Annotated in this window: 88 protein-coding genes and 1 tRNA gene (1 of these 89 running past the window's edge); 44 read left to right on the plus strand and 45 right to left on the minus strand. The window is 64.8% G+C overall.

Annotated features, from left to right (window positions below):
• Nucleotides 1-1,778, plus strand: the 3' portion of a protein-coding gene (locus IVB27_RS01400) for an anthranilate synthase component I (RefSeq protein ID WP_247340381.1). 388 nt of this gene lie to the left of the window's left edge; 1,778 of the gene's 2,166 nt are visible here — the last part of the coding sequence; its start codon lies beyond the left edge, outside the window; it ends in the stop codon at nt 1,776-1,778.
• Nucleotides 1,779-1,787: 9 nt separating this feature from the next.
• The gene (locus IVB27_RS01405) at nt 1,788-2,327 is read left to right on the plus strand and encodes an adenine phosphoribosyltransferase (RefSeq protein ID WP_045005226.1); all 540 of its coding nucleotides are present in this window, start codon (nt 1,788-1,790) and stop codon (nt 2,325-2,327) included.
• A 25-nt stretch (nt 2,328-2,352) separates the two neighbouring features.
• Here the strand turns inward: IVB27_RS01405 and IVB27_RS01410 are convergent, their stop codons facing one another.
• The 9 genes from IVB27_RS01410 to IVB27_RS01450 all read right to left on the minus strand — a co-directional run bounded on the left by IVB27_RS01410 (nt 2,353) and on the right by IVB27_RS01450 (nt 12,442).
• Nucleotides 2,353-2,685: a GIY-YIG nuclease family protein gene (locus IVB27_RS01410; protein WP_247440800.1), complete on the minus strand. Its 333-nt coding sequence runs from the start codon at nt 2,683-2,685 to the stop codon at nt 2,353-2,355.
• Between the two features lie 85 nt (nt 2,686-2,770).
• Complete coding sequence (locus tag IVB27_RS01415) at nt 2,771-3,439, minus strand: hypothetical protein (RefSeq protein ID WP_247440802.1); 669 nt, start codon at nt 3,437-3,439, stop codon at nt 2,771-2,773.
• 62 nt (nt 3,440-3,501) lie between these two features.
• On the minus strand, nt 3,502-4,254 hold the full coding sequence (locus IVB27_RS01420) for a P-loop NTPase family protein (protein WP_247340374.1): 753 nt from the start codon (nt 4,252-4,254) through the stop codon (nt 3,502-3,504).
• A gap of 216 nt (nt 4,255-4,470) precedes the next feature.
• Nucleotides 4,471-5,691 (minus strand): M48 family metallopeptidase, encoded by a 1,221-nt coding sequence (locus tag IVB27_RS01425; RefSeq protein WP_247440803.1) that lies wholly within the window; start codon nt 5,689-5,691, stop codon nt 4,471-4,473.
• A 32-nt stretch (nt 5,692-5,723) separates the two neighbouring features.
• On the minus strand, nt 5,724-6,284 hold the full coding sequence (locus IVB27_RS01430; RefSeq protein WP_247340369.1) for a LemA family protein: 561 nt from the start codon (nt 6,282-6,284) through the stop codon (nt 5,724-5,726).
• A gap of 136 nt (nt 6,285-6,420) precedes the next feature.
• On the minus strand, nt 6,421-7,401 hold the full coding sequence (locus tag IVB27_RS01435) for a small ribosomal subunit Rsm22 family protein (protein ID WP_247440804.1): 981 nt from the start codon (nt 7,399-7,401) through the stop codon (nt 6,421-6,423).
• A gap of 79 nt (nt 7,402-7,480) precedes the next feature.
• Complete coding sequence (gene smc, locus IVB27_RS01440) at nt 7,481-10,945, minus strand: chromosome segregation protein SMC (protein WP_247440805.1); 3,465 nt, start codon at nt 10,943-10,945, stop codon at nt 7,481-7,483.
• A 218-nt stretch (nt 10,946-11,163) separates the two neighbouring features.
• Complete coding sequence (locus tag IVB27_RS01445; protein WP_247440806.1) at nt 11,164-11,820, minus strand: DsbA family protein; 657 nt, start codon at nt 11,818-11,820, stop codon at nt 11,164-11,166.
• 127 nt (nt 11,821-11,947) lie between these two features.
• Nucleotides 11,948-12,442, minus strand: a complete 495-nt coding sequence (locus tag IVB27_RS01450) for a DUF721 domain-containing protein (protein ID WP_247340360.1) — start codon at nt 12,440-12,442, stop codon at nt 11,948-11,950.
• 122 nt (nt 12,443-12,564) lie between these two features.
• Here IVB27_RS01450 and mutY point away from each other — a divergent pair, with 122 nt between their 5' ends.
• Nucleotides 12,565-13,665, plus strand: a complete 1,101-nt coding sequence (mutY, locus tag IVB27_RS01455) for an A/G-specific adenine glycosylase (RefSeq protein WP_247440807.1) — start codon at nt 12,565-12,567, stop codon at nt 13,663-13,665.
• A 68-nt stretch (nt 13,666-13,733) separates the two neighbouring features.
• Entirely contained in the window at nt 13,734-14,162 is a 429-nt protein-coding gene (locus IVB27_RS01460; RefSeq protein ID WP_247440808.1) for a PaaI family thioesterase, read from the plus strand.
• A 205-nt stretch (nt 14,163-14,367) separates the two neighbouring features.
• Here the strand turns inward: IVB27_RS01460 and IVB27_RS01465 are convergent, their stop codons facing one another.
• Nucleotides 14,368-15,648 (minus strand): flavin-dependent oxidoreductase, encoded by a 1,281-nt coding sequence (locus IVB27_RS01465; RefSeq protein ID WP_247440810.1) that lies wholly within the window; start codon nt 15,646-15,648, stop codon nt 14,368-14,370.
• Between the two features lie 140 nt (nt 15,649-15,788).
• On the opposite strand from IVB27_RS01465, the gene IVB27_RS01470 reads away from it, so the two are divergent.
• Complete coding sequence (locus tag IVB27_RS01470; protein WP_247340356.1) at nt 15,789-16,409, plus strand: glutathione S-transferase family protein; 621 nt, start codon at nt 15,789-15,791, stop codon at nt 16,407-16,409.
• 106 nt (nt 16,410-16,515) lie between these two features.
• On the opposite strand, the gene IVB27_RS01475 is transcribed toward IVB27_RS01470, so the two are convergent.
• Nucleotides 16,516-17,433 (minus strand): LysR family transcriptional regulator, encoded by a 918-nt coding sequence (locus tag IVB27_RS01475; RefSeq protein WP_247340355.1) that lies wholly within the window; start codon nt 17,431-17,433, stop codon nt 16,516-16,518.
• A gap of 90 nt (nt 17,434-17,523) precedes the next feature.
• Between IVB27_RS01475 and IVB27_RS01480 the strand changes: the two genes are divergently transcribed.
• Complete coding sequence (locus IVB27_RS01480; protein ID WP_247440812.1) at nt 17,524-17,958, plus strand: nuclear transport factor 2 family protein; 435 nt, start codon at nt 17,524-17,526, stop codon at nt 17,956-17,958.
• 340 nt (nt 17,959-18,298) lie between these two features.
• Nucleotides 18,299-20,308: a methyl-accepting chemotaxis protein gene (locus tag IVB27_RS01485; protein ID WP_247340353.1), complete on the plus strand. Its 2,010-nt coding sequence runs from the start codon at nt 18,299-18,301 to the stop codon at nt 20,306-20,308.
• Between the two features lie 58 nt (nt 20,309-20,366).
• Here the strand turns inward: IVB27_RS01485 and IVB27_RS01490 are convergent, their stop codons facing one another.
• The 3 genes from IVB27_RS01490 to IVB27_RS01500 form a co-directional block, all read right to left on the minus strand.
• Complete coding sequence (locus IVB27_RS01490; protein WP_247440813.1) at nt 20,367-21,053, minus strand: glutathione S-transferase family protein; 687 nt, start codon at nt 21,051-21,053, stop codon at nt 20,367-20,369.
• A gap of 132 nt (nt 21,054-21,185) precedes the next feature.
• Nucleotides 21,186-21,512, minus strand: coding sequence for a hypothetical protein (locus IVB27_RS01495; RefSeq protein ID WP_247340348.1), 327 nt, complete (start codon nt 21,510-21,512; stop codon nt 21,186-21,188).
• A gap of 176 nt (nt 21,513-21,688) precedes the next feature.
• Complete coding sequence (locus IVB27_RS01500) at nt 21,689-22,819, minus strand: site-specific DNA-methyltransferase (protein ID WP_276000874.1); 1,131 nt, start codon at nt 22,817-22,819, stop codon at nt 21,689-21,691.
• 404 nt (nt 22,820-23,223) lie between these two features.
• On the opposite strand from IVB27_RS01500, the gene ypfJ reads away from it, so the two are divergent.
• Nucleotides 23,224-24,162, plus strand: a complete 939-nt coding sequence (ypfJ, locus tag IVB27_RS01505) for a KPN_02809 family neutral zinc metallopeptidase (protein ID WP_247440815.1) — start codon at nt 23,224-23,226, stop codon at nt 24,160-24,162.
• 155 nt (nt 24,163-24,317) lie between these two features.
• A complete protein-coding gene (moaB, locus tag IVB27_RS01510; RefSeq protein ID WP_247340341.1) occupies nt 24,318-24,881 on the plus strand; it encodes a molybdenum cofactor biosynthesis protein B in 564 nt (187 codons plus the stop codon).
• 103 nt (nt 24,882-24,984) lie between these two features.
• Here the strand turns inward: moaB and IVB27_RS01515 are convergent, their stop codons facing one another.
• Both IVB27_RS01515 and IVB27_RS01520 read right to left on the minus strand, forming a co-directional pair.
• A complete protein-coding gene (locus IVB27_RS01515) occupies nt 24,985-25,914 on the minus strand; it encodes a bifunctional helix-turn-helix transcriptional regulator/GNAT family N-acetyltransferase (RefSeq protein ID WP_247440817.1) in 930 nt (309 codons plus the stop codon).
• Between the two features lie 62 nt (nt 25,915-25,976).
• Complete coding sequence (locus IVB27_RS01520; protein ID WP_247340335.1) at nt 25,977-26,552, minus strand: glycosyltransferase family protein; 576 nt, start codon at nt 26,550-26,552, stop codon at nt 25,977-25,979.
• A 335-nt stretch (nt 26,553-26,887) separates the two neighbouring features.
• Here IVB27_RS01520 and IVB27_RS01525 point away from each other — a divergent pair, with 335 nt between their 5' ends.
• Nucleotides 26,888-27,727: an RMD1 family protein gene (locus IVB27_RS01525; RefSeq protein ID WP_247440819.1), complete on the plus strand. Its 840-nt coding sequence runs from the start codon at nt 26,888-26,890 to the stop codon at nt 27,725-27,727.
• A gap of 165 nt (nt 27,728-27,892) precedes the next feature.
• On the opposite strand, the gene IVB27_RS01530 is transcribed toward IVB27_RS01525, so the two are convergent.
• On the minus strand, nt 27,893-29,083 hold the full coding sequence (locus IVB27_RS01530; RefSeq protein ID WP_247440821.1) for an acetate/propionate family kinase: 1,191 nt from the start codon (nt 29,081-29,083) through the stop codon (nt 27,893-27,895).
• An 8-nt stretch (nt 29,084-29,091) separates the two neighbouring features.
• Nucleotides 29,092-31,506: a phosphoketolase family protein gene (locus IVB27_RS01535; RefSeq protein WP_247440920.1), complete on the minus strand. Its 2,415-nt coding sequence runs from the start codon at nt 31,504-31,506 to the stop codon at nt 29,092-29,094.
• Nucleotides 31,507-31,716: 210 nt separating this feature from the next.
• On the opposite strand from IVB27_RS01535, the gene IVB27_RS01540 reads away from it, so the two are divergent.
• The 4 genes from IVB27_RS01540 to IVB27_RS01555 all read left to right on the plus strand — a co-directional run bounded on the left by IVB27_RS01540 (nt 31,717) and on the right by IVB27_RS01555 (nt 35,884).
• Complete coding sequence (locus IVB27_RS01540) at nt 31,717-32,880, plus strand: PA0069 family radical SAM protein (protein ID WP_247440823.1); 1,164 nt, start codon at nt 31,717-31,719, stop codon at nt 32,878-32,880.
• Between the two features lie 24 nt (nt 32,881-32,904).
• Entirely contained in the window at nt 32,905-33,363 is a 459-nt protein-coding gene (locus tag IVB27_RS01545; RefSeq protein ID WP_247440824.1) for a VOC family protein, read from the plus strand.
• A 77-nt stretch (nt 33,364-33,440) separates the two neighbouring features.
• Complete coding sequence (gene rnhB / locus IVB27_RS01550) at nt 33,441-34,277, plus strand: ribonuclease HII (RefSeq protein WP_247440826.1); 837 nt, start codon at nt 33,441-33,443, stop codon at nt 34,275-34,277.
• Nucleotides 34,278-34,375: 98 nt separating this feature from the next.
• On the plus strand, nt 34,376-35,884 hold the full coding sequence (locus tag IVB27_RS01555; protein ID WP_247440828.1) for a glycosyltransferase family 39 protein: 1,509 nt from the start codon (nt 34,376-34,378) through the stop codon (nt 35,882-35,884).
• 135 nt (nt 35,885-36,019) lie between these two features.
• On the opposite strand, the gene IVB27_RS01560 is transcribed toward IVB27_RS01555, so the two are convergent.
• Complete coding sequence (locus IVB27_RS01560; RefSeq protein ID WP_247440830.1) at nt 36,020-36,826, minus strand: uracil-DNA glycosylase; 807 nt, start codon at nt 36,824-36,826, stop codon at nt 36,020-36,022.
• Between the two features lie 136 nt (nt 36,827-36,962).
• On the opposite strand from IVB27_RS01560, the gene IVB27_RS01565 reads away from it, so the two are divergent.
• From IVB27_RS01565 to IVB27_RS01575, 3 genes are all read left to right on the plus strand, one after another.
• Nucleotides 36,963-38,624 carry an electron transfer flavoprotein-ubiquinone oxidoreductase gene (locus IVB27_RS01565; protein WP_247440832.1) on the plus strand — a complete coding sequence of 554 codons (1,662 nt, stop codon included), beginning with the start codon at nt 36,963-36,965 and terminating at the stop codon, nt 38,622-38,624.
• A gap of 338 nt (nt 38,625-38,962) precedes the next feature.
• Complete coding sequence (locus tag IVB27_RS01570; protein WP_247440834.1) at nt 38,963-40,768, plus strand: tetratricopeptide repeat protein; 1,806 nt, start codon at nt 38,963-38,965, stop codon at nt 40,766-40,768.
• Between the two features lie 86 nt (nt 40,769-40,854).
• Nucleotides 40,855-41,739, plus strand: coding sequence for a 4-(cytidine 5'-diphospho)-2-C-methyl-D-erythritol kinase (locus IVB27_RS01575; protein WP_247440836.1), 885 nt, complete (start codon nt 40,855-40,857; stop codon nt 41,737-41,739).
• Here IVB27_RS01575 and IVB27_RS01580 read toward each other — a convergent pair.
• The 5 genes from IVB27_RS01580 to IVB27_RS01600 all read right to left on the minus strand — a co-directional run bounded on the left by IVB27_RS01580 (nt 41,736) and on the right by IVB27_RS01600 (nt 46,264).
• Complete coding sequence (locus IVB27_RS01580; RefSeq protein ID WP_247440838.1) at nt 41,736-42,611, minus strand: alpha/beta fold hydrolase; 876 nt, start codon at nt 42,609-42,611, stop codon at nt 41,736-41,738. The two genes, IVB27_RS01575 and IVB27_RS01580, sit on opposite strands and share 4 nt — an antisense overlap.
• A complete protein-coding gene (locus IVB27_RS01585) occupies nt 42,604-43,236 on the minus strand; it encodes a LysE family translocator (RefSeq protein ID WP_247440839.1) in 633 nt (210 codons plus the stop codon). Before IVB27_RS01585 ends, IVB27_RS01580 begins: the two co-directional genes overlap by 8 nt.
• A 43-nt stretch (nt 43,237-43,279) precedes the next feature.
• Nucleotides 43,280-44,542 (minus strand): beta-ketoacyl-ACP synthase II, encoded by a 1,263-nt coding sequence (gene fabF / locus IVB27_RS01590; RefSeq protein WP_247440841.1) that lies wholly within the window; start codon nt 44,540-44,542, stop codon nt 43,280-43,282.
• Between the two features lies 1 nt (nt 44,543).
• Nucleotides 44,544-45,059 (minus strand): winged helix-turn-helix transcriptional regulator, encoded by a 516-nt coding sequence (locus IVB27_RS01595; protein WP_247440843.1) that lies wholly within the window; start codon nt 45,057-45,059, stop codon nt 44,544-44,546.
• 197 nt (nt 45,060-45,256) lie between these two features.
• Nucleotides 45,257-46,264, minus strand: coding sequence for a polyprenyl synthetase family protein (locus IVB27_RS01600; RefSeq protein WP_247440845.1), 1,008 nt, complete (start codon nt 46,262-46,264; stop codon nt 45,257-45,259).
• Between the two features lie 132 nt (nt 46,265-46,396).
• Between IVB27_RS01600 and IVB27_RS01605 the strand changes: the two genes are divergently transcribed.
• The 6 genes from IVB27_RS01605 (at nt 46,397) to glyS (ending at nt 52,097) form a co-directional block, all read left to right on the plus strand.
• Nucleotides 46,397-46,624 carry a putative signal transducing protein gene (locus tag IVB27_RS01605; protein WP_247440846.1) on the plus strand — a complete coding sequence of 76 codons (228 nt, stop codon included), beginning with the start codon at nt 46,397-46,399 and terminating at the stop codon, nt 46,622-46,624.
• The gene (locus IVB27_RS01610; protein WP_247440922.1) at nt 46,617-47,384 is read left to right on the plus strand and encodes a tRNA1(Val) (adenine(37)-N6)-methyltransferase; all 768 of its coding nucleotides are present in this window, start codon (nt 46,617-46,619) and stop codon (nt 47,382-47,384) included. Before IVB27_RS01605 ends, IVB27_RS01610 begins: the two co-directional genes overlap by 8 nt.
• Nucleotides 47,385-47,598: 214 nt before the next feature.
• Nucleotides 47,599-48,507, plus strand: coding sequence for a S49 family peptidase (locus IVB27_RS01615; protein ID WP_247440848.1), 909 nt, complete (start codon nt 47,599-47,601; stop codon nt 48,505-48,507).
• A 106-nt stretch (nt 48,508-48,613) separates the two neighbouring features.
• The gene (locus tag IVB27_RS01620) at nt 48,614-48,805 is read left to right on the plus strand and encodes a hypothetical protein (RefSeq protein ID WP_247440924.1); all 192 of its coding nucleotides are present in this window, start codon (nt 48,614-48,616) and stop codon (nt 48,803-48,805) included.
• A 257-nt stretch (nt 48,806-49,062) separates the two neighbouring features.
• Entirely contained in the window at nt 49,063-49,998 is a 936-nt protein-coding gene (locus IVB27_RS01625) for a glycine--tRNA ligase subunit alpha (RefSeq protein WP_247340297.1), read from the plus strand.
• Nucleotides 49,998-52,097 (plus strand): glycine--tRNA ligase subunit beta, encoded by a 2,100-nt coding sequence (gene glyS / locus IVB27_RS01630; protein ID WP_247440850.1) that lies wholly within the window; start codon nt 49,998-50,000, stop codon nt 52,095-52,097. The genes IVB27_RS01625 and glyS overlap by 1 nt, the downstream gene beginning before the upstream one ends.
• Before the next feature lie 252 nt (nt 52,098-52,349).
• Here glyS and IVB27_RS01635 read toward each other — a convergent pair whose 3' ends face one another.
• Nucleotides 52,350-52,700 carry a DUF1236 domain-containing protein gene (locus IVB27_RS01635; protein ID WP_247340295.1) on the minus strand — a complete coding sequence of 117 codons (351 nt, stop codon included), beginning with the start codon at nt 52,698-52,700 and terminating at the stop codon, nt 52,350-52,352.
• Between the two features lie 221 nt (nt 52,701-52,921).
• Here IVB27_RS01635 and IVB27_RS01640 point away from each other — a divergent pair, with 221 nt between their 5' ends.
• From IVB27_RS01640 to IVB27_RS01650, 3 genes are all read left to right on the plus strand, one after another.
• Nucleotides 52,922-53,077 carry a DUF3096 domain-containing protein gene (locus IVB27_RS01640; RefSeq protein ID WP_007594951.1) on the plus strand — a complete coding sequence of 52 codons (156 nt, stop codon included), beginning with the start codon at nt 52,922-52,924 and terminating at the stop codon, nt 53,075-53,077.
• 96 nt (nt 53,078-53,173) lie between these two features.
• Complete coding sequence (ppdK, locus tag IVB27_RS01645; protein ID WP_247440851.1) at nt 53,174-56,140, plus strand: pyruvate, phosphate dikinase; 2,967 nt, start codon at nt 53,174-53,176, stop codon at nt 56,138-56,140.
• A 345-nt stretch (nt 56,141-56,485) separates the two neighbouring features.
• Nucleotides 56,486-57,940 carry a cell wall hydrolase gene (locus IVB27_RS01650; protein WP_247440853.1) on the plus strand — a complete coding sequence of 485 codons (1,455 nt, stop codon included), beginning with the start codon at nt 56,486-56,488 and terminating at the stop codon, nt 57,938-57,940.
• Between the two features lie 3 nt (nt 57,941-57,943).
• Here IVB27_RS01650 and nadC read toward each other — a convergent pair whose 3' ends face one another.
• From nadC to nadA, 3 genes are read right to left on the minus strand one after another with little or no spacing between them, the layout of a single operon-like run.
• Nucleotides 57,944-58,822, minus strand: a complete 879-nt coding sequence (gene nadC / locus IVB27_RS01655; protein ID WP_247440854.1) for a carboxylating nicotinate-nucleotide diphosphorylase — start codon at nt 58,820-58,822, stop codon at nt 57,944-57,946.
• Nucleotides 58,823-58,832: 10 nt separating this feature from the next.
• The gene (locus IVB27_RS01660) at nt 58,833-60,434 is read right to left on the minus strand and encodes an L-aspartate oxidase (protein ID WP_247440856.1); all 1,602 of its coding nucleotides are present in this window, start codon (nt 60,432-60,434) and stop codon (nt 58,833-58,835) included.
• Nucleotides 60,435-60,443: 9 nt separating this feature from the next.
• The gene (nadA, locus tag IVB27_RS01665; protein WP_247440857.1) at nt 60,444-61,550 is read right to left on the minus strand and encodes a quinolinate synthase NadA; all 1,107 of its coding nucleotides are present in this window, start codon (nt 61,548-61,550) and stop codon (nt 60,444-60,446) included.
• 328 nt (nt 61,551-61,878) lie between these two features.
• Here nadA and IVB27_RS01670 point away from each other — a divergent pair, with 328 nt between their 5' ends.
• The 7 genes from IVB27_RS01670 (at nt 61,879) to IVB27_RS01700 (ending at nt 71,494) form a co-directional block, all read left to right on the plus strand.
• Nucleotides 61,879-63,132 carry an MFS transporter gene (locus IVB27_RS01670; RefSeq protein ID WP_247440859.1) on the plus strand — a complete coding sequence of 418 codons (1,254 nt, stop codon included), beginning with the start codon at nt 61,879-61,881 and terminating at the stop codon, nt 63,130-63,132.
• A 39-nt stretch (nt 63,133-63,171) separates the two neighbouring features.
• The gene (gene acuI / locus IVB27_RS01675) at nt 63,172-64,158 is read left to right on the plus strand and encodes an acrylyl-CoA reductase (NADPH) (protein ID WP_247440861.1); all 987 of its coding nucleotides are present in this window, start codon (nt 63,172-63,174) and stop codon (nt 64,156-64,158) included.
• A 112-nt stretch (nt 64,159-64,270) separates the two neighbouring features.
• A complete protein-coding gene (locus IVB27_RS01680; protein WP_247440863.1) occupies nt 64,271-64,855 on the plus strand; it encodes a hypothetical protein in 585 nt (194 codons plus the stop codon).
• A gap of 164 nt (nt 64,856-65,019) precedes the next feature.
• Complete coding sequence (locus IVB27_RS01685) at nt 65,020-65,271, plus strand: DUF6894 family protein (protein ID WP_247340271.1); 252 nt, start codon at nt 65,020-65,022, stop codon at nt 65,269-65,271.
• A gap of 345 nt (nt 65,272-65,616) precedes the next feature.
• On the plus strand, nt 65,617-67,359 hold the full coding sequence (locus IVB27_RS01690) for a methyl-accepting chemotaxis protein (RefSeq protein WP_247440865.1): 1,743 nt from the start codon (nt 65,617-65,619) through the stop codon (nt 67,357-67,359).
• 193 nt (nt 67,360-67,552) lie between these two features.
• Nucleotides 67,553-69,523, plus strand: coding sequence for a methyl-accepting chemotaxis protein (locus IVB27_RS01695; RefSeq protein ID WP_247440866.1), 1,971 nt, complete (start codon nt 67,553-67,555; stop codon nt 69,521-69,523).
• Nucleotides 69,524-69,805: 282 nt separating this feature from the next.
• Nucleotides 69,806-71,494 (plus strand): methyl-accepting chemotaxis protein, encoded by a 1,689-nt coding sequence (locus IVB27_RS01700; protein WP_247440868.1) that lies wholly within the window; start codon nt 69,806-69,808, stop codon nt 71,492-71,494.
• A gap of 3 nt (nt 71,495-71,497) precedes the next feature.
• Here IVB27_RS01700 and IVB27_RS01705 read toward each other — a convergent pair whose 3' ends face one another.
• The 6 genes from IVB27_RS01705 to ygfZ all read right to left on the minus strand — a co-directional run bounded on the left by IVB27_RS01705 (nt 71,498) and on the right by ygfZ (nt 78,246).
• Nucleotides 71,498-74,200 carry a DUF2339 domain-containing protein gene (locus tag IVB27_RS01705; protein ID WP_247440870.1) on the minus strand — a complete coding sequence of 901 codons (2,703 nt, stop codon included), beginning with the start codon at nt 74,198-74,200 and terminating at the stop codon, nt 71,498-71,500.
• Between the two features lie 49 nt (nt 74,201-74,249).
• Entirely contained in the window at nt 74,250-75,218 is a 969-nt protein-coding gene (locus tag IVB27_RS01710; protein ID WP_247340255.1) for an NUDIX hydrolase, read from the minus strand.
• 220 nt (nt 75,219-75,438) lie between these two features.
• A complete protein-coding gene (locus IVB27_RS01715; protein WP_247440872.1) occupies nt 75,439-75,945 on the minus strand; it encodes a tyrosine phosphatase family protein in 507 nt (168 codons plus the stop codon).
• A 185-nt stretch (nt 75,946-76,130) separates the two neighbouring features.
• Entirely contained in the window at nt 76,131-76,745 is a 615-nt protein-coding gene (locus tag IVB27_RS01720; RefSeq protein ID WP_247440874.1) for a YfbR-like 5'-deoxynucleotidase, read from the minus strand.
• A complete protein-coding gene (locus IVB27_RS01725) occupies nt 76,742-77,368 on the minus strand; it encodes a DNA-3-methyladenine glycosylase I (protein ID WP_247440876.1) in 627 nt (208 codons plus the stop codon). The genes IVB27_RS01720 and IVB27_RS01725 overlap by 4 nt, the downstream gene beginning before the upstream one ends.
• Entirely contained in the window at nt 77,365-78,246 is an 882-nt protein-coding gene (gene ygfZ, locus IVB27_RS01730) for a CAF17-like 4Fe-4S cluster assembly/insertion protein YgfZ (protein WP_247440878.1), read from the minus strand. The genes IVB27_RS01725 and ygfZ overlap by 4 nt, the downstream gene beginning before the upstream one ends.
• A 101-nt stretch (nt 78,247-78,347) precedes the next feature.
• Here ygfZ and IVB27_RS01735 point away from each other — a divergent pair, with 101 nt between their 5' ends.
• From IVB27_RS01735 to IVB27_RS01755, 5 genes are all read left to right on the plus strand, one after another.
• Nucleotides 78,348-79,682, plus strand: coding sequence for a dihydroorotase (locus tag IVB27_RS01735; protein WP_247440880.1), 1,335 nt, complete (start codon nt 78,348-78,350; stop codon nt 79,680-79,682).
• Between the two features lie 140 nt (nt 79,683-79,822).
• Nucleotides 79,823-80,692, plus strand: a complete 870-nt coding sequence (locus IVB27_RS01740; RefSeq protein WP_247440882.1) for a sulfurtransferase — start codon at nt 79,823-79,825, stop codon at nt 80,690-80,692.
• 117 nt (nt 80,693-80,809) lie between these two features.
• The gene (locus IVB27_RS01745; protein ID WP_247440884.1) at nt 80,810-81,514 is read left to right on the plus strand and encodes an RNA polymerase sigma factor; all 705 of its coding nucleotides are present in this window, start codon (nt 80,810-80,812) and stop codon (nt 81,512-81,514) included.
• 91 nt (nt 81,515-81,605) lie between these two features.
• On the plus strand, nt 81,606-82,139 hold the full coding sequence (locus tag IVB27_RS01750; protein WP_247440886.1) for a DUF4142 domain-containing protein: 534 nt from the start codon (nt 81,606-81,608) through the stop codon (nt 82,137-82,139).
• Between the two features lie 12 nt (nt 82,140-82,151).
• Nucleotides 82,152-82,469: a cupredoxin domain-containing protein gene (locus tag IVB27_RS01755; protein WP_247440888.1), complete on the plus strand. Its 318-nt coding sequence runs from the start codon at nt 82,152-82,154 to the stop codon at nt 82,467-82,469.
• A 212-nt stretch (nt 82,470-82,681) separates the two neighbouring features.
• Here IVB27_RS01755 and IVB27_RS01760 read toward each other — a convergent pair whose 3' ends face one another.
• The 4 genes from IVB27_RS01760 to IVB27_RS01775 form a co-directional block, all read right to left on the minus strand.
• Nucleotides 82,682-82,948: a hypothetical protein gene (locus IVB27_RS01760; protein ID WP_007594892.1), complete on the minus strand. Its 267-nt coding sequence runs from the start codon at nt 82,946-82,948 to the stop codon at nt 82,682-82,684.
• Between the two features lie 284 nt (nt 82,949-83,232).
• The gene (locus tag IVB27_RS01765) at nt 83,233-83,610 is read right to left on the minus strand and encodes a TIGR02301 family protein (protein WP_247440890.1); all 378 of its coding nucleotides are present in this window, start codon (nt 83,608-83,610) and stop codon (nt 83,233-83,235) included.
• 44 nt (nt 83,611-83,654) lie between these two features.
• Complete coding sequence (locus tag IVB27_RS01770) at nt 83,655-84,089, minus strand: NUDIX hydrolase (RefSeq protein ID WP_247440892.1); 435 nt, start codon at nt 84,087-84,089, stop codon at nt 83,655-83,657.
• 18 nt (nt 84,090-84,107) lie between these two features.
• The gene (locus tag IVB27_RS01775; protein ID WP_247440894.1) at nt 84,108-84,608 is read right to left on the minus strand and encodes a hypothetical protein; all 501 of its coding nucleotides are present in this window, start codon (nt 84,606-84,608) and stop codon (nt 84,108-84,110) included.
• A 63-nt stretch (nt 84,609-84,671) separates the two neighbouring features.
• On the opposite strand from IVB27_RS01775, the gene IVB27_RS01780 reads away from it, so the two are divergent.
• Nucleotides 84,672-85,427 carry an SOS response-associated peptidase gene (locus tag IVB27_RS01780; RefSeq protein WP_247440895.1) on the plus strand — a complete coding sequence of 252 codons (756 nt, stop codon included), beginning with the start codon at nt 84,672-84,674 and terminating at the stop codon, nt 85,425-85,427.
• A gap of 12 nt (nt 85,428-85,439) precedes the next feature.
• On the opposite strand, the gene IVB27_RS01785 is transcribed toward IVB27_RS01780, so the two are convergent.
• From IVB27_RS01785 to IVB27_RS01810, 6 genes are all read right to left on the minus strand, one after another.
• The gene (locus IVB27_RS01785) at nt 85,440-86,633 is read right to left on the minus strand and encodes a CaiB/BaiF CoA transferase family protein (RefSeq protein ID WP_247340214.1); all 1,194 of its coding nucleotides are present in this window, start codon (nt 86,631-86,633) and stop codon (nt 85,440-85,442) included.
• A gap of 32 nt (nt 86,634-86,665) precedes the next feature.
• A complete protein-coding gene (locus tag IVB27_RS01790; RefSeq protein WP_247440897.1) occupies nt 86,666-87,595 on the minus strand; it encodes a glycine/sarcosine/betaine reductase selenoprotein B family protein in 930 nt (309 codons plus the stop codon).
• A gap of 72 nt (nt 87,596-87,667) precedes the next feature.
• Entirely contained in the window at nt 87,668-88,249 is a 582-nt protein-coding gene (locus IVB27_RS01795; protein WP_247440899.1) for an NUDIX hydrolase, read from the minus strand.
• Between the two features lie 21 nt (nt 88,250-88,270).
• Nucleotides 88,271-88,714, minus strand: a complete 444-nt coding sequence (locus IVB27_RS01800; protein ID WP_247440901.1) for a GNAT family acetyltransferase — start codon at nt 88,712-88,714, stop codon at nt 88,271-88,273.
• Nucleotides 88,711-90,138 (minus strand): FAD-binding oxidoreductase, encoded by a 1,428-nt coding sequence (locus IVB27_RS01805; RefSeq protein ID WP_247440903.1) that lies wholly within the window; start codon nt 90,136-90,138, stop codon nt 88,711-88,713. The genes IVB27_RS01800 and IVB27_RS01805 overlap by 4 nt, the downstream gene beginning before the upstream one ends.
• Nucleotides 90,139-90,160: 22 nt before the next feature.
• Nucleotides 90,161-91,150 carry an L-threonylcarbamoyladenylate synthase gene (locus tag IVB27_RS01810; RefSeq protein ID WP_247440905.1) on the minus strand — a complete coding sequence of 330 codons (990 nt, stop codon included), beginning with the start codon at nt 91,148-91,150 and terminating at the stop codon, nt 90,161-90,163.
• A 68-nt stretch (nt 91,151-91,218) separates the two neighbouring features.
• On the opposite strand from IVB27_RS01810, the gene IVB27_RS01815 reads away from it, so the two are divergent.
• Nucleotides 91,219-91,295: transfer RNA gene (locus tag IVB27_RS01815), tRNA-Pro, on the plus strand.
• Nucleotides 91,296-91,368: 73 nt separating this feature from the next.
• A complete protein-coding gene (locus IVB27_RS01820) occupies nt 91,369-91,596 on the plus strand; it encodes a hypothetical protein (protein WP_247440907.1) in 228 nt (75 codons plus the stop codon).
• 8 nt (nt 91,597-91,604) lie between these two features.
• Here IVB27_RS01820 and IVB27_RS01825 read toward each other — a convergent pair whose 3' ends face one another.
• Nucleotides 91,605-92,861, minus strand: coding sequence for a tyrosine-type recombinase/integrase (locus IVB27_RS01825; RefSeq protein WP_247440909.1), 1,257 nt, complete (start codon nt 92,859-92,861; stop codon nt 91,605-91,607).
• A gap of 721 nt (nt 92,862-93,582) precedes the next feature.
• On the opposite strand from IVB27_RS01825, the gene panD reads away from it, so the two are divergent.
• The 3 genes from panD to panC all read left to right on the plus strand — a co-directional run bounded on the left by panD (nt 93,583) and on the right by panC (nt 95,799).
• Complete coding sequence (panD, locus tag IVB27_RS01830) at nt 93,583-94,038, plus strand: aspartate 1-decarboxylase (protein ID WP_247440911.1); 456 nt, start codon at nt 93,583-93,585, stop codon at nt 94,036-94,038.
• A gap of 71 nt (nt 94,039-94,109) precedes the next feature.
• Complete coding sequence (gene panB / locus IVB27_RS01835; protein ID WP_247440926.1) at nt 94,110-94,940, plus strand: 3-methyl-2-oxobutanoate hydroxymethyltransferase; 831 nt, start codon at nt 94,110-94,112, stop codon at nt 94,938-94,940.
• Nucleotides 94,941-94,947: 7 nt separating this feature from the next.
• Complete coding sequence (gene panC / locus IVB27_RS01840; RefSeq protein ID WP_247440912.1) at nt 94,948-95,799, plus strand: pantoate--beta-alanine ligase; 852 nt, start codon at nt 94,948-94,950, stop codon at nt 95,797-95,799.
• Nucleotides 95,800-96,020: the final 221 nt, after the last annotated feature.

Below are 96,020 nucleotides of genomic sequence, written 5' to 3' on the forward strand. Positions count from 1 at the left end.
AAGACCAGCGCACGCGGCGTGCCAGCGTGATGTCGCTGGTGCGCGATCTCGTCGCCGCCTTCTCCGCCAACGACGACGGGTTGCTCGGCCTGTTCGGCGCCTTCGCCTACGACCTCGTCTTCCAGATCGAGGATCTCGTGCAGAAGCGCGCGCGAGAGAGCGATCAGCGCGACATCGTGCTCTACGTCCCGGACCGCCTGCTGGCCTATGACCGCGCCACCGGCCGCGGCGTCGTGCTCACTTACGATTTCGCGTGGAAGGGCAAGTCCACCGCGGGCCTGCCGCACGAGACCGCCGAGAGCCCGTACCTCAAGACGTCGCGCCAGGGTTTTGCGGATCACGCGCCCGGCGAATATCAGGCCACGGTGGAAACCGCGCGCGCGGCCTTCGCGCGCGGCGATCTCTTCGAAGCCGTACCTGGCCAGCTGTTCGCCGAGCCTTGCGACCGCTCGCCGGCGGAAGTGTTCCAGCGGCTCTGCGTCATCAATCCGTCGCCCTATGGCGCGCTGATGAATCTTGGCGAGGGCGAGTTTCTCGTTTCTGCCTCGCCCGAAATGTTCGTGCGCTCGGACGGACGCCGGGTCGAGACCTGCCCGATCTCGGGCACGATCGCGCGCGGCACCGACGCGATCGGCGACGCCGAGCAGATCCGCCAGCTCCTGAACTCGGAGAAGGACGAGTTCGAGCTCAACATGTGCACCGACGTCGATCGCAACGACAAGGCGCGCGTCTGCGTTCCCGGCACGATCAAGGTGCTGGCACGCCGGCAGATCGAGACCTACTCGAAGCTGTTTCACACCGTGGACCATGTTGAGGGCATGCTGCGCCCCGGCTTCGATGCGCTCGATGCGTTCCTCACCCACGCCTGGGCCGTCACCGTCACCGGCGCACCAAAGCTCTGGGCGATGCAGTTCGTCGAGGATCACGAGCGCTCGCCACGGCGCTGGTATGCCGGCGCCATCGGCGCGGTGAATTTCGACGGCAGTATCAACACCGGCCTCACCATCCGTACCATCCGGATGAAGGAAGGCCTCGCGGAGGTGCGTGTCGGGGCGACCTGTTTGTTCGACTCCGATCCCGCCGCCGAAGATCGCGAATGCCAGGTCAAGGCTGCCGCCTTGTTCCAGGCGCTGCGCGGCGATCCGCCGAAGCCGCTGTCGGCCTTTGCGCCCGATGCCACCGGTTCGGGCAAGCGGGTGCTGCTGATCGACCACGACGACAGCTTCGTCCATATGCTGGCCGACTATTTCCGCCAGGTCGGGGCTGACGTCACCGTGGTCCGCCATGTGCATGCGCTCGACATGCTCAGGCAGAAGAGGTGGGATTTGCTGGTGCTGTCGCCCGGCCCCGGCAGGCCTGAGGATTTCGGGATCAAGAAGACCATCGACGCGGCGCTGGACAACAAGCTGCCGGTGTTCGGCGTCTGCCTCGGCGTCCAGGCGATCGGCGAGTATTTCGGCGGCGAACTCGGGCAGCTCACGCATCCCGCCCACGGCCGGCCCTCGCGGGTGCAGGTGCGCGGCGGGAGGTTGATGCGCAATCTGCCGAATGAGATCGTCATCGGCCGCTATCACTCGCTTTATGTCGAGCGCGACAGCATGCCCGAAGTTCTCGATGTCACCGCCAGCACCGAGGACGGCGTGGCCATGGCGCTGGAGCACAAGACCCTGCCGGTCGCCGGCGTGCAATTCCATCCGGAATCGCTGATGTCGCTCAGCGGCGAGGTGGGATTACGAATTGTCGAGAATGCGTTCCGGCTGGAAGCGCGCGTTGATTGAGAGGCACCAATGAATTTCGACCACGATCTGAAGGCGAGCGTTCGCACCATCCCGGACTATCCAAAGCCGGGGATCATGTTCCGCGACATCACCACGCTGCTCGCAGATGCGCGCGCGTTCCGCCGTGCGGTTGACGAACTCGTCAATCCCTGGGCCGGCAACAAAATCGACAAGGTCGCCGGCATGGAGGCGCGCGGCTTCATCATCGGCGGCGCGGTGGCGCATCAGGTGTCCGCCGGGTTCGTGCCGATCCGCAAGAAAGGCAAGCTGCCGCACACCACCGTGCGCATCGCTTACTCCCTCGAATACGGCATCGACGAGATGGAGATGCATGTCGACGCCATCCAGCCCGGCGAGCGCGTCATCCTGGTCGACGATCTCATTGCCACCGGCGGCACCGCGGAAGGCGCGGTGAAGCTGCTGCGGCAGATCGGCGCCAATGTGGTGGCCGCCTGCTTCATCATCGACCTGCCCGAGCTCGGCGGTGCCGCCAAGCTGCGCGCGATGGATGTGCCCGTGCGCACGCTGATGACGTTCGAGGGGCACTGAGCGGCAACGGCGCCGCTGGCGACGTTCAGATCGCCTCGGCCTTTAGCTCCGACAGCCAGTGCAGCATGCGCTCTTTGAGCAGCGCATTCCTGACATAGGCGCTCGCCTCGTCCTCCAGACGCTCGCATTCGCCAAATGTCAGGCCGGCCTCGCCATGCGTGGTCCACGCAGCCTGGAGGCTGCGGCAGGGGTGGCTGCCGTGGCGCAGCGAGAACCAGATGCGGTTCTGGATTGTCTCGAGGTTCGGGGCCTGTCCGACCCATGTCTCGCCCGACGCCGCGCAGCGGACGACGTAGATGCCTGCGACGGTCTTCCGCTCCCTGTAAGCGGCGATGGCGGCTTTCCGGTCGATGGTCACGGTGAGGGGCCTTGCTGAGGAACGCGGGTGCGCAAACTCAGTAGCGGCGGGTCCGCCGCAAGTCAATATTATCCGGGTAAAATATTCAAGACCGCTGCAGGATCAGGCTGAGCTCAAGCTCGCGGAAGGCGAGGTAATTGCGCCGGGTCCACTGGTGCAGCTCGGTCGAGGCATCCTTCTCCTGGCGCAGATACCCGGTGAAGGAGAAGTTCAGCCGGCCGACATAGGTTTTCAGGAAGCCGGGCAGCGCGGGCAGGCGGAACACCCGACCGGCAGCCATCGCGGCCGGCAGCTCGCCGCGCACGATGTGCTCGTTGTCCACCGTGATCAGGTTCATCCGCGGGATCTGTTCGCGCAACATTTCGTAGGCGCGGGCCGAGGCGCGGTCGGTGTCGGCGACGAACAAGATGATCGGCGCGACGTGGCGGCGCGCGGCCTCTTTCAACAGGCCGATCTCGTCGGCCATCTTGAAGAACTCGTCAAAGGCGTGGAAGCCGAGGTCGATCACCTTGGCAAGCCCGTCATCGACGATGACGCGATCCATCAGCTGCATCTTGCCATAGGTGTCGATCACGTCGGCGGTCTCCGTGATCTTTGGCAGATAGTCGAGCAGCGACGGCTCCTTCAGGTTGACGTCGAAGGCCGCGACGTTGCCGTTCTTGAGCAGCAAAAATTCACTCAAAAGCCGCGCCAGCAAGGTCTTTCCGACCTGCGGGCGGGGCGAGCAAATGATGTAGAGGGGCGTTGCTGGCATCACGAACTATTATCTGAGCGAACTCACCGCCCAATCCAGCCGTATCCGCCCGGGGTCCGCAACTATTTTTCGCTGTTGCGGGCGGCGGGCTTGGAGCCGACGATGTCGGTCAATCGGATCCGGTCGAATTCGCTCCAGACGTTCGCCAGCCAATGCCGGACATAGCCGCGGAGCACGAACGAATAGTTCGCGGCCTCGTCGTTGATGCCCTTGTTGGCGACGAATTTGAGGAACGGGACCGAGGACACCTCGACCTGCTCATAGGCCATTTCGTTGAGTTTTGGGATGGTCAGCTCGGTCGCATCCTTGATGCGGTGGAAGTATGAATTGTAGGTCGCCTGGTCCCATTGGAAGAACTGCGTGTCGTTGATGAAGTTCTTCACCAGGAAATACTTTGCGCCGGTCATGAAGCCGGCTGTCTCGGCGATCTCATCCAGTGAGGCGATCGAGGGTCCGAGGATGTGGAACACTGCGAAGGTGATCTGGCCGGCCTTGGCGGCGTCGAGGAAACCGATGTCGCGCAGCGAGGCCAGCGCCGGCGAGAGCAGGCCGGCGCGGACGTCGATCACGGTCACCGACGGGCTCGTCGCGTTGAGCGTATCGAAGATCTTCATCTGATCGGACGTCGTCGTCATGTCGACGATCTCGGTGATATCAGGGTGGAAGCGCTTCAGGGTTCCGCGCGGCGACTCGGTGTCGAAGGCGCGCGTCGGCACGTTGTTGGCGGAAAAATAATCGAGCAGGGTGCGCGACACCGTGGTCTTGCCGACCCCGCCCTTGTCCGCGCCCACCACAACCACTGCCGGCTTTGCCATTGCTGTCCCCTAACGCGCCCCCGATCGCGAGATCGCAATCGGCCGGGCCCCAAATCGATGTCCCAAGGATGTCCCGAGGATGTCCCAAGTCTGCTGTTGGGCGCGAACATGGCAGAAACAAGGGAGAATTCAATTCCTCGGCATGCAGTTACGGCAATTCCCGAGGTTTTTCCCAATCGCGACCAAACCTTCCGCGCGTCGCGTCAAATTACGCGTTTAACGGTGGCCCCAAGGACCCATTGGATTGCCCAAGGGATTGCCGCTTGCGGTTCCGGCAGGGCTGGATGCGGGCACGGGCGGTGGACTGGCCGAGCCGCCTGCATCGTCCCAAGGACCCTGGCGCAGCGGCGGTGGCGTGCCTTGCTGGCCGGCTTGTGCTTCCGGTTCTGCCTCCTCATAGCCGGGTGGCGGCAGCGGGCCGGGATCGTGGCCGCCGGCGAACTTGACCAGCGCGTCGACTCGGGACTGCACCGATGGGTGAGTGGCAAACAGGTCTGCAAAGCCCTCGCGCGGATTGTCGACGCAGAGCTCCATCACCGCCGAGGTTGCGCCCGGCAGCTCGCCGCGGTTCTCGATCTTGCGCAGCGCCGAGATCATGGCGTCCGGGTTTTTTGTCAGCTCGACCGAGCCCGCATCGGCGAGATATTCGCGCGAGCGCGACAGCGCGAGCTTCACCACTTGCGACAACAGCCATGCCACCACGATCAGCACGACCGCGATGATGATGACGACCACCGCGCCGCCGCCGGAGCTCTTGCTGTCGCTCGACGACGAGGACGATCGCGATGACGAGGAGGAGCCTGACGACCACGAGCCGCCGCCGGAGCTCCAGCTGAAATTCGTGAACAGGCGGAAGAACAATTCGCCGAAGAAGCCGACTACACCCGCGATGATGACGGCGACCACCATGAGCTGCACGTCGCCGTTCTTGATGTGGGTCAGCTCGTGGCCCAGCACCGCCTCGATCTCCTTGTCGTTCAGTGCGTTGAGGAGACCGGTGGTGACGGTGATCGAATATTGCCGCGGGTTGAGGCCGGTCGCGAACGCGTTCAGCGCCGGGCTCTCCATGATCTTCAGCTTCGGCATCGTGATGCCGCGCGAGATACAGAGGTTTTCGAGCAGATTATAGAGCCGCGGCTGTTCCTGCCGGGTGACGTCGTGGCCGCCGGTCACGGCATCGATCATCGACTGGTGGAAGAAATAGGCGATCACGATCCAGGCCGCTGCCACGACGGTCGCAACCGGCGCGGCGACTTTCAGGTCATAGAAGGCGCGGCTCAGATAATAGACGACGGTCTCATTGCCGTTGATGACGACTTCGGCGATCAGCGCGCCGGCATAGATCAGCACATAGACCAGCGCGAACAGGCCGGCGAGCAGCAGCATCGAACGAAACTTGTTCGAGGCGATGTGCGTGTAGAGACCATACGCGGCCATGACGCAATGCCCTGCCGGCCTATCGGCTCAACTCAGAACTTCACCTGCGGCGTGGCCTCGACCTCGGTGCGGCTGGCGCCGAGATCGAAGAAGTCCTTTTTGGTGAAGCCGAACATGCCGGCGAACAAGGCGGCGGGCATCTGCTGGATGCCGGTGTTGTATTCCTGGACCGCGCTGTTGAAGAAGCGCCGGCTGGCCGCGATCTTGTTCTCGAGGTCGGAGAGCTCGCTGGCGAGCTGCTGGAAATTCGCGTTGGCCTTGAGGTCGGGATAGGCCTCCGACAGCGCGATCAGCCGGCCGAGCGCGCCGGAGAGCTGGTTCTCGGCTGCGGACACCTGCGCCGGTCCCTGCGCCGACATCGCCGAATTGCGCGCCTTGACGACGTCGTCGAGCGTGCCGCGCTCATGCGATGCATAGCCCTTCACCGTCTCGACCAGGTTCGGGATCAGATCGTGGCGCTGCTTGAGCTGCACGTCGATGTCGGCAAAGGCCTGGCCGACGCGCTGGCCCAGCGCCACCAGACGGTTGTAGGCGCTGAAGGCGAACAGCACGAGGACGACGATGACGCCGAGAACGATCCAGCCGGTCGACATGGAGAACTCCTGAAGGGAATTAAGGCTGGCGCAGCCTAGACCAAATTAGCGCCCGGCGAGAGCCCGCCGCGGAGAGAAGGTAAGACTTGGTCGGATCTGGAACCATCCGAGTTCAAGCCAAAAGCGCCGGACGAGGTTAACTTTCGGACATGACGGCGTCACCCCAGCGCCAGCGCCGGGCGCTTGCATAGGCGGCCTTGTCGCGGCGGGGGATCCTGGCAAGTTCAACACTCTGCTCGGTGCAAAGCTTGGCCGTGATCTCGGCCTTGCCGACATCCGGCGGCGCCAGCACGCGCGCGGCGCGTGCAGCGGGCGGCGTACGGGTCAGCGCCACGTAAATGAAGCGTTCGTCCTCGAACGGCACGTCGGCGCCCTTGATCTGGCGGTGCGCCTGAGAGCGCGGCAGGCGCTGGGAGAAATGGCACCAGTCCGGCGCCATGAGCGGACACGGCTTTTCGTGGGGGCAGGGCGCGGCGACATAGGCGCCCGCCGTGATCAGTTGCTGGCGCAAAGCGAGGATGCGCGCATAGCCGGCGGGCGTGCCGGGTTCGATCACGACCAATGCGTGGCGCGCTTTCGCCCACATCGTTTCCGCGAGCTTGCGCCGATCGCCCTCACGGAGCTCGCCGATGACGTAGCTCGCAACCACGAGATCGGCTTGCGAGACCTCGGCGAGGTTCGCGCCGGCATCGCCCGGCAGATAGCGGCACTGCGCAAGTCGCGAGCTATCACGCGCCAGTTCGAGCGCCAGCCTGCTCAGTGCGCCGTTGGCGTCGAGCAGGGTGAAATCCTGCAGCGAGGAGAACGCCTCTGCGGCGGCCCAGCTCGCGGTGCCCGGGCCTGCGCCGACGTCGAGCAACGTTTCCGGAGCGAGGTCCGGTGCGATCTCGGTCAGCGCATTCAGACTTGCCGCCACAGTCGCGTAGGTCGCGGGCATGCGCGCGAGCGCGTAGGCGAGCGCATCGGCATCCGACTTGATGGTGCCGGAGCCGCCGCCTGCGCGATAGGTGGTCGAGATTTGCGACGATCGTCGCGCCGCATCGGTGCGCGAAAAGCCCTGGAGCTTGCCGTCGAGGGCCGCTTTCAGTTCCGCCGGGAGGGTGGGTGAGATCATCATTCGTGGTCATCATCTGCCCGAGTGCGCAATTGCGCACAAGGCGGATGATGACGTCAATGGCTGCGGCTCGTCCGTAGCCTCACGCAACGTTCTGGTCGAGAATGTCCACTGCCTCTTGCAGGTTCACAGACACCAGTTGCGAGACGCCGCGCTCGGCCATGGTGACGCCGAACAGGCGGTTCATCCGCGCCATCGTGATCGGGTTGTGGGTGATGATGATGAAGCGCGTGTCGGTCGAGCTGGTCATCTCGTGCAACAGGTTGCAATAGCGCTCGACGTTGTGGTCGTCGAGCGGCGCGTCGACTTCGTCCAGCACGCAGATCGGCGAGGGGTTGGTGAGGAACACCGCGAAGATCAGCGCCATCGCGGTCAGCGCCTGCTCACCGCCCGAGAGCAGCGACAGCGTCTGCGGCTTCTTGCCCGGCGGCTTGGCGATGATTTCGAGGCCGGCTTCCAGCGGGTCGTCGCTCTCGATCAGATGCAGCGCGGCCTCGCCGCCACCGAACAGCTCGACGAACAGGCGCTTGAAGTGGCTGTTGACGACCTCGAACGAGGTCAGGAGCCGCTCGCGCGCCTCCTTGTTGAGGCTCTGGATGCCCTGGCGCAGCCGCTTGATGGCTTCGACGAGGTCGTCGCGCTCGGTGACCAGACCGTTGTGCTGGGTCTCGACCTCGCGCAGCTCTTCCTCGGCGCGCAGGTTGACCGCGCCCAGGCGCTCGCGATCGCGGCGCATTTTTTCGAGGTCTTCCTCGATGTCGTGCAGCGGCGGCAGCTCCGCGCCGGGTTCGATCTCGGCAAGGCCGGCTACGGCCTGCGGCTCGACTTCCAGCATGTCGCGGATCTCGCGCTCGATGTCCTCGAGCCGGCGCCGCGCGCCTTCCATGCGCTCCTCGGCGCGGGCCGTTGCCTCGCGGGAGCTGGACAGCGCCTCAAGCGTCAGCTTCGCGGCGCGATCGGTTTCGGCCATCGCGGTTTCCGCGCTGGCGAGCGCGTCGGCGGCCATGCGGCGGTCGTTTTCGGCATATTCGATCTCGGTGATCAGCGCGCTGCGCTTCTCCGCGAACACGGCCGGTGCGTTCTCGAGATCGCTGCGCTCGATGGTGACTTCGGAGATACGGGCCTGGATGGTGTCGATGTGGGAGGCCGCGCTCTCCTTGCGGTTCTGCCACTCGGTGCGTTCGGCGAGGATCGCCTGCACGCGGCGGTCGGCAAGCTCGGCCTCGCGCGCCAGCGCCTGCGCCTCGGCACGGACCTGGGCGGCCATGCGGCGATGGCCTTCGATGTCGCTGCGGACGGCGGCGAGACGGGTTTCGGTGTCCTCGCTCGACGGCAGCTCGGAGATTCCGGCTTCGGCGTATTCGTAGGCGGCTTCGGCCTCGGCGCGGTCGGCGGCGAGACGGCTGTGCGCTTCCGACAACGTCGCCTTGCGCGCGGCGTGGCGATTGATCTCGCGCTCGGTGGTGGCGTGGCGCTCGCGCGCGACGTTGAGCTCGCGCTGCGCGGCGCGCCAGGCTTCGCGGCTTGCGCCTTCGGTGCTGGCGGCCATCTGCAGCTCGGACTCGGCGTCTTCCAGCGCCTGACGCTTGATCTGCGCGTCGATGCGGGCCTGCTCCAGATCGTTCTCGATGTCGACGAGGCGGGCGCGCTCGGCAAGCCGCCGCGCGGCGCCGGTCGGCGCGTGGGCCGCGGCAACAAAACCGTCCCAGCGCCAGACGTCGCCTTCGGGCGAGACCAGCCGCTGGCCGGTCTTGAGCTGCGAGACCAGCTCGGCGCCGCGCTCGCGCGGAACCACGCCGATCTGCGCCAGGCGGCGGGCCAGCTCGGCCGGTGCCTGCACGTGGCTGGCGAGCGGCACAACGCCTTCGGGCAACTCCGGATCGCCCTCGGTGACACCGGCATTGGTCCAGCGCATCGGCGCGGACGGATCGACCGGGGCGTCGAGATCGTCGCCGAGGGCTGCGCCGATCGCCTTTTCAAAACCCTTGTCGACGGTGATGCCGTCGATGATCGGCGGCCACAGATTTTTGGTCTCGCCGTTGAGGATCTTGGAGATCGTGCGCGCTTCGGTATCGAGCCGCTGCACGCGCTTGTCGGCTTCGACGAGCGGCGAGCGCGAGGATTCCAGCGTCTGCCGCGCGGCGACGTGGGCGGCTTCGCTGTCCTGAGCGGCGGCTTCCGAGGCCGCAAGCGTCTGCTCGGCGTTCTCGACCGTTGCGGTCAACTCGTCGAGATCGCCGAAGCCGCCGGTCTCCGCAGTGAGCTTCTGCTCTTCCGCCGCGACGTTCGAAATCTCCTGGTCGAGCCGGGCGAGCTTGTCGCGGTGGGTGCGAACGTTGGCTTCGAGCTGATGGCGCTTGGCGGTGAGGTCGGCGAGCGCGGTGGTGAGCTCGGCGAACTGGTGCTCGGTCTCGGTCAGCACCGCCTCGGCTTCGCCGACGCGCTCGTCGACGCCTGAGCGCTTCTCGACGCGTGACTTGATCTCTTCCTTCAGCTCGGAGTCTTCGGCGTCGAGGCGCTGCAGCGCCACGTCGGCGTCCATGGTCTGCTGCTGGGCGCGCGAGATGTCGCCTTCGAACTGTGCGAGACGGCGCTCGAGCTCGGCGACGCGCTCCTTGGCGCGCTCTTCCTCGCGGTCGAGCAGCTCGCGGGCGTTGGTCAGGCGCTGCAGCCCGGCTGCCGCGCGCGCTTCGGCATCGCGCAGCGCCGGCATTTCGGAGGCGCGGATCGCCTGGATGCGGGCGGCCTCGGCCTGGTGCTGGGTACGCTCCGCCATCTCGCGGACCGCGAGATCGTGGATCTGGCCGGATTCGTTGACGTCGGCGTGGGCGCCGATCCAGCGCAAATGGAACAGGGTTGCCTCGGCCTTGCGGACCTTGGCCGCAACTTCGCGATAGCGCACGGCCTGGCGAGCCTGCTTCTTCAGGCCTTCCACTTGCCCTGCGAGCTGGCCGATCACGTCCTCGACGCGGGTGAGGTTGGTTTCGGCCGCCTTCAGCCGCAGCTCGGCCTCGTGGCGGCGGGCATGCAGACCGGCGACGCCGGCGGCGTCTTCCAGCACGCGGCGGCGCTGCTCGGGCTTGGCCTGAATGATCTCGCCGATCTTGCCCTGGTGGACCAGGGCCGGCGAGCGCGCGCCGGTGGCGGCGTCGGCGAACAGAATCTGCACGTCGCGGGCGCGCACGTCGCGGCCGTTGATGCGGTAGACCGAACCGGCCTCGCGCTCGATGCGGCGGGAAATTTCCAGAAGCTGGCTGTCGTTCATCGCCGCCGGCGCGGTGCGATCGGCATTGTCGATCGTCATCGTCACTTCGGCGTGGTTGCGCGCCGGACGATTGCCGGAGCCGGCGAAGATCACCGCGTCCATGTCGGCAGCGCGCAGCGACTTATAGGAGGTCTCGCCCATCGCCCAACGCAGCGCCTCGACGAGATTCGACTTGCCGCAGCCGTTGGGGCCGACCACGCCGGTCAGGCCGGGCTCGATGACGAAGTCGGTGGCCTCAACGAAGGACTTGAAGCCGTGAAGGCGCAGGCGGGTGATTTTCATAAGCACGCATCTCTGTTGGCAGGCGCGAATCCCCCTGCCGGGACACTACCATGGAAGGCAATGTCGCTATCCGGGCGAGTCGCGCGAGGCGCCTCATGCGGCTGGACAATGGCCGCGGTGTGCCGCGAGGGCAACCGGCCAAAGCCGCTTTTCCCAAGGGATTTATGCCGGGAAAGATACGGCCATCGAGATGCGAATCAGGCTTTGTATGCGAAGAATCAGCTCTTCAGCAGCGGATTGATCTTCTTGGCGAATTCCTCGAACGTGATCTCGCCCTTGATCTTCTCACCGTTGATGAAGAAGGTCGGCGTCGAATCGACCTTCAGAACGTCGCTGGCGTATTTCTGGTCGGCGGCGATCTTGTCGAGCAGGGCCTGGTCCTTCAGGCAGGCCTCGACCTGCTGCTGGGTAAGGCCGGCCTGCTTGCCGATCCGCGTCAAGGTCTCCGTGGTGTTCTTCACCACCCAGTCGTTCTGCTGGCGGAACAGCATGTCGGTGACTGCGAAGTATTTCGACGCGTCGCCATTGGCGATGCAGCGTGATAGCATCGAGCCGGCGGCGGCTTTGATGTCGAGCGGGAACTCGCGGAAGATGTAACGCACCTTGCCGGTGTCGATGTATTCCGACTTGATCTTGGGGAACACCTGCTCGTTGAAGGCCGCGCAATGCGGGCAGGTCATCGAGGCGTATTCGGTGATGGTGACGGCGGCGTCCTTCGGGCCCAGCGCCATGTCGGGCAACGACACCGGCTTCGCCACATCGGTGGCAGCCTGCGCCATTGCTTCGGAGATGAACCGCAGCGGCGAGAACCCGGCGACCGCGGCAAGCCCGGTCAGCGACAGCATCGTGGTGAAGGCGCGGCGGGTGATGATCAAGGTCGGCTCCCGGATTGGCGTGGTCTCGCCCGAAATTCCCGTTCGGGCGGCCTGTCGCTAGCTTGAAACCTCGTTTGAGGCAATGGCGAGCGACAAGGACGGGTCCAGATTGGCAGCCGAATGAGGCTCAATTTCGCTTGATGGCGGCCCCGAGCCGGGCCAGCGCCGACTTGAGCTGTTCATCTTCGATGTCGCCCAGGCTCTCCGCCACCTTGGCCACCGATTTGGCGTCCGGCGGGGCGGGGCGGGCCGGCCGCCGGGCGCGCGAGAGCGGGGCCTGGCGGAAGGCCAGCTTGCCGACCGCGCTCCAGCCGAAGAAGCGGTTGACCCGCTCCAGGATCACGTCGGCGGAGTGCTGGATCTCCAGCGCGATAGGCCCTTCAACTCGCAGCACCAGCGTCGCCGGCTCCTGCGGTTGGCCCTCGACCGGGCGCGGCCACTGCATCTTCAGCGGCTCGGCATGGGCCGCGATCTCCGGCCCGGCAATCTGCGCCCACCGCGTCACCAGTTCGCGCGCGGCAAACCCCTGCTTGGCATAGGCCTCGGCAAAGACGTCGTTGAGCAGGACCGCGAGCGGCTTTGCGCTGATGGGACCGGGTTTGATGGGGCGAAGCTTGGACATGCGTCCTTATAGCACTCCGGGGCGTGGCCCATAGGCTCCTCGCTGCGAAGAAAGACGTGGATGCCCGCGACGAGCGCGGGCATGACGTGGAGAGATCGGCCTGACGCCGTTACAGTGAAAGCATGAGCCCAAAATCTGCCCTCAAGACGAAATCGGAACCAGTCCAGCCGGAGACCTCGTCGCGTCCGCTCGCGCTCCTTGCCTGGTACGACCGCCACCGGCGCCGATTGCCCTGGCGCGCCGCGCCCGGGGAGGCGTCCGACCCTTACCGTGTCTGGATGTCCGAGATCATGCTTCAGCAGACCACGGTGAAGGCGGTCGGGCCCTATTTCGAAAAGTTCGTCGCGCGCTGGCCTGATGTCACGGCGCTGGGGCGGGCCTCGCAGGACGACGTGCTGCGGATGTGGGCCGGGCTCGGCTATTACTCGCGCGCGCGAAACCTTTATGCCTGCGCGGTTGCGGTGACGCGCGAGCATGGGGGCACCTTTCCCGGCACCGAAGAGGGCTTGCGCGCGCTGCCGGGTATCGGGCCTTACACGGCGGCCGCGATCGCGGCGATCGCCTTCGACCGCCGCACCATGCCGGTCGACGGCAATATCGAGCGGGTGGTGTCGCGGCTCTTTGCAGTTGAAGAAGAGCTCCCGCAGGCAAAACCGCTGATCCAGCAACTGGCGGCGACGCTGCTTGCCGATTCTCGCGCGGGAGACAGTGCACAGGCGCTGATGGACCTCGGCTCTTCGATCTGCACGCCGAAAAAGCCGGCTTGTTCGTTATGCCCCTTGAACGAGGACTGCACGGGGCGCGCGCTGGGAACGCAGGAAACGTTTCCGCGCAAGGCGCCAAAGAAGACCGGCGCGCTACGGCGCGGTGCGGCCTTCGTCGTCACGCGCGGCGACGAGCTTCTCGTCCGCAGCCGTCGCGAAAGGGGCCTGCTCGGCGGCATGACCGAGGTGCCGGGCTCGGACTGGCTGGCCGGGCAGGACGATGCCAAGGCGAAGCAGCAGGCGCCGGAGCTGAAGGGGTTGTCGCGCTGGCAGCGCAAGGTCGGCGTGGTCACCCACGTCTTCACGCATTTTCCGCTGGAACTGGTGGTCTACACGGCCAGGGCCGAGGCCCGCACGCACGCGCCCGAGGGGATGCGCTGGGTTCCGATTGCGACCTTGGCCGGCGAAGCGCTGCCCAATGTCATGCGCAAGGTGATTGCGCATGGATTGGGTCGCTAGGACCCATCCTGCTGACACCATGCTGTCAGCAACCCTGGGCTACTCACGCAGGGTAACGGAGGGTTCGCATGGTCAAGACCGCGCTCGACAACTTCAAGAGGCCGCCCTGCGCCGAGCTGCTCGGATGGCGCCTGCTCGATGCTCGCCCGGAGGAGGGCTGGATCAAGCTCGCCTTCGACGGCAAGCCGGAGTTCTGCAATCCGGCCGGTTTCATCCAGGGCGGCATGCTCTCGGCCATGCTCGATGACACCATGGGTCCCGCCGTGCTGGTGATGAGCGAGGGCCGGCTCTACACCACGACGATCAGCATGACCGTGAATTTCCTGGCGCCCGCAAAGCCCGGACCGATCATCGGCGAGGCCAAGGTGACGCAGCTCGGCAAGACGATCGCGTTCGTCGAGGCCCGGCTGACGGCGGAAGACGGCACGCTGCTGGCGACGGCGACCGCGAGCGAGCGGCTGCTGGAGGCGGCGAGGGTGGTGCGGCAAATAATCTAGCCGCGCGTGCGGTACCCCTTCTCCATTGCGGGAGAAGGTGGCGCAAACCGCCGGATGAGGGGTATCTCTCCGCGCGTTCAAATCGTGAGGGACGAACGCGTGGCGATAAACCCCTCACCCAAGTGAGTCTGCGTCGACCGGCATCGCTGCCCTCTCCCACAACGGGCGAGGGCACATCAATGTGCATCTCGCTTGAGCAAGAGTACTACGCTCCCACGCGTTTCGCACGCGCGCTGACGATCGGTGGCTTCGCATTCAGCGCCTCCACCTGAAACCCGGCGACGCGCTTGTAGTTGGCGGCAATATTCTCGAGCTCCTGCTGCGACAGCACGTCGGTGACGACCTTGTAGCCATCGGGCGCGCGCTCCTCGACGAGCTGCATCACCTGCTCGGGGCCGTTCTTGCGGTTGAGCAGGACCAGGTCGGTGGTCGCAGGCCTCCGCTCGGCCTCATAAGCCAGCAGCGCCGCCTGCGTCGGGCCGTGCGCCAGGATCTCGCGCGTGATGGTGCGGGCATCGAGAATCGCCTGCGAGGCGCCGTTGGAGCCGATCGGGTACATCGGATGCGCGGCGTCGCCCATCAGCGTGACCCGGCCAAAGGTCCATTGCGACACCGGATCGCGGTCGACCAACGGATATTCATAGGCATGCGGGCAGTTCTTGATCAGGCCGGGCACGTCGAGCCAGTCGAACTGCCAGCTCTCGAACCAGGGCAAGAACTCTTCCAGCCGCGCGGTGCGGTTATAGTCCTCGCGCCGCCATTGATAGGTCGGCGGCATGTGGCGCTCGGCAACCCAGTTGATCAAATGGTTGCCCGCCGCGTCCGGCTCTTTCGATATCGGATAGCAGACGAATTTTAGGATCTCATGTCCGGCCATGATCATGGTGCGGCCGGTAAGGAAGGCTTTTGCAGGCGTGACGCCGCGCCAGAGGATGCGGCCGTTCCAGATCGGGGGGCCCTCGTCGGGATAGAGTTTTTCTCGCGCGGCGGAATGGATGCCGTCGGCGGCGATCAGGATCGTGCCGTCGTAAGTCCCCGCGGCCTTGCCGGTTGCCTTGTCGATGAAATCGGCGCGCACGCCGTCAGCGGTTTCGCTCCAGCCGGTCAGATGATGGCTGGTCAGGATGTTGTCGCGTCCGAGGCGTTCGATCGCGGTGTCGAGCAGGAGCTGCTGGAGCGTGCCGCGATGGATCGAAAATTGCGGCCATTGATAACCGGCCTCAAGCCCGCGCGGCTCGCTCCAGATCGGCTTGCCGTGCCTGGAGAAATAGGCAAGCTCGCGGGTGCGCACGCCGCTGGCATCGAGCTTGTCCATCAGGCCGAGCTCGATCAGCTCGCGCGCCGCATGCGGCAGCACGTTGATGCCGACGCCGAGCGGCCGCAGTTCGGCGACGCTCTCGAACACTTTCGTGGGAATGCCGATTCCGTGCAGGCTGAGCGCAAGCGTCAGCCCGCCGATGCCGCCACCGGCGATGAGTACGGTCATGAGAAAACCCCTCCAATTGGGGGGTCTTGGCACAGGCGGGCGCCGGTGGGCAACTGCGAAGAGCAAGAGCACTGAGAATGCCCTACTATGGACCTCGGGGCCAGCAGCCGTTAACTTCCGGCTTTCTCATGAGGTCCGACATGCTCAAGCTCTACTACGCCACCGGCACCTGCGCGCTCGCCACCTACATCACCCTGGAAGAGGCCGGTGCCGACTATTCGGCCGAGCGGCTGAGCTTCAAGACCAACCAGCAGACCAGCGCGGATTATCTCGCGATCAACCCGAAGGGCCGCGTGCCCGCGCTGGTGACCGATCGCGGCGTCCTGACCGAGACGCCGGCGATGCTGGCCTATCTTGCGCAGACCTTCCCCAAGGCGGAGCTCGCGCCACTGGACGATCCCTTCGACTTCGCCCAGGTGCAGTCGTTCAACTCCTACCTCTGCTCGACCGTGCACATCAACCATGCCCACAAGATGCGCGGCGCCCGCTGGGCGAGCGAAGAGAGCTCGTTCGCCGACATGAAGCAGATGATCCCGAAGACCATGGGCGCGTGCTTCTCCCTGATCGAGCAGAAGATGTACAAGGGGCCCTGGGTGATGGGCGAGCAGTACACGATCTGCGACCCCTATCTCTACACCCTGTCGACCTGGCTTGAAGGCGACAGCGTCGACATCAACGCAACGCCGAAGATCGCCGATCACTTCAAGCGCATGTCCGACCGTCCCGCCGTGCGCAAGGTGATGGACGCGCAGAAGGCGTAGGATCTTGTAGGGCGGGCAAAAGCGCAAAGCGCCGTGCCCATCAACTTCCACGCGACAGCAGAAGGGGTGGGCACGCTTCGCTTTGCCACCCTGTGGGACTGCGACGTTAGGAAGCCTTTCGCTTCTCCAATTCTCGTCCCGTCTCCAGCATCAATCGCCGCAACCAGATCGATCCCGGGTCCATCTGGGACCGCGTCGGGTAGAACATGAACTGCTCGTCGACGCCGGGGTCGAGCGGCGGCGTCACCGTGACGAGGCCGAACTGCTTCGACAGCGCCGCGATCAGCCGGCGCGGCACGAAGGCAACGAGGTCGGTGCGGGCAGTGACGTGCAGCGCTTCGAGATAACCCGGGACCACCAGTGAAATGTGCCGGTCGATGCCCTTGGTGCGCAGCCAGGTGTCGATCAGGTCCTCAGCGCTGCCGCGGATGATGACGCCGACATGGCGTGCGGCGAGGAACGTCTCGCGCCGCTTCAGCTTCACAGCCATGGGATGGCCGCGCCGCACTGCCAGCGCATCGCTGTCGGTGTAGAGCAGCTGCCGATGAAAGCCCTTGAACGCGTTGCCGATCGAGATCACGAGATCGATGGTGCGGGCGAACTCGGTGTTGAAGATCGCAGGTCCCCGCCACGGCACGATGTCGATGCGGACGTTGGGCGCAACGCGCGTCACCTTCTCCATCAACGGCGGCATCAGGAGCTCAACCGCGAGATCCGGCATCATCAGGCGGAATTGCCGTTCGCTGCGGCCGGCGTCGAAGTCGTCAGGCACGAACAGCCCGCGCACCTGGTCGAGCGCCTGCGCCAGCGGCGCGCGCAAGGCGTGCGCCCGTGGCGTCAGCTCCATCCGCGCGCCTGTGCGCACCAGGAGCGGATCGCCAAAGATGTCGCGCAGGCGCTGCAGCGCATGGCTCGCCGCCGGCTGCGAGAGTCCGATCCGCAAGGCGGCGCGGCTGACGCTGGCCTCGCGCAGCAGCGCGTCGAGCGCGGTCAGAAGGTTGAGGTCGAGCGAATTCAAATTCATGAGGCGAATAGATATCATATCCGCTATCGATTTGAAGAATTTAGAGCCGGCGGCGATGATCCCGGTGTTCTCACCAACGGAGATGCCGCCATGAGCGCAAATGCCAACAAAAAACTGATGCAGGATATTTTCGCGGCCGCCGCCAGTTCCGATCCGGTCGCGCGCGACCGCGCCTTGTTCACCGCAAGTCTTGCCGACGACGCCAGATGGGTCGTGACCGGCCAGTACTCCTGGTCGCGCACCTTCGCAGCGAAAGAGGCGATCCTCAACGATCTGCATGCCTATGTGCGGACCCGTCTGGTCGACCGGACACGGACCGTCGCCCACCGCTTCATTGCCGACGGCGACATCGTCGTCGTGGAGGCCAAGGGCGACAACGTCACGCCCGAGGGGGTGCGCTATGACAACGACTATTGTCTCGTGTTTCGTCTCGAGGACGGCAAGATCAAGGAGATCCGGGAATATTGCGACTCGGTGCTGACCGAGAAGGCACTCGGCCCGTTTCCGCAAACGGCCGTGAGCTGAGCGGGTCGAGCGGCGTCGCGTTCGGCGACCGCTGCCGTCCGCCCCGTCGGCGATGGTCGTGTCGGTCTGGCGCAGTCCGGATAAGCTGCAGCGGCCTGCACGCTGCTGCGGGCTTCGCGCCAAAACCGTGCTCAACCTGCCGATAAAATCAGCGATGTTGTGCCGTCTGACGCATGCGCGCTCGAAAAATTTGAAGGTTCAATTAACGAGTGTCCCCCCATTGTGTCGCAGTGCAGCGTGAGTCGCGTAAAGCGTGACGCGCGGCTGCCGGGGGTGGCCGTGACGATCGCCGGAGTTGTTCGTCCGCCCGAATTCACATGCATCTGGGTGGACAGTGGGAATGCCGAGTTTTCGTTTGCGGATCAGGGGACGCCTGTACGCAGGTTTCATGGCCTTGGTGGCGGTTGGTCTCGTAATGGCGGTGGTCGCCGTCTGGAATTTACGGACCGTGCAGGATCAGGTCGCAAAGGCCTCGGCGTTTTCGGACAGTACGGCACGGGTTCTGGAGATATCGACCCATCTTCAGGCGATCCAGCGGGCCAATCTGCGATACATTTATGACGCCAACGAGCCTGCAATGCGGGAGGCGGCGGAACGGGAGGCCGCGGCGACCGAGCTGTTGCAAGTCGGGGCGAAGGGCACGCTCTCCGAGGAGCGCCGAAAGCTCTACAATGATCTGATCGCCGACATCGCCAAGATGCGAAGCCTGCGTGACAATCTCGGCGACGCCGTCAACGAGGCGAGAACCGGCAAGGCGACGCTGCTGCCGAGCGGCGATGAGCTCACCGTCAAGATGAACAAGCTGGTCGATGTGGCGCGCGCAGCCGTCGATGAAGACACTGCGTCCCTCGTCGCCGACCTCGAATCCAGGCTTCTTCTCGTTCAGATCGCAAACTGGCGTTTCCTGGCCCTGCGCGACGTGAAGGGGCCCGCGAACTTCAGAACCAATGTAGACAGGGCGTCGCAGCGGCTCGCAGCGATCGAAAAGAGCCCGCAGGCGACCGAATTACGAACCACGCTCGCCCCGGTGAAGACTTCGCTCGGAATCTACAAAACCGCCTTCGAGACGACGTCGGCGGCGATGCTCCAGGCCGACGAGATCTACCACAAGAACCTCGCGCCTCTCATCGTCGACAGTATCGCCAAGCTCAAGGTCGCGGAAACGGCCTTGAAGAAGGACTACAAGGATTCGCGCAGCAGGGCCGAAGCCGTCATTGACGGCACGACGACCGTGCAGGAGATCGCGGGCGGCCTTGCCATCCTGTTTGGATTGATCGTCGCCTTCCTGATCGCCCGCAGCATCGTCGGTCCCCTGACCTCGATGACGCGCGCGATGGGGCTGCTTGCCGGCGGCAATCTCGAGGTCGCGATCCCCGGCCGCGGCAAGCCTGACGAGATCGGCGACATGGCCAAGGCGATCGAGGTGTTCAAGACCAACATGATCGACACCGAGCGCCTGCGCCATGAGCAGACCGAAATCGAGGCGCGCCAGGCCGAGAGCCGCAAAGCCGACATGGTGAAACTGGCCGACCAGTTCGAGCAGGCCGTGGGCGAGATCGTCGACACCGTGTCGTCGGCATCGCACGAGCTCGAGGCGTCCGCAGGCACTTTGACCACGACCGCTTCGCGGGCCCAGGATCTATCGACGGAAGTCGCCTCCGCGTCGCAGGAAGCCACGGCCAACGTGCAGGCGGTTGCCTCGGCGACGGAACAGCTGTCCTCGTCGGTGACGGAGATCGCGCGCCAGGTACAGGAATCGGCCCGCATCGCCGGCGAAGCCGTCGGTCAGGCGAGCAGGACCAACGCGCGTGTCGGCGAGCTTTCCAAGGCCGCGGCCCGCATCGGTGACGTGGTTGAACTGATCAGCACCATCGCCGGCCAGACCAACCTCCTGGCGCTGAACGCCACCATCGAAGCGGCGCGCGCAGGCGAAGCCGGCCGCGGCTTTGCCGTGGTGGCCTCGGAGGTCAAGGCGCTCGCCGAGCAGACCGCGAAGGCCACTGGCGAGATCGCTCAGCAGGTTTCGGGCATCCAGGCCGCGACGGAGGAGTCGGTTGGCTCGATCAGGGAAATCAGCGGCACCATCCAGCGGCTGTCGGAGATCTCGTCGACCGTCGCCGCTGCCGTCGAAGAGCAGGGCGCGGCCACGCAGGAGATCTCCCGCAACGTCCAGCAGGCTGCCCAAGGCACGCAGCTTGTGTCGTCCAACATCGGCGACGTGCAGCGCGGCGCCTCCGAGACCGGCTCGGCTTCCTCGCAGGTGCTCTCGGCGGCGCGTTCGCTGTCGGCCGACAGCAACCGGTTGAAGCAAGAGGTCACCAAGTTCCTCAACTCGGTCCACGCCGCCTGAGGCTTGAAGGCAAAAAGCCACGCGCATGCGCGTGGCCTCGCTTAGCGGCGTGGCGCGATCAGGCCACTTTCGTGGTCATGTGCTTGAACATGTTGCCGCGGGCCTCGTCGTCCATTTCGGCCTTGAAGGTGAACTTGTCCTTCAACGCGATCGCGCGCGCCGCCGCGGGCCGCGCCGAGACCTCGTCCACCAGCCGCTTCACGTTCGGATATCGTGCAAAGGCGTCGTCGCCGAGCTTGAACGGCACCATCCGGGCCCAACCCCATAGCGCCATGTCGACGATCGAATAGCCGTCGCCGACCACATAGCGGCGGCTGGCGAGGTGGCCGTCGAGAATCTTGTAGTGGCGATCGGTCTCGAACTGATAGCGGTTATGCGCGTAGTCGTGGTTCTGGTCCTTCGGCGCAAAATGCTTGAAGTGAACGGCCTGACCCGAATAGGGCCCGACGCCCGTGGCGATGAACATCAGCCATGACAGCGTCTCGCCGCGAAAATCGGCGGCGGGCAGGAATTTGCCGGTTGTCTCGGCGAGATAGAGCAGGATGGCGTTGGAATCGAACACGATGGTGCCGTTGTCGTCGATCGCCGGCACCTTGCCGTTCGGATTGATCTTCAGATAGTCCGGCGTGAACTGCTCGCCCTTGCGGGTGTCGACCTTCACCGGCTCGAAGGGCAGGCCGGACTCTTCGAGATAAAGCGCGACCTTGGTCGGGTTCGGCGAACCGTTGAAATAGAATTTGAGCATCGGGCGTCTCCCCAGTGTTTGGTGGCCGAGAGCGGAGGCAGCGTCACTGTCGCTGACGGCCTTCTCTTGCCTGAACCTTGTCGGTGGGAGCAACCGGCGAGTTTGCCGGGCGGCACCTGCGCGCCATGCAGATCAGCCGGCGTAACAAAGGCCAATCGCCGCCGTAATGACCATGGCCGCGCCCACGGCCTCCAGGCGCAGCCCGAGCCGCGTGGCGATATGCATGTCGGAGGCCCGCGCCTTGCGTTCAGATCCGCGCGCGTTGCCGTGAATGATGACGTCATGATTGAAATTGTCGTGTGCCTCGTTGCTGCTGGCGAGCCCGGCGCAGACCACGAGCACGCCGAACAAGGCGAGGCCGAAGAAGCCCAGCAGCGCGATCAGGAACATCGGAAACATGCCGACCAGGAAGATCGGCAGTAGCGGTAGCAGCAGCAATGTCTCGGACTGTCGTCGCATGGGAGCCGACCGGTCGGGACTGACCTCTCAAATCTAGTCCCGGCCGTCACGTCATTCAAGACGCCGTGGGGTGGGCAAAGGCGCAAAGCGCCGTGCCCACCAGCACTGCTTCGGTCCGGATTGACAGGGATGGTGGGCACGATTCGCTTTGCCCACCCTTCAAGATCGCGGGAAGCCTACCCGGCCGCCATGCCGGCGCGGATTTCGGCGCGGAGTTCGTCGATCAGCTTGAGACCCTTCTTGGTCTCGATGTGCCAGAAGGTCCAGCCGTTGCAGGCTTGCGCACCTTGCGCCACCGCGCCCATGCGGTGGATGGAGCCGACCTTGTCGCCGAACATGATGGCGCCGTCAGCGCGCACCAGTGCGCCGAGCTTCTTCTTGGCGTCGAACAGTTTCGTGCCGGGCATGATCATGCCGCGCTCGATCAGCTCGGAGAACGCCACCCGCGGCGCTTCGCGCGCGGTCATGAACGGGGCAAGGCTTGCCTCCGGCAGCGGCTCGACCGCGGCGATGCGCGCTTGGGCCGCTTTCGCGTAGGTCTTGTCGCGCTCGAAGCCGATATAGGAGCGGCCGAGGCGCTTTGCGACCGCGCCCGTCGTGCCGGTGCCGTTGAAGGGATCGATCACGAGATCGCCGGGCTTCGATGATGACAGCAGCACGCGCGCGAGCAGGCCTTCCGGCTTCTGCGTCGGATGTACTTTCTTGCCGTCGGCGCCCTTGAGGCGCTCCTCGCCGGTGCAGAGCGGGATCAGCCAGTCGGACCGTGCCTGCACGTCCTCGTTGGCGGCCTTCAGCGCCTCGTAGTTGAACGTGTAGCCCTTGGCCTTTTCGTCGCGCGCGGCCCAGATCATGGTCTCGTGTGCGTTGGTGAAGCGGCGGCCGCGGAAATTCGGCATCGGATTGGTCTTGCGCCAGACGATGTCGTTCAGGAGCCAGAAGCCGAGGTCCTGCATGACCGCGCCGACGCGGAAGATGTTGTGATAGGAGCCGATCACCCAGATCGTCGCCGACGGCTTCATCGCGCGGCGGGCGGCAAGCAGCCAGGCGCGGGTGAAATCGTCATAGGCGGAAAACGAATCGAACTTGTCCCAGTCGTCGTTGACGGCGTCGACATGGGATTCGTCGGGGCGTTTGAGATCGCCCTTGAGCTGGAGATTGTAGGGCGGATCGGCGAACACCAGGTCGACCGAACCAGCCTGAAGCTTCGACATCTCGGCGACGCAATCGCCGAGGACGATGCTGTGCGAAGGAGATTCAAAATTTGTGCGGGGCGCCCTTGCAGACGCCCCGCGACGCGACTCTACCATGACTCAAGAACTCTGACTCAGGCGACGCTGTCGGCGACGCGGGACCAAACAACCGACTGACCGTTACATTGCAGCGGCAAAGTAAAAATCGACTTAACCCGCCGCTTTCGTGAGCAGTCGTCGCGTCGTGCGTCGCGCGTGGTTTGCTGCACGCTTTAGCCGTGTTTTACAGCGCATTTCGCGTTTCTTCGTGTTGCGGGAGCGGCCGGAGTGCCAAAAAACTTCAAATTTCTCTCGGAAAAAATTGCACGACGCCCGGAAAAAATTGCTGCCATGGCCATGCTGTCGCACTAGGCAATAATTGCCGAGCGGGATATTGATTAACGCCATGGAAATTTTACGTGTGTGGCGCGTTGAGCTTTCTTGCGCCCAAATGATGCCATCCAGGACCGAGGGAAGCCGCCATGCGCTACGATGATTTCCGCCGCAGCGACGACATCGAGGATCGTCGCGACGATGGTGGCGGGGGCGGTGGAGGAGGCGGATTCGGTCTCCCCATGGGCGGCGGCGGGCTCGGCATCGGTACCATCATCGTGCTCGGCCTGGTCGGCTACGCCTTCGGCATCGATCCGCGCATCCTGATCGGCGGCGCCGAAATCCTCACCGGCGGCGGTCAGGCGCCGTCCTACCAGACCGATCGCCAGTCGTCCTCCAACGCCAAGCGTGGCGCGCCGACCGACGAGATGGGCAGCATGATCTCCGGCATCCTCGGCGAAATCGACGATCGCTGGAGCGAGATCTTCCAGGCTTCGGGCCAGTCCTACACCGGTCCGAAGGTCGTGCTGTTCCGCAACGTCACCAATGGTGGCCGTTGCGGCCGGGCAGAGTCGGCAATGGGACCGTTCTATTGTCCGCCCGACAAGACCATCTTCCTCGATACCGGTTTCTTCCGCGAGGTCGAGACGCGTTTTCGCGGCTGCTCCGGCAAGTCCGCCTGTAACTTCACCACCGCCTACATCATTGCCCATGAGGCGGGCCATCACATCCAGAACCTGCTCGGCATCATTCCGCGCGTGACGCGACTGCAGCAGCAGGCCGGCAGCAAGGCGGAATCGAATGCGCTCCAGGTGAAGGTTGAATTGCAGGCCGATTGCCTGTCCGGTGTCTGGGTCAATCGCGAGGCGAAGAAGCGGCCGAACTTCCTGGAGCCGGGCGACATCGACGCCGCACTCACCACGGCGAGCGCGATCGGCGACGACACGCTGCAGCGCCAGGCCACGGGCCGCGTCGTGCCCGATTCCTTCACCCACGGCTCGGCGGCGCAACGCAAACAGTGGTTCATGACCGGCTACCAGCAGGGCACGGTCCAGGCCTGCAACACGTTCGGCGGCGGGTCGTTGTAGCGATGATCTCGTGCCCCGGACGCTGCGCAGCACGAAGTGATGCGCTGCAGAGCCGGGGCCTACAAAGCCGGTCCTGCCGAGCTTCATAATGGGTCCCGGCTCTGCGCTGCACCGCTTCGCGCTGCATCGCGTCCGGGACACGAGAGGAAAGAGTCGTGGCGTCCATCGACGAAACAAAACAATTCATCCCGCTCAACATTGCGGTTCTCACCGTTTCCGACACGCGCGCGCTCGCTGACGACAAGTCCGGCCAGACGCTCGCCGACCGGATCCTTGCGGCCGGCCATCATCTCGCCGCGCGCGAGATCGTCACCGACGACGTCGAGGCGATCCGCGCCGTCATCCGCGGCTGGATTGCGGACGCGGGCGTCGACGTCGTCATCACCACCGGCGGCACCGGTTTTACGGGACGCGACGTCACGCCGGAGGCGATCGAGCCCTTGTTCGAGAAGCGCATGGACGGTTTCTCGATCGCATTCCACATGCTGAGCCACGCCAAGATCGGCACCTCGACGATCCAGAGCCGCGCCACCGCCGGCGTGACTGGCGCGACCTACATCTTCTGCTTGCCCGGCTCGCCCGGAGCCTGCCGCGACGGCTGGGACGGTATTCTCAAGGCCCAGCTCGACTACCGCACGCGTCCCTGCAATTTCGTCGAGATCATGCCGCGGCTGGACGAACACCTGCGCCGCCCGAAGGCCCAGGGCGCGACGGTGTAGTCGCGCTCTTCTCCCCTTGTTGTGGGAGAAGGTGGCGCGAAGCGCCGGATGAGGGGTCCATCCGCACGGGCACATTTACTTGCATCCCGCTCGTTGCGAATAATCAGAGATCCCGCTCCCAAGTCTCGCCGATCAGATCGGCACCGAAGCTGTGGTGCTTCTCTGCCTTCACGAGCTTGAAGCCTGCACTTTGATAGATGCCACGCGCGGCGACCAGGATGCTTTGGGTCCACAGCGTCATCCTGCTGTAGCCTCTCTCGCGTGCGCCCTGGATGCATTGCTCGACCAGCGCGCGACCGACACCGAGTCCCCGCGCTTTCTTCTCCACCTGCAACAGGCGCAGCTTCGCAATCTCGTCCGTGGCCTTGACCAGGAAGATCGAGCCGACCGGCTCGCCACCCACTTCCGCAATCCAGCAGTGCTCGCGCGCGGCGTCATAGCCCTTGATGAACTGTGCGCAGATCTCGGCGACCAGGGCCTCGTAGCTGATATCCCAGCTGTAGTCGGCCGCATAGGCGGCGGCCTGCCGGGAGATGACCCAGCCCATGTCACCGACGCGATGGCCGCGCAGCATGAAAGCCGCGGGCTGGCTTCGACGTTGCTCCAGCACAGCCTCGATGGTCGCCATGGCCTGCGTGAGCCGCGTTGCATCGCTGGCCGAAAGCTGAGCCAGCATTGCGGCGACCTCATTTTGCGAGCCCAGGTTCAGCTTGGCAAAGGTCTGGCGGCCCTTAGCGGTGAGACTGAGCTGGTATTGCCTGCGATCCGCGGGCAGGGGCCTGCGGGTGATCAGCCCCTTTTCGTCGAAGCTTTGCACGATGCGGCTGAGATAGCCGGGATCGAGGCCAAGCTCGTTGCCGATCTCCTTTGCGGCAAGATCGTCCCGTTGCGCGAGCTCGTAGAGCACGCGGGCCTCGCTGAGCGAGAACGGGCTCTTTCCAAGGTGCTGGTCGAGCACGCCAAGCTTGCGAGTGTAGAAGCGGTTGAAGGCGCGGACCGCTGCGATGTGGTCGTCGGTACCGTTGAACGGCATGGGTCACCTCGATATTTGCCATTGTCAAACAGTTAATTGACTTTGGCAAGTATCTGGTGGCATCAGCCGACCATGACGATCCGGCTGCGCAGCATGATCCGGGACGAGCGGCCGAGCCGCCGCAGCAGCCGTGCCTCGGGGCGGCGGGCCTGGGGCGGGTAGCCGCCGATCCGGTCGTAGTGATCACGCGCGATCAAAAGTCCCTGATCGCCGAAGGGGCCGATGAGCTTGCGCGTCACGGCCCGGAAGATGTCGCGGAATCCGGCATCGGCGTATGGCGAGCGCGCATAGCGGAAGACGGCCGCACGGTCCCGGCCGCTGGACGCGACGGTCTGGATGAACTGGGTGGTTTCCTCGATCCAGCCGGTTTCCAGCACGGCGCCTGCGGGCAGGAACATCAGCCAGGGCGAATGGGCCTGGAGTGCGCCGGCGGCGAGGGCTGCGCCTTGCGAGGATCCCTCGAAGCCGATGAAACGGCAGCCCGCGACGTCGGCAACGCGCTCGATGACGCCGTTGCGGGTGCCATCGACCAGGAGCACTTCCCGGATGATGCCCGCAGCGGCACCCGGTACCAGCGCGGCCAGAGTTGCGACCGCCGTCTGCTCGACGCCTTCGGTCGGAATGATGACGCTTAGCATGATTGAGGCTTCAGTCTCCGCACTTCGGGAGAAGCGCAACTAATTATATTATGATGTTGTCATAAACATGCAGCGTCGCCGAGTGCAACTTTTCGGCCGCGCTTCGGTCTACGATGGTAAACCGCCGGAGCCGTCGCATCCAAATATGTCCCGTGCGGGGTGGCGATATTGCCGAATGTTTCGGCGCCGTCCTTGCTTGACCGTATTAGTGCGGAGGTTGCCGCAACCTTGCGCGACGCCCAGGCCGTTCGCAATCCTGCAAAAAGCGGATCCGATAGCTGACCAGCGCGGGAACGGGAAAAACGTGCAATCGCGCCGCTGACGAGGGGCTTCGAATGAACGCCGATCAACTTGCTGTTAACACGCCGGCAACATCTCCCAGGCTGGATGGCGCGCCGATCTTGCGGATCCGCGCCGTGATGCTGGGCGAACGCATCAATCCCTCAGGCCTCGAGATAGGCGCGACCGTCTCCTCGACGCCAGCCGCCTTCCGCGTCCATGCCGGCCTTGCGGTGATCTTCCGCTACGGCGTCGTGGTGCTGATCGGCCTCCTCCCTTCGGAAGAGAAGGTGCTGATCGACAGCCTGAAGCCCCGCGTGACCGGCGAGCTCAGCCCCCATGAGGAGGAGATCGCGCAGGCGCAGCTCTGCAAGGACGAAAGCGCCGAGGCGATCCAGCCGGGCGGCCCGATCTGCCTCGCCAAATTCTCCGACGACCGGCTGCTGCTGATCGCGGACGCGCTCGCCAAGAGTACCTCGCTTGCGCGCGACGAGCGGCGTGTCGCCGCGGTCTTCGACGTGATCGAGCCGTTTGCGCGCAAGCTCGCCGAGCAGGGCCGCACACCGCCCCGGCGCAAGGGCATCCTGCAACTGATCGGCAATGCGCTTCTCGTCCAGCAGCGCGTCGCCGGCCGTGTTGCGGTGGCCGAGAAGCCGGACGTGCTCTGGGAGAAGCCCGAGCTCGACCGGCTCTATGCCCGCCTGGAAGACGAGTATGAACTGAAGGAGCGCCTCGACACGCTCGAGCGCAAGCTCACCGCCGTGTCCGAGACTGCCAACGCGCTCACCGACATCATCGACACCCAGCGCTCGCTCCGCCTCGAAATCGCGGTGGTGGTTCTGATCGTGATCGAGGTTGCGATCGGCTGTTTCCAGATTTGGTCGGGGACGCACTGACTCTGCGAGCGTCCTTGGCCTTATGGTTCGAGACGCGCCGTAGGGCGGCGCTCCTCACCATGAGGGTCTAAGATTTCGCCGCGGAGCAGGACCTCATCCTGAGGAGCCCGCCAACGGCGGGCATCTCGAAGGATGGCTACGAAAAGATTGCCCTGCCACGTACTCTCAAATGTGATTTTCTTGTCGCAGCACCGCCGCACAATGCCGTGCGATCATCAGTTCCTCGTTCGTTGGAATGACGAAGACATCGACTGTACTATCGCTACTGCTGATACGCTCGCATCCCTCATCATTCGCCGCGGCATCCACGCGCATACCGAGCCAGCCGAGACGCTCGGCGATTGCGCTGCGGATTTCCTTGGCGTGCTCGCCGATGCCGCCGGTGAAGACCAGGCAGTCCAGGCCGCCGAGCGTGGTCGCCATCATCGCGACCTGCTGCGCCGCGCGGAACGTGAAGAGCTCGACCGCCTCCCGCGCCGCAGGCTCGCCGCTCGCAAGCAGCACGCGCATGTCCGAGGAGATGCCGGAGACGCCGAGCAGGCCTGATTCGTGATAGAGCAGACGCTGGACATCTTCGACCGACATCTTCTCGTGCTGTTGCAGATAGAGCAGCATGCCGGGGTCGATCGTGCCGCAGCGCGTGCCCATCACCAGACCGTCGAGCGGCGTCAGGCCCATCGTGGTGTCGATGCTGCGGCCATCGCGCAAGCCGCACAGGCTTGCGCCGTTGCCGAGATGCGCAATGACGGTGCGCTTTGTGATGAGCTGCGGCGCGGTCGCAGCGAGACGCCCCGCGACATATTCGAATGAGAGGCCGTGAAATCCGTAGCGCCGGACGCCGCGCTTTTCATAGCGCCTCTGGATGGCGAACCGGTTCGCGGGCGGCGTCAGGCCGTGATGGAAGGCGGTGTCGAAACAGGCAATCTGCGTCAGCGCCGGCCGGATCGCCTTGATGGTGCGGACCGGCTCCAGACAACGCGGCTGGTGCAGCGGGGCAAGCGGCGTCAGCGCCTCCAGCTTCGCGTAGACATCATCCGTCAGCTCGACCGGACCGGAATAGTCCGGGCCGCCATGGACGATGCGGTGGCCGACGGCGACCAAGCGGCGGTCGCTAAAACGGTCCTCGATGAAGCCCAGCACGTCGACGAAAAGATGATCGCTGTCCGGATCCGATGCTTTCCTCTGCTTCTCGAACAGATCGTCGCCCGCGGGGCTCTTCACGACGAGCCGCGGCCTGGTCTCGTGCTCGTCGAGCAAGCCCTTGCAGAGCAGGGCGGGCTCGGCCGCCGACATGCCGAACAGGCCGAACTTGATGCTCGACGATCCCGAGTTAAGAACGAGAACCGTTTTCGACATGGCTGCTGTCAGTCGCCCGCCTCCGCCGGAGTGTTGCCGCCTGCGCTGTTCGGCCAGACCCAGCCCTGGACATCCGGCATGTCCTCGCCGTGCTCGCGCACATAGCGCGAATGCTCGATCAGCTTGTCACGGAATTGCTGCTTCACCTGCGCCGCCTTGGCGGCGAGCCCAGGCACACGTTCGATCGCTTCGATCGCGAGGTGATAGCGGTCGAGCCCGTTGAGCACGACCATGTCGAACGGCGTGGTCGTGGTGCCTTCCTCGGCAAAGCCGCGCACATGCATGCCGGCATGGTTGGTGCGGTTGTAGGTGAGACGGTGGATCAGGTAAGGATAGCCGTGATAGGCGAAGATCACTGGTTTGTCGCGCGTGAACAGGCTGTCGAAGTCGCGGTCGTCGAGGCCGTGCGGATGCTGCTCCCGAGGCTGCAGGGTCATCAGGTCGACGACATTGACGACGCGCATCTTCAGGTCGGGCAGTGCCTTGCGCAGGAGGTCGACCGCGGCGAGCGTTTCCAGCGTCGGCACGTCACCGGCGCAGGCCATCACCACGTCGGGCTCTTGTCCCACGCCTTCCGTGCCGGCCCAGCTCCAGATGCCGATGCCCGCATCGCAATGCGTGGCCGCTTCCTGCATCGACAGCCATTGCGGCGCCGGCTGCTTGCCGGCGACGATCACGTTGATGCGATCGTAGGTGCGCAGGCAATGGTCCGCGATCCACAGCAGCGTGTTGGCATCCGGCGGGAAGTAGATGCGAACGATGTCGGCCTTCTTGTTGGCGACGAGATCGACGAAGCCGGGATCCTGATGGCTGAAGCCGTTGTGGTCCTGGCGCCAGACATGCGAGGTCAGCAGATAATTGAGCGAGGCGATCGGGCGCCGCCATGCGAGATGCCGCGTCACTTTGAGCCATTTGGCGTGCTGGTTGAACATGGAATCCACGATGTGGATGAAGGCCTCGTAGCAGGAGAACAAGCCGTGCCGTCCGGTGAGCAGATATCCTTCTAACCAACCCTGGCAGAGATGCTCGCTCAGCACCTCCATCACGCGGCCATCCTGCGCGAGATGCACGTCGTAAGATTCGATCGGCTCCATCCAGACGCGTTCGGTCGCCTCGAACACTGCGTCTAACCTGTTTGACGCGGTCTCGTCCGGACCCATGATACGGAAGTTGCGCTCTTGCGCGTTGAGGCGGATGACGTCGCGCAGGAATTTGCCGAACTCGCGCGTCGCTTCCCCCATGACGCCGCCGGGCTCTCGCACGTCCACCGCGAAGCTGCGGAAGTCCGGCAGCTTCAGCTCCTTCTTCAGAAGGCCGCCATTGGCGTGCGGATTGGCGCCCATGCGGCGATTGCCTTCGGGCGCGAGCGCCTGGAGCTCGGCAATGAGCGCGCCGCTCCCGTCGAACAGCTTTTCCGGCTCGTAGCTGCGCATCCAGTCTTCGAGAATCTTCAGATGCGCCGGATTCTCCCGGCAGTTCGCGACCGGCACCTGATGTGCACGCCAAAAACCTTCGACCTTCTTGCCGTCGACCTCCTTGGGGCCGGTCCAGCCCTTCGGGCTGCGCAGCACGATCATCGGCCAACGCGGACGTTCGACGCTCTTGCGGCCGTCGCGGGTGTGCTGCTGGATCGACCGGATGCCGGCGAGCGCGACGTCGAGCGCGTCCGCCATGGCTCGGTGCATCAATTTGGGATCGTCGCCCTCGACGAACAGTGGCTCGTGGCCGAGCCCGCGGAAGAGATCGCGGATCTCTTCATCGCGCATCCGCCCGAGCACCGTCGGATTGGCAATCTTGTAGCCGTTGAGGTGCAGGATCGGCAGCACCGCGCCGTCATGGGCGGGATTGAGGAACTTGTTGGAGTGCCAGGACGCCGCGAGCGGGCCGGTCTCGGCCTCGCCGTCGCCGACGACACAGGCGACGATCAGGTCGGGATTGTCGAAGGCCGCGCCGTAGGCATGCACCAGCGCGTAACCGAGCTCGCCGCCTTCATGGATCGAGCCCGGCGTTTCCGGCGCCGCGTGGCTCGGAATGCCGCCAGGGAAGGAGAACTGTCTGAACAGCTTGCGCAATCCGTCCGTATCGCGTGCGATATCGGGATAGATCTCGCTGTAGCTGCCTTCGAGATAGGTGTTGGCGACCATGCCGGGGCCGCCGTGGCCGGGACCGCAGACATAGATCACGCTCAGGTCCAGCGCGCGGATGACGCGGTTGAGATGGGCATAAATGAAGTTCAAACCCGGCGTCGTGCCCCAATGGCCGAGCAAACGCGGCTTGATGTGCTCGGGCCGCAAGGGCTCGCGCAGCAGCGGGTTGTCGAGCAGGTAGATTTGCCCGACGGAGAGATAGTTCGCAGCGCGCCAGTAGCGATCGAGGAGGCCGAGGTCGCTGCTCGCCGCAGGCGATTGTCTTCGATTTGTCATGTTCTTGCCGACCTTCACCCAGCGATTGTCACCAACATCGATCTGCGGCGATTGATCCCTGACCGGCATCAAACGAAGTCGTCGGAACGGGCGTGTTGCGCGAGGTCGAAGGCGCCCGCCCGACATTTGGGCGGTTACTGTGCATGGGGTTGGTTTTCAGTTTTTTGTTTGTGTTCTTGATTTGTTCCTTCGACATGCTATCTTGGCTTCATGAGTCCAGCATCCTCTCATGCTCTCAAGCACCCGCCGGTCACGGCGCCCTCCGAGCCGGCGGGTGCGCCTTCTGCTTTCCCTGAGCTTGCGGTCGCCATCGACAAGCAGCGCAGGCGAGGGCGGGGCGCCCAATCCAATGCCAGCGGCCGGTACGAGGCCGAGGCGCGCGTCGCCTTCGACGATGGCTGGCAGAGCCTGGAAGAGCTGCCGCCGTTCAAGACCACCGTCGGCGTCGACACTTCGCGCAAAGTGATCACCCGCAACGATTCTCCCGACATCGGGTTCGATCGCTCGATCAATCCGTATCGCGGCTGCGAGCACGGCTGCGTCTATTGCTTCGCGCGGCCGACCCATGCCTATCTCGGCCTGTCGCCGGGGCTCGACTTCGAATCGAAGCTGTTCGTGAAGCCTGAGGCACCGGCGCTGCTCGAGAAGGAGCTTGCTGCGCCCGGCTACGAGCCGCGGATGATCGCGATCGGCACCAACACCGATCCCTATCAGCCGATCGAGCGCGACCGCAAGATCATGCGCGGCATTCTGGAGGTGCTGGAACGCGCCGGCCATCCCGTCGGCATCGTCACCAAGTCGGCGCTGGTGACCCGCGACATCGACATTCTCGCGCGCATGGCCAAGCGCAACCTCGCCAAGGTCGGGATTTCGGTGACCTCGCTCGATCCGAAGCTCGCGCGCACCATGGAGCCGCGGGCATCGACGCCGCCGAAGCGGCTGGAGGCGCTGAAGCAGCTCTCGGAGGCCGGCATTCCGACCACCGTCATGGTCGCGCCCGTGATCCCCGCGCTGAACGATTCCGAGATCGAGCGCATCCTGGATGCCGCCGCCCATGCCGGCGTCAAGGAAGCTTCATACGTGCTGCTGCGGTTGCCGCTTGAGGTACGCGATCTCTTTCGTGAATGGCTGATGGCGAACTATCCGGACCGTTATCGCCACGTCTTCACGCTGATCCGCGACATGCGCGGCGGCCGCGACTACGACGCGAAATGGGGCGAGCGCATGAAGGGCACCGGCCCGACGGCCTGGACCATCGGCCGCCGCTTCGAGATCGCATGCGAGAGGCTCGGGCTGAACAAGCGGCGCTCCAAGCTGACGACGGATCATTTTGCCAAGCCGAAGCGGAACGGCGATCAGCTCAGCCTGTTCTGAGCGACGAAGTGGAAGAGGTGTCGTATGAGTAAGGAATTGCCGCCGCCGCCGGTGCCGCGGCTCACGGTCATCACGCTGGGCGTCAGCGACATCCGCGCCAGCATCGCTTTCTACGGCGCCCTTGGTTTCTCGCGCCGGCTGAAGCTAACCGGTGAGGCCGTTGCGTTCTATGACACCGGCGGTCCGGTGCTCGCGCTGTTTCCCTGGGATCAACTCGCGGCCGACGCTAAATTGCCCGATACTCCGAGGCCATCGACGTTCCGCGGCATGACGCTCGCCTGGAACTGTCGCGCGCGTGAGGAGGTGGACGCGGTGCTAGCATTCGCCCTCAGCAAGGGAGCCGCGCTGCTGAAGGCCGCGCATCAGACCGACTACGGCGGCTATTCCGGCTATTTCGCCGATCCTGACGGCCATCCCTGGGAGGTCGTGGTCGCGCCAGGCATCGAGGTCGGCGAGGACCGGCGGGTGCATCTGGCGGAATAGGGCGGCTGACCTGAATAACGGGAATTGTCCGAGGTTCCCGGTTGCGCAGGCCACGCCGCTTGCGCACGATCCCGGCCATGATTCGGGATCAATCCGCCAAGAAGCCGGCCAAAGGTGCGCCCAAGAAGGCTGCGCCCAGTAACAAGAAAGCTGCGCCCAAAAAATTGGCCAAGGCGCTGGTCGGCGGAAAAAGCGCCATCATCGTTCCCCCAAGCTTCCGCCGCGAGCGCGCGCTGATCAAGTGCGGGATCTGGCCGGTCGCGGGCTGCGATGAGGCCGGCCGCGGGCCGCTGGCCGGTCCTGTGGTGGCGGCTGCGGTGATTCTCGATCCCGACCGCATCCCGCGCGGCATCGACGATTCCAAGCGCCTGACGCCCGAGGCGCGCGAAAAGCTGTTCGACAAGATCTGCGCCACCGCGCAGGTCTCGGTCGCCGTCGCTTCGCGCTCCCGCATCGACCGCGACAACATCCTGCGCGCCTCGCTGTGGGCACTGAAGCGCGCCGTGGTGGCGCTGCCCGAGCAGCCCCGCCACGTCTTCGTCGACGGCCGCGACCGGCTCGATACCGAATGCGACTGCGAGGCCGTGATCGGCGGCGACGGCATCGTCCTGTCGATCGCGGCGGCCTCGATCGTCGCCAAGGTGACGCGGGACCGCCTGATGTGCGCGCTGGCGCAGGACTGCCCCGGCTACGGTTTCGAGCAGCACAAGGGCTACGCCGTTCCCGAGCACCTCGACGCGCTCAACCGCCTCGGCCCCACCGTCCACCACCGCAGCTTCTTTGCCCCCGTCGTCGCCGCCCGCGCCAAGCACATGCCCTGGACGGTTGAGCCGGCGCAGGACCTGTTTGCGGTGACCGAGATCGAGGTGCAGGTGGACACCAGCCTGGAATTCGACGCGTCGGCAAATCTCTAGACCAGACTCGGTTGCCACGACGCGCAGCGCCCTCTATCAAAACAGTCGTGAGCGAATAGGGCCGGCTGGACGGGTTGGCTGCATCTTTCGGACGTTGCATGCGGTTTACCTCCCTGGTTATCGAGCTCATTCGCGCCCGGCCGCGGCTGATCGTGTGGATCGCCGTGCTGCTCCAGGCCGCGATGTGGCTGTTTGTGGCGCTGGTGTTTTATCGCAGCCCGCCCGGCAGCCTCGCGACGCTGTTGGCCTTTGGCCGCGAATACCAGGTCGGCACCGATTTGGGCCCGCCCTTGCCGGTCTGGCTCGCCGACATCGCCTATCGCGCCGCCGGCGGCCACGTGTTCGGCGTCTACGTCCTGGCCGAGTTCTGCGGGATCGCAACCTTCATTACGCTCTATCATGTGTCCCGCGCCGTGGTCGGCCCCCAGCAGGCGGTGCTGGCCGTGCTGCTGACCATGACGATGCTGGCCTTCTCGTCGCCCGCACTCGACTTCGGCCCCCTTGTGCTGGCGCGACCGCTCTGGGCACTGCTGCTACTGCATTCCTGGCAGATCATCGGCCAGCGCCGCGGCAATGCCTGGTTCGCCTGGTCGATCGAGGCCGGCCTCCTGCTGCTGACGACGCCCGCGGCGATCTTCCTCCTGCTGCTGCTTATCGCCTTCGCGCTCGCAACCGCGGGCGGCCGCCGCACGTTGCGCGCATTCGACCCGCTGTTTGCGCTGGTGGTCGTCGCCGTGCTGGCATTGCCCTATGCGGTCTGGCTGATGCGCGCCGAGGCGCTCGTCCTGCCGGCTTGGCCTGAGGTCGCCGAGCTCAATGCCCGCGCGCTGCACGCGGGCTGGCTGCTCGGGGGACTCCTGCTCGGCGCGGCGGCGATCCCGGCGCTGACGATCCTCAACACCGGCCTGTTCGTTCCCAGGAGCGAGGAGGCGCCGATCATCTACCGGCCGCCGGTCGAGCCGCTCGCGCGCAACTTCGTCTATTTCTTCGCGCTGGCGCCGGCGCTCGGCGCGGTGCTGATCTCCGGCCTGCTGGGCCTCGATGCGGTCGTCGGCGGCGCCGGCGTCGTGCTGGTCATATCGGGGCTTGCCGTGGTCGTGATGGCCGGTGATCTCATCGCGATGCGCCGGGCGAAGATGCTGCGGATGGTGTGGGCCGGCGCCGTCGTGGCGCCCGCAATCGGCGTCGTGCTCGCCGTCCTGTTCCTGCCCTGGACCGGTGCCAACGAGATCGCGACCTCGATGCCGGCGCGGGCGATTTCGGACTTCTTCGACGAAAGCTTTGCCCGCCGCACCAATCATCGCCTGCGCGCGGTCGCCGGCGAGACACAACTTGCGAGCCTGATCACGCTGCATTCCGGCCGGCCGCATCTCTTCATCGATGCCGAGCCCGCGCGTACGCCGTGGATGAATCAGGCCAAATTCAGCGAGACCGGCGGCGTCGTGGTCTGGCGCGCCTCCGATACCGCCGGCACCCCACCGCCGGAAATCCTGGCGCGCTTTCCCGGCATCGTCCCGGAAGTGCCGCGCGCCTTCGAATGGCTGGTGACCGGACGCCAGCAGCTCCTGCGTATCGGCTGGGCCATCGTGCGGCCGAAGGGGACGTGACACTCTCGTGCCCCGGACGCTGCGCAGCACGAAGTGATGCGCAGCAGAGCCGGGGCCCATGTTGCGGCATGCTGGGTCCCGGCTCTGCGAAGCAGCGCTATGGCGCTGCATCGCGTCCGGGACACGAGAGACCGGCTATCCCGCCAGGATCTTCGCAATCGCCCGCAGATCCTGCCAAGCCAGCCTTTTGTACGAAGGCGAGCGCAACAGATAGGCCGGGTGGAAGGTCGGCAGCGCGCGGATGGTGCGGCCACCCGTCTCGTAGTCGAACCAGCGGCCGCGGGTGCGCATGATGCCTTCGCGGGTCGAGAGCAGCGTCTGCGTCGCGGGATTGCCGAGCGTCACCAGCACATCCGGATTCACCAGCTCGATCTGGCGCTGGATGAAGGGCAGGCAGATTTGGGTCTCCTGCGGCGTCGGCGTGCGGTTGCCGGGCGGCCGCCACGGAATCACGTTGGCGATGTAGGCGGTGGTGCGGTTGAGGCCTATGGCTCCTATCATCAAATCGAGCAGCTTGCCGCTGCGCCCGACGAAGGGCAGCCCCTCGATGTCCTCGTCGCGGCCCGGTGCCTCGCCGACGAACATGATGCGCGCCTGCGGATTGCCGTCGGCGAACACCAACCGCGTCGCCGTGTGTTTTAGCGCGCAGCCGTCAAAACTTTGCATCAACTCGCGTAGCGCCTCCAGCGTCGGCGCGGTGCGCGCAGCCTCGCGCGCCGAGGCGATCGCGATGTCGGGCGCGGGTGCGGTTTCGCCGCGTATCACCGCGGGGGCGGCCACCGGTCGGGGTGCTTCGACCGGAGGTGGCGCGCGTGGGGCCGGAGGTGGGGCATCCAATTCCGCCAGGCGGTCGGTCGGTTCCTCCGCGAGCGCGCAATCGACTCCAGCCTCCAGATAGAAGGCGAGAAGCTCTCGGACGGTGGGTGCGGGTTCTGGGATCATTTGGAAAGTCTGACTGTTAGTTCAGTTTAGGCCGCCTTGTATCCCAGCGAAACGCATTTCCTAGGTTGTCCTACCCGGAAAAATCGGAAACAAGAGGGCGCAATCGACCAAGGACCGTCTCAAGGGCTGAGATCAGATGAGCACCGAAGAACTTCCCGCGCGCGAATCCATGGAATTCGACGTCGTCATCGTCGGCGCCGGCCCCTCGGGCCTGGCCGCGGCGATCCGGTTGAAGCAGATCAATGCCGATCTCAACGTTGTCGTGGTGGAGAAGGGCTCCGAGGTCGGCGCGCATATTCTCTCCGGCGCCGTGATCGATCCGGCCGGGCTCGACAAGCTGATCCCGGACTGGCGCGAGGATTCCGACTGCCCGCTGAAGACGCAGGTCAAGGACGACCGCTTCTACTGGATGACGGGCGGCGGCGCGATCAAGCTGCCGAATTTCATGATGCCGCCGCTGATGGACAACCATCATTGCTATATCGGCTCGCTCGGCAATGTCTGCCGTTGGCTCGCGCGCAAGGCCGAGGCGCTCGGTGTCGAGATCTATCCGGGCTTTGCCGCTGCCGAGGTGCTCTATGACGAGCAGGGCGCGGTGAAGGGCATCGCCACCGGCGACATGGGCATCGGCCGGGACGGCAAGCCGAAGGACTCCTTCACCCGCGGCATGGAATTGCTCGGCAAGTACACCCTGTTCGCCGAAGGCGCCCGCGGCAGCCTGACCAAGCAGCTGATCGCGAAGTTCGCGCTGGACTCCAACAGCGAACCGTCGAAGTTCGGCATCGGGCTCAAGGAAGTCTGGCAGATCGATCCCGCCAAGCATCAGAAGGGCATGATCCAGCATTCGTTCGGCTGGCCGCTCGACCTGAAGACCGGCGGCGGCTCGTTCCTCTATCACTACGACGACAATCTCGTTGCCGTCGGCTTTGTCGTGCATCTCAACTACGACGATCCGTATCTGTCGCCGTTCGACGAGTTCCAGCGCTTCAAGACGCACCCCTCGATCCGCGGCACCTTCGAGGGCGCCAAGCGGCTCGCCTATGGCGCGCGGGCCATCACCGAGGGCGGCTATCAGTCGGTGCCGAAACTCAGCTTCCCCGGCGGCGCGCTGATCGGCTGCGCGGCCGGCTTCGTCAACGTTCCCCGCATCAAGGGCGTGCACAATGCGATGGGCACAGGCATGCTTGCCGCCGAGCATGTCGCTGTCGCGCTCGCCGCCAATCGCGCCAACGACGAGATCGTCGACTACGAGAACGCCTGGCGCTCTTCCTCGGTCGGCAAGGATTTGTTCCTGGTCCGCAACGTCAAGCCGCTGTGGTCGAAATTCGGCACCGTGCTCGGCGTCGCGCTCGGCGGCTTTGACATGTGGTGCAACACGCTGTTCGGAGGTTCGCTGTTCGGAACCCAGCCGCACGCCAAGCCTGATCGCTCGACACTCGATCCGGCCAAGGCCCACGCGCCGAAGAACTACCCGAAGCCGGACGGCAAGATTACCTTCGACAAGCTGTCCTCGGTGTTCCTGTCCAATACCAATCATGAGGAGGACCAGCCGGTCCATCTCAAGGTCACGGACATGAATCTTCAGAAGACCTCGGAGCACGACGTGTTCGCGGGTCCTTCGAATCGCTATTGCCCGGCCGGCGTTTATGAATGGGTCGAGGAGGGTTCGAGCCCGCGCTACCAGATCAACGCCCAGAATTGCGTTCACTGCAAAACCTGCGACGTGAAGGACCCCAACGGCAACATCACCTGGGTTCCTCCGGAGGGCGGCGGCGGCCCGAACTACGAGGCGATGTAAGGGGGGTCACCGAGCCAAGACCCTGGTGATCAAGGCCCAATGTGACCGAAGCGACGTGACCCAGGCCCTGTGACGCACGTTCGCGTGAGAACCCGGCTGCGGTTGCGGTCCGTGGCCACGATAAGGCCATACTAGCAGCGTCTTGGGGCGCTCTTGACCGGTCACTTGGCCGATTTGGGACGTGCGGCGGGGATCGCCCGGCCCGAATCCTTGCGGTGAAGCGCCAAAAGCGGCATTGTCGGCCCGACGGTTCCGGGTCCCGATGCCACCGGCCGCGTTCGCTTGCGATACGGCCTTTTGCTGCAGACCCAGGCACTACCAACTCAAGGCGAGCCCTGATGCTTTCAAATCGTTTCAACCGCTGGACTGTTGCCGCCATCGCCCTCATGGGCACAGCGATCGCGACGATCCCCGGCGCGGTCCTGGCGCAGACGCCGGATCATCCGTCCGACACGGCGGTGCAGTTTCCGACCCGAAACGATCTGAAGGCGCTCACCACCTCCGGCAGCTATCTCGCCGCCCGCCACGCCAGCGTCGAGCGCGACGCGGCCTCTGCCGCCGCGTTCTACCGCTCCGCTCTGCGCACCGACCCGAAGAACAACGAGCTGCTCGACCGCGCCTTCATCTCGTCGGTCGCCGACGGTGACATCGACGAAGCCGTCAAGCTCGCCGAGCGCATCCTCACCATCGACAAGACCAACCGCGTCGCGCGCCTCGTCGTCGGCGTGCACGATCTCAAGTTCAAGAAGTACGCGACCGCGCAGACCAACATCAACCAGTCGATCCGCGGTCCGATCACCGATCTCGTCGCCACGCTGCTGTCGGGCTGGGCCGCCTATGGTGCGGGCGATGCCAAGGGCGGTGTCGCGACCATCGACAAGCTGGCCGGTCCGGAATGGTATCCACTCTTCAAGGACCTCCACGCCGGCATGATCCTCGAACTCTCCGGCAAGGAGAAGGACGCCGGCACCCGGTTCGAGCGCGCCTACAAACTGGACGATTCCATGCTGCGTGTCACCGAGGCCTATGCGCGCTGGCTGTCGCGCAACAAGGACTCGGCCGCCGCGACCACCGTCTACCAGGCGTTCGACAAGAAGCTCGCCCGCCATCCGCTGATCGTGGAAGGCCTGCGCGAGACCAAGGCCGGCAAGAAGATGCCGCCGCTGGCCGATTCCGCGCAAGCCGGCGCCGCCGAAGCGCTCTACGGCATTGGCGCCACGCTGACCCGCCGCGGCGGCGAGGATCTGGCGCTGGTCTATCTCCAGCTCTCGCTCTACCTCCAGCCCAGCCATCCCCTGGCGCTGCTCTCGCTCGCCGATCTCTATGAATCGGTGAAGCGGCCGCAGATGGCGATCAAGGTCTATGAGCGGGTGCCGTCGTCCTCGCCGCTCAAGCGCAACGCACAGATCCAGCTCGCTATCGATCTGGATTCCGCCGACCGCACCGACGAGGCGATCAAGATCCTCAAGGGTGTCACCACTGAGGATTCCAAGGATCTCGAAGCCATCATGGCGCTCGGCAACATCGAGCGCGGCCGCAAGAAGTTCGGCGAATGCGGCGCGACTTATTCGCAAGGCGTCGACGTGCTGCCGGCCGGCAACGACAAGGCCAACAGCGTCTGGTACTATTATCGCGGCATCTGCGAGGAGCGCTCCAAGCAGTGGGGCAAGGCCGAAGCCGACATGAAGAAGGCGCTCGAGCTGCAGCCCGACCAGCCGCACGTCCTCAACTATCTCGGCTATTCCTGGATCGACCAGGGCGTCAATCTCGACGAAGGCATGAAGATGATCAAGCGGGCGGTCGAGCAGCGCCCAGACGACGGCTACATCGTCGACTCCCTCGGCTGGGCCTATTACCGCATCGGCAATTACGAGGACGCGGTGAAGAACCTCGAGCGCGCGATCGACCTCAAGCCCGAGGATCCCACCATTAACGACCACCTTGGCGACGCCTATTGGCGCGTCGGCCGCACGCTGGAAGCCAAGTTCCAGTGGGCGCACGCCCGCGATCTCAAGCCCGAGGCGGATGAGCTTCCGAAGATCGAAGCCAAGATCGCAAACGGTATGACCGACGACAATTCGAACTCCTCGGCTGCGCAGGCGGAGAAGGAGAAGAAGAAGGACGACGGCAAGGGCGGCGGCTGAGCTGAGCGCATGGTCCGGAAAAGTGTGTAGCGGCTTTCCGGCAAGATCATGCGAAGGAAAAACTAAGTTCTGGGGGCGTGTCGCCAATGCCGGCGTTCATTGAAGAAGGGCGCGCGAAGGTCAATTTGAGCCTTCGCGTGGTCGGCCGTCGTGCCGACGGCTACCATGATCTCGAAAGCGTCGTCGCGTTTGCCGACTGCGCCGACCGGCTGACGTTGGAGCCCGGCGGCGAGTTGAAGCTCACCACCACGGGGCCGCTCGCGGCGGCCTGCGGTGATATGGCCGACAACCTTGTGTTCAAGGCGGCCAAGCTCCTGGCCGACGCCGTGCCGAACCTGAAGCTGGGCGCCTTCGCGCTCGACAAGGTGCTCCCCGTCGCGGCCGGCATTGGCGGCGGCTCGGCCGACGCCGCGGCGGCGCTGCGGTTGCTGGCACGTCTCAACAATCTGTCGCTCGACGATCCGCGGCTCCAGAAGGTCGCGCTTGCGACCGGCGCCGACGTGCCGGTGTGCCTGTTCTCGCGCGCCTGCGACGTGACCGGTGTCGGCGAGCAGCTGCTGCCCTTGATGCTGCCGAGCATGCCCTGCGTGATGGTCAATCCGCGCGTGCCGGTCGCGACCAAGGATGTGTTCCAGGCGCTGGGCCTGCGCAACGGCGAACTCCTGGTCGGCGCCACCTCCGTCTTCGACGCCCCGGCCTGGCCGGACGAGGGCGCCTCCATTGCCGATTGGGTCGATACTCTCGAGACCGTCGCCAACGATCTCGAAGCGCCGGCGATGCGCATCGAGCCCGTGATCGGCGACGTGCTGGAAGCCTTGCGTGACTCCGCCGGCGTCAAGCTCGCCCGCATGTCCGGCTCGGGTGCGACGTGTTTTGCGATCTATGGCGCGTCCACTGATGCGCATACCGCCGCCGAGAAGATCCGCAGGGATCATTCCCGCTGGTGGGTGCACGCGGGGACATTGAGCTAGGCCACCCCGAGAAACTCTCGGATCTCACCCAACACCTCCTGCGGCTTGTCATGCTGCAGCCAGTGTCCGGCCTCGGCGATGGTCACGACGCGCGCCTGCGGGAAGTAGCGCTCCAGGCCTGCGGCCCTGGCGCCCGCGAGAAAGCTTTCGCCGGCATTCAAGAGCAGCGTCGGGCAGGTGATGCGCGACCACAGCGCGACGTGGTCGTCCGGCCAGAGCCGGTGCGGCGCAGAGGCGCGCTGGTGGGGATCGAACTTCCAGCTATAGGTGCCGTCGTCGTTCTGCCGCGCGCCGTGGGTGGCAAGATGCAGCGCGAGGCCGCGGGACAGCCGCTTGTTGTGAAGCACCATCTGCGCGGCCGCATCCTCAAGGGTCGAATAGCGGCGCGGCGTGCGGTCGTGCAGTCTGTCAAGCTGGCCGACCCATTTGCTGATGCGCTCATGCGTCGGTGACTTCGGTGTATCCGGCAGCATGGTCACACCGTCGAGCACGACCAGCTTCGAGACCAGTTCGGGGAATGATCCTGAAAAAATCAGGCTCACCATGCCGCCCATCGAATGGCCGACGAGAGTGACTTGGGGCGCGGCGATGCTGCGGACGAGTTGGGTGAGATCGTACACATATTCGGTCAGCGCGTAGCTGCCGCCCTTGGTCCATTCGGAATCGCCGTGCCCGCGCAGGTCGGGCGCGAGCACGTGAAAATGCGGCTGCAGCGACCGGGCGATGACGTCCCAGCTCCGGCAGTGATCGCGGCCGCCGTGAACCAGGACGGCTACGGGCGCGCCGTCGTTGCCCCAGTCGGCATAATGCAGCCGCAGGCCGTGCGACTCATAGAATCGGCTTTGCGGGGCGAGCGTCGTGGAGCTATCCATTCACGGGCCGCCGCGCCAGTGCGAGCGACAGGCCGAGGCCCGCGATGAAGACGCCCGAGCCCTGGGTGAGACGCCGCATCAAATGCGGCCTTCCAATCAGCTGCGTACGTGTCGCGGAGGCCATCAGCACCACCACGATATCGGCGAGCGTGTTCAGCGTCACCGAGATCGCGCCGAACACGATGAATTGCAGCGTCGGGTTCGATCCCGCCGGGTCAAGGAACTGCGGAATGAAGGCGAGGAAGAACGCGGCGGTCTTCGGGTTCAGCGCCTCGACCAGCACGCCGTCGCGAAAGGCGCGCTTGTCGCCGACGGGCTCGCTGTCGAATGACAGCGCGCGGCTGGCGCTGCGGAAAGTTCTGATGCCGAGCCAGACCAGATAGAGTGCGCCGACTAATTTCACGGCGGCAAACAGCTGGGCGCTGGCAAGGATGATCGCGGAGATGCCGAGGCTGCCCGCGACCACATGAACCAGCCCGCCGAGCGCGGTGCCCGCGGTCGATGCAAAACCGCTGGTGCGCCCTTCCGACAAGGTCCGTGCCGCGACGTAGAAAATGCCGGGGCCGGGAACGGCGGCAATGAGACAAGCTGCGGCCAGGAATAGCCAGAAATTCGTTTCGATCATCCTGTTTCGTAGCGCAGCTTGCCGCGATTGCAAGCCCTCTTGCCTAGCCGATCCGGCGGAAGATCACGCTGGCATTGACGCCGCCGAAGCCGAACCCGTTGGAGATGGCGTTGAGCATCGGCATCGGCCGGGCCGCGCCGGCGACGATGTCGATGCCGTCCGCACCCGGATCAGGGTTTTCGAGATTGAGCGTCGGCGGCGCGATCTGGTCGCGCAGGGCGAGGATGGTGAAGATCGCCTCGAGCCCTCCGGCGGCGCCGAGCAGATGGCCGGTGGCCGATTTGGTCGCGCTCACGGCAATGCCGCGGTGACGGCCGAACAGCGCGGCAATCGCGCCAAGCTCGCTCTCGTCGCCGGCCGGCGTCGACGTCGCGTGCGCGTTCAGGTGCTGCAAGTCCGCGGGCGCAAGCTTCGCCTGTCGGAGCGCGATCTCCATCGCGCGCCGGGCGCCGTCGCCATCCGGCGGACCCGACGTCATGTGATAGGCGTCTGCGGTCGTGCCGTATCCGACGATCTCCGCGATCGGCGTCGCGCCGCGCGCCAATGCATGCTCCAGCTCCTCGATCACCAGGATGCCGGCGCCTTCGCCCATGACAAAACCGTCGCGGTCGCGATCGAACGGGCGCGAGGCGCGTGCGGGCTCGTCGTTGAAGGAGCTCGACAGTGCGCGGGCCGCGGCAAAGCCGCCGAGACTGACGATGTCGATGCAGGCCTCCGCGCCGCCGCAGATCGCCACATCAATCTCGCCCGCGCGGATCATGCGCGCGGCATCACCGATCGCCTGAACGCCGGCGGCGCACGCCGTGACCGGTGTGCCCAGCGCACCCTTGTAGCCGTATTTGATCGAGACGTGGCCGGCCGCGAGATTGGCGAGGAAGGAGGGAATCGTGAACGGCGACAGCCGGCGCGGGCCGCGCTGTTCGGTGATGCGCACCGCCTCCGCCATCGCCGGAAAGCCGCCGACACCGGAGGCGATGATCGTCGCGGTTCGTTCCAGTGCGGTCGCATCCTGCGGCGTCCATTTGGACTGCGCGACCGCTTCTGCGGTGGCGAGCAGCGCGAACAGGATAAACCGGTCCATCTTGCGCTGGTCTTTCGGCGCGGCGGCCTGCGCGGGATCGAAGCCGCCATCCGCGTCATTGGTCTTGTCGGGCACGAGGCCGGCAATGCGCGCGGGCAGCGCCAGCGACCATTCGGGCAGCGGGCGCAGCCCGCTTTGACCGGCCAGCAGCCGGCGCCAGGACAGTTCGACACCGCAGCCAAGCGGCGACACCGCGCCCATCCCCGTCACGACGATACGACGCATGTCAGTCTCCAGCCGGCGCGACGGCCGGGTTCATGGCTTTGAGCGAGGTCAGCCGTTTACGCATGACACGGCTGGCGCGGGGGCCGGCGATGATGACCGCATTGGCGAGCGTGATCGGTTGCATGTCGGCGGCATCGACCACGACCGGATCGAACGGACGACTATCGTCGCGGTTCGCCAGCAAAATGGATTCGCCTTTCGGCGTGAGATGCTTGTTGCCCCAGGCGAGCAGCGCGACGATCACGGGAAAGAAATCCCGCGCCTTGTCCGTCAGCACATATTCGTAACGCGGCGGCCGCTCGTGATAGCGGCGGCGGACGAACATGCCGCTTTCGGTGAGATGGGCCAACCGCCGCGACAGGATGTTTGGCGCGATGCCGAGGCTTTGCGAAAATTCGTCGAACTTCGTCGCGCCCTGGAACGCGTCCCGCAGGATCAAAATGCTCCACCATTCACCAACGGTCTCCACGGCACGGCCGACCGGGCATTCCAGGATGGAGGGGGATTTGGGCTGCATAGGGGGAAAGTAGGAGTGTAGCTTGCAAAATGCAAGTTACTCGTCATTGCGAGCGCAGCGAAGCAATCCAGAGTCCTGCCGCGGTGGCAGACTGGATTGCTTCGCTGCGCTCGCAATGACGATTGTTGATGCAGTCGGGCGCTGTCTCACCGACCTTCGCCGGCAAGACACCGAAATGTGCGGGTAGCGTGCGAGCCCTAATGCGACCGTGCCAGACAGAACGCCACGACCTGCTCCAGTGCGCTCTTCATTGGCGAGGACGGGAACAGCGCCAGCGCGTCCACGGCCATGGCGCCGTAGTGCTGGGCGCGGCTCCGCGTGTCTTCGAGCGCGCGGTGCTTGTTCATCAACCCGATGGCGTGGTCGAGGTCGGTGTCGCCGATCTCGCCGCGCTCGAGCGCGCGGATCCAGAAGGCGCGCTCGGTGTCGTTGCCGCGGCGGAAGGCGAGCACGACGGGCAGCGTGATCTTGCCCTCGCGAAAATCGTCGCCGGTGTTCTTGCCGAGTTTTGCGCTCTTGCCGCCATAGTCGAGCACGTCGTCGACGAGCTGGAAAGCGATGCCGAGATTCATGCCGACCGATCGGCAGGCGGTCTGTTCCGCCTTGGGGCGGTTGGCGATGACAGGGCCGACCTCGCAGGCAGCGGCGAACAGCTCGGCGGTCTTGCCGCGGATCACGGCGAGATATTCGTCTTCGGTGGTCGCGGTGTTCTTGGCGGCGGCAAGCTGCATCACCTCGCCCTCGGCGATGGTCGCGGCGGCCGCGGAGAGGATGTCGAGCGCGCGGAGCGAGCCGACCTCGACCATCATGCGAAAAGCCTGGCCGAGCAGGAAGTCGCCGACCAGCACGCTCGCCTCGTTGCCCCAGAGCATCCGCGCCGACAGCTTGCCGCGGCGCATCTCGCTCTCGTCGACGACGTCGTCGTGCAGGAGCGTGGCGGTATGCATGAACTCGACGGAGGCGGCGAGCTTGATATGGCCGTCACCGGCGTAGCCGGCGAGGTTGGCCATGGCGAGCGTCAGCATCGGCCGCAGGCGCTTGCCCCCGGAGGAGATCAGATGGTTGGCGACCTCGGGGATCATGGTCACGTCCGAACCGGTCCGCGACAGGATCGTGGCGTTGACGCGCTCCATGTCACCGGCGACAAGGACAACCAGCTCTTCGATCGACGCGCCGGGAGTTTCGAAAGGTACGATGACGGCCACGCCGGTCTCCAATATTTGCCCCGGAAGGGCTATTCTGATCGAAAGACAATAGAAACTGGACGGGGATGCGGCAAGGGCCCGTGGAACCATTGACATTGCCGCTTAATCCCCGTCAGGCAGGAGGCCTGTGTTTTGCTAGAACTGGTTCGGACCAACGATATGGTGCTGCTGTCGGCGGTCGGCGCGCTGCTCGACGGCGCCAACATCCATCATCTGGTGCTGGACCAGAACATGAGCATCATCGAGGGCTCGCTGGGCATTTTGCCGCGGCGGATCCTGGTCCATGAAGACGACGCCCTCGAGGCCCGGCAGCTCCTGACCGAGGCCGGCCTCAGCCACGAACTCCGCAGCGATAGGTGAAGCGCTGACAGACCTCACCGAAGACGCCTTTCTCGGCGGGCAGTTGCGACTGAAGCAGAAGCGGTCCGGCCATCGCGCCGGGCACGACGCCATTTTGCTCGCGGCGGCGACGCATGCCCAAGCGGGCGACCGCGTGGTCGATCTCGGCGCCGGCATCGGCACAGCCGGGTTGGCGCTGGCCCGGCGCGTGGCCGGTATCGGGCTCAGCCTGGTCGAGATCGATCCGGAACTGGCAGGGCTTGCGCGCGCCAATGCGGCGGCGAATGCGATTGCCGCCGAGACCATCGTGCTCGACGTCACCGCGGACGCACAGGCGTTTGCGGCGAGCGGGCTGGCGCCCGACAGCGTCGACGTGGTGCTGATGAATCCGCCCTTCAACGATCCCGCTCGCCATCGTGGCTCGCCCGATCAAGCGCGCCACACCGCGCATGTGGCGACCGACGAGACGTTGAATGCGTGGGTGCATGCGGCACGGCGCATCCTCCGATCGGACGGCGCGCTAACATTGATTTGGCGCGCAGATGGGATCGCCGACGTTTTGGCAGCGCTGTCACGCGGCTTCGGAAGTCTCGCGATCCTGCCGGTTCATGGCGAAGCGGGACGGCCCGCGATCCGCGTGTTGGTGCACGCCGTCAAGGGAGGCCGGGCTCCAACGCGCGTGCTACCGGGCCTCATGCTCAACGACGGGCCACGCGTGCCGAACAACGAGGTGAGGGATATTCTGGAGGGAAGGGCGGTGTTGCCGCTGGTTGAGCCGTGACGGCCTACTGCGGAAGCGATTCCGACTGCTGCTCTTGCGGAGTCGTCAGGCGGATCGCCGTGAACAGCGCACCGATCAGCAGCATCAGCAGATAGATTTTCATGGTGTTCTCCGCTGGCCCATTGCAGCCTCTCAACGGAGTTTCCGCAAAACACGTTCCGGGCCCTTCCAATGACAGTCGCGTGATAAGAAATGGTTAATCAGAGGTAACGGCATGGCCGAACAATTGAACGATCGTGAGAGTTCCGGCCTGGCCGACAAGCTCATGCAATATCTGCCGGCGCGCTTCCGTCCCGGCACGGCCGTGGTGCCGGTGGTGCGGCTGTCCGGCGTGATCGGCGCGGTGACGCCGCTGCGCCCGGGCATGACGCTCGCGACCGTTGCGCGGGTGCTGGAGCGGGCGTTTTCGATGCGCAACGCCAAGGCGGTGGCGCTGGTGATCAACTCGCCCGGCGGCTCGCCGGTGCAGTCGCGCCAGATCTATCTGCGCATCAAGCAGCTCGCGGCGGAGAAGAAGCTGCCGGTGCTGGTGTTCGTCGAGGACGTCGCCGCATCCGGCGGCTACATGATCGCCTGCGCCGGCGACGAGATCATCTGCGATCCGTCCTCGATCCTCGGCTCGATCGGCGTGGTCGGCGGCAGCTTTGGTTTCCAGGAAGCGATCAGGCGGCTCGGCATCGAGCGGCGCCTCTACACCGCCGGCGTGCACAAGGCGATGCTCGATCCGTTCCTCCCCGAGAATCCCGACGACGTCGCCAAGCTGAAGGCGCTCCAGCGCGAGATCCACCGGATCTTCATCGCGCTGGTGAAGGAGAGCCGCGGCGCGCGGTTGAAGGGCGACGACGACACCCTGTTCACGGGCGAATACTGGGCTGGTGAAAGCTCAATCGCGCTGGGGCTCGCCGACAGCATCGGCGATCTCCGCTCAACTCTTCGTGCCCGCTTTGGTGAGAAGGTTCTCACGCCCGTGATTGCCCAGCCGACCGGTCTGCTTTCCAGTCTATTGGGCCGGAAATCGCCGGGCGCCGGGCAGCTTTCGGCCATGGAATCAGTGGCTGGCCTGCCGGACGATCTGATCTCGGCTGTCGAGACACGGGCGATCTGGGCGAAATTCGGGTTCTAGACCGAGGCCGCCCGCGCCATTTCGCCCGGGGCGTGCCGATTGCGGCGCGGCCCGGTCTGCGCAAGAATGCGCGTGGGGGCTGAGCATTGTGAACAAGGAACGACCAATGCCGCCGTTCGTCGCATTCGCGGGCGTCCTGGGCGGGCTTGCCGTGGTCCGCTGGACCTACAAGACCGCTGTCAGGATCAACCGGGAGCTGGAGGAGATGCGCCTCTCGCGCGTCGCCGAGGCCGCCCATAGAGGGGCCGTCCAGACGCTGAAGCAGGACCCCGTCACCGGAGCCTACCGGCCGGGTTAGCTCTTTTCTCCACGGTCTCGGTGCACTCCCTCTCCCGCTTGCGGGGGAGGGTCGGGGAGGGGGTCTCTCCACAAGCGACACCGCCCGTGAGGATAAAGCCCTCACCCGGCGCTCTCGGGACGATGCTTCGCATCGTCGGCGAGCGCCGACCTCTCCCGCTTCCGGGGGAGGTTAAGAACCCAGCCTGCCTTGATTCCCACCCCTGCCGTCGATACGGTCCCGCGCGATTCAAACCCCCGCGAGAGCCTGATCTGACGATGGACGCCTCATTGCCCGCCCATATGCGCCCGGAACGCTCGTTCCAGGGTTTTATCCTCGCGCTCCAGCGGTTCTGGGCCGAGCAGGGCTGCGTGATCCTGCAGCCCTACGACATGGAGATGGGTGCGGGCACCTTCCATCCGGCCACCACGCTGCGCGCGCTCGGGCCAAAGCCCTGGAACGCGGCCTATGTGCAGCCCTCGCGCCGGCCCAAGGACGGCCGCTACGGCGAGAATCCGAACCGGATGCAGCACTACTACCAGTTCCAGGTGATCATGAAGCCGTCGCCTCCGAACCTTCAGGAGCTGTACCTGAAGTCGCTTGCCGCGATCGGCATCGATTCCGCCGTGCACGACATCCGCTTCGTCGAGGACGATTGGGAGAGCCCGACGCTGGGCGCCTGGGGCCTCGGCTGGGAGTGCTGGTGCGACGGCATGGAAGTGAGCCAGTTCACGTATTTCCAGCAGGTCGCGGGTGTCGAATGCGCGCCGGTCGCGGGCGAGCTCACCTACGGGCTCGAACGCCTCGCGATGTATGTGCAGGGCGTCGACCGCGTCTACGACCTCAACTTCAACGGCCGCGATGGTGACGCCAAGGTCACCTATGGCGACGTCTTCCTGCAGGCCGAGCGGGAATATTCGAAGCACAATTTCGAAGTCGCCGACACCGCGATGCTGTTCGAGCAATTCAAGATGGCCGAGACTGCCTGCAGGAAATATCTCGACGCCGGTTGGAAGGATAGCAAGCGCGAGGCGCATCTGATGGCGCTGCCGGCCTATGACCAGTGCATCAAGGCGAGCCATGTCTTCAACCTGCTCGACGCGCGCGGCGTGATCTCGGTGACCGAGCGGCAGAGCTACATTCTTCGCGTGCGCGAGCTGGCCAAGGCCTGCGGCGAGGCCTGGATCCATACTGAAGCGGGCGGAGCGGCCTGATGCCCGATCTTTTGCTTGAACTGTTCTCGGAAGAAATCCCCGCGCGCATGCAGGCCAAGGCGGCTGACGATCTGCGCCGCATGGTCACCGACAAGCTCGTCGCCGAAGGCCTCGTCTATGAGGGCGCGAAGGCGTTCGCGACGCCGCGCCGCCTCGCGCTCACCGTGCACGGCATCCCTGCGCGCCAGCCTGATTTGAAGACCGAACGCCGTGGACCGAAAATGGGCGCGGCCGATGCGGCCGTGCAGGGTTTTCTGAAAGCGACGGGTTTGACGTCGCTGGACGAAGCCAAGATCCAGCGCGACCCGAAGGGCGATTTCTACATCGCGCTAATCGAAAAGCCCGGCCGCGATGCCATCGACGTGCTCGCGGAAATCCTCCCCGTGATCATCCGCACCTTCCCCTGGCCGAAATCGATGCGCTGGGGCGCGCGCTCCGGAAAACCGGGGTCGCTGAGCTGGGTGCGCCCGCTGCATGCGATCACCGCGACCTTCGGGCCCGAGACCGAAGAGCCCGATGTCGTCAAATTCTCAGTGGACGGCATTGAGACCGGCCAGACCACCTACGGTCATCGCTTCATGGCGCCTGACGCGATAAGCGTGCGCCGGTTCGAGGACTACGAAGCCAAGCTGAAGGCTGCAAAGGTCATCCTCGATCCGCAGGCCCGCAACGACATCATCTTTGCGGACGCCAAGGAGCTGACATTCGCGCAAGGGTTCGAACTCGTCGAAGATCAGGTGCTGCTGGACGAAGTATCCGGTCTGGTTGAATGGCCGGTCGTCATGATGGGATCGTTCGAAGCGGAATATCTCGCGATCCCCGAAGAGGTGATCCGCGCCACCATCCGCAACAACCAGAAGTGCTTCGTCGTCAAGGATTCCAAGACCGGCAAGCTGACCAATAAGTTTGTCCTCACCGCCAATATCGAGGCGGCCGACGGCGGCAAGACCATCGTCGCCGGCAACGAACGCGTGATCCGCCCGCGGCTGTCGGATGCGAAATTCTTCTATGAGACTGACCTGAAGACGAAGCTCGAGGATCGCCTGCCGAAGTTCGAGCAAATCGTGTTTCACGAGAAGCTTGGAACGCAGGCCGCGCGCATCAAGCGGATTGAACGCCTCGCCGCCGAGATCGCCCCACTGGTCGGCGCCGATGTCGCGAAGGCAACGCGCGCCGCGCATCTGGCGAAGGCGGATTTGCTGACCGAAGTCGTCGGCGAATTCCCCGAGGTGCAGGGCCTGATGGGCAAGTACTACGCGCTGGCCCAAGGCGAGGACGCTTCCGTCGCCGCCGCCTGCGAGGAGCACTACAAGCCGCAAGGCCCTGCTGATCGCGTGCCGACCGATCCGGTCAGCGTCGCAGTGGCGCTCGCCGACAAGCTCGACACGCTCGTTGGCTTCTGGGCCATCGATGAGAAGCCGACGGGGAGCAAGGACCCGTATGCGCTGCGTCGCGCGGCCCTGGGCGTGATCAGGCTGATCGCCGAGAACGCACTGCGTCTGTCGCTCATGAAGGTGGCGGCGTCCGCACTCGCCGGCTTGTCCGTGAAGCCTGCCGATGCGCAGAAGCTTCCGAGCGACCTGTTGGCTTTCTTCGCCGACCGCTTGAAGGTCCAGCTCCGCGAACAGGGCGCGCGTCACGATCTCGTCGACGCCGTGTTCGCGCTCGGTGGCCAGGACGATCTCCTGATGATCGTTCGCCGCGTCGAGGCGCTGGGCAAATTCCTCGAGTCCGACGACGGCAAGAACCTGCTCGCCGGTATCAAGCGCGCCAGCAATATTCTCGGCATCGAGGAGAAGAAGGACAAGCGCAGCTTCGACGGTGCGCCGGATGCTGCGCTTTACAGCCTCGACGAGGAAAAGGCGTTGGCGAAGGCAATCGGCGAGGTGCAGGCGGAAGCCAGTGCTGCCGTCGCCAAGGAAGATTTTGCCGCTGCGATGAGTGCGATGGCAAAGCTGCGGCCGCCGGTCGATGCGTTCTTCGAGAAAGTTCGGGTCAACGACGACGATGCGAAGGTGCGCGAGAACCGCCTCAAGCTGCTGAACGAAATCCGCAGCGCCACGCGTGCGGTGGCGGATTTCTCGAAGATCCAGGATTGATCTCGTGCCCCGGACGCAGCGCAGCGCATCTTTGCGGTGCGCTGCAGAGCCGGGGCGCGTACCGCGGGGACTTGGAGCTTCTGGGTCCCGGGTCAGCTTCGCTTGCCCGGGACACGAGAGCACGCACACGAGATGCACAAAAAAGCCCCGCCCGGCGGGGGGAAGACCGGGCAGGGCCTGATGTCCGATTACACTGTTCGCGTCAGCCTGATTGATGTGACGCGGCGGACATCTAGTTGATCCTTGAAAGCGCTAGTCCATCACCTCGACGATGCGCCGCGAGCGCGGCTCGACCAGCACGGTCTCGCCGTTCACGACGGTGTAGCGATAGGTGGTGGCGCCAAAACGTTGCGGCACGTCATAATAGGTGACGCCGCTTTCGGGTAAGGTGGCACCGACCACCACGCGATCGGGGATACGGAAAGCCGGCACACGTTGTTCGACGACATAGTCGCGGAAAGCCGGCCGCTGTTCGACCGGAATGGTCGGGCCGCTGTCGACGACGACGGGTGCGCGTCCCACCGTGCCGCTTTGCGCCTGCGCCGCAAGGGGCGAGCCGATCGCGGCCGCGAGCGCTGCAAGAGCAAGAATCCTGTTCCGCATGTGCAACTCCTTCGAGAAGGTTTTCGGGAAGCGCCAGCGGCGCAACCGGTTGCCAATGCGCGCGTCTTCGCGATGTTCCGGAAAACACCTGCCGCATTCGCGGCATTTTCGGGCAGTTTTCGCGGAGCCGGGAACTCCCACGTCCCCTGTGCGTCTCTACCCGCGGAACCCGGTCCGCTATGATCCGGCCGCGATTCGCCCCACCCACGGAAAGACAATTCATGCACATCACCGTCGCCCACATCTCGCCAATCCTGTCGCTGCTTGCGGGCGTGCTCATCCTGATCATGCCGCGCCTCCTGAACCTGATCGTCGCGATTTTTCTCATCATAAATGGTGCGATCGGGCTCGGATTGTTGAAGTGGCTCCATCTCTAGGCCTTCATTCTCCGGAACTCTTCGACTTGCGCGGGCCTGCCCAAAGTGGTGTAAGGCGCGCCATTACCCATTCCTCTCGCAGGTTGTGTGCAAGCTATGGCCAAAGCCGCCTCGAAAATCCCAGCGAAATCAAAGTCCTCCGCCAAGGCGAAATCCGCGCCGGTGGCCCGCAAGGCACTTGCCAAGAGCGCCCCGAAGCCAGTGGCCAAGGCCGCTGCGAAACCCGCTGCCAAGCCGGCTGTGAAGCCTGCCGCCAAGACCGTTTCCAAGACTGTTTCCAAGCGTGCTTCAAAGGCACCGACCAAACCGGTTGCGCCGAAGGTCGCCGTGAAGCCCGCGCCGAGCAAGGCTGCGCCGGCCAAGGCAGCGCCTGTTACGGCCAAGGCCGGCAAGTGGGTCTATACGTTCGGGGACGGCAAGGCCGAAGGCAAAGCGGAGATGCGCGACCTGCTCGGCGGCAAGGGCGCCAACCTCGCCGAGATGGCCAATCTCGGCCTGCCGGTGCCTCCGGGCTTCACCATCCCGACCTCGGTCTGCACCTATTTCTACGCGCACGACAAATCCTACCCGAAGGAATTGCAGTCGCAGGTTGAGAAGGCGCTCGCGCATGTCGGCAAGTTGACCGGCAAGAGCTTCGGCGATTCCAGGAACCCGCTGCTCGTTTCGGTTCGCTCCGGCGGCCGCGCCTCGATGCCGGGCATGATGGACACCGTGCTCAACCTCGGCCTCAACGACGAGACCGTGGAGGCGCTGTCGGAACTGTCGGGCGACCGCCGCTTCGCCTATGACAGCTATCGCCGCTTCATCACCATGTATTCGGACGTGGTGCTCGGCTTCGAGCATCATCATTTCGAGGAAATCCTCGACACCTTCAAGGACGGCCAGGGCTACACGCTCGACACCGACCTCACCGCCGAGGACTGGGTCGATCTGGTCGGCAAATACAAGGACGCAGTCGCGCGCGAGACCGGCAAGGATTTTCCGCAGGATCCGCACGACCAGCTCTGGGGCGCGATCGGCGCGGTGTTTTCTTCCTGGATGAACGCGCGCGCGGTGACCTACCGCAAGCTGCACGACATTCCGGAATCCTGGGGCACCGCGGTCAACGTGCAGGCCATGGTGTTCGGCAACATGGGCGAGACCTCGGCGACCGGCGTTGCCTTCACCCGCAACCCGTCGACCGGCGAGAGCAAGCTCTACGGCGAGTTCCTGATCAACGCGCAAGGTGAGGACGTGGTGGCGGGCATCCGCACGCCGCACGACATCACCGAGGAAGCGCGAAAGGACTCCGGCTCCGACAAGGCGTCGATGGAATCGGCGATGCCGGAGGCCTTCAAGGAGCTGACGCGGATCTACACGCAGCTCGAGAAGCACTACCGCGACATGCAGGACATGGAGTTCACGGTCGAGCAGGGCAAGCTCTGGATGCTCCAGACCCGCGGCGGCAAGCGCACTGCGAAAGCGGCGCTGCGCATCGCTGTCGAGCTCGCCAATGAAGGCCTGATCACCAAGAAGGAAGCGGTGACACGGGTCGACCCCGCCTCGCTCGACCAGCTGCTGCATCCGACCATCGATCCCAACGCCAAGCGCGACGTGATCGCGACCGGCCTGCCGGCCTCGCCGGGTGCGGCTTCCGGCGAGATCGTGTTCTCCTCGGACGAGGCGGCCAAGCTTCAGGCCGACGGACGCAAGGTGATTCTGGTCCGCATCGAGACCAGCCCCGAAGACATCCACGGCATGCATGCCGCCGAAGGCATCCTGACGACCCGCGGCGGCATGACCTCGCATGCTGCGGTGGTCGCGCGCGGCATGGGCAAGCCCTGCGTCTCCGGCTGTGGCACCATCCGCGTCGATTACGGCCGCGGCACCATGAGCATCGGCTCGCGTACCTACAAGACCGGCGACGTCATCACCATCGACGGCTCGCTCGGCCAGGTGCTCGCCGGCCGCATGCCGATGATCGAGCCGGAGCTGTCCGGCGAGTTCGGCACGCTGATGAAGTGGGCCGACCAAGTCCGCAAGCTCGGCGTGCGCGTCAACGCCGACACGCCGGAGGACGCGCACACAGCGATCAAGTTCGGCGCGGAAGGCATCGGCCTCTGCCGTACCGAGCACATGTTCTTCGAGGAGACGCGCATCCGCACGGTGCGCGAGATGATCCTCTCCGAGGACGAGCAGTCGCGCCGTGCCGCGCTGGCGAAACTGCTGCCGATGCAGCGCGCCGACTTCGTCGAGCTGTTCGAGATCATGAAGGGCCTGCCCGTCACGATCCGCTTGCTTGATCCGCCGCTGCACGAGTTCCTGCCGCACACCCATGCCGAGGTCGAGGAAGTGGCGCGCGCCATGAACACCGACCCGCGGCGCCTGGCCGACCGCGCGCGCGAGCTGTCGGAGTTCAATCCGATGCTCGGCTTCCGCGGCTGTCGTATCGCGATCGCCTATCCCGAGATCGCCGAAATGCAGGCGCGCGCGATCTTCGAGGCGGCGGTCGAGGCCGAGAAGCGCACCGGCAAGGCCGTCGGCCTCGAGGTGATGGTGCCGCTGATTGCCACCAAGATGGAGCTCGATCTCGTCAAGGCGCGGATCGATTCCACCGCGAAGGCGGTGATGCGCGACACCAACACCAAGCTGACCTATCAGGTCGGTACCATGATCGAGTTGCCGCGCGCCTGCCTGCTCGCGGGCGAGATCGCGGAGAGTGCCGAGTTCTTCTCGTTCGGCACCAACGACCTCACGCAGACGACGTACGGCATCAGCCGTGACGACGCGGCGAGCTTCCTCGGTCCGTACGTGACGAAGGGCATCCTGTTGGTCGATCCCTTTGTGGCGCTCGACCAGGAAGGCGTCGGCGAGCTCGTCAAGATTGGCGTCGCGCGCGGCCGCAAGACGCGCGCCTCGCTCAAGGTCGGAATCTGCGGTGAGCACGGCGGCGATCCGGCCTCAGTCGCCTTCTGCCACGCGATCGGCCTCGACTACGTCTCCTGCTCGCCCTACCGGGTCCCGATCGCTCGCCTCGCCGCGGCGCAAGCCGCGCTCGGCAAGGCGGTCGCGAGCCAGGCGTAAATCGAAGAGTTGAATATTGACAGCGAAGGAGGCGGGGGCAAAACCCCGCCTCTTTCATTTGAAGCACAACGTCGGGGAGGGAACCGCGCGCCTTGCGTAAGGATACGTGCGCGCAAGAGTTCCTTCACCATTCGCGTTGACCAATTGTTTACCTCGTCGCGTGAGGCCGCATTTACCAATGCGCATCGTCGCCCCGTGAAAACACCTGAGATCGCTTGCGTGTGCCGCATGCGCAACGTCGATTAACGCCCCGGCAACCTAAATTAGATACTCACGATAAAGATCGAATTGCACGGATGTACTGCTGCTCGATTTTTCTAGCGTAAGCGTAGCGTGAGCGTAGCGATGTTTTTGTTGCGTAACCATCCGAAGGGCGCGCGGTTCGCGTCCTTCGGCATCGGTCTCTGCATCTTCGCATTGATGCCGAGAGAGACCGGCTATCAGGACATTGCCTCGCTGCTGGCGCGCCAACCCGGCGTCGCTGAGCGCTGGCAAAAGCAGGTGTTCTCTGCTGCATCCTCCATACAGCTCGCCACCTACAGTTTTTCACGGCCGATCGGCACTTCGGTTCCGCAGAGCACGATGGTTCGCCTCGCAAGCCTCGATGGCCGCGACGTCACCGGCGCGATCAACCGCAACCCGGCGCTTCAGGCGCCGCCCCGCTACCAAGCCTCTGATTTTCCCAAGGTCGATCGCTCCATGAAGGGTGATCGTCTCGCAATGATCACACCGACGCAGGCTCCCGAGGCGAGCGCGCCGACGGCAGCGCCCGCGCAGGAAGATCCCGCGACCTCGAACAGCTCGGTGTTCGGCGCCAAGACCGTCGCGCTGCCACAAGCGATGTCGCCGGAGTCCGCGGCCGCGCTCGATCCCGAGCTCGCGGAAGCACTGCGTGCGCCGCCGCTGCCGCAATACACCAATGCGCCACGAGCCAGTGACGCTGCGCGCTCGCTCGCGCTCCAGCCGCTCGAAGCGCTGAAGCAGGCCAACATTCCGGCTGCACCGCCGCGCGATCCATTCCGCGTCAAGACATCGAACCTGTTCTTCGGCAGCTCCTCGCTCGGCGGCAATGTCGAGAGCATCGAGAGCTGGCAGCCCGGTGCCGAGCCGCTGATCGTGATGCCCGACCCTGATATGAAGGTGACGGCCTCGTTGACGCCGCCGACGGAGGAGATTGCGAAGGACATCGAGAGCGGCGAGAGCGTCGCGCCGAAGGGCGAGGTCAACGTCGACAACCAGCGCGCCAGATCGCCGGCGGAGCGGCTCGCACTCGACGACAAGTCGCGCGCGAAGTCCGAGAAGTGCCTCGCGGAGGCTGTCTACTTTGAATCGCGAGGCGAGGCCGTGCGCGGCCAGATGGCGGTTGCGCAGGTGGTGATGAACCGCGTGTTCTCCGGCAAATATCCAGATACCGTGTGCGGCGCGGTCTATCAGAACAAGCATCGCCATCTCGCCTGCCAGTTCACCTTCGCCTGCGACAACAACGCCGACGTGATCCGCGAGCCCGAGATGTGGGAGCGTGCGAAGAAGATATCGAAGGCGATGCTCGACGGCCAGATCTGGCTGCCCGAAGTCGGCAAGTCCACGCACTACCACGCCTATTGGGTGCGTCCGTCCTGGGTCGCCGAGATGAAGAAGATGTACAAGACCGGCGTCCACACCTTCTATCGGCCGCGCGCCTGGGGCGACGGCAGCGAGGAGCCGAGCTGGGGCACCCCGGCGCAAACCGCCGCGCTCTCCGCCGAGCTCACCCAGGAAGCCAAGAGCTCCGCCGAGATGGGCGCGACCGAGCGGCGGTAGCCGCTAAGCTTCGATGTCCAACGCGCAATCGAAATTCGGCGCCGAATGCGTCAACGCGCCTGCCGACGCGTAATCAACGCCGGTCGCTGCGATCGCAGCGATCGAATCCAGCGTGACGCCGCCGGAGGCCTCCAGTTTGAGGCGCCCCTCGTTGAGCCTGACCGCATCGCGCAGCGTCGCATTGTCCATGTTGTCGAGCAGGACGGCATCGGCGAGGCCGGTGTCAAGTACCTCGCGCAGCTGCGACAGCGTATCGACCTCGATCTCGACCTTGACGAGATGGCCGGCATGGGCGCGGGCGCGCTCGAGCACGGGGCGGATGCCGCCGGCGACCGCGATGTGATTGTCCTTGATCAGGATCGCATCATCGAGGCCGAAGCGGTGATTGAAGCCGCCGCCGCAGCGCACCGCATATTTCTCCAGTGCCCGCAATCCCGGCGTGGTCTTTCGCGTGCAGCAGATCCGCATCCTGGTGCCTTCGATGCGCGCAACGTAGTCCGCCGTGAGCGTCGCAACACCCGACAGGCGGCCGACGAAATTCAGCGCGGTCCGCTCCGCCGTGAGAATGGCGCGTGCCGGCCCCGAGATCGTCAGTACCTGCTGGCCGCGGGCGACGCGCGCGGCGTCGCGAACATGTGCGCGCACCTCGATGTCGGGTGAAAGTTTTTGCAAGGTTGCGAGCGCCAGCGGCAATCCCGCGATCACGCCGGACTGGCGCGCGACCAGGATCGCCTGCGCCTTGGTTGCTTCGGGAATCGTCGCCAGCGAGGTGATGTCGCCGGCGCGGCCGAGATCCTCGCCGAGCGCGCGCTGCACGGCCTCGTCGATCGCGAGCGGGGAGAGGAAGGCGTCGGGATAGAGCAGAGAAGTCGGGGTGATCATGGGGTTTCCTTCAGGCGATTATAGGTTGCGCGGTGCGTGAGAGCGGACGTTCGGTCAAGCTGTCCGCGACCTCGCGTGTCGCCGAGAGCGTGGTCATGGTGCGTCGTGCCAGCGCAGGTGCATCGGCCGGATGGTCGGACCGGAAATGCGCGCCGCGGCTTTCGCGCCGGTTCCAGGCGGAGGCCGCCACAAGCAGGGCTGCCGTTGCCATGTTGCAGACTGCGATGCTCGTGGCCTCGCGTTCGAGCGTGGCGAAGCTGCGAACCGCTTCCGCGAGCCCGTCGCCGTCGCGGATCACGCCGACATGCGCGCTCATCATCGTCCGCAGCCGCTTCACCGCCGCAGCATCCGGCGCGCCGCCGCGCGGCGTCACCACGTCCGAAAGACGGGCAGGCGAGGGGATCGTGCGCCCGGCGATGTCGTCGGCGATGCGCGCGGCGTAGACCACGGCCTCCAACAGCGAATTCGAGGCGAGGCGATTGGCACCATGCGCGCCGGTGGACGACACTTCGCCGCCGGCCCAGAGCCCGTCGATCGAGCTGCGGCCGCGATCGTCCACCGCGATGCCACCCATGTGATAGTGCGCCGCCGGTGCGATAGGGATGGCCTGCGTGGCGGGATCGATGCCGGCGGCGATGCAGCTCGCATGCACCGTTGGAAATCTTTCGGCGAAGCGCGCGCCCAGCGCTCGCCGCGCATCGAGGAAGGCGCCGCGCCCGCCCGCGATCTCCGCGAATACGCCGCGAGCCACGATGTCGCGCGGTGCGAGCTCGGCAAGCGGATGGCGCGCGGCCATGAAACGCTCGCCATGGCCGTTGATCAGCGTCGCGCCTTCGCCGCGCAGAGCTTCAGTCGCGAGCGGCGCCGGATCGCGTCCGGCCATGATGGCGGTCGGGTGGAATTGCACGAACTCGGGATCTGCAATCACCGCGCCCGCGCGCGCGGCGATCGCAAGACCGGATCCGCTGGCCTCGTGCGGATTGGTGGTGGCGGCATAGAGATGTCCGATGCCGCCGGTGGCGAGCACCACCGTGCGCGCGGCGAGCAGGACCGGCTGGGCGGCGAAATTGCCGGCTTCGCGCAATTGAAGGCCGGTGACGGCGCCATGCTCCGTCAACAATGCTTCGGCGACGAGACCTTCGATCAGTCGGATCGACGGCGTGCGCCGCACGGCATCGCTCAGCGCCGCAATGATGGCCGCCCCCGCACCATCGCCTCGCACGTGCACGATGCGCCGCGCGGAGTGTGCGGCTTCGCGCCCGACTGCGAGCTTGCCTTCGAGATCGCGGTCGAACGGCACGCCATAGGCGAGAAGATCGTGAATCCGCGGCGCGGCCTCGCGCGCGATCCCCAGTGCCACCGCTTTGTCGACGAGGCCGCCGCCGACCGCAATCGTATCCGCAGCATGTGCTTCCGGCGTATCGCCTTCGGCCACTGCCGCCGCGATGCCGCCTTGCGCCCATGCGGACGACGCGCCCTGTCCCAGCGGCGCGGCCGAGATCAATGTCACCGGTCGCGGCGCGAGTTTTAGCGCGCAGAACAATCCGGCAAGCCCGCCACCGACGATGACGACGTCGTCGGAACGGGTGAGGTTATGGATGTTATCTTGCATGTCGTGCTCTCAATTCTTCAGATTGATCATCCGCTCGACCGAACGCCTTGCGCGTTCCGCGAGCGCGGGATCGATCGTCACCTCCTCGCGGAGCGTCAGCAGGCTCTCCAGAATGTTGGCGAGCGTGATGCGCTTCATGTGCGGGCAGATATTGCAGGGGCGCAGCATCTCCACATCGGGGAGCTCGGCGCGCACATTGTCGGCCATCGAGCATTCCGTGATCATCACCAGCCGCCTCGGCCGCTTTTCGCGCACCCAGTTGATCATATGCGCGGTCGAGCCCGTGAAGTCGGCCTCAGCCAGCACGTCCGGCGGGCATTCGGGATGCGCGATGATTTGCACGGAGGGATCGGCCTCGCGGTAACTGCGCAGCTCCGCGCCCGTAAAGCGCTCGTGCACCTCGCAGGCGCCCTTCCAGGCGATGATCTTCACGTCGGTCTTCGAAGCCACGTAGGTGGCGAGATAGCGATCGGGCAGGAAGATCACGCTTGGCACGCCCAGGCTCTCGACCACCTGCACTGCGTTCGACGAGGTGCAGCAGATGTCGACTTCGGCCTTCACCTCCGCGGAGGTGTTGACATAGGCAACGACAGGCACGCCGGGAAATTTTTCGCGCAGCAGGCGAACGTCCGCGCCGGTGATGCTGGCGGCGAGCGAGCAGCCGGCGCGCGTATCAGGGATCAGCACCATCTTGTCCGGATTGAGCAGCTTCGCCGTCTCCGCCATGAAGTGCACGCCGCACTGGACGATGATGTCGGCTTTCACCTTGGTGGCTTCGACCGCGAGCTGGAGTGAATCGCCGCCGATGTCGGCGACGCAGTGGAAGATCTCCGGCGCCTGGTAATTGTGCGCGAGGATCACCGCGCCCCGCGCGCGCTTCAGCTCGTTGATCGCCTTGATGGTCGGCGCCATCAGCGGCCACTCGATTGGCGGGATCACGTGCTTGACGCGCTCATAGAGCGGCGCGGTGGCGCGCTCGACCTCCGGCGTCCATTCCAGCGAAGGCATCGGCAGCGGAGGTCCAGTTCGCGCCGGCGCTGCCCGGGGCGAGGTGGTGACCTGGCCCTGCGGCCGGTTGGCAAAGTCGTCGGGGCCGTAAATTCCAGTTAGCGGCATCGAAGCCTCCCGTGCATGTCATTTATACTCAGTATGAGTATATATAGAGCCCGAGAAATCCGGCCGAGAGGCCGGGTGGAGCATCCGATATGCTCAGTCTGAGTAAATCGAAGATAACACGTCGTGGAGAGGGTCGCTAGGTCCCGCCGCACACATTCTCGTCAAGGCGTGGCGCGTCTCGCCCAAGAGGTCTCGGCGAACGCAATGCTCCCGCGTCAGCCCTTCGTGGAACGCAATCATTTTTGACTTGGGATTTTCATGCATCTGCATTAAACGCCTCTCTCGCGGCTGACTATTCCGGATCCGCCAACAACAGACGAGGAACACCATGTCGACGCAGATGGGCAAGCTCGGTCCGGTTTCGCGTTCCTCCTCCTGGCGCACGCCGGCGATTATCATTCTCTGCGGTTGTGCAATCGGCATGCTCGGCTTCGGCCCGCGCTCGGCGCTGGGCTTCTTCGTGCAGCCGATGAGCCACGACTTCGCCTGGGGCCGCGACGTGTTCGGCCTCGCCATCGCTTTTCAGAATTTGCTGTGGGGACTGGGCCAGCCCGTCGCCGGCGCAGTCGCCGATCGCTTCGGCCTGTTCCGGGTGATGTGCGTCGGCGCTCTGCTCTATGCCGGCGGCCTGCTCCTGATGCGCTATTCCTCGACGCCGCTGTCGCTCAACATCGGTGCGGGCGTCATGGTTGGCTTCGGCCTTGCCGGCTGCTCGTTCAATCTGGTGCTGTCGGCGTTCACCAAGCTGCTGCCGGCGGAAAAGCGCGGCCTTGCGCTTGGCGCCGGCACCGCGGCGGGCTCGTTCGGGCAGTTTCTGTTCGCACCGATCGGCGTGGCGCTGATCGACAATTTCGGCTGGCAGCAGGCGCTCACCGTGTTCAGCTTCCTGATGCTGCTGATCATCCCGCTGTCGCTGGCGCTCTCGACTCCACCGGTCGCAAGCACCGCCACCGCGGCGCCAGCGGACGAGCAGACCTTCACCAAAGCACTTGCGGAGGCCTTCGGCCATCGCTCCTACGTGCTGCTGGTGCTCGGCTTCTTCACCTGCGGCTTCCAGCTCGCCTTCATCACCGTGCATCTGCCGGCCTTCCTGGTCGATAGCGGCATCTCCACGCAAACCGGCGGCTGGGTGATCGCGGCGATCGGCCTGTTCAACATCATGGGATCGCTGAGCGTCGGCTATCTCCAGAACTCACTACCCAAGCGCTACATCCTCTCGACCATCTATTTTACCCGCGCGCTTGCGACGCTTGCCTTCATCTCGTTCCCGATCACGCCGTTCTCGGCGATCGCGTTCGGTGCGGTCTCGGGCCTGACGTGGCTGTCGACGGTGCCGCCGACCTCGGCGCTGGTCGCATTGATGTTCGGCACGCGCTGGTTCGCCACCCTCTATGGCTTTGCCTTCGTCAGCCATCAGGTCGGCGGCTTCCTCGGCGTCTGGCTCGGCGGCATCGTATTCGAGCGGTTCGGTTCCTACACGCCGATCTGGTGGCTCTCGATCCTGTTTGGCGTGCTCTCCGCGCTGATCAATCTTCCGATCGTGGAGAAACCTGTCGTCCGAGCGGTTGCGCAGCCTGCCTGATCGGCTAAACATCCCTGAAACAAGTCAGGGAGTTTTGCTATGGCCAATTTCAAGGCGATCCGGATCGACAAAGCGGACAAGGGCACCACCGCGCAGCTCACGCAGTTCGACGAAGCAGAGCTGATGGAGGGCGACGTCACCGTTCGCGTGGAATGGTCGACGCTCAACTATAAGGACGGCCTCGCGCTCACCGGCAAGGCGCCGGTGGTGCGCCGCTTCCCGATGATCGCCGGCATCGATTTCGCCGGCACGGTCGAGCAGTCCTCGCATCCGCAGTGGAAGGCGGGCGACAAGGTCGTCTGTACCGGCTGGGGCATGGGCGAGACCCATCTCGGCGCCTATGCCGAGAAGGCGCGGGTGAAGGGCGACTGGCTGGTCGCCTTGCCGCAGGGCCTGTCGGCGCGCGACGCCATGGCGATCGGCACCGCCGGCTTCACCGCGATGCTGTCCGTGCTGGCGCTGGAGAAGCACGGGCTGTCGCCGAAGAGTGGTCCGGTCGTGGTGACGGGCGCGGCCGGCGGCGTCGGCTCGGTTGCGACCGCCGTGCTCTCGAAGCTCGGTTATCACATCATCGCGTCCACCGGCCGTGCGTCCGAAGCCGACTATCTGAAGGAGATCGGCGCAACTGAGGTGATCGACCGCATCGAATTGTCGGCAGCGGCCAAGCCCATTGGCAAGGAACGCTGGGCTGGTGGCGTCGACAGTGTCGGCTCGACCACGCTCGCGAATCTGCTGTCGATGACGAAGTACGGCGGCGCGATTGCGGCGTGCGGCCTGGCTGCCGGCATGGACCTGCCGTCGTCTGTCGCACCCTTCATTTTGCGCGGGGTGTGCCTTCTCGGCATCGATTCCGTGATGTGCCCGATCGAGCCGCGGAAAGCCGCCTGGCAACGCCTGGCGTCCGATCTGGATCGGACAAAACTAGCTGAAATCACTCACGAAATTCCGCTTTCCGAAGTTTCCGAGTGGGGCGCGAAAATCCTGGCCGGCCAGGTCCGCGGTCGCATCGTGGTAAAAATTGTCTAACGACGTTCAGACTTTACCAACCAAGCTGCTTCAATGTCGCCATGGTTAGTATGGTAAGCAGCAGGTAAAGGGACAAGGCATAGCCCGCTGCGGGGTTGGTTCGGAGTTGAGCATGCTTGCGCGTATTGTGTTGGGGGCTGTCACGGCGGCCGTGACGTTTGCGCCGGCCATTGCCGGTGGCATGAATGCCGACGAGGCGCGCCGCTTCGTCGCCGGCAAGGTGTTTGCGTTCACCTGTTTTGACGGCACCCGCGGCGCAGGCCGCATCCTGGACGACCTCGGCGCCGCCGGCGCCGTGCAGTTCTCGGGCGCAGGTCCGGTGAAGCATCTCCGCCTGCCCGGCAACACGCTTCAGATCCGCGGCCAGAACGTCTGCGCCTCGATCAAGGGCATTCCGTTCGAGCCCTGTTTCAACCTTGAAAAGACCGACGATCGCAGTTTCCGCGGCTCGGTGTCGGGGATGGGCTTCGCCTATTGCGACTTCCATCACCAGGGCGGCAACCAAATGCTGATGGCGCGCGCCGCGGCGCGGCCGCGCTCGCTGCGCACCTCGGAACACACGGGTTCGGTCGGTGCATCCAACACCGAAGTCGCCGCGCGCGTCGAGAGCAGCCGGCTCGAGCCGGTGAAGCCGGAAGCCAAATCAGAGCCCGCCAAGAACGACGCCCCGCTGGAGCTGCGCCGCTCGACCCAGTGAGTTTGCTGCGCGGGACAGTCCGCGCACTTTGTCGTTGAGAGCCGCCGTCGAACACGAAGCCGCCGCGCCGTAGTCATACGGGCGGCGGCTTTTATGCGTTGGTAGCTGTTCGCGCCCCAATTTGCCTACGGCCGGGGGGCGCGGCCCGATAAAAGGGTTCGACGATGTCGCTGTATTTCTTCCGTATCAGCACGGGCCGCTATTCCGGCGCTGCCGACCAGCCATACGAGTTCGAGGATCGTGCCGCGGCCTGGACCGAGATGACCGAGGTCTGCGCCAATTTGCTCGGCGGCATCTCGCGCAGCCTGAAGCCGAACGCCGAGTGGCGCATGGAGCTGCTCGACGAGAACAAGAAGCCGGTGTTTCGTATCAGTCTCGTCGGTGAGAGCCATCCGCTTCCCAACCGCATCGACTGACCTGCGGGGCGAGCGGGTGACCATCGCGGCGGTTTGTCCCCGACACCGTGCGCGCCGCCTGCGGCATCGCGCGCAGATGCAAGCCGAACGCGAAATCCGCTCCGTCAGCGATGACGCGCTCACGCAAGTGATCGACGTTAACGCACGTGACCTCCGTAAATTCGCGAAGCATGTTTCGATTGCGCGGAATGGTTGCGATAATCCTGCAATTGGAGCTGCATATTCAGTATTTCTACCCAAGCGGTGTCGCCTCCCGCTTAACGTTAATGGAAAGCTCGCAGACTAGTCTCCCACGCTATTCACGCGCTTCGTCGCGGCGACAATGCGTATCCCGGGGATTTTTCGATGATGTTCATTCAGAACCTGCGAATCGGCACCAAGCTCGCCATCACCTCGGCGCTGACCCTCGCGCTCGTCGCGCTGATGATCCTGCTCCAGATGAGCGGAGGCGCCGAGGTCCAGAAGCTCAGCAATGGCGCATCGGGACAGCAGGCGGTCGCGCAAAACGCCGCGGAAGCGAAGGCGTCGGTGCGGGGAATGCAGATCGGCATTCGCGACATCCTGACGTCCGGCTCGCCGACCGAGATGCAGAAGGCCACCAGCTATTTCAACGACCGGCAGACCGCGGCCCTGAAGTTCTCCGGTGAAATGGCAAGGCTCTCGCAATCGCCGGAGAACCACAAGCGTATCGACCGCCTGACCGTGTTGATCGGCAATTTCCAGAAGGGCGCGCAGCAGATCGAGGGGATCCACAAGCAGGAGCTCGCGCTTGAGTCAAAGAAGGACGGCGAAGCGGCGACGCAATTGGCAAAGCTGACTGCTGAGGTCGACCAGATCCGCAAGGAAGTGCTGGCTCCGATCAACGCGGAAATATCGGAACTCGCCGACCAGATCACGAATTTCGCCAAGCAGAAAAGTACAGAGGCGCGCACGGCGGCGGAAGCAGAGGCTGCGTCCGTTGCGCGGACGTCGTTCATCGCCGCTGTGGTGGTCGCGGTCGTCCTGATCGGCGCCTGCGTTTTCTCGATCTTCAGCATTGCCCGTCCCATGCGCGCCCTGACTGCCGCGATGGAGAAGCTCGCCGGCGGCGACTTTGCCGTGGTGCTACCTGGCCTCGGCCGCAAGGACGAGGTCGGCGGCGTTGCCGGCGCGGTCAAAAAATTCAAGACCGTATCCGAGCAGAAAGCGCGCGAGGAAGCGGAAGCCAAGATGCGGCAGGACCAGATGGCGGCCGAGCAGCGCAAGGCCGAGATGCGCAAGCTTGCCGACAGTTTCGAAGGCGCCGTCGGCGAGATCGTCGGAACGGTGTCGTCGGCCTCGACCGAGCTCGAAGCGTCCGCCACGACGCTGACCTCGACCGCCGAGCGCACGCAACGGCTCACGACCGTGGTTGCGGCAGCCTCGGAGGAAGCCTCGACCAACGTGCAGTCGGTGGCGTCGGCAACGGAAGAGCTGTCGTCTTCGATTACGGAGATCAGCCGGCAAGTCCAGGAATCCGCGCGTGTGGCAAGCGAGGCGGTCGGCCAGGCGCGCACCACGACCGAGCGCGTCAGCGAACTGTCCAAGGCCGCGACGCGGATCGGCGACGTGGTCGAGCTGATCAACACCATCGCCGGCCAGACCAACCTGCTGGCGCTCAATGCGACCATCGAGGCGGCACGTGCCGGCGAGGCCGGCCGCGGCTTTGCCGTGGTCGCTTCCGAGGTCAAGGCGCTGGCCGAGCAGACCGCGAAGGCGACCGGCGAGATTGGCCAGCAGATCGCCGGCATCCAGACCGCGACCGAGCATTCGGTCGGCGCCATCAGGGACATCAGCGACACCATCGAAAAGCTGTCGGAGATTTCCTCGGCCATCGCGGCGGCAGTCGAGGAACAGGGCGCGGCGACGCAGGAGATTTCCCGCAACGTGCAGCAGGCGGCGGAAGGCACCCATCAAGTCTCGTCCAACATCACCGACGTGCAGCGCGGCGCGAGCGAGACCGGTTCGGCATCGTCGCAGGTGCTGGCAGCCGCACAGTCATTGTCCGGCGACAGCAACCGGCTCAAGCTCGAGGTCGGCAAGTTCCTCGACACCGTCCGCGCAGCTTGACGGGGCATGTCCTGAGAGAACTGCAACCGCCGCGCGTACAAGCGCGGCGTTTGCGCGCGGGCACATTGCGGCGCCGTGCCGAAGACCGCGCAGGGTTAACCTTCCGGAAAACCGATGCAGTCATGATCCCCGCAATATTCCGGGCGCTGAGTCGCCCTCCTTGTATTGCGTATCGACGTATTGGAGCACACTCATGAGCGGCCTTTCCATCCGTCTCACTCACAAGGTCATGGCCATCGGACTCTTCGGCCTGGTCGGTCTCGCCGCCTTCGGCGCAATCTACCAGATCGGCAGCCTCTCCCAGGACGCCTCCCGGGCCGTCGCCAACCGTGCTCGTGCGATCGCCGATCTGAACAAGCAGCTCTCGATCGAGATGCTGGAGGCGCGGCGCAACGAGAAGAACTTTCAGCAGCGCCGAAACGAGAGCTACGCCAAGGCGCATGCCGAGCTGATAGGCCCGATCAACCGCGATTTCGACGAGGTCGAGCGGCTGATGACGGCCGGCGGCATGAGTACGCTCTCAGAGAGGATGAAGGAAGCGCAGGGCGGCTTCAAGCGCTATGCGTCGGACTTCAATGCGCTGGTCGGCGCCGAGACCCGGCTCGGCCTGAACGAGACCCTGGGCCTGTCCGGCTCGCTCCGCGCCGCGGTGCACGACATCGAGGCCAAGCTCAAGGAGATCGACGATCCGCGGACCACGAGCTGGATGCTGATGATGCGCCGGCACGAGAAGGACTTCATGCTGCGGCGCGACCCAAAATACATTGTCGAGATGAAGAAGGCCGCAGCCGAATTCTCCAAGGCGATAGAGCTCGTCGCAATCCCTACGGAGGCGATGAACGAGGTCACGGCCGAGCTGCAGAAATATCAGTCCGAGTTCGCGTCCTGGGCGGAGACGGCGCAGCAAACCGCGGCACTCGACGCCAGCATGATGAAGACGTTCCGTGGGTTAGAACCGGGTATGATCGAGGTGCGCAACACAGTCGAAGACCTGTATAAGCAGGCCGAGGCGGCGGAAGCTGCGACCCGCGATTCCGTACGCCTGTGGATGGCCGTCGCCTTCGGCGTCACCGTTGTGGTACTCGCCGCGGTCGGCTTCCTCCTGGGACGCTCGATCTCGAGAGCGCTTGCCGGCATGGTCGGTGCGATGACGCGGCTTGCGCGCGGCGAGCTTTCGACTTCCGTTCCCGGCATCGGGCGCAGGGACGAGATCGGTGAGATGGCTGGTGCCGTCGAGGTGTTCAGGACCAACATGGCGGAGACCGAGCGGCTGCGCACTGAGCAGGTCGCAGCCGATGTGCGCGGTCGCCAGCAGCGCAAGGCCGACATGCAGGAGCTCGCCGACAATTTCGAAGGCGCGGTCGGCGAGATCATCGAGACCGTGTCGTCGGCGGCAACCGAGCTTGAGGCATCCTCGAACACGCTGACGCAGGCCGCCGAGCGCGGCAGCGGGCTTGCCACCGTCGTGGCGGCGGCCTCCGAAGAGGCCTCCGCCAACGTACAGTCGGTGTCTTCCGCAAGCGAGGAAATGACCTCCTCGATCTCCGAGATCAGCCGTCAGGTGCAGGAATCGGCGCGTGTCGCCGACGTCGCCGTCGAGCAGGCCCAGCGCACCAATGGGCGCGTCGCCGAGCTGACCAAGGCCGCCTCCCGCATTGGCGACGTGGTCGAGTTGATCAACACCATCGCCAGCCAGACCAATCTGCTGGCGCTCAACGCGACGATCGAGGCGGCACGGGCGGGCGAAGCCGGCAAGGGCTTTGCCGTGGTCGCAACCGAGGTGAAGGCGCTCGCCGAGCAGACTGCGAAAGCCACCGGCGAAATCAGCCAGCACATCGGTGCCATCCAGACCGCGACGCAAGACTCAGTCGGTGCGATCAAGGAGATCGGCGACACCATCGCGCGGATGTCGGAAATCTCGTCGGCCATCGCCGCCGCGGTCGAGGAGCAGGGCGCCGCCACGCAGGAGATCTCCCGCAACATTCAGCACGCCGCGCACGGCACCTCCCAAGTCTCGGCGAATATCGGCGACGTCCAGCGCGGCGCAGGCGAAACCGGCGCTGCCTCGGCGCAGGTGCATTCGGCCGCGCAATCGCTGTCGCAGGAGAGCAACCGGCTGAAGAGCGAGGTCGCGCGCTTCCTGGAGTCGGTGCGGGCTGCATGACGGCGGCCACTTCGGTTGAATGTTGCGACGCAAGCGTAGCGCTGCGCGTCGCAGCATGAGGCGCCGTTGCAGTTGCAACAGATGGTTGCAGGAGAAATAGTGACGGTTAGGCCCATCCCGTAGTTTTACGTAGGCTCCTGTTAACGGCTGTTTGCAACTATGGGAGCAATCTCACGGGATAAGAACCAGCCAGCATTGTTGAACTGACCTCCGTCTCGCCACCGTCGTGGCGATTACGGCAGGTGATCTGCGCGTTGCTAGGTATCATCGGGATTTGTCGTGATGTCGAAATTGTCGATCGTCTTCAAGCTTTTGGCCGTGCTGTCTGTCCTGGTTCTTTCGCTCGCCGGTGTCGGCGTGACGGCGATCGGCACCATGCAGAACATCAATTCCCATACGGTCGAGATCGCGGAGAGCTGGCTGCCCGGCGTGCGCGCGCTCGGCTCGCTTCGCGCCGACATCAACGAGCTGCGCGTCGCGCTCCGCCTGCATCTGATGCAGGACACCATTGAGGGCAAGGACGCCGCCGAGAAGCGCCTCGCCTCGCTGCAGGCACGCATCGACCAGACGCGCAAGGTCTACGAGCCGCTGATCACCACCGCGGAGGAGCGCTCGCTCTATGGACAATGGAGCAAGGCGTGGGCCGAGTATCTGAACGGCGTGCAGGACGTGATGGCGCTGTCGCGCAAGGGCGTTGGCCATTTCCCGACTGATGCCAACGAGTTGTTGCAGACCAAGGTGGCGAAGATGGCCCAGGCTGCAGATCCGCTGCTCCAAAAGGGCATCGAGCTCAACAACCGGGGCGCCGAGCTGGAGACGAAGCAGGCGGCCGACAGTTATGCCATGATCTTCCGCGTGCTGGTCGGCATCATCGTGCTCTCGGTCGTGATCGCGATCGGCGCCGCCTATTATCTCGTGCGCGACGTTTCCCGTGGCATCGCTTCAATCATCCGCCCGATGCAGTCGCTCGGCGAAGGCGACCTTTCGGCCGAGGTGCCGCATCGCGGCGAGCGGACCGAGATCGGCTCGATGGCGGATGCGCTCCAGATCTTCAAGGAGGCGCTGATCGCCAAGAAGGCCGCCGACGAGGCCGCTGCGCACGACGCCGAAGCCAAGATCGAGCGCGGCCGCCGCGTCGACGCCATCACCCGCAAATTCGAAGCCATGATCGGCGAGGTCGTCGGCACCGTCTCCTCCGCCTCGACCGAACTCGAGGCCTCCGCGTCGACGCTGACCAACACCGCGCAGCGCGGACAGGAACTCGCGACCGTCGTCGCAGCCGCGTCCGAGGAAGCCTCCACCAACGTGCAGGCGGTGGCATCCGCTTCGGAGGAGCTGTCGTCCTCCATCACCGAGATCAGCCGTCGCGTGCAGGATTCGGCACGGATGGCAGCGGAAGCCGTCGAACAGGCGACGCGGACCAACGACCGCGTCAACGCGCTGTCGCAGGCGGCGTCCCGTATCGGGGACGTCGTCGAGCTCATCAACACCATCGCGGGCCAGACCAATTTGCTGGCGCTGAACGCGACCATCGAGGCCGCGCGTGCCGGCGAGGCTGGCCGCGGCTTCGCGGTCGTGGCCTCCGAAGTCAAGGCGCTGGCCGAGCAGACCGCGAAAGCAACCGGTGAGATCGGGGCGCAGGTCTCCGGCATCCAGGCGGCGACGCAGGAATCGGTCAGTGCCATCCAGGAGATCGGCGGCACCATCGAGCGGCTGTCCGAGGTGGCGGCCGCCATCGCTGCCGCCGTCGAGCAGCAGGGCGCGGCCACGCAGGAAATCTCGCGTAACGTGCAGCAGGCCTCGGCGGGCACGCAGGAGGTCTCGTCGAACATCACCGACGTGCAGCGCGGTGCGATCGAGACCGGCGAGGCTTCGAACGAGGTGCTGTCGGCGGCGAAATCGCTGGCGACCGACAGCACGCGGCTCAAGGTCGAGGTCGCGCAGTTCCTGGAATCGGTCCGCGCGGCCTGATCCTCAAATGCTTGTCTGCGGAGCCGGCGGCGGTGCGACCTGCCGCCGGAACAGGATGCGCTGGTAGAGCCAGCCGATCGCGACCAGCACGATGCCGAGGCACATGAACGACAACGCGCGGTAGACGCCCGTCAGCGTCGACATGTCGATGACGAAGGCCTTCAGGATCGTCAGCGCGATTACGGCGGCCGAGGCCAGCCGCGCCCGCTCCGAGTTGACGAGAATGCCGACGCCAAGCAGCACCACGCCGAAGCCGAGCCAGCCGATCGAATAGGTGTATTGCTCGGCGCCCGTCGTCGCCCCGGTGGAGAGGATTGGGCCGTGATAGAAGCGGCGGATCTCCAGCGTGACATAGGCAAGCGCGAACAGCAGCGCGCCACCCGCGATCGTGTTGGCGTAGGCCTTGCCGCGTTCGCCGACCACGGCATAGGACAAGAGCAGCATCAGCACCGCCGGCAGCGCGTAGCCGAGCAGCAGCAGGTTGAACACGGCGCCGCCGACATCGGTGCGCCACAGCATCGGGTTCTCCAGGATCAACAGGCCAAACACGCTGACGAGCCCGCCGATCGCCGTGAGCACGACCGCGCCGACATTGTGCACGATACTGCGGCTGCGCAGTCGCAAGCGCTCCAGCCCGATCGCCATGGCCAGCGCAACGCAGACCTGCAGCGCGCATTCGAGCAGCGACGGTGCGTCCGTCATGTTGCCGCCGGTCGCAAAATGGCGGATCTCCATGAAGGCGAGCAGCGCGGTGAACAGGATCGCGGCGCTCTCGACCATGCGCAGCGGGCCGTCGTCGCCGCGGCGGCGCAGGAACAGGCTCGCTGCCCAGAACGATGCCGCCGGCAAGCCGTAGCCCCACAACAGCCAGTTGAAGATCGGTGTGGTCCCGACGGCGTCGCCGACAATGCGCGGATCATAGCCGATGCGTGCGGTGACCAGCCCAGCGAAGATCGCGGCCAGCCAGCGCAGGAACGGGATAGGCCGCTGCATCGAGATCCAGGCGGTGCCGAGCGACATCAGCGCCAGTGCGATCGTGAGCCAGCCCTTCTCCAGCGCAAACGTCAGCGCCAGCGCCAGCGCACCGAGCGTGCCGGTCGCAAACAAGGCCGTGGAGATCTTGCCGCCCGGTCGGGTCTCGCGGCGCGCTAGCGCTTCGGTGGCTGCGCCAAAGGCGGCGGCGAGCAGCACTGCGAGGATGGCGAACGGGATCGAGCGGTCGAGATGCGCGATGCGTGCGTAGAGCGCGACCAGGATCGCGATCGGCGTCGCGACAGCCGCGGCCGACCACACCACCGGAATGATCGCCGAGTTCGAGCGTCCCTGCGCGAGGAAGCCCGCGATGCCGAAGCCGGCGGCGAAGACCGCCGCCATCACCAGATGCAGCGTCACCGCGCTGTCGGTCGCTGTCGGTGCGATGCCGGCCAGGGGGCCGCCCGGCAGCACCAGCATGTCGGGATTAGCGCGCACCGCCCATTCGGCGAATACGATGAAGACGGTCGCGGCGGCCGCGCCCAGCGCGCCCGTAGCCGCCGGCGCGCGCCAGGCGACGAGCAGCGTCGCGCCGACGAGCAGCGTGAAGGCGATCAGCGCCAGATCCGCATGCGCGCTCGACAGCACGATCAGCATCGCGCCGAACAGATAGGCGCCGAGCGAGTTCGACGAGACCGGCTCGATCTCTCCGTCCTCGATCGTCGGGCCGAACATGAAGCCGCAGACGACGAGAAGTGCGGCAAGAACAAAGCCTGCGATCACATGGAAAGCGTGCGGCGCGACCTGCAAGTCGCTGGTGTCGAGACCCGGGAAGATCCAGAGCACGGCGAAGGCGATTGTCGTGACTGCAAGCCAGCGCCACAGCCGGATACGGGCGAGGCCAAAGCTCGCGGCGGTGACGATGGCGAGATAGATGTAGAGAGCCCAATAGTCCGGCTTGCCGCTGGAGACGAGGATCGGCGTCACGAAGGCGCCGACCACGCCGAGGCCCGCGAGCGCGGGCCCGTGCAAGAGCGCCGCGGTCAGCGTGCCGAGCGCGACGAGGCCGAGCAGCACGAAAGCGGTCGCGGGCACCAGGAAGCCATAGAGCGCGTAAGCCGCGTAGATGGTCGCAAATGCCACCGCCGTGCCTGCCGCGGTGAGGATCGCGGGAATGTTGGCGATCGGCAGCGCGGCGATGTTGGAGATGCTCTCCTTGCGCCGCGACCACTCGCCGGCACCAAGCAGCGCCAGCGCGAACACGCCGCCGAGGAACACGCGCACGCCGGGGCCGACCAGGCCGGCCTCGATCGAATAGCGCACCATGAAGAAGCCGCCGAGCGCAAGCGCGAGGCCGCCGATCCACACCACCCAGCGCGTGCCGAGCCGTTCCTCGAAGCCGGGCGCGGGTGCAGGCAGCGGCGGCGGCGCGTCGGCCTCGGTGCTCGCTGCGAGCGGAGGCGGTGAAACATCCTCCGTGAGGGGAGGGGGCGGCGCCTCGGCGTCGGGCGCAAGCGGCGGCGGCGCTTCGGAAGTTGCTGCGGGCGCTTCGGCCCGCATCGGCGGCGCGGGCATCAGTGGCGGCGGCTGCACTTGCCGCTGCGCGTAAAACATCTCTTCGAGCGAGCTCAGCCGGCGGCGCAGCCCGGCCGCCTGGCTGGAGGCCTTGATCGCGATTATGAAAGCGATGATCGCAATGATCAGCGCGAAGACGTCGAACGGGCCGTCTGACATAAAGCCTCCAGGCAATCGGGGGGCAGGGGCCGATCACGCATTTCTCGGGTTAGCGCCGGGAGCGAACGCGCAAGCCTGGCGCGGGCCGCTCCTGGAGCACGTCGCGACGGAAGCGGTAGAGCGCCGCCGGACGTCCGCCCGTCTGTGTCGACATCACTCCGGTCGGTTCGACCAGGGCTTCCATTTCGACCAGGCGGCGGAAATTTTGTTTGTGCAGGTGGCGGCCGGAGATCGCCTCCACCGTGTGCTGCAATTCGGTGAGTGTGAACTCGGCGGGCAAAAGTTCAAAGACTACAGGACGATACTTCAGTTTTGCGCGTAGCCGCGCGATCGCTGTCGCAAGAATCCGGCGGTGGTCGAAGCGCATGGATGTGCCGAGCACGGGAAGCGTCTTGCGCGCTAATGCCGCGGGGCGGCCGTCGCGCCGTGCCTCCTCGATCAGTCCGGCCTCGTACAGGAGCTCGTAGCGGTCGAGCACACGCTCCTCGTCCCAAGGCGCGCCGTCGAGACCGAAATAGAACCGTACGCGATCCCGGCGCGGCAGCGCGCGTGTCGTCTCCGGCGTCTCCTCTTCGGCCCATGTTGTCAATGCCGGGATGATGTCGCGCGCGATGATCGCCGGCGGCTCCTCGCGCCAGTCTTCCCAGGGCAGGAAGCGATACCACGGCGCGAAGCTCGCACTCGTGGCTGCGAGTTCACCGCCGACGGCGCGCGTCAGCGCGAGATAGCCGATCGACACCATGTGCGCGCCGGTATCGCCGGCCTCGGCATGCCGGCCGCGATCGCCAAACGTGTAGAGTTGTTCGACATAGCCGAGCCGCAGGCCCGTCTGTTGCTCGACCCAGGCCCGCAGGCCGATCTCGAAAGTGCGATGGCTCGGCGCATCGAACGGGCCGAACGGCAGTCCGGCCAGTCCGTCGCTGCCGCGCGCGGTGAGGATCAGCGGTTCATGATCCTCGATCGCGACGATCGCAGCAGTCAGGCCGATCTCGATCGGCGTCAGGAGCTTGTCGCTCATGCGGTGGCGATCGCCGGTGTTGTGAGAAGGTTGATTGGGCCGGTCTCGCCGCGGGCTCGCTGCAACCTCTCCCGCTTGCGGGAGAGGTCGGCGCGCAGCGCTGGGTGAGGGCTTTCTCCTCTGGGGGACTGTCCCGATGCGGAGATACCCTCTCCCCATCCCTCTCCCGCAAGCGGGAGAGGGAGCGCAGTCCCGTTGGGGCTGCTATTCGACTCTCTTCTCATTCGAGCTCGATCACGAAGGGGCGGCCCTCGACCGTCATCGCGCCCGGGCCCATCTCGTCGAGTGCGCGCAGCATGCGGCCGTTGCGCCCCAGCGCACGGTCGGCGAGGCCGACGATGCGCCGGTTCGGCGAGGCGATCGGCGAAGCCGCGCGGATCTTCTTCGCGATTTCGGTCTCGTCGCGATCCGGATTGAGCGCGCAGACGGCGGCAAAGGCGCTCGCGGTGGAGCGGCTGATTCCGGCATAACAATGCACCACCAGCGCTGCGCCGCGGTCCCAGCCGCGCACGAAGTTCAGCACCTGCTCGATATGGCTCTCGGACGGCGCGACAAAACCGTCGATCTCCTCGGTAATGTCGTCCATCGACACCTTGAGATGGTTGGCCGGCAGCACCGACACCGGCCGCGCGACCTGTTCGACATTGGCCATTACGGTCAGCACGTGACTGGCCTTGGTGAGACGGACGGTTTCGGGAAGGGCGGCGAGGGAACAGACGTGAATCATGGCGGACCTTTTTCCGCAGATTATAGCGGGCGTTCGTAGGGTGGGCAAAGCGAAGCGTGCCCACCACTTTCGTCGCATTTGGAGAAAATTGGTGGGCACGGCGCGAGGGCGCCTTTGCCACCAATTGGTGGGCACGGCGCGAGGGCGCCTTTGCCACCCTACAGGACTCTAACCCACGACAACGATCACGCAAATACCGCGCCAAACCGCTCCAGGAACTGCTTCTCCGCCCGGGCCGCCGTCCAAGGCGTGAGATAGTCGCGCCGGACGCTGTCGGACAGGCCCGGATCGCGGCCGAACAGGCGCCTGGCCTCGCTTTCGCTGAAGCCGGCGAGCTCGGTGGCCTCCAGATAGGCCGCGCCGCGATCGGCGCCCTTGATCGTCAGCGTGATCTCGTCGGCCAGCACCGGCGGTAGCCCGAACCGGATGTGGATGGCGCCGAGCAGGCGTTTTTCGACCGCCTTGTAATGGCCATCGAGCACGGCCTTGAACGGCGAGATCATGTCGCCGATGACGTATTCGGGCGCGTCATGCAGCAGCGCGGCAAGCCGCATGCGCTGGTCGACGCGCGGCATCTCGTGCCGCATCACGGTTTCCACCAGCAGCGTGTGCTGCGCAACCGAGAAGATGTGCGCGCCAATGGTCTGGCCGTTCCAGCGGGCAACACGCGCCAGCCCATGCGCGATGTCGCCGATCTCGACGTCGAGCGGGGAGGGATCGAGCAAATCGAGCCGCCGGCCCGACAGCATGCGCTGCCAGGCGCGGGACGCCACATCGCGTGACGACTTCTTGGCCGTCATTTGGACTTGAGGCGAGGCTTGCGCTGCGTCTTGCCGCAGCTCGCGTGACAATGGCAGTCGACGAGATGATCGTTGACCAGGCCCGTCGCCTCCATGAAGGCATAGACGATGGTCGGGCCGACGAACTTGAACCCACGCGAGGACAGCTCCTTGGAGATCTGCATCGAAAGCGGAGTCGAGGCCGGCACACTCGCGGTGGTCTTGAAATGATTGACCTTGGGGCTACCGTCCATGAAGTCCCACAGCAGTTTTGAGAAGCCGGGGCCCTTCTCCATGATATCGAGATAGGATTTCGCGCTTGCTATCGCGCCGTCGATCTTGGCCTTGTTGCGCACGATGCCGGCATCGTTCATCAGCGCGTGGACTTTCTTCTCGTTGTAGCGCGCGATCTTCTCCGGCTGGAAATCGTCGAAGGCTTTGCGGAAATTGTCGCGCTTGCGCAAAATCGTGATCCAGGACAGGCCCGCCTGGAAACCGTCGAGGATCAGCTTTTCATAGAGCGCGCGGTCGTCATACTCCGGCACGCCCCATTCGGTATCGTGATAGGCGACGTAGAGCGGATCTTCGCCGGGCCAGGGGCAACGCGTGATTCCGTCGGGATGCAGGCGAGGGGCACGGCTCATGCGATGGGCTGCTTGGCTGGAATGCGGACAACGTCAGGCTCCGCTAGCCTCACAGCGAGGCCACCGGCAGTCAGCGCCTGTCCCGCATCGAGCGCATCGGCGACACGGTCGATGCGCACCAGCGCGATACCCTTGCCCTGCGCCGACGAGCCCATCGTGCCGACCGGCTTGTCGCCGGCAAGAACGCTGACGCCGAGCTCAGGCGAGAGATCCTCGAGCAGCACCTTGACGCTGCGGGTGCGTGCGGTGCCGCGATGCTGCATGCGCGAGACGACCTCCTGGCCGACATAGCAGCCCTTGTCGAAATCGACGCCGGAAAGGCGGTCCATGTTGGTCTCGTGCGGGAACGCATCGCTGTACATGAAATCGAGCCCGCCGCGCGGCACGCCGAGCGCGATGCGGTGGGCCTCGTATGCAGCGGCGTCGACCAGCTCGGCGCCGATCAGATCGGAGAGCTTCTGTTTGAGATCTTCAGGGATCAGGATGCGGTAACCGAGTTCGCCATTGCGCGGATCGGCGAAGGCGAGGTCGGGCTGGGCCGCGGGCTTGCCGTCCCAGGCCGCGAGCACGCCGAGATCGTCGGACAGGTTTTCCACCGTGACCTTGGCGCGCAGCTTGTAGAATTTCAGCTTGGTGGCGAGGCCGTCGGCAAGCGGCTTCGGACAATCGATCAGGAACCCGCCGCCATGGCCGGCAGGCGCCTCCGTGATCAGGAAATCGACGGTGATCTTGCCCTGCGGCGTCAGCAACGCGCCGAATCGCCCCAGGCCCGGCTTGAGCTTGTCGACATCGGTCGTGACGAGGCCATTGAGGAAGTTGCGCGCGTCCTCGCCCGCGACCTTCACCACGCCCCGGTCGGGAAGAAACGCTGATTTCATACGAAAATCTCTTGCGACATGTTGCTCCGGAACGTAAGCCCGCAAGGCAAAAACGACAAGACCTCAAGCCCTGCGCTTGGGGACGAGAGAGGCCTCCAGCCATGACCCAGCGTTTCGACCTGATCCTCAAGGGCAGCACTGTCGTCAACCAGGACGGCGAGGGAGCCCGCGACATCGGCGTCGTCAATGGCCGCATCGCCGAGCTCGGCGCGCTGTCGCAGGCTTCCGCCGCCGAAATGATCGACTGCAAGGGCCTGCACATCCTGCCCGGCGTCATGGACACGCAGGTGCATTTCCGCGAGCCCGGGCTGGAGCAGAAGGAAGACCTCGAGACCGGCTCGCGCAGCGCGGTGATGGGCGGCGTCACCGCCGTGTTCGAGATGCCAAACACCTCGCCATTGACCGTGACAGAGGCCACCTTCACCGACAAGGTGAAGCGCGCCCATCATCGCATGCATTGCGATTTCGCTTTCTTCATCGGCGGCACCCGCGAAAACGTGCAGGACTTGCCGGTGCTGGAGCGTGCGCCGGGTTGCGCCGGCGTCAAAGTCTTTATCGGCTCCTCGACCGGCGCGCTGCTGGTGGAGGACGACGAAAGCCTGCGCCGCATTTTTCAGGTGATCCGCCGCCGCGCCGCGTTCCACGCCGAGGACGAGTACCGCCTCAACGACCGCAAATCGCTGCGCATCGAGGGTGATCCGCGCTCGCATCCGGTGTGGCGCGACGAGACCGCGGCGCTGATGGCGACGCAGCGCCTGGTCAAGCTCGCGCACGAGACGGGCAAGCGCATCCATGTGCTGCACATCTCGACCAAGGAAGAGATCGAGTTTTTGCGCGACCACAAGGACGTCGCCTCCTGCGAGGCGACGCCGCATCATCTCACGCTGGTTGCGCCCGAATGCTACGAGCGGCTCGGCACGCTGGCGCAGATGAATCCGCCGGTGCGCGGCGCCGATCATCGCGCCGGGATCTGGCGCGGCATCGAGCAGGGCATCATCGACGTGCTCGGCTCCGACCACGCCCCGCATACGCTGGAAGAGAAGCAGAAAACCTATCCTGCCTCGCCCTCCGGCATGACCGGCGTGCAGACGCTGGTGCCGCTCATGCTCGATCACGTCAATGCCGGCCGCCTGTCGCTGGCAAGGTTCGTCGATCTCACAAGCGCCGGCCCCGCGCGCCTCTACAACATGGCCTGCAAGGGCCGCATCGCCGCCGGCTATGACGCCGACTTCACCATCGTCGATCTCAAGCGCAGCGAGACCATCACCAACAAATGGGTGGCGTCCAAGGCCGGCTGGACCCCCTATGACGGCGTCCGCGTTACAGGCTGGCCCGTCGGCACCTTCATCCGCGGCCGCCGCGTGATGTGGCAGGGCGACCTCGTGACGGCGTCGCAGGGCGAGCCGGTGCGGTTTCTGGAGACGTTGAAGGCGTAGCCGCGGCGTTGCCACACATTCGTCATTGCGAGCGCAGCGAAGCAATCCAGAGTCTTTCCGCGGAGGCAGACGGGATTGCTTCGCTGCGCTCGCAATGACGAGTGGAGAGAGCTACACTCCCTCGACAGGGAGAGTAGTCAATGCCCCAACCGAACCCCCTCATCACCACCGAGCAACTCGCAGCCCAGCTCGGCGACCCCAATCTCCGCCTCTACGACTGCACGACCTACAACGAGCCGGTGCCATCAGGCAGCGGCGTGCCCTATCGCGCCGTCCCCGGCGACAAGACGTTCGAGGCCGGCCACATCCCGGGCGCCGATTTTCTCGACCTGCAAGGCGAGTTCTCCGACGCCTCCGCGCAACAATTCTTCATGATGCCTGATGTTGCCCACCTAGAGGCCGCCTTTGGCCGCCACGGCCTCGATGTTAGCAAGACCATCGTGCTCTACAGCATCGGCACGATGATGTGGTCCACGCGATTCTGGTGGATGCTGCGCTCGCTCGGCGTCGACGCGCGGGTGCTCGACGGCGGCCTCGACAAATGGAAAGCCGAGGGGCGGCCGGTCGAGATGGGCGCCCCGAAGGGATATCCGGCCACGACCTTCAAGGCCACATCGCGCGAAGGCTTGTTCGTCGACAAGACCGCCGTGAAGGCGCGGCTTGGCGATCCCGCGACTGTTATCGTCAACGCGCTCGGTCCGCAATTTCATCGCGGCCTCGAGCCGAGCCGCTACGGCCGGCCGGGTCGCGTTCCCGGCAGCGTCAACGTATCAGCGGCAACGCTCGCCAATGCCGACAAGACGCTGACGACGCTTGCCGATGCCGAGGCCAAATTCGTCGCGGCAGGCGTCACCCGCGACAAGAATGTGATCCTTTATTGCGGCGGCGGCATCTCGGCGACGATCGACCTGCTGCTGCTGACGCAACTCGGCTACGACAAGCTGACGCTCTACGACGCCTCGATGGGCGAGTGGGCAAGGGATCCGGGGCTGCCGATCGAGACGGACTAGGATATCCCTTGACCCTTCCCCCAAGGGAACCCCGAGGAGAGGATCAGAAAGTTGGGAACCTTTCCCTTGGGCCGGCATCCAATGTCCGGAACGAAGCGAAACGAGCAGGTGACCGCCATGCAACGGACCGCAGCCGGCCTGTCCGCCGGCGCCAAGACATCAGAAATCCGGGCATTGGAAGCCGAACTGGTCGACCGGGCGCGGGGCCGGGACGAGGCCGCGCTCCGTGAGATCATGCAGGCCAACAACCGCAGGCTCTATCGGCTGGCGCGCGGGATTTTGCGCAGCGACAGCGAAGCCGAGGATGTGGTTCAGGAAACCTACGTCCGCGCCTTCACCCATCTCGATGGGTTCCGCGGCGAGTCCGGACTGTCGACCTGGCTGTCGCGCATCGCCATCAACGAGGCGCTTGGCCGGGCGCGAAGCGCCAAGCCGCATGTCGAGCTCGGCTCGGTGCCCGAAGCGATGCTCGAGGCGCAGATCATAAAATTTCCCGTTTCTCCCGCAGGCGATCCGGAAAGGACCATGGCCCAACGTGAAATCCAGCGCGTCGTCGAGCGCGCCATCGACGAGTTGCCGGATGTCTTCCGCATGGTCTTCGTCGCACGCGTTATGGAAGGCATGAACATCGAGGAGACCGCCGAGCTGCTGGGCGTCAAGCCCGAGACCGTGAAGACGCGGCTGCACCGTGCCCGCACCATGCTGCGCGAGAACGTCGAGAAGGAGATCGGCCCGTTGGTGATGGATGCGTTCCCGTTCGCCGGATGGCGCTGCGAGCGGCTGACCGTGTCAGTGCTGAAGCGGCTCGGCAGCGGCGGCTGAAGTTTTTCGGGAACGTTCGCGCGAAAATTCCATCCAACGCCTGTGAAGCAAAGCGCCGGCAATCCGCCCGGCAGCACAGGAGTGTCAAACCATGTTCGTTCGTTGGAGTGCGGCGATCGCCGCAGCAATTTTGTTGTCGAGCCCCGCGCTGCTGCAAGGCGCCAGAGCAGCCGACAAGCCGACCGATCCGCAGATCGCCCACATCGCCTACACCGCGGGCGTGATCGACATCAACGCGGCCAAGCAAGCGCAGAAGAAGGCCAAGAACAAGGATGTGAAGGCATTTGCAGAGGACATGCTGCGCGACCACGAGGCCGTCAACAAGCAGGCGCTGGCGCTGGTCAAGAAGCTGAACGTTACGCCTGAAGACAACGACACCAGCAAGGCGCTGTCGAAGCAGGCGAGCGATAAGCTGGCCGAGCTCGGCAAGCTGGACGGTGCGGCCTTCGACAAGGCTTATGTCGCGAACGAGGTCGCCTACCACAAGGCGGTCAACGGTGCGCTGGAGACGCAGCTCATTCCGTCCGCCAACAATGCCGAGCTGAAGAGCTTGCTGCAGACCGGCCTGAAAATCTTCCAGGGGCATCAGCAGCACGCCGAGCACGTCGCGGCTGAACTGAAATAGGGAGAGGCGATGATGCCGGGACGATTGTCTGCGATCGCGACAGCGGTCGTGCTCGTGGCGATGGCCGTCCCGGCGCACGCCGCGACCATAGAAATCACCATGGAGAATCTCGAAATGTCGCCGAAAGACGCTTCGGCGAAGGTCGGCGACACCGTGGAATGGATCAACAAGGACGTCTTCGCCCACACCGCGACCGCCACGAACGGCGATTTCGACGTGAACCTGCCGGCGAAAAAATCAGCGACGTTCGTTTTGAAGAAGGCGGGCACGGTCGATTATTACTGCCGCTATCATCCCAACATGAAAGCGACGCTCAAGATCGAGCCGTGACGGGCTGGGGAGCGCATTCCCGACGGCTGCGGGAACAACTCCCGGCCCTGACGAGACTAATGCTTGGCCTGGGGAGGCCGCTTCCGTGCGATAAACACGGCAGGCTTCGCGACGTCTTCGCCGAGACTTCGTCGTAAAGTCATTCATCCGTAGACTGGCCCCGCCCGTGCGGCGGGGTCATTTTCGGCAAGGCTTACTGCCTGGAGAAAGGCTTACTGTCTGGAGATGTCGACCGAGAATTCGCCGTTGCGGATACGGCCGGGAAAGCCCTCGACGAATTTCGCCACCGCGTCCTCGCCATAGGTGCCGACGAGTTCGGCCAGGGCCGCGAACAGGCTCGCCTGCGCCAGGCAGTCGCCGTCGACGCCATCATGGCGCGCTTCGGCCCAGGCCTCGTTGAGATAGCTCAGTGCGGCCTGTTTCTGCTCGTGATCGGGCAGCGGCGCGCGGGCGGGGGCGTAGGACACTGGATGGCTCATGAAACTCGACAGGGCTGGAGGCGCGTCCACGGCGATGCGCTGTGCGAGAGGTGTAGCACGCGCGTTAACGCCCGCTAGGCCACATCTTTAGGAACGGTTAACGGCTGTGTACAAAGACGATGACAGGGTTCCCGATGCCCAACCCTCATGGTGAGGAGCGTGCGAAGCACGCGTCTCGAACCATAGAGGCCCTGCTGCAGCAGCAGGGCCTTTCATCCTTCGAGACGCGCGTTCCGCGCTCCTCAGGATGAGGAGTTCACGGTCTGGATGCGGTTGGCAGTAAATCAGTTCGCGTAGCGTGCCGTGAGATCGCGCGAGATCTTCGAGCCTTCCTCGATGTAGCGGCGGATCGCCACCGTCGCGGCCGGCGTGCAGCTGCGGTAGGTCTGCTGAAAACCGTTATAGCCGCGGTTGAAGCCGGCGATCATGCGGGTGCGGCGCTCGCCCGCAGGGGTTTCGGCATCGATCAGCGCCTGCATCTCGCTGCGCCATTTGTTGCCCTCGTTGGACCCGCAGATGCCGCGCAGATAGTGCAGCCCGCCGAGGATCTCCGCCAGCCGCTGCAAATCGCCGTCAAACGGCGCTGCCCCATCCTGAGCCCGGGCGGGCGCGGAGGCGCAGGCGAGAAGCAGGGCAAAAATGGCCAGAAATCGCGTGGACATCGGCGGGGTGTATGCCTCCTCGGGGCGGTAGACGCAAGGCGGGGTCAGGGGCCGATCAGCCGGTGGGCCGACTGGATGACCTCTTCCAGCCCTCCGGTCAGCTTGAGGTCGCCGAGGCTCGCCAGGGCCTCTGGGGCGACCCAGCGGTAATCGTCGAGCTCGTCGTTGAGAACAGGCTCCCGCGCCACCCAGCGGGCGGCAAAGGACATGATCAGGTAATGGCCGGCGCCGCCCGGGGGCGGCAGCACTTCACGCCAGCCGGCCAGGCCAATGATGTCGATATCGAGCGCCGTCTCCTCGTCGACCTCGCGTGCCAGCGCCTGGTGCAGCGATTCGCCGAACTCGACCCGGCCGCCGGGCAGCGAATAGAACCCCTTTGCGGGCGAGCGCGCGCGGCGGGTCAGGAGCACCTTGCCGTCGCGAAAAATCGCGGCACTGACCGCGAGCTGGGGATGGGTGGGCTGGACGACGGCGGCCATGACTTCACCTGCTCGGGCTCAGTTCGCCATGATGGTGTCGACGTCGGCTTCCGCGCCGCCATTGATGATGCCGCCGCAGGCCGCGATCAGCGGCCTGACCCAGACTGCGGCTTGCTCGGCGAGGCGGACGCGGGTCGTGTCCTTCTCGACCTCGCGCATGGCCGAGCCGACCGCTGACAGAATCGAGGTCATGGTGTCGGTGAGATGGTCGAACTGGGCGCGCACGTTCGGGTCGGCCTTGTCATAGGCCTCGATCGCCAGATCCCGGGCCTTGAAATTCGAGGCGGTGAAATGCTCGGCGTAGGACAGCGGCGACCAGGTCAAGAAATCTTCCGCGCATTCCGGCATGTCCGGGACCATTTCCAGCAGCATCACGGCTTCATTGAAATGGTTGAGATAGTCGGTGGCAAGCCCGGTCCGCGGGTTGATGTTGGCCACGCGCAGCCGCTCGGCCCAGGTCGCGGCCTCGGGCCCCGTCTGTCCATGCATTCGCGCCGGCTGGGAGACCGTTGAGCTCATCTGCCGCAGTGTTAACGTTCGGGGTTAAAAGGACCTGAACGGACCCTATATAGGCGCTCAAGGATGTGTGGACGCTTCGTCATAACTTCAGCCCCGGCGGCTTTGCGGCAACTGTTTGGCTATATCGAGCAGCCGAATTTCCCGCCCCGGTTCAACGTGGCCCCGACACAACCGATTCCGGTCGTGCTGGCCGAGCACGGCGCGCGGCATTTCCGCCTGATGCGCTGGGGCCTGTTGCCGGGCTGGCTCAAGGATCCCAAAGGATTTACGCTGCTGATCAACGCCCGCTCCGAGACGGTGCTGGAGATGCCCGCGTTCAAACGCGCGATCCGCCGGCGGCGCGGCCTGATTCCGGCCGACGGCTATTACGAATGGAAGTCGATCGACGGCCGCAAGCAGCCCTTCTTCATCCACCGCGCCGACGGCGAGCCGCTCGGCTTTGCCGCATTGTTCGAGACTTGGGTCGGGCCGAACGGCGAAGAGCTCGACACGGCCGCGATCGTCACGGCGGCGGCGAGCGAGGATCTCGGCACGTTGCATGACCGCGTGCCTGTCACCATCGGCCCGCGCGATTTCGAGCGCTGGCTGGACAGCCGCAGCGATGACGTCGACACCGTGTTGCCGCTGATGACCGCCCCGCGCATCGGCGAATTCGCCTGGCACCCGGTCACCACCCGCGTCAACCGCGTCGCCAATGACGACGAGCAGTTGCTGTTGCCGATCAGCGCGGAGGAGATCGAGGCGGAAGCGGTGAAGCCGAAGAAGGTCGTGCGGAAGGCGGTTGGATCGGAGGATGGCGGGCAGGGGTCGTTGTTTTAGGCGGCGGCGCCCTCAAACAATCTCCCGCGCCTTCAACTCCGCAATCGCCGCCGCATCAAAACCTAGCTCGCCCAGCACCGCATTCGTATCCGCGCCGAGCTCCGGCGCCATCCGGTCGAGCTTGCCGCCGCCATGGGCGAGCTTGAACCCGCTGCCGGCGAAGCGCAGGCGCCCGTAGGGCGTATCCAGCTCCTGGATCGCGCCGCGCGCCTTGATCTGCGGATGGTCGATCACCTCCTCGACCTTCCAGATACTGGCGCAGGGCGCGCCGGCATCTTCCAAAATCGTCTCCCATTCGCGCGCAGGCCTGGCCGCGAGCGCCTCCTCGATGATGGCGCGCAGCGCCGGCTCGTTGTCGTTGCGCGCAAACCAATCGGCGAAGCGCGGATCGGTCAGCGTGTCCTCGCGGCCGAGGGCAGACATCAGCGCGCGATATTGTTTCTCGTTGTTGACGGCGAGCAGAATGTGGCCGTCGCCACATCGAAACAAGTTCGCCGTGGTCCGGCGGCTCACGGCCTGATTGCCCGACAGTGTTTGCCGGTGGCCCGCGACCGACCAGTCCGCGATCTGCCCCGACAGAAACGCCATCGTCGCCTCCAGCATGGAGACGTCGATGAGCTGGCCCTTGCCGGTGCGGTCGCGCTGGTACAGCGCGCTCGACACGCCGAACGCAGCGGTCGCGCCCGAGAGCACGTCGCACACGGCAAAGCCGGCGCGGGTCGGGCCGGTTTCGGGATGGCCCGTGATCGCCATGATGCCGGACAGCGCCTGCATCTTGCCGTCATAGCCGGGGCGCAGCCGATCCGGACCGGTCTGGCCGAAGCCGGATACCGCGCAGTAGATCAGCTTCGGATTGATCGCGGACAGCGCCTCATAACCGATGCCGAGCTTGTCCATCACGCCCGGCCGGAAATTCTCCATGACGACGTCGACATTTGCCGCGAGCTTCTTCACGATCGCGATCGCATCGGGCTTTTGCAGATCGAGGGTCAGGCTGCGCTTGTTGCCGTTGATGGCCTGGAACGCCGGCGCGAGACCGCGGTCGGCCCATTCGCGCGACAGCGGCGTGCGGCGCATGTCCTCGCCCTCGCGCCGCTCGACCTTGATCACGTCGGCGCCCAGCAGCGCGAGCTGGTAGCTCGCATAAGGGCCGGCCAGCACCTGCGTGAAGTCCAGGATCTTCACGCCCTCGAACGGTCGCGTCACGTCGCTCTCCCTTTTGTTTTGGTTGTCGGACGTCAGGCGGCGCGGTTGCCGCGCGCGAGCTCCTTCTGCTTGTCGAATTCGGCACGGCGGCGCGCCAGCTCTTCCGGTGAGAGCTGCGCGACGTTGTTGTAGTCGAGCTTCCAGGAGGCATCCTCGCTCCAGCGCAGCGGCGACTGCATGGTGGTCTGCGGGCCGCTTGCGGTCTCCAGCAGTTTCATCGCCAGTTCGAGCGTCTGCGCCTGCGAGGCGATGTCGTGCGGCTTGCCCGCGGAATTGCCGAGCGGGAAATCGCTGAACAAGAAGCGCGGCACGGCGGCGTGTTCGATGATGTCCTTGGCGCAGCCCATGATCACGGTCGGAATGCCGTTCGCCTCGAGATGCCGCGCCACCAGCGCGGTGGTCTGGTGGCAAACCGGGCAGTTCGGCACCAGCACGGCGACATCGACCTTGTCGGTAACGGCCCGCGCCAGAATTTCCGGCGCGTCGGTATCGAGGGTGACGCGATGGCTGCGGTTGGTCGGCGCGCCGAAGAAGCGCGGGGCCACCTCGCCGATGCGCCCGGCGGCTGAGGCCTTCAAGAGTTGCGGCAGCGGAAACCAGGTGCCGTTGTCGGTGGCCGAGGTGTGCTTGCGGTCGTAGCCGATATGGGAGATGCGCAGGTCGTGCGGCTTCGCGGTGTCGCCGTCATGGACCTGGTAGAACTTCGCGCTGCCATTATACGCCGCGCCCGGCCCCTGGTCGCCCTTGTCCGGATCGTACGGCGCGGCCGTGGTGATGATGGTCACGCGCGATTGCGCCAGCGGCTTCTTCAGCGGCTGGAACGGCGCCTCGGTGTAGTGGGCCCAGCGATACGCCGTGGTGTAGCCGATCGCGGTGTAATAGTCCCGCGTGCGCTGCATATAGGGGACGGGGGCATCATAGTCGGGCGCAAAGCCGAATTCGTCGTCGCGCGAAGCGGTCATGGGGCGCGTCTCCTGTGGTTCTTGTTGGCAACAGACTATTGATAGTTGGAGGTGAGCTCAAGGGTAAGCAACCTACCGAAACAGATGCAGCGCCGCGTATTGCAGCAGCATGATCGCCTTGGCGTCGATGATGCGCCCGTCCGCGATCATCGCCAGCGCCTCGTCGATGCCGAGCTCCAGCACCTCGATGTCCTCGCCTTCATGTTCGAGGCCGCCGCCGTCGCTGACCCGCATCTCCGGCTCGTATTCGGCGACGAAGAAATGCAGCTTCTCGGTAATGGCGCCGGGGCTCATGAACGCCTCGAATACTTTTTCGACGTGGTGCAGGCGATAGCCGGTTTCCTCCTCGGCCTCGGCGCGGATGCGTACCTCGGGCGAGGCATCGTCCAGCACGCCGGCGGCCGCCTCGATCAGCAAATCGTCGTAGCCGCGGATGAACGCCGGCAGGCGGAATTGCTTCACCAGGATCACCGTGTGCCGTGCGAGATTATACGGCAGCACGGCGGCGGCGTTGTCGCGCTCGTAGGTCTCCCGGTGCTGCGTCTGCCATTCGCCATTGGCGCGCCGGTAATCCAACGTGGTGTTCTTGAGGGTGGTCCAGTTGTCCGAGAGCACGCGGACGTCCTTGATGCGGACGCGGTCGGAAATGGTCATGGCTCGATCTCAGTTGCTTGCTCAGTTGCTTGGAGTCGTGTCGCGGCCGTCGAGCCACTTCTGGAACATCACCGAAGTCGATTCTTCAAACCCCAGCGACTGATAGAACGCATTGGCCTGCGCGTTCCCGCGGCGGACCAGGAGCTGGAGCTTCAGAATTCCAGCAGCGCGTAGCCAGTCCTCGGCGGCGGCCATGATCACCCGGCCATGGCCGCGCTTGCGGCCATCGGGGTCGACCGCGACGTAATAAACCCAGCCGCGGTGGCCGTCATAGCCGACCATGACGGTCGCGACGATCGCGCCGCCGTCGCGACCGATCAGGATGGTGGAATTGTCGCGCCGTCGCGCCAGCGCGATATCCGAGTGCGGATCATTCCACGGCCGCGTCAGGCCGCAGCGCTGCCACAGCGCGACGACAGGCTCGACATCGGCGTCATTGATCGCATCGATCCTGAGAGCACTCACAGCACTTTTCCCGGGTTCATGATTCCAAGCGGATCGAGCATTGCCTTGATGGACCGCATCAGCTCGATCGCGGTCTTGTCCTTCACGTCAGGCAGCTCGTCGCGCTTGAGCACGCCGATGCCGTGCTCGGCCGAGATCGAGCCGCCCATGCGCAACACGATCGCGAACACCACCGCGTTCATCTCGTGCCAGCGCGCCAGATAATCCGCGGTGTTGGCGCCGATCGGCTGGCTGACATTGTAATGCAGATTGCCGTCGCCGAGATGGCCGAACGGCACCGGCCGCGCGCCGGGGATCAGTTTGATCACGGCGGCATTGGCCTCCGTGATGAAGGCGGGAACAGTGGCCACCGGCACGGAAATGTCGTGCTTGATCGAGCCGCCCTCCGGCTTCTGCGCCGACGACATCTCGTCGCGCAGCTTCCAGAAGCCGGCGCGCTGGGTGAGATTGGCCGCGATCACGGCGTCGTCGACGATCTCGTCCTCCATGGCGCGGCCGAGGATCGTCTCCAGCGGCGCGCGGGCGTCGTCGCTGGCTGCGGACAATTCCATCAGCACGTACCAGGGATGCTTCGCCTGGAGCGGATCGCGCACGTCGATGCCGTGGCGGATCGAGAAATCGACCGCCATCTCCGAGAGTAGCTCGAAGCTCGTCAGCGCATTGGCGGCCTCGCTTTGCGCGATCGTCAGGAGTTTCAAGGCCGCGTCCGGCGACTTCAGCCCGACGAAGGCGGTCTCGATCGACCGCGGCTTCGGAAACAGCTTCAGCGTCGCGGCCGTGATGATGCCGAGCGTGCCTTCGGCGCCGATGAAGAGATTGTGCAGATTGTAGCCGGTGTTGTCCTTCTTCAGCTTCGACAGCACGCCCAGCACGCGCCCGTCGGCCAGCACCACCTCGAGCCCCAGCGCCATCTCGCGCGCGACGCCATAGGCGAGCGCGGCCGTGCCGCCGGCATTGGTCGAGAGATTGCCTCCGATGGTGCAGCTTCCTTCGGCGCCGAGCGAGAGCGGGAACAGCCGGTCCATTTCAGCGGCCTTCTGCTGCGCGATCTGCAGCACCACGCCGGCCTCGCAAGTCATGGTGTTGGAGGCGACGTCGACCTCGCGGATCTTGTCCAGTCGCCGCAGCGACACCACCACCTCGCCATTGTGCGGCGTCTGTCCGCCGACGAGGCCGGTATTGCCGCCCTGCGGCACCAGCGCGATTTTGTGCTCGGAAGCCAGCTTGCAGATCGCGGAGACCTCCGCGGTCGAGCCCGGGCGCAGCACCAGCGGCGAGCGGCCGTGAAACAAATTGCGCTCCTCGGTGACGTACGCCTCGATGTCGGCCGCATCGGTGATGGCGTGGCGATCGCCGACGATCTTGCGGAATTGTTCGATCAACTCGGGCGCAAGCGGAGGGGTAGCGGAATGATTGATGTTCATTGTCTTGTCTCTTGCTTCGCTCTTATCTCGCCACCGCGGCCCGGCGCAGCCGGTCGTTGATCGCTTCGCCCAGATCGTCTTCGGGGATCGCCATCACGGCGATTGCGCGCGGCCTCCTGGCATCGAGGGCGCGAAGATAGCCGAACAGATTGGCGGCGGCTTCATCGAGATCACCGGTGGGCGACAAATTCATGACGGCGGCGGCGGCGTCAACGCCCGGCAGGCGCGCGGGGCCGAACGCCAGCAGCGCTTCTCCGGGCGCAACGTCCTGCGCATTGAGCCGCACATTGGCGCGCGGCGCGTAATGCGAGGCCATCATGCCCGGCGCCAGCGGCTGGCTGTCGTTGCTCTCGGCCTCCGTGGGCAGTCGCGCCAGCGGTGCGCCGAGCACGGCTTCGATCCGTTCGCGCGACAGCCCGCCGGGCCGCAGCAGCATCGGCGCATTGAGGCAGCCGACAATGGTCGATTCGACGCCGACCGCGACAGGGCCGCCGTCCACGATCAGGTCGATCCGCCCCGCAAGGTCGCTTTCGACATGGGCGGCCAGCGTCGGCGAGACGTGGCCGGAGAGGTTGGCGGACGGCGCCACCACCGCCCCGCCAAAGGCGCGCAGGATCGCCTGCGCCACCGGATGGGCGGGAATGCGGATCGCGACCGTGTCGAGGCCCGCAGTGGCAAGCTCGGCCACCGGGCAGTTTTCCGTCTTCGGCACCACCAGCGTCAGCGGCCCCGGCCAGAACGCCTCCGCAAGGGTCAAGGCGCAGGCGTCGAACCGCCCGATCCTCCGCGCGGCCGCGAGGTCGGCGACATGCGCTATCAGCGGATTGAAGGCCGGCCGCCCCTTGGCGGCGTAAAGATGGGCGATCGCGCCGGCATTTCCGGCATCCGCTCCGAGCCCGTAGACCGTCTCGGTCGGGAACGCGACCAGCCCGCCGCGGGCCAGTATCCGGGCGGCAGCTTCCGCGCCGGCCTCGCCGGCCGGTAAAATCAGCGTTTCAAGACCCGTTTTCACAGGGATAAAATTCCTCGGCTCGGCCGCTTGCGGTGCGCCACACCCGACGCTATAAGCCTGCCTCTTGTCGGAGTGTGGCTCAGCCCGGTAGAGCACTGCGTTCGGGACGCAGGGGTCGCAGGTTCGAATCCTGCCACTCCGACCATTATTTCAAGTACTTATAGTTTCGATGCTTTTTGTGCGCAATGAAATGCGCAATGATTTGAGGCACATCTGCCATGCCCGTCGATCTTGAGGCGTACGCCAAAGACGTCGAAGAGCAGGTCAGGCAGATTCGCGACGACCTTGAGCCTCTCGAAGCTGGAAGAATGACGATCGGCGAGCGCGAGGGAACTGGCCCCTGGCGCGATGTCACACAGGACACGATAAAGCACCACAAGTCCTCCCTTCGGACCTACGAGCTGATTTTGGCCGACATCAAGGCGCGAATAGCTCGCGGCGAATAGGGTCCAGCTCAGCGCCTTCCCCCAAACGCTTCCGCCGCCTCTTCCTGGAATTCTGGATGGTGATGGCCATAATTGGCCTCCAATTGCTCAACCGTCATTCCGAGCCAGCCGGCGGCTTCCCACATGTCCACGCCTGCCTGCATCAGCCAGGTCGCTGCGGTATGGCGTAGCGAATGCCGGACCACGTCATCACCTAGCCCCGCATCCTCCAGAATGCCTTCCCAAGCGGATCTTATCTTGCCGGCGAGTGGCTGGCCGTCGTGCATGCGGTTCACGATGAACCTGATTTGCTCACCTTCCCTCATGACCCCAGAGGCGCGGAGTTCTGCCGACCGAGCATGGTCAATCCTGCGCCAACGAATCAGGTGGGGGCGCAGACGGGTAGCGATCTTTGCCGGCGGCCGCCGCTTCTTGGTTGACCGCTCCAGCGCCCCCTTGCCCTGGTAGACCATCGCCTCAAGGTTCATCCAAGGATGGGTTGTTGTTGGCAGCCACTGGGTGCGCCGGATCGTCTCTTCGCGACGAGCGCTATAGATGCCAACTAGGCAGAAGCGCGCCGCAGGATAGCGACGACGAATGATCCACCGTTCCCTGCGCACGAGCGCGCCGTCTTGCCTGCGCTTCCATGTCGACTGCTCAGTGTCCCACACGTAGCCGATTGCTGCACCAAGCAGGCGCGCGGCCTCATTGCGCGTCAGCCAGCGGTGTCGCCCCTCCGCCTTGGGAGGAAGAGTGATTTTCGGAACGACGCTGAGCGTGTGCTCGGCGTGGTAGGCGTTCACCGCTGCCCGCAAATCTTCAAGCCGGCGTCGCGCGGTTTGATCAGAGACAGCCCCGTTGCGCGGCTTGATGCCGGCTTTCCTATTATTGTCGTTCGCAGTGCCGGTAGACCAGTCGACAAAGTCACGGCAGAGCTGGGCCTTCAGCTCGCTGACGGTTTTGTCGCCAAAGAAATTATTGAGATCGAGCAGGCGAATGAGCAGCAGGTCGTGCTGCGCCCATGCGCGTTCGTCGCTCTTATTCTTGGGCCGCTTTGAAATCTCATAGGATGTAAGAACGTCGGCTATGGCGAGGACGCTAGGGTCGGTTGCCCCGATCGTGCTGGTATGCCGCTCGCCGATGTAGGCTTCGAGCGCCTTCGCAGCTCCGTCAATGTCGTCGCGGCTGCGGCCTGTGCGGATTTGCCGGCCACGGTCGAGGATGATCCAGGTTTCATCGTCCTCTCTAAACCAGAGTCGTGGCGGCTTGGCTTTGCGGCCCGGCATGACGGCTTCACTAATTTGCGGATTGCGCGAGGTGTCGTCAGATCTTTGCCTGCCACTTTGGCGATTTCAAGAGTCCCAGCCGCTGCTGCCCTTCGCAATGACGATAATGTCAACGGACCTTGCGGAAAAAATAAAGCGGTAGCCTCGACAAGGGTCATTACCTCGTCCTCTCCCCATTGAGCGGGATCGGGGCGTGCTTTAACGCGGGCGAGCTTGTCGGTGTTACGCTTGCGCATCTGTTGGGCGGTACTCACGGCGTCACGAGAGCTTTGTCTCGGCCGTTCCGTTCAGCGTGTACGCGAAATCTGTTCCTCTGGCAGCTTGGTGCCTTTGCCTGTGCGGCAATCGGCGACTGCGGAGTGCAAATCGGACCACCAAGCACCCTGGTCGGCTTGTAATAGGTTCGAGTCACGTTCGCGCAGCGCCGATGGGCTCATATCCAGCTCCGCGACGACGGTGCCTGTAGTGCAGCACCCGACAAGTGCCGGCCAAGCGAGCGAAACACCGTCTAGCCGCTTACTGCCGCCCCGCCATATGACGAGGCAAGTGGCGCGGAGATTCCGATTTGATGATGGCGCGATCATTGGAGGTTTCAATGCGCCCATAGACCATTTTCGAGACGAAAATTTCTTTCTTCTCGCGGATGTTGACAGTGTTTTCCTCGGGCTCTTTAGAAAGCGTCGTTTCCTGCCGATGCGTGCAAGCTCAACGGTGTTCTCAAATGAGAAAAGTGCTCGCTGCCAAGCTGCATGGCATCCATGTTACGGAAGCCAATCTTCACTATCACGGTTCAATCACTCTCGATCCGGATCACTGCCAGGAAGCTGGCATCCTGCCGATGGAGTTCGTGGAGATTTGGAACAAGAATTCCGGGGCGCGCATATCGACCTATGTCATCTTTGGACCACGCGGTTCCCGCTGCTGTATCTTGAACGGGGCCGCTGCGCGCCCCTGCCAAGTCGGCGACCAGATTATCGTCTGTAGTTCGACATATCTGGACGAAACGCGATTAGTTCAAATGAGGCCTAAGATTCTCACTTTTGATCGCGGTAACCACATTACCGATCGCCTGACCTATTTGGTCACTCCAGAGTCTTCTGGACATTACCGCTTCGAGATCGTGGGCGAGTTAGGCGATATCAAAGCCGTACCGCTTCGCGCAGCAGAATCGAACTGACGTAGTCAACTGATCGGAGATCCAAAGTGAGTCACGTTTCCGAATCGCCGGTTGAATGTGTCACCATTCCAATGTTGCAGCGCTGGAAGCGGGACGGGCGGCGTCTCGTAATGACCACCGCCTATGATGCAGTTACAGCACGCATTGCGGATTCCGTCGTCGATATCATCCTGGTCGGCGACAGTGTCGGCAACGTTTGCCTTGGATTCGATAATACGTTGCCGGTCAGTGTGGCGATGATGAACCATCATCTGGAAGCGGTTGTTCGCACTAGGCCTCGTGCCTTGCTCGTCGCCGATATGCCATTTCTCAGCTTTCACCTTGGTATCGAGGAAACGCTTCGCAATGCCGGCGGATTCCTGCAACGTGGCGCGGCGGCGGTCAAACTGGAGGGCGGCACCAAACGTATCGAAACGGTGCGCGCCCTGGTCGATTGCGAAATTCCTGTGATGGGCCATTTGGGCCTTACGCCCCAGAGCGTCAATGTCATGGGTGGCTTCAAGGTGCAGGGTCGGAGCGCCGACGACGCTTTACGTCTTCTCGACGATGCTTACCGCCTGCAGGAAGCCGGATGCTTCGCCTTGGTCCTCGAAGGTATTCCTGCCGAGCTGGCCGCGCGAGCAACCGAGTCCCTCGAAATACCGACTATTGGAATCGGTGCGGGTTCTGGCTGCTCGGGCCAGGTGCTCGTATTCCACGATGTGCTTGGTCTAACCCAGGCGCATCGTCCCAAATTCGTTCGGGCCTATGCGAATGGGTTTCAGCTATTGCAGGACGCGCTCTCAAACTGGGCTGCAGATGTGCGCAGCGGATCATTTCCGGGGGCACAGGAATCCTACCGTCTTCCCGAAGCCCTCGCAGACCCAATCGCAAATTGGGCTCCGCCCAGTGTCAAGGCCTGACGCAACCATGCAAACAATCACAACAGTCGTCGAGCTTCGCCGTGCCATCAACAAGGCGCGCTCGGGCGGAAAACGCATCGGCTTCGTGCCAACAATGGGTTATCTGCACGATGGCCACCTAGCGCTTGTCCGAGCAAGCCAGATGCAAAGCGACATCACTGTCGTTAGCATCTTCGTCAATCCTACCCAGTTCGGCCCAAACGAGGACCTCAGTGCCTACCCGCGCGACTTTCCGCGAGATGAGAAGCTGTGCCAAGATGCTGGTGTTGCGATCCTCTTCGCACCGGACGCGCAGGAGATTTATCCGCCGGGATTCAATACCTTTGTCGAACCTGGCGAGCTCGCGAAGCCTCTGTGCGGCTCCTTCAGGCCGGGTCATTTTCGCGGCGTAGCGACGGTAGTGTCCAAGCTGTTCAACATGGTGCAGCCGGATCTTGCCTTTTTTGGCCAGAAGGATTTTCAGCAATGCGCGGTCGTCCGCCGTATGGTGATTGACCTCAATCTTCCGATCGAGATGGTCACAGTCCCCACAATCCGCGAAATCGATGGACTCGCGATGAGCAGTCGCAACAGGTATCTTAGTGAGGAAGAACGTCGGCGTGCTCTTGCCATAAGTCGTGGCCTCTTCGCCGCTGTGGCTAAATTTCAGGCAGGTGAGCGCGACGCGCAGGAATTGCTTGCGATTGCCAAGCAGCACTTGGAGACCCTTGATCGGCTGCAATATGTCGAGCTTGTCGACGCCAATACGCTCAAGCCAGCTGAGGGTCCGCTATGTCACCCTGCGGCCCTCTGCGCCGCAGCCCACGTCGGCTCGACGCGCCTAATCGATAACGTATTGCTGGCGGCGTCTGTGCGGTAGCGGCTGGTCGGTTACCCAACAGTAGGGGCTATTGATCATCGCTAATGTTCTACGGCGCTCAATAGTGCCGTCTCCCTGCAGATGGTGCGGCGGTGCCGGAACATCGATAGACAAAGCGCGGACTCTTAATCAGCGGGTCCCAGGTTCGAGCCCTGGTGCGCCCACCATATAAATCAAGACCTTGGCGAGAGAAGCCGTTTGAGAGAGCCGAATTAAAACGG

Origin of the sequence: Bradyrhizobium sp. 197 (assembly GCF_023073375.1) — a bacterium.
Lineage (GTDB): Bacteria > Pseudomonadota > Alphaproteobacteria > Rhizobiales > Xanthobacteraceae > Bradyrhizobium.

Excerpts from the sequence above, each read along its gene's own strand:
- IVB27_RS01405 (WP_045005226.1), top strand. The coding sequence starts at position 1,788 with ATGAATTTCGACCACGATCTGAAGGCGAGCGTTCGCACCATCCCGGAC.
- IVB27_RS01415 (WP_247440802.1), bottom strand. The coding sequence starts at position 3,439 with ATGCCAGCAACGCCCCTCTACATCATTTGCTCGCCCCGCCCGCAGGTC.
- IVB27_RS01420 (WP_247340374.1), bottom strand. The coding sequence starts at position 4,254 with ATGGCAAAGCCGGCAGTGGTTGTGGTGGGCGCGGACAAGGGCGGGGTC.
- IVB27_RS01425 (WP_247440803.1), bottom strand. The coding sequence starts at position 5,691 with ATGGCCGCGTATGGTCTCTACACGCACATCGCCTCGAACAAGTTTCGT.
- IVB27_RS01430 (WP_247340369.1), bottom strand. The coding sequence starts at position 6,284 with ATGTCGACCGGCTGGATCGTTCTCGGCGTCATCGTCGTCCTCGTGCTG.
- IVB27_RS01435 (WP_247440804.1), bottom strand. The coding sequence starts at position 7,401 with ATGATGATCTCACCCACCCTCCCGGCGGAACTGAAAGCGGCCCTCGAC.
- smc (WP_247440805.1), bottom strand. The coding sequence starts at position 10,945 with ATGAAAATCACCCGCCTGCGCCTTCACGGCTTCAAGTCCTTCGTTGAG.
- IVB27_RS01450 (WP_247340360.1), bottom strand. The coding sequence starts at position 12,442 with ATGTCCAAGCTTCGCCCCATCAAACCCGGTCCCATCAGCGCAAAGCCG.
- mutY (WP_247440807.1), top strand. The coding sequence starts at position 12,565 with ATGAGCCCAAAATCTGCCCTCAAGACGAAATCGGAACCAGTCCAGCCG.
- IVB27_RS01460 (WP_247440808.1), top strand. The coding sequence starts at position 13,734 with ATGGTCAAGACCGCGCTCGACAACTTCAAGAGGCCGCCCTGCGCCGAG.
- IVB27_RS01465 (WP_247440810.1), bottom strand. The coding sequence starts at position 15,648 with ATGACCGTACTCATCGCCGGTGGCGGCATCGGCGGGCTGACGCTTGCG.
- IVB27_RS01470 (WP_247340356.1), top strand. The coding sequence starts at position 15,789 with ATGCTCAAGCTCTACTACGCCACCGGCACCTGCGCGCTCGCCACCTAC.
- IVB27_RS01475 (WP_247340355.1), bottom strand. The coding sequence starts at position 17,433 with ATGAATTTGAATTCGCTCGACCTCAACCTTCTGACCGCGCTCGACGCG.
- IVB27_RS01480 (WP_247440812.1), top strand. The coding sequence starts at position 17,524 with ATGAGCGCAAATGCCAACAAAAAACTGATGCAGGATATTTTCGCGGCC.
- IVB27_RS01485 (WP_247340353.1), top strand. The coding sequence starts at position 18,299 with ATGCCGAGTTTTCGTTTGCGGATCAGGGGACGCCTGTACGCAGGTTTC.
- IVB27_RS01490 (WP_247440813.1), bottom strand. The coding sequence starts at position 21,053 with ATGCTCAAATTCTATTTCAACGGTTCGCCGAACCCGACCAAGGTCGCG.
- IVB27_RS01495 (WP_247340348.1), bottom strand. The coding sequence starts at position 21,512 with ATGCGACGACAGTCCGAGACATTGCTGCTGCTACCGCTACTGCCGATC.
- IVB27_RS01500 (WP_276000874.1), bottom strand. The coding sequence starts at position 22,819 with ATGGTAGAGTCGCGTCGCGGGGCGTCTGCAAGGGCGCCCCGCACAAAT.
- ypfJ (WP_247440815.1), top strand. The coding sequence starts at position 23,224 with ATGCGCTACGATGATTTCCGCCGCAGCGACGACATCGAGGATCGTCGC.
- IVB27_RS01515 (WP_247440817.1), bottom strand. The coding sequence starts at position 25,914 with ATGCCGTTCAACGGTACCGACGACCACATCGCAGCGGTCCGCGCCTTC.
- IVB27_RS01520 (WP_247340335.1), bottom strand. The coding sequence starts at position 26,552 with ATGCTAAGCGTCATCATTCCGACCGAAGGCGTCGAGCAGACGGCGGTC.
- IVB27_RS01525 (WP_247440819.1), top strand. The coding sequence starts at position 26,888 with ATGAACGCCGATCAACTTGCTGTTAACACGCCGGCAACATCTCCCAGG.
- IVB27_RS01530 (WP_247440821.1), bottom strand. The coding sequence starts at position 29,083 with ATGTCGAAAACGGTTCTCGTTCTTAACTCGGGATCGTCGAGCATCAAG.
- IVB27_RS01535 (WP_247440920.1), bottom strand. The coding sequence starts at position 31,506 with ATGACAAATCGAAGACAATCGCCTGCGGCGAGCAGCGACCTCGGCCTC.
- IVB27_RS01540 (WP_247440823.1), top strand. The coding sequence starts at position 31,717 with ATGAGTCCAGCATCCTCTCATGCTCTCAAGCACCCGCCGGTCACGGCG.
- IVB27_RS01545 (WP_247440824.1), top strand. The coding sequence starts at position 32,905 with ATGAGTAAGGAATTGCCGCCGCCGCCGGTGCCGCGGCTCACGGTCATC.
- rnhB (WP_247440826.1), top strand. The coding sequence starts at position 33,441 with ATGATTCGGGATCAATCCGCCAAGAAGCCGGCCAAAGGTGCGCCCAAG.
- IVB27_RS01555 (WP_247440828.1), top strand. The coding sequence starts at position 34,376 with ATGCGGTTTACCTCCCTGGTTATCGAGCTCATTCGCGCCCGGCCGCGG.
- IVB27_RS01560 (WP_247440830.1), bottom strand. The coding sequence starts at position 36,826 with ATGATCCCAGAACCCGCACCCACCGTCCGAGAGCTTCTCGCCTTCTAT.
- IVB27_RS01565 (WP_247440832.1), top strand. The coding sequence starts at position 36,963 with ATGAGCACCGAAGAACTTCCCGCGCGCGAATCCATGGAATTCGACGTC.
- IVB27_RS01570 (WP_247440834.1), top strand. The coding sequence starts at position 38,963 with ATGCTTTCAAATCGTTTCAACCGCTGGACTGTTGCCGCCATCGCCCTC.
- IVB27_RS01575 (WP_247440836.1), top strand. The coding sequence starts at position 40,855 with ATGCCGGCGTTCATTGAAGAAGGGCGCGCGAAGGTCAATTTGAGCCTT.
- IVB27_RS01580 (WP_247440838.1), bottom strand. The coding sequence starts at position 42,611 with ATGGATAGCTCCACGACGCTCGCCCCGCAAAGCCGATTCTATGAGTCG.
- IVB27_RS01585 (WP_247440839.1), bottom strand. The coding sequence starts at position 43,236 with ATGATCGAAACGAATTTCTGGCTATTCCTGGCCGCAGCTTGTCTCATT.
- fabF (WP_247440841.1), bottom strand. The coding sequence starts at position 44,542 with ATGCGTCGTATCGTCGTGACGGGGATGGGCGCGGTGTCGCCGCTTGGC.
- IVB27_RS01595 (WP_247440843.1), bottom strand. The coding sequence starts at position 45,059 with ATGCAGCCCAAATCCCCCTCCATCCTGGAATGCCCGGTCGGCCGTGCC.
- IVB27_RS01615 (WP_247440848.1), top strand. The coding sequence starts at position 47,599 with ATGGCCGAACAATTGAACGATCGTGAGAGTTCCGGCCTGGCCGACAAG.
- IVB27_RS01620 (WP_247440924.1), top strand. The coding sequence starts at position 48,614 with ATGCCGCCGTTCGTCGCATTCGCGGGCGTCCTGGGCGGGCTTGCCGTG.
- IVB27_RS01625 (WP_247340297.1), top strand. The coding sequence starts at position 49,063 with ATGGACGCCTCATTGCCCGCCCATATGCGCCCGGAACGCTCGTTCCAG.
- glyS (WP_247440850.1), top strand. The coding sequence starts at position 49,998 with ATGCCCGATCTTTTGCTTGAACTGTTCTCGGAAGAAATCCCCGCGCGC.
- IVB27_RS01635 (WP_247340295.1), bottom strand. The coding sequence starts at position 52,700 with ATGCGGAACAGGATTCTTGCTCTTGCAGCGCTCGCGGCCGCGATCGGC.
- IVB27_RS01640 (WP_007594951.1), top strand. The coding sequence starts at position 52,922 with ATGCACATCACCGTCGCCCACATCTCGCCAATCCTGTCGCTGCTTGCG.
- ppdK (WP_247440851.1), top strand. The coding sequence starts at position 53,174 with ATGGCCAAAGCCGCCTCGAAAATCCCAGCGAAATCAAAGTCCTCCGCC.
- IVB27_RS01650 (WP_247440853.1), top strand. The coding sequence starts at position 56,486 with ATGTTTTTGTTGCGTAACCATCCGAAGGGCGCGCGGTTCGCGTCCTTC.
- nadC (WP_247440854.1), bottom strand. The coding sequence starts at position 58,822 with ATGATCACCCCGACTTCTCTGCTCTATCCCGACGCCTTCCTCTCCCCG.
- IVB27_RS01660 (WP_247440856.1), bottom strand. The coding sequence starts at position 60,434 with ATGCAAGATAACATCCATAACCTCACCCGTTCCGACGACGTCGTCATC.
- nadA (WP_247440857.1), bottom strand. The coding sequence starts at position 61,550 with ATGCCGCTAACTGGAATTTACGGCCCCGACGACTTTGCCAACCGGCCG.
- IVB27_RS01670 (WP_247440859.1), top strand. The coding sequence starts at position 61,879 with ATGTCGACGCAGATGGGCAAGCTCGGTCCGGTTTCGCGTTCCTCCTCC.
- acuI (WP_247440861.1), top strand. The coding sequence starts at position 63,172 with ATGGCCAATTTCAAGGCGATCCGGATCGACAAAGCGGACAAGGGCACC.
- IVB27_RS01680 (WP_247440863.1), top strand. The coding sequence starts at position 64,271 with ATGCTTGCGCGTATTGTGTTGGGGGCTGTCACGGCGGCCGTGACGTTT.
- IVB27_RS01685 (WP_247340271.1), top strand. The coding sequence starts at position 65,020 with ATGTCGCTGTATTTCTTCCGTATCAGCACGGGCCGCTATTCCGGCGCT.
- IVB27_RS01690 (WP_247440865.1), top strand. The coding sequence starts at position 65,617 with ATGATGTTCATTCAGAACCTGCGAATCGGCACCAAGCTCGCCATCACC.
- IVB27_RS01695 (WP_247440866.1), top strand. The coding sequence starts at position 67,553 with ATGAGCGGCCTTTCCATCCGTCTCACTCACAAGGTCATGGCCATCGGA.
- IVB27_RS01700 (WP_247440868.1), top strand. The coding sequence starts at position 69,806 with ATGTCGAAATTGTCGATCGTCTTCAAGCTTTTGGCCGTGCTGTCTGTC.
- IVB27_RS01705 (WP_247440870.1), bottom strand. The coding sequence starts at position 74,200 with ATGTCAGACGGCCCGTTCGACGTCTTCGCGCTGATCATTGCGATCATC.
- IVB27_RS01710 (WP_247340255.1), bottom strand. The coding sequence starts at position 75,218 with ATGAGCGACAAGCTCCTGACGCCGATCGAGATCGGCCTGACTGCTGCG.
- IVB27_RS01715 (WP_247440872.1), bottom strand. The coding sequence starts at position 75,945 with ATGATTCACGTCTGTTCCCTCGCCGCCCTTCCCGAAACCGTCCGTCTC.
- IVB27_RS01720 (WP_247440874.1), bottom strand. The coding sequence starts at position 76,745 with ATGACGGCCAAGAAGTCGTCACGCGATGTGGCGTCCCGCGCCTGGCAG.
- IVB27_RS01725 (WP_247440876.1), bottom strand. The coding sequence starts at position 77,368 with ATGAGCCGTGCCCCTCGCCTGCATCCCGACGGAATCACGCGTTGCCCC.
- ygfZ (WP_247440878.1), bottom strand. The coding sequence starts at position 78,246 with ATGAAATCAGCGTTTCTTCCCGACCGGGGCGTGGTGAAGGTCGCGGGC.
- IVB27_RS01735 (WP_247440880.1), top strand. The coding sequence starts at position 78,348 with ATGACCCAGCGTTTCGACCTGATCCTCAAGGGCAGCACTGTCGTCAAC.
- IVB27_RS01740 (WP_247440882.1), top strand. The coding sequence starts at position 79,823 with ATGCCCCAACCGAACCCCCTCATCACCACCGAGCAACTCGCAGCCCAG.
- IVB27_RS01745 (WP_247440884.1), top strand. The coding sequence starts at position 80,810 with ATGCAACGGACCGCAGCCGGCCTGTCCGCCGGCGCCAAGACATCAGAA.
- IVB27_RS01750 (WP_247440886.1), top strand. The coding sequence starts at position 81,606 with ATGTTCGTTCGTTGGAGTGCGGCGATCGCCGCAGCAATTTTGTTGTCG.
- IVB27_RS01755 (WP_247440888.1), top strand. The coding sequence starts at position 82,152 with ATGCCGGGACGATTGTCTGCGATCGCGACAGCGGTCGTGCTCGTGGCG.
- IVB27_RS01760 (WP_007594892.1), bottom strand. The coding sequence starts at position 82,948 with ATGAGCCATCCAGTGTCCTACGCCCCCGCCCGCGCGCCGCTGCCCGAT.
- IVB27_RS01765 (WP_247440890.1), bottom strand. The coding sequence starts at position 83,610 with ATGTCCACGCGATTTCTGGCCATTTTTGCCCTGCTTCTCGCCTGCGCC.
- IVB27_RS01770 (WP_247440892.1), bottom strand. The coding sequence starts at position 84,089 with ATGGCCGCCGTCGTCCAGCCCACCCATCCCCAGCTCGCGGTCAGTGCC.
- IVB27_RS01775 (WP_247440894.1), bottom strand. The coding sequence starts at position 84,608 with ATGAGCTCAACGGTCTCCCAGCCGGCGCGAATGCATGGACAGACGGGG.
- IVB27_RS01780 (WP_247440895.1), top strand. The coding sequence starts at position 84,672 with ATGTGTGGACGCTTCGTCATAACTTCAGCCCCGGCGGCTTTGCGGCAA.
- IVB27_RS01790 (WP_247440897.1), bottom strand. The coding sequence starts at position 87,595 with ATGACCGCTTCGCGCGACGACGAATTCGGCTTTGCGCCCGACTATGAT.
- IVB27_RS01795 (WP_247440899.1), bottom strand. The coding sequence starts at position 88,249 with ATGACCATTTCCGACCGCGTCCGCATCAAGGACGTCCGCGTGCTCTCG.
- IVB27_RS01805 (WP_247440903.1), bottom strand. The coding sequence starts at position 90,138 with ATGAACATCAATCATTCCGCTACCCCTCCGCTTGCGCCCGAGTTGATC.
- IVB27_RS01820 (WP_247440907.1), top strand. The coding sequence starts at position 91,369 with ATGCCCGTCGATCTTGAGGCGTACGCCAAAGACGTCGAAGAGCAGGTC.
- IVB27_RS01825 (WP_247440909.1), bottom strand. The coding sequence starts at position 92,861 with ATGCCGGGCCGCAAAGCCAAGCCGCCACGACTCTGGTTTAGAGAGGAC.
- panD (WP_247440911.1), top strand. The coding sequence starts at position 93,583 with ATGAGAAAAGTGCTCGCTGCCAAGCTGCATGGCATCCATGTTACGGAA.
- panB (WP_247440926.1), top strand. The coding sequence starts at position 94,110 with ATGTTGCAGCGCTGGAAGCGGGACGGGCGGCGTCTCGTAATGACCACC.
- panC (WP_247440912.1), top strand. The coding sequence starts at position 94,948 with ATGCAAACAATCACAACAGTCGTCGAGCTTCGCCGTGCCATCAACAAG.